Source organism: Paraburkholderia sp. CNPSo 3274, from assembly GCF_024206475.1.
In the GTDB taxonomy this organism is placed as follows: domain Bacteria; phylum Pseudomonadota; class Gammaproteobacteria; order Burkholderiales; family Burkholderiaceae; genus Paraburkholderia.
The window spans coordinates 56,706-168,380 of the sequence record NZ_JAMBPR010000007.1 but is presented as its reverse complement, the minus strand read 5'-3'; the positions used below and the strand labels follow the sequence as shown (position 1 = coordinate 168,380).

106 protein-coding genes and 6 tRNA genes (2 of these 112 running past the window's edge) are annotated in these 111,675 nt (G+C 65.8%); 62 read left to right on the top strand and 50 right to left on the bottom strand.

The features are described 5' to 3' along the window. Positions 1 to 1,022 carry the 5' portion of a PQQ-dependent sugar dehydrogenase gene (locus M3I54_RS07070; RefSeq protein WP_375542104.1) on the bottom strand. Its footprint begins 136 nt before the window's first position, so only the first 1,022 of its 1,158 coding nucleotides appear in the window; the start codon lies at positions 1,020 to 1,022; its stop codon lies off the left edge, out of view. A 226-nt stretch (positions 1,023 to 1,248) separates the two neighbouring features. Here M3I54_RS07070 and rpsP point away from each other — a divergent pair, with 226 nt between their 5' ends. From rpsP to M3I54_RS07040, 6 genes are all read left to right on the top strand, one after another. Beyond that, a complete protein-coding gene (gene rpsP, locus M3I54_RS07065; RefSeq protein ID WP_028206744.1) occupies positions 1,249 to 1,512 on the top strand; it encodes a 30S ribosomal protein S16 in 264 nt (87 codons plus the stop codon). A gap of 97 nt (positions 1,513 to 1,609) precedes the next feature. After that, positions 1,610 to 2,362, top strand: a complete 753-nt coding sequence (gene rimM / locus M3I54_RS07060; protein ID WP_254334139.1) for a ribosome maturation factor RimM — start codon at positions 1,610 to 1,612, stop codon at positions 2,360 to 2,362. A gap of 66 nt (positions 2,363 to 2,428) precedes the next feature. Continuing rightward, positions 2,429 to 3,196 carry a tRNA (guanosine(37)-N1)-methyltransferase TrmD gene (trmD, locus tag M3I54_RS07055; RefSeq protein ID WP_254334138.1) on the top strand — a complete coding sequence of 256 codons (768 nt, stop codon included), beginning with the start codon at positions 2,429 to 2,431 and terminating at the stop codon, positions 3,194 to 3,196. A 150-nt stretch (positions 3,197 to 3,346) separates the two neighbouring features. Then, positions 3,347 to 3,742: a 50S ribosomal protein L19 gene (gene rplS / locus M3I54_RS07050; protein ID WP_028206741.1), complete on the top strand. Its 396-nt coding sequence runs from the start codon at positions 3,347 to 3,349 to the stop codon at positions 3,740 to 3,742. A gap of 86 nt (positions 3,743 to 3,828) precedes the next feature. Continuing rightward, entirely contained in the window at positions 3,829 to 4,551 is a 723-nt protein-coding gene (locus tag M3I54_RS07045; RefSeq protein ID WP_254334137.1) for a CoA pyrophosphatase, read from the top strand. Between the two features lie 149 nt (positions 4,552 to 4,700). Further along, positions 4,701 to 5,639 (top strand): CobD/CbiB family protein, encoded by a 939-nt coding sequence (locus M3I54_RS07040; RefSeq protein ID WP_254334136.1) that lies wholly within the window; start codon positions 4,701 to 4,703, stop codon positions 5,637 to 5,639. A 76-nt stretch (positions 5,640 to 5,715) separates the two neighbouring features. Here M3I54_RS07040 and M3I54_RS07035 read toward each other — a convergent pair whose 3' ends face one another. The 3 genes from M3I54_RS07035 to M3I54_RS07025 are packed head-to-tail and all read right to left on the bottom strand — an operon-like array spanning position 5,716 to position 8,279. Then, entirely contained in the window at positions 5,716 to 6,039 is a 324-nt protein-coding gene (locus M3I54_RS07035; RefSeq protein WP_254334134.1) for a DUF2007 domain-containing protein, read from the bottom strand. A 24-nt stretch (positions 6,040 to 6,063) separates the two neighbouring features. Next, positions 6,064 to 7,005, bottom strand: a complete 942-nt coding sequence (gene rsgA, locus M3I54_RS07030) for a ribosome small subunit-dependent GTPase A (protein WP_254334133.1) — start codon at positions 7,003 to 7,005, stop codon at positions 6,064 to 6,066. Then, positions 7,002 to 8,279, bottom strand: a complete 1,278-nt coding sequence (locus tag M3I54_RS07025) for a M48 family metallopeptidase (protein ID WP_254334132.1) — start codon at positions 8,277 to 8,279, stop codon at positions 7,002 to 7,004. The genes rsgA and M3I54_RS07025 overlap by 4 nt, the downstream gene beginning before the upstream one ends. A 112-nt stretch (positions 8,280 to 8,391) precedes the next feature. Between M3I54_RS07025 and orn the strand changes: the two genes are divergently transcribed. Beyond that, a complete protein-coding gene (gene orn / locus M3I54_RS07020; protein ID WP_254334131.1) occupies positions 8,392 to 9,021 on the top strand; it encodes an oligoribonuclease in 630 nt (209 codons plus the stop codon). Positions 9,022 to 9,111: 90 nt separating this feature from the next. Here orn and mog read toward each other — a convergent pair whose 3' ends face one another. Both mog and yjgA read right to left on the bottom strand, forming a co-directional pair. Continuing rightward, positions 9,112 to 9,735: a molybdopterin adenylyltransferase gene (gene mog / locus M3I54_RS07015; RefSeq protein ID WP_254334130.1), complete on the bottom strand. Its 624-nt coding sequence runs from the start codon at positions 9,733 to 9,735 to the stop codon at positions 9,112 to 9,114. Then, positions 9,722 to 10,336 carry a ribosome biogenesis factor YjgA gene (gene yjgA / locus M3I54_RS07010; RefSeq protein ID WP_302058865.1) on the bottom strand — a complete coding sequence of 205 codons (615 nt, stop codon included), beginning with the start codon at positions 10,334 to 10,336 and terminating at the stop codon, positions 9,722 to 9,724. The genes mog and yjgA overlap by 14 nt, the downstream gene beginning before the upstream one ends. A gap of 254 nt (positions 10,337 to 10,590) precedes the next feature. Between yjgA and pmbA the strand changes: the two genes are divergently transcribed. Continuing rightward, positions 10,591 to 11,961 (top strand): metalloprotease PmbA, encoded by a 1,371-nt coding sequence (pmbA, locus tag M3I54_RS07005; RefSeq protein WP_254334129.1) that lies wholly within the window; start codon positions 10,591 to 10,593, stop codon positions 11,959 to 11,961. Between the two features lie 122 nt (positions 11,962 to 12,083). Here the strand turns inward: pmbA and M3I54_RS07000 are convergent, their stop codons facing one another. From M3I54_RS07000 to M3I54_RS06960, 9 genes are all read right to left on the bottom strand, one after another. Then, positions 12,084 to 12,581, bottom strand: a complete 498-nt coding sequence (locus M3I54_RS07000; protein WP_254334128.1) for a dihydrofolate reductase — start codon at positions 12,579 to 12,581, stop codon at positions 12,084 to 12,086. Positions 12,582 to 12,677: 96 nt separating this feature from the next. After that, positions 12,678 to 14,111 carry a sigma-54 dependent transcriptional regulator gene (locus M3I54_RS06995; protein WP_254334164.1) on the bottom strand — a complete coding sequence of 478 codons (1,434 nt, stop codon included), beginning with the start codon at positions 14,109 to 14,111 and terminating at the stop codon, positions 12,678 to 12,680. Between the two features lie 109 nt (positions 14,112 to 14,220). After that, positions 14,221 to 15,699 (bottom strand): hypothetical protein, encoded by a 1,479-nt coding sequence (locus M3I54_RS06990; protein WP_375542109.1) that lies wholly within the window; start codon positions 15,697 to 15,699, stop codon positions 14,221 to 14,223. Positions 15,700 to 15,863: 164 nt separating this feature from the next. Next, positions 15,864 to 16,709: a peptidase C39 gene (locus M3I54_RS06985; RefSeq protein WP_254334124.1), complete on the bottom strand. Its 846-nt coding sequence runs from the start codon at positions 16,707 to 16,709 to the stop codon at positions 15,864 to 15,866. 13 nt (positions 16,710 to 16,722) lie between these two features. Next, positions 16,723 to 17,445 carry a C39 family peptidase gene (locus M3I54_RS06980; RefSeq protein WP_375542103.1) on the bottom strand — a complete coding sequence of 241 codons (723 nt, stop codon included), beginning with the start codon at positions 17,443 to 17,445 and terminating at the stop codon, positions 16,723 to 16,725. Between the two features lie 115 nt (positions 17,446 to 17,560). Then, complete coding sequence (locus M3I54_RS06975) at positions 17,561 to 19,138, bottom strand: cell wall anchor protein (protein ID WP_254334122.1); 1,578 nt, start codon at positions 19,136 to 19,138, stop codon at positions 17,561 to 17,563. A 27-nt stretch (positions 19,139 to 19,165) separates the two neighbouring features. Then, positions 19,166 to 19,795 (bottom strand): hypothetical protein, encoded by a 630-nt coding sequence (locus tag M3I54_RS06970; protein WP_254334119.1) that lies wholly within the window; start codon positions 19,793 to 19,795, stop codon positions 19,166 to 19,168. Continuing rightward, positions 19,792 to 20,292, bottom strand: coding sequence for a complement resistance protein TraT (locus M3I54_RS06965; protein WP_254334117.1), 501 nt, complete (start codon positions 20,290 to 20,292; stop codon positions 19,792 to 19,794). Before M3I54_RS06965 ends, M3I54_RS06970 begins: the two co-directional genes overlap by 4 nt. Before the next feature lie 120 nt (positions 20,293 to 20,412). Further along, positions 20,413 to 20,955, bottom strand: a complete 543-nt coding sequence (locus M3I54_RS06960; protein ID WP_254334115.1) for a hypothetical protein — start codon at positions 20,953 to 20,955, stop codon at positions 20,413 to 20,415. A 547-nt stretch (positions 20,956 to 21,502) separates the two neighbouring features. Between M3I54_RS06960 and M3I54_RS06955 the strand changes: the two genes are divergently transcribed. Beyond that, positions 21,503 to 22,888, top strand: coding sequence for a sigma-54 dependent transcriptional regulator (locus tag M3I54_RS06955; RefSeq protein ID WP_254334113.1), 1,386 nt, complete (start codon positions 21,503 to 21,505; stop codon positions 22,886 to 22,888). 324 nt (positions 22,889 to 23,212) lie between these two features. Next, positions 23,213 to 24,184: a thymidylate synthase gene (locus M3I54_RS06950; protein ID WP_254334111.1), complete on the top strand. Its 972-nt coding sequence runs from the start codon at positions 23,213 to 23,215 to the stop codon at positions 24,182 to 24,184. Between the two features lie 97 nt (positions 24,185 to 24,281). Here the strand turns inward: M3I54_RS06950 and M3I54_RS06945 are convergent, their stop codons facing one another. Together M3I54_RS06945 and M3I54_RS06940 are read right to left on the bottom strand one after the other, a co-directional pair. After that, positions 24,282 to 26,768, bottom strand: a complete 2,487-nt coding sequence (locus tag M3I54_RS06945; protein WP_254334160.1) for a DUF6600 domain-containing protein — start codon at positions 26,766 to 26,768, stop codon at positions 24,282 to 24,284. Between the two features lie 247 nt (positions 26,769 to 27,015). Continuing rightward, positions 27,016 to 27,738, bottom strand: a complete 723-nt coding sequence (locus M3I54_RS06940) for a helix-turn-helix transcriptional regulator (RefSeq protein ID WP_254334110.1) — start codon at positions 27,736 to 27,738, stop codon at positions 27,016 to 27,018. A 217-nt stretch (positions 27,739 to 27,955) separates the two neighbouring features. Here M3I54_RS06940 and M3I54_RS06935 point away from each other — a divergent pair, with 217 nt between their 5' ends. The 3 genes from M3I54_RS06935 (at position 27,956) to M3I54_RS06925 (ending at position 29,902) form a co-directional block, all read left to right on the top strand. Then, complete coding sequence (locus M3I54_RS06935) at positions 27,956 to 28,102, top strand: hypothetical protein (protein ID WP_254334109.1); 147 nt, start codon at positions 27,956 to 27,958, stop codon at positions 28,100 to 28,102. A 123-nt stretch (positions 28,103 to 28,225) separates the two neighbouring features. Next, positions 28,226 to 29,272 (top strand): GlxA family transcriptional regulator, encoded by a 1,047-nt coding sequence (locus M3I54_RS06930; RefSeq protein WP_254334108.1) that lies wholly within the window; start codon positions 28,226 to 28,228, stop codon positions 29,270 to 29,272. 126 nt (positions 29,273 to 29,398) lie between these two features. Continuing rightward, positions 29,399 to 29,902, top strand: coding sequence for an acyl-CoA thioesterase (locus M3I54_RS06925; protein WP_254316217.1), 504 nt, complete (start codon positions 29,399 to 29,401; stop codon positions 29,900 to 29,902). A 92-nt stretch (positions 29,903 to 29,994) separates the two neighbouring features. Here the strand turns inward: M3I54_RS06925 and fumC are convergent, their stop codons facing one another. From fumC to M3I54_RS06900, 5 genes are all read right to left on the bottom strand, one after another. Further along, positions 29,995 to 31,404, bottom strand: coding sequence for a class II fumarate hydratase (gene fumC, locus M3I54_RS06920; RefSeq protein ID WP_254334107.1), 1,410 nt, complete (start codon positions 31,402 to 31,404; stop codon positions 29,995 to 29,997). Between the two features lie 252 nt (positions 31,405 to 31,656). After that, a complete protein-coding gene (locus M3I54_RS06915) occupies positions 31,657 to 33,333 on the bottom strand; it encodes a phospholipase D family protein (RefSeq protein ID WP_375542102.1) in 1,677 nt (558 codons plus the stop codon). Positions 33,334 to 33,525: 192 nt separating this feature from the next. Next, entirely contained in the window at positions 33,526 to 34,488 is a 963-nt protein-coding gene (locus M3I54_RS06910; protein WP_254334106.1) for a bile acid:sodium symporter family protein, read from the bottom strand. Positions 34,489 to 34,625: 137 nt separating this feature from the next. After that, complete coding sequence (locus tag M3I54_RS06905; protein ID WP_254334104.1) at positions 34,626 to 36,035, bottom strand: MATE family efflux transporter; 1,410 nt, start codon at positions 36,033 to 36,035, stop codon at positions 34,626 to 34,628. A 145-nt stretch (positions 36,036 to 36,180) separates the two neighbouring features. Continuing rightward, positions 36,181 to 36,402, bottom strand: a complete 222-nt coding sequence (locus M3I54_RS06900) for an RNA-binding S4 domain-containing protein (RefSeq protein WP_028206712.1) — start codon at positions 36,400 to 36,402, stop codon at positions 36,181 to 36,183. A 296-nt stretch (positions 36,403 to 36,698) separates the two neighbouring features. Here M3I54_RS06900 and M3I54_RS06895 point away from each other — a divergent pair, with 296 nt between their 5' ends. Both M3I54_RS06895 and M3I54_RS06890 read left to right on the top strand, forming a co-directional pair. After that, positions 36,699 to 37,199 (top strand): hypothetical protein, encoded by a 501-nt coding sequence (locus M3I54_RS06895; protein WP_254334102.1) that lies wholly within the window; start codon positions 36,699 to 36,701, stop codon positions 37,197 to 37,199. A 132-nt stretch (positions 37,200 to 37,331) separates the two neighbouring features. Beyond that, entirely contained in the window at positions 37,332 to 39,590 is a 2,259-nt protein-coding gene (locus tag M3I54_RS06890) for an ATP-dependent helicase (protein ID WP_254334100.1), read from the top strand. Between the two features lie 45 nt (positions 39,591 to 39,635). On the opposite strand, the gene M3I54_RS06885 is transcribed toward M3I54_RS06890, so the two are convergent. The 8 genes from M3I54_RS06885 to fdxA form a co-directional block, all read right to left on the bottom strand. Then, complete coding sequence (locus M3I54_RS06885) at positions 39,636 to 40,397, bottom strand: DUF4088 family protein (RefSeq protein ID WP_254334098.1); 762 nt, start codon at positions 40,395 to 40,397, stop codon at positions 39,636 to 39,638. 134 nt (positions 40,398 to 40,531) lie between these two features. Further along, positions 40,532 to 40,855: an AzlD domain-containing protein gene (locus tag M3I54_RS06880; RefSeq protein ID WP_254334096.1), complete on the bottom strand. Its 324-nt coding sequence runs from the start codon at positions 40,853 to 40,855 to the stop codon at positions 40,532 to 40,534. After that, complete coding sequence (locus tag M3I54_RS06875) at positions 40,852 to 41,571, bottom strand: AzlC family ABC transporter permease (protein ID WP_254334158.1); 720 nt, start codon at positions 41,569 to 41,571, stop codon at positions 40,852 to 40,854. The genes M3I54_RS06880 and M3I54_RS06875 overlap by 4 nt, the downstream gene beginning before the upstream one ends. Positions 41,572 to 41,718: 147 nt before the next feature. After that, a complete protein-coding gene (locus M3I54_RS06870) occupies positions 41,719 to 42,666 on the bottom strand; it encodes an AraC family transcriptional regulator (protein ID WP_254334094.1) in 948 nt (315 codons plus the stop codon). 29 nt (positions 42,667 to 42,695) lie between these two features. Beyond that, positions 42,696 to 43,187 (bottom strand): CreA family protein, encoded by a 492-nt coding sequence (locus M3I54_RS06865; RefSeq protein ID WP_254334093.1) that lies wholly within the window; start codon positions 43,185 to 43,187, stop codon positions 42,696 to 42,698. Positions 43,188 to 43,294: 107 nt separating this feature from the next. Next, a tRNA-Asn gene (locus tag M3I54_RS06860) sits at positions 43,295 to 43,370 on the bottom strand. Positions 43,371 to 43,452: 82 nt separating this feature from the next. Beyond that, positions 43,453 to 43,528 (bottom strand) — tRNA-Asn (locus M3I54_RS06855). Between the two features lie 145 nt (positions 43,529 to 43,673). Beyond that, entirely contained in the window at positions 43,674 to 43,997 is a 324-nt protein-coding gene (fdxA, locus tag M3I54_RS06850) for a ferredoxin FdxA (RefSeq protein ID WP_028206706.1), read from the bottom strand. A 326-nt stretch (positions 43,998 to 44,323) separates the two neighbouring features. Between fdxA and pncB the strand changes: the two genes are divergently transcribed. From pncB to M3I54_RS06825, 5 genes are all read left to right on the top strand, one after another. Further along, positions 44,324 to 45,526, top strand: coding sequence for a nicotinate phosphoribosyltransferase (gene pncB, locus M3I54_RS06845; RefSeq protein ID WP_254334092.1), 1,203 nt, complete (start codon positions 44,324 to 44,326; stop codon positions 45,524 to 45,526). Between the two features lie 105 nt (positions 45,527 to 45,631). Further along, on the top strand, positions 45,632 to 46,294 hold the full coding sequence (locus M3I54_RS06840; RefSeq protein WP_254334091.1) for a lactate utilization protein C: 663 nt from the start codon (positions 45,632 to 45,634) through the stop codon (positions 46,292 to 46,294). Next, entirely contained in the window at positions 46,284 to 47,720 is a 1,437-nt protein-coding gene (locus tag M3I54_RS06835) for a sodium:proton antiporter (protein ID WP_254334090.1), read from the top strand. The genes M3I54_RS06840 and M3I54_RS06835 overlap by 11 nt, the downstream gene beginning before the upstream one ends. 105 nt (positions 47,721 to 47,825) lie before the next feature. Beyond that, a complete protein-coding gene (locus M3I54_RS06830) occupies positions 47,826 to 48,815 on the top strand; it encodes a D-glycerate dehydrogenase (protein ID WP_254334089.1) in 990 nt (329 codons plus the stop codon). Positions 48,816 to 48,829: 14 nt separating this feature from the next. Then, on the top strand, positions 48,830 to 50,344 hold the full coding sequence (locus M3I54_RS06825; protein WP_375542107.1) for a DNA recombination protein RmuC: 1,515 nt from the start codon (positions 48,830 to 48,832) through the stop codon (positions 50,342 to 50,344). A gap of 79 nt (positions 50,345 to 50,423) precedes the next feature. Here the strand turns inward: M3I54_RS06825 and M3I54_RS06820 are convergent, their stop codons facing one another. The 6 genes from M3I54_RS06820 to M3I54_RS06795 form a co-directional block, all read right to left on the bottom strand. Then, positions 50,424 to 50,921, bottom strand: coding sequence for a GNAT family N-acetyltransferase (locus M3I54_RS06820; protein ID WP_254334086.1), 498 nt, complete (start codon positions 50,919 to 50,921; stop codon positions 50,424 to 50,426). Then, positions 50,921 to 51,196: a hypothetical protein gene (locus M3I54_RS06815; RefSeq protein ID WP_028212919.1), complete on the bottom strand. Its 276-nt coding sequence runs from the start codon at positions 51,194 to 51,196 to the stop codon at positions 50,921 to 50,923. The genes M3I54_RS06820 and M3I54_RS06815 overlap by 1 nt, the downstream gene beginning before the upstream one ends. Positions 51,197 to 51,263: 67 nt before the next feature. Continuing rightward, a complete protein-coding gene (gene glp, locus M3I54_RS06810) occupies positions 51,264 to 52,568 on the bottom strand; it encodes a gephyrin-like molybdotransferase Glp (RefSeq protein WP_254334084.1) in 1,305 nt (434 codons plus the stop codon). Between the two features lie 107 nt (positions 52,569 to 52,675). Further along, the gene (gene mobA / locus M3I54_RS06805; protein WP_375542101.1) at positions 52,676 to 53,308 is read right to left on the bottom strand and encodes a molybdenum cofactor guanylyltransferase MobA; all 633 of its coding nucleotides are present in this window, start codon (positions 53,306 to 53,308) and stop codon (positions 52,676 to 52,678) included. 7 nt (positions 53,309 to 53,315) lie between these two features. Continuing rightward, positions 53,316 to 54,437: a GTP 3',8-cyclase MoaA gene (gene moaA, locus M3I54_RS06800; protein ID WP_254334082.1), complete on the bottom strand. Its 1,122-nt coding sequence runs from the start codon at positions 54,435 to 54,437 to the stop codon at positions 53,316 to 53,318. Between the two features lie 160 nt (positions 54,438 to 54,597). After that, complete coding sequence (locus tag M3I54_RS06795; RefSeq protein WP_254334081.1) at positions 54,598 to 57,825, bottom strand: Rne/Rng family ribonuclease; 3,228 nt, start codon at positions 57,823 to 57,825, stop codon at positions 54,598 to 54,600. An 894-nt stretch (positions 57,826 to 58,719) separates the two neighbouring features. On the opposite strand from M3I54_RS06795, the gene M3I54_RS06790 reads away from it, so the two are divergent. From M3I54_RS06790 to M3I54_RS06775, 4 genes are read left to right on the top strand one after another with little or no spacing between them, the layout of a single operon-like run. Continuing rightward, the gene (locus tag M3I54_RS06790; RefSeq protein WP_254334079.1) at positions 58,720 to 59,787 is read left to right on the top strand and encodes an RluA family pseudouridine synthase; all 1,068 of its coding nucleotides are present in this window, start codon (positions 58,720 to 58,722) and stop codon (positions 59,785 to 59,787) included. Positions 59,788 to 59,820: 33 nt separating this feature from the next. After that, complete coding sequence (locus M3I54_RS06785; protein ID WP_201698209.1) at positions 59,821 to 60,480, top strand: HAD-IA family hydrolase; 660 nt, start codon at positions 59,821 to 59,823, stop codon at positions 60,478 to 60,480. Continuing rightward, positions 60,477 to 60,881 (top strand): Rieske 2Fe-2S domain-containing protein, encoded by a 405-nt coding sequence (locus M3I54_RS06780; RefSeq protein ID WP_254334077.1) that lies wholly within the window; start codon positions 60,477 to 60,479, stop codon positions 60,879 to 60,881. Before M3I54_RS06785 ends, M3I54_RS06780 begins: the two co-directional genes overlap by 4 nt. A 42-nt stretch (positions 60,882 to 60,923) precedes the next feature. Beyond that, entirely contained in the window at positions 60,924 to 61,928 is a 1,005-nt protein-coding gene (locus M3I54_RS06775) for a S49 family peptidase (protein WP_254334075.1), read from the top strand. A gap of 97 nt (positions 61,929 to 62,025) precedes the next feature. Here the strand turns inward: M3I54_RS06775 and M3I54_RS06770 are convergent, their stop codons facing one another. Together M3I54_RS06770 and M3I54_RS06765 are read right to left on the bottom strand one after the other, a co-directional pair. Beyond that, the gene (locus M3I54_RS06770; protein WP_254334073.1) at positions 62,026 to 62,748 is read right to left on the bottom strand and encodes an SAM-dependent methyltransferase; all 723 of its coding nucleotides are present in this window, start codon (positions 62,746 to 62,748) and stop codon (positions 62,026 to 62,028) included. Beyond that, positions 62,745 to 63,383, bottom strand: coding sequence for a Maf-like protein (locus M3I54_RS06765; protein WP_254334070.1), 639 nt, complete (start codon positions 63,381 to 63,383; stop codon positions 62,745 to 62,747). Before M3I54_RS06765 ends, M3I54_RS06770 begins: the two co-directional genes overlap by 4 nt. Before the next feature lie 424 nt (positions 63,384 to 63,807). Between M3I54_RS06765 and M3I54_RS06760 the strand changes: the two genes are divergently transcribed. The 22 genes from M3I54_RS06760 to nagZ all read left to right on the top strand — a co-directional run bounded on the left by M3I54_RS06760 (position 63,808) and on the right by nagZ (position 84,197). Further along, positions 63,808 to 64,449 (top strand): DUF177 domain-containing protein, encoded by a 642-nt coding sequence (locus M3I54_RS06760; protein ID WP_254334068.1) that lies wholly within the window; start codon positions 63,808 to 63,810, stop codon positions 64,447 to 64,449. A gap of 134 nt (positions 64,450 to 64,583) precedes the next feature. Further along, a complete protein-coding gene (gene rpmF, locus M3I54_RS06755) occupies positions 64,584 to 64,763 on the top strand; it encodes a 50S ribosomal protein L32 (protein WP_018441573.1) in 180 nt (59 codons plus the stop codon). A gap of 144 nt (positions 64,764 to 64,907) precedes the next feature. Continuing rightward, complete coding sequence (gene plsX / locus M3I54_RS06750) at positions 64,908 to 66,047, top strand: phosphate acyltransferase PlsX (protein WP_254334066.1); 1,140 nt, start codon at positions 64,908 to 64,910, stop codon at positions 66,045 to 66,047. Then, positions 66,047 to 67,036, top strand: coding sequence for a beta-ketoacyl-ACP synthase III (locus M3I54_RS06745; RefSeq protein ID WP_254334064.1), 990 nt, complete (start codon positions 66,047 to 66,049; stop codon positions 67,034 to 67,036). Before plsX ends, M3I54_RS06745 begins: the two co-directional genes overlap by 1 nt. Positions 67,037 to 67,160: 124 nt before the next feature. Beyond that, complete coding sequence (gene fabD / locus M3I54_RS06740) at positions 67,161 to 68,099, top strand: ACP S-malonyltransferase (protein WP_254334062.1); 939 nt, start codon at positions 67,161 to 67,163, stop codon at positions 68,097 to 68,099. A gap of 34 nt (positions 68,100 to 68,133) precedes the next feature. Continuing rightward, positions 68,134 to 68,883 (top strand): 3-oxoacyl-ACP reductase FabG, encoded by a 750-nt coding sequence (gene fabG / locus M3I54_RS06735; RefSeq protein ID WP_254316188.1) that lies wholly within the window; start codon positions 68,134 to 68,136, stop codon positions 68,881 to 68,883. 167 nt (positions 68,884 to 69,050) lie between these two features. Then, positions 69,051 to 69,290 (top strand): acyl carrier protein, encoded by a 240-nt coding sequence (gene acpP, locus M3I54_RS06730; protein WP_004197638.1) that lies wholly within the window; start codon positions 69,051 to 69,053, stop codon positions 69,288 to 69,290. Between the two features lie 192 nt (positions 69,291 to 69,482). Then, the gene (fabF, locus tag M3I54_RS06725) at positions 69,483 to 70,724 is read left to right on the top strand and encodes a beta-ketoacyl-ACP synthase II (RefSeq protein WP_254334060.1); all 1,242 of its coding nucleotides are present in this window, start codon (positions 69,483 to 69,485) and stop codon (positions 70,722 to 70,724) included. Beyond that, the gene (locus tag M3I54_RS06720) at positions 70,721 to 71,218 is read left to right on the top strand and encodes a protein YgfX (protein ID WP_254334058.1); all 498 of its coding nucleotides are present in this window, start codon (positions 70,721 to 70,723) and stop codon (positions 71,216 to 71,218) included. The genes fabF and M3I54_RS06720 overlap by 4 nt, the downstream gene beginning before the upstream one ends. Positions 71,219 to 71,330: 112 nt before the next feature. Further along, positions 71,331 to 71,930, top strand: coding sequence for an RNA polymerase sigma factor RpoE (rpoE, locus tag M3I54_RS06715; RefSeq protein ID WP_254334056.1), 600 nt, complete (start codon positions 71,331 to 71,333; stop codon positions 71,928 to 71,930). A 90-nt stretch (positions 71,931 to 72,020) separates the two neighbouring features. After that, positions 72,021 to 72,662, top strand: coding sequence for a sigma-E factor negative regulatory protein (locus tag M3I54_RS06710; protein ID WP_254334054.1), 642 nt, complete (start codon positions 72,021 to 72,023; stop codon positions 72,660 to 72,662). A gap of 5 nt (positions 72,663 to 72,667) precedes the next feature. Beyond that, positions 72,668 to 73,729, top strand: coding sequence for a MucB/RseB C-terminal domain-containing protein (locus M3I54_RS06705; protein WP_254334052.1), 1,062 nt, complete (start codon positions 72,668 to 72,670; stop codon positions 73,727 to 73,729). A 24-nt stretch (positions 73,730 to 73,753) separates the two neighbouring features. Next, complete coding sequence (locus tag M3I54_RS06700) at positions 73,754 to 75,271, top strand: DegQ family serine endoprotease (protein WP_254334051.1); 1,518 nt, start codon at positions 73,754 to 73,756, stop codon at positions 75,269 to 75,271. A 5-nt stretch (positions 75,272 to 75,276) separates the two neighbouring features. Next, the gene (locus M3I54_RS06695; protein ID WP_254334050.1) at positions 75,277 to 75,612 is read left to right on the top strand and encodes a glutaredoxin family protein; all 336 of its coding nucleotides are present in this window, start codon (positions 75,277 to 75,279) and stop codon (positions 75,610 to 75,612) included. 175 nt (positions 75,613 to 75,787) lie between these two features. Then, a complete protein-coding gene (gene lepA / locus M3I54_RS06690) occupies positions 75,788 to 77,581 on the top strand; it encodes a translation elongation factor 4 (protein ID WP_254334049.1) in 1,794 nt (597 codons plus the stop codon). A 33-nt stretch (positions 77,582 to 77,614) separates the two neighbouring features. Then, positions 77,615 to 78,511 carry a signal peptidase I gene (gene lepB, locus M3I54_RS06685; RefSeq protein WP_254334048.1) on the top strand — a complete coding sequence of 299 codons (897 nt, stop codon included), beginning with the start codon at positions 77,615 to 77,617 and terminating at the stop codon, positions 78,509 to 78,511. A 220-nt stretch (positions 78,512 to 78,731) separates the two neighbouring features. Next, positions 78,732 to 79,901, top strand: a complete 1,170-nt coding sequence (gene rnc, locus M3I54_RS06680; protein WP_254334046.1) for a ribonuclease III — start codon at positions 78,732 to 78,734, stop codon at positions 79,899 to 79,901. 54 nt (positions 79,902 to 79,955) lie between these two features. After that, entirely contained in the window at positions 79,956 to 80,861 is a 906-nt protein-coding gene (era, locus tag M3I54_RS06675) for a GTPase Era (protein WP_254334044.1), read from the top strand. Between the two features lie 201 nt (positions 80,862 to 81,062). Next, on the top strand, positions 81,063 to 81,896 hold the full coding sequence (gene recO, locus M3I54_RS06670) for a DNA repair protein RecO (protein ID WP_375542106.1): 834 nt from the start codon (positions 81,063 to 81,065) through the stop codon (positions 81,894 to 81,896). Then, entirely contained in the window at positions 81,893 to 82,657 is a 765-nt protein-coding gene (gene pdxJ / locus M3I54_RS06665) for a pyridoxine 5'-phosphate synthase (protein ID WP_254334042.1), read from the top strand. Before recO ends, pdxJ begins: the two co-directional genes overlap by 4 nt. A gap of 56 nt (positions 82,658 to 82,713) precedes the next feature. Next, positions 82,714 to 83,112, top strand: coding sequence for a holo-ACP synthase (gene acpS, locus M3I54_RS06660; protein ID WP_110854956.1), 399 nt, complete (start codon positions 82,714 to 82,716; stop codon positions 83,110 to 83,112). Positions 83,113 to 83,156: 44 nt separating this feature from the next. Further along, positions 83,157 to 84,197, top strand: coding sequence for a beta-N-acetylhexosaminidase (nagZ, locus tag M3I54_RS06655; RefSeq protein ID WP_254334041.1), 1,041 nt, complete (start codon positions 83,157 to 83,159; stop codon positions 84,195 to 84,197). Positions 84,198 to 84,287: 90 nt separating this feature from the next. Here nagZ and M3I54_RS06650 read toward each other — a convergent pair whose 3' ends face one another. From M3I54_RS06650 to earP, 4 genes are all read right to left on the bottom strand, one after another. Continuing rightward, positions 84,288 to 85,673 (bottom strand): sigma-54 dependent transcriptional regulator, encoded by a 1,386-nt coding sequence (locus tag M3I54_RS06650; RefSeq protein ID WP_254334040.1) that lies wholly within the window; start codon positions 85,671 to 85,673, stop codon positions 84,288 to 84,290. Between the two features lie 329 nt (positions 85,674 to 86,002). After that, entirely contained in the window at positions 86,003 to 86,212 is a 210-nt protein-coding gene (locus tag M3I54_RS06645) for a CsbD family protein (RefSeq protein ID WP_233882292.1), read from the bottom strand. A 285-nt stretch (positions 86,213 to 86,497) separates the two neighbouring features. After that, positions 86,498 to 87,055, bottom strand: a complete 558-nt coding sequence (gene efp, locus M3I54_RS06640) for an elongation factor P (protein ID WP_028206670.1) — start codon at positions 87,053 to 87,055, stop codon at positions 86,498 to 86,500. 169 nt (positions 87,056 to 87,224) lie between these two features. After that, positions 87,225 to 88,409, bottom strand: coding sequence for an elongation factor P maturation arginine rhamnosyltransferase EarP (gene earP / locus M3I54_RS06635; protein ID WP_254334039.1), 1,185 nt, complete (start codon positions 88,407 to 88,409; stop codon positions 87,225 to 87,227). Between the two features lie 203 nt (positions 88,410 to 88,612). Between earP and uvrC the strand changes: the two genes are divergently transcribed. The 7 genes from uvrC (at position 88,613) to M3I54_RS06600 (ending at position 93,159) form a co-directional block, all read left to right on the top strand. Further along, positions 88,613 to 90,850, top strand: coding sequence for an excinuclease ABC subunit UvrC (uvrC, locus tag M3I54_RS06630; protein WP_254334037.1), 2,238 nt, complete (start codon positions 88,613 to 88,615; stop codon positions 90,848 to 90,850). 123 nt (positions 90,851 to 90,973) lie between these two features. Beyond that, positions 90,974 to 91,564 (top strand): CDP-diacylglycerol--glycerol-3-phosphate 3-phosphatidyltransferase, encoded by a 591-nt coding sequence (pgsA, locus tag M3I54_RS06625; RefSeq protein ID WP_042261239.1) that lies wholly within the window; start codon positions 90,974 to 90,976, stop codon positions 91,562 to 91,564. Positions 91,565 to 91,741: 177 nt separating this feature from the next. Next, a tRNA-Gly gene (locus tag M3I54_RS06620) sits at positions 91,742 to 91,817 on the top strand. Positions 91,818 to 91,897: 80 nt separating this feature from the next. Continuing rightward, a tRNA-Gly gene (locus M3I54_RS06615) sits at positions 91,898 to 91,973 on the top strand. A gap of 140 nt (positions 91,974 to 92,113) precedes the next feature. Then, a tRNA-Cys gene (locus tag M3I54_RS06610) sits at positions 92,114 to 92,187 on the top strand. 125 nt (positions 92,188 to 92,312) lie between these two features. Continuing rightward, positions 92,313 to 92,585, top strand: a complete 273-nt coding sequence (locus M3I54_RS06605) for a DUF2164 domain-containing protein (protein ID WP_254334035.1) — start codon at positions 92,313 to 92,315, stop codon at positions 92,583 to 92,585. Positions 92,586 to 92,670: 85 nt separating this feature from the next. Then, a complete protein-coding gene (locus M3I54_RS06600; protein WP_254334033.1) occupies positions 92,671 to 93,159 on the top strand; it encodes a GNAT family N-acetyltransferase in 489 nt (162 codons plus the stop codon). A 39-nt stretch (positions 93,160 to 93,198) separates the two neighbouring features. On the opposite strand, the gene M3I54_RS06595 is transcribed toward M3I54_RS06600, so the two are convergent. From M3I54_RS06595 to M3I54_RS06585, 3 genes are all read right to left on the bottom strand, one after another. Next, the gene (locus M3I54_RS06595) at positions 93,199 to 94,083 is read right to left on the bottom strand and encodes a cytochrome c oxidase assembly protein (protein ID WP_254334156.1); all 885 of its coding nucleotides are present in this window, start codon (positions 94,081 to 94,083) and stop codon (positions 93,199 to 93,201) included. A gap of 87 nt (positions 94,084 to 94,170) precedes the next feature. Further along, positions 94,171 to 94,638, bottom strand: coding sequence for a copper chaperone PCu(A)C (locus tag M3I54_RS06590; protein WP_254334031.1), 468 nt, complete (start codon positions 94,636 to 94,638; stop codon positions 94,171 to 94,173). Between the two features lie 66 nt (positions 94,639 to 94,704). Beyond that, positions 94,705 to 95,271: an SCO family protein gene (locus M3I54_RS06585; protein WP_254334155.1), complete on the bottom strand. Its 567-nt coding sequence runs from the start codon at positions 95,269 to 95,271 to the stop codon at positions 94,705 to 94,707. Positions 95,272 to 95,651: 380 nt separating this feature from the next. Between M3I54_RS06585 and otsB the strand changes: the two genes are divergently transcribed. Then, positions 95,652 to 96,404: a trehalose-phosphatase gene (gene otsB, locus M3I54_RS06580; RefSeq protein WP_254334029.1), complete on the top strand. Its 753-nt coding sequence runs from the start codon at positions 95,652 to 95,654 to the stop codon at positions 96,402 to 96,404. A gap of 112 nt (positions 96,405 to 96,516) precedes the next feature. After that, on the top strand, positions 96,517 to 97,947 hold the full coding sequence (otsA, locus tag M3I54_RS06575; RefSeq protein WP_254334028.1) for an alpha,alpha-trehalose-phosphate synthase (UDP-forming): 1,431 nt from the start codon (positions 96,517 to 96,519) through the stop codon (positions 97,945 to 97,947). Between the two features lie 126 nt (positions 97,948 to 98,073). Here the strand turns inward: otsA and M3I54_RS06570 are convergent, their stop codons facing one another. Beyond that, positions 98,074 to 99,909 (bottom strand): ABC transporter ATP-binding protein, encoded by a 1,836-nt coding sequence (locus M3I54_RS06570; protein WP_254334027.1) that lies wholly within the window; start codon positions 99,907 to 99,909, stop codon positions 98,074 to 98,076. A 780-nt stretch (positions 99,910 to 100,689) separates the two neighbouring features. Between M3I54_RS06570 and M3I54_RS06565 the strand changes: the two genes are divergently transcribed. The 3 genes from M3I54_RS06565 (at position 100,690) to M3I54_RS06555 (ending at position 103,527) form a co-directional block, all read left to right on the top strand. Then, complete coding sequence (locus tag M3I54_RS06565) at positions 100,690 to 101,754, top strand: glycosyltransferase family 4 protein (RefSeq protein ID WP_254334026.1); 1,065 nt, start codon at positions 100,690 to 100,692, stop codon at positions 101,752 to 101,754. 234 nt (positions 101,755 to 101,988) lie between these two features. Beyond that, positions 101,989 to 102,960: a hypothetical protein gene (locus M3I54_RS06560; RefSeq protein ID WP_254334025.1), complete on the top strand. Its 972-nt coding sequence runs from the start codon at positions 101,989 to 101,991 to the stop codon at positions 102,958 to 102,960. A gap of 102 nt (positions 102,961 to 103,062) precedes the next feature. Continuing rightward, complete coding sequence (locus M3I54_RS06555) at positions 103,063 to 103,527, top strand: DUF2214 family protein (protein ID WP_254334024.1); 465 nt, start codon at positions 103,063 to 103,065, stop codon at positions 103,525 to 103,527. A 262-nt stretch (positions 103,528 to 103,789) separates the two neighbouring features. Here M3I54_RS06555 and M3I54_RS06550 read toward each other — a convergent pair. From M3I54_RS06550 to M3I54_RS06535, 4 genes are all read right to left on the bottom strand, one after another. Beyond that, positions 103,790 to 103,864 (bottom strand) — tRNA-Val (locus M3I54_RS06550). A 49-nt stretch (positions 103,865 to 103,913) separates the two neighbouring features. After that, positions 103,914 to 104,660, bottom strand: a complete 747-nt coding sequence (gene dnaQ / locus M3I54_RS06545) for a DNA polymerase III subunit epsilon (RefSeq protein ID WP_254334023.1) — start codon at positions 104,658 to 104,660, stop codon at positions 103,914 to 103,916. Positions 104,661 to 104,704: 44 nt separating this feature from the next. Continuing rightward, complete coding sequence (gene rnhA / locus M3I54_RS06540; protein WP_254334021.1) at positions 104,705 to 105,154, bottom strand: ribonuclease HI; 450 nt, start codon at positions 105,152 to 105,154, stop codon at positions 104,705 to 104,707. Beyond that, complete coding sequence (locus M3I54_RS06535; RefSeq protein WP_254334019.1) at positions 105,151 to 106,044, bottom strand: class I SAM-dependent methyltransferase; 894 nt, start codon at positions 106,042 to 106,044, stop codon at positions 105,151 to 105,153. Before M3I54_RS06535 ends, rnhA begins: the two co-directional genes overlap by 4 nt. A gap of 20 nt (positions 106,045 to 106,064) precedes the next feature. Between M3I54_RS06535 and gloB the strand changes: the two genes are divergently transcribed. The 4 genes from gloB to carB all read left to right on the top strand — a co-directional run. Then, positions 106,065 to 106,901 (top strand): hydroxyacylglutathione hydrolase, encoded by an 837-nt coding sequence (gene gloB, locus M3I54_RS06530; RefSeq protein WP_254334017.1) that lies wholly within the window; start codon positions 106,065 to 106,067, stop codon positions 106,899 to 106,901. 154 nt (positions 106,902 to 107,055) lie between these two features. Beyond that, positions 107,056 to 108,699, top strand: coding sequence for a transglycosylase SLT domain-containing protein (locus tag M3I54_RS06525; RefSeq protein ID WP_254334014.1), 1,644 nt, complete (start codon positions 107,056 to 107,058; stop codon positions 108,697 to 108,699). A 587-nt stretch (positions 108,700 to 109,286) separates the two neighbouring features. Then, positions 109,287 to 110,426: a glutamine-hydrolyzing carbamoyl-phosphate synthase small subunit gene (carA, locus tag M3I54_RS06520; protein WP_254334012.1), complete on the top strand. Its 1,140-nt coding sequence runs from the start codon at positions 109,287 to 109,289 to the stop codon at positions 110,424 to 110,426. A 132-nt stretch (positions 110,427 to 110,558) separates the two neighbouring features. Then, positions 110,559 to 111,675 carry the beginning of a carbamoyl-phosphate synthase large subunit gene (carB, locus tag M3I54_RS06515; protein WP_254334009.1) on the top strand. It continues 2,138 nt past the right edge of the window, so 1,117 of the gene's 3,255 nt are visible here — the first part of the coding sequence; its start codon is at positions 110,559 to 110,561; its stop codon lies off the right edge, out of view.

The window sequence follows — 111,675 nt, the reverse complement described above, 5'->3', positions numbered from 1 at the left end:
AACACTTCCTGGCGTGCGTTCGTGCCGTCGGCGTTGGCGCTCACGCGCACCACGCGATAGCCGATCTTCTTGCTGCGGTTCCACGAGCCGTGCTCGGCGATGAAAATGCTGTTCTTGTACTCGGCCGGGAACATCGAGCCGGTATAGAAGCGCATGCCGAGCGACGCCACATGCGCGCCGAGTTTGACGACCGGGGGCGTGAAGCCGCTGCACGGATGGCCTGCGCCGAACTCGGGGTCGGCGACATTGCCACCGTGACAATACGGAAAGCCGAAGTCCTCGCCCCCATGCGCGAGGCGATTGAGCTTGTCGTCGGGGATATCGTCGCCGAGCATGTCGCGGCCGTTGTCGGTGAACCAGAGTTCGTGGGTCTGCGGATGCCACGCGAAGCCGACCGTGTTGCGCACGCCGCGGGCGATGGTCTCGTAGTGCGAGCCGTCGGGGTCCATGCGCCCGATCATCGCGAAATGCACGCGCTGCGGGTCGCTGGCCGGCAGGCAGACGTTGCACGGCGCGCCTTGCGGCACGTAGAGCTTGCCGTCGGGGCCGAAGGCGATGAACTTCCAGCCGTGGTGGCGCTCGGTGGGCAGCGAATCCGTGACGACGACGGCTTTGGGCGGATCGTCGAGATGACGGTCGATGTCGTCGAGTCGCACGATCGACGAAACCGCCGAGACGTACAGTGCGCCGTTGCGCCAGGCCACGCCTACCGGCATCGTCAGTCCCGAGGCCACGATATGGCGCTTTATGACCTTGCCGTCCTTGAGTTCGAGCGCGTAGACGTCACCGCCCATACTCCCCACATATAAGGTGCCGTTTTCCGACAGCGTCATTTCGCGCGCGCCTGGCACATCGGCGGAGAGCACCTCGATGCGGAAGCCCGGTGGCAGCTTGATGCGGTCGATGGGAAGCGCCGCGTGAGCGAGCGGCGCTGCGAGCAGGGCGGTGGCACAGGCGAGCCACGCCGCTGCGAAGCGTCTGGCCGGCTCGCGAGACCCCGAAAAAAGGGCGCTGTCACCCACGCCGCCGCCACAACCGCGACGCAGCCATTGCACGAGTCGTCTGAAAATCGCCACAATTCGCTCCAGGGCCCGCCCATCGTGGGCATGAGCCGCAGTTTGACCGCCGTGTCTTGCCGCTTTCTGCGCGCCGACGCGCAATTTCCCGTTAAGTGTTTGTTATGCCTCCGGTTTCGGGCTATAATCGCATGTTTCAGTAGTTCCGAACCCCGGTTTTCAAGGATTTAGTATGGTCATCATCCGTCTGGCACGCGGCGGCTCGAAGAAGCGCCCGTTTTACAACATCGTCGCAACCGACTCGCGCAACCGTCGCGACGGCCGTTTCATCGAGCGAGTGGGCTTCTACAACCCGGTCGCTACCAAGGGTGAAACGCTGCGTATCGCTCAAGATCGCGTGACGTACTGGAAGGAAAACGGCGCGCAAATGTCGCCGGCCGTCGAGCGTCTCGTGAAGGAAGCGCAAAAGACCGCCGCCGCTGCGCCGGCTGCGTAAGTCTTTAAGCGTCTTTTCAGTCTGTCGTCCGTGTTTTACCCGCGTGCGCGCTGCATGAGCCGCGTGTGCGATATCAAGCTGGTCGCAAGGGGTGCCGATGTCCGCGCATGACGCTAAATCTGCCGTAGAGGCGAACGACGCGTCGGAAAGCGGGGCGCCCGAAGCCGCGACCGGCGGCGCCGGCAAGGCCGCGGCCCGCGGCGCGCCGTCGTTTGGTGCGTTCGTGCGCAAGCCTGCGCGCGAGAGCGCCACGCAAGTTGCGCCCGCAACCGGGAGCCTGCGCGCCGAAACCGAAGCGAGCTGGCCTGCCGACGCCGTTGAAGTCGGCGCCGTGATCGACGCCTATGGCCTCAAGGGCTGGCTGAAGATCGCGCCTCACGCGCAGGACGGCCGAGCGCTGCTTTCCGCTAAACGCTGGTGGCTCCTCAAGGGCCGCGAGGGTCAGGAACGTCGCGAGCGTCATTCCGCGGTGCGCGTGAGCGCCAAGGTTCATGGTGACAGCGTCGTTGGCGAGCTTTCGGGCCTGGCCGACCGCGATGCCGCGATGCTGTTGCGCGGCGCGCGCGTGTACGTGAGCCGGGCCGAATTCCCGGCGCCCGCAGCCGATGAATATTACTGGGTCGACCTGATCGGCCTCGACGTCGCCAATGAAGCGGGCGTCGAGCTCGGCAAGGTCGCCGACCTGATCGACAATGGCGCGCAATCGGTGTTGCGTGTCACGTACGCGTCCACGGACAAGGATGGCAAGCCGGTCACCGGCGAGCGCCTGATCCCGTTTGTGGGCGTGTTCGTGAAGACGGTGGACCTGGCGGCGAAGCGTATCGTCGTCGACTGGGAAGCCGACTACTAAGCATCGCGGCAACGCTGTGCAACCCCGCCGCGCGCCTCGATTCAATTTCGCTGAACGGAGAGAGCGATGCAGTTCGATGTCGTCACGCTCTTTCCCGAGATGTTCCGCGCGCTGACCGACTGGGGCATTACCAGCCGGGCGGCGAAGCAGCAGCGTTACACGTTGCGCACGTGGAATCCGCGTGATTTCACGACCGACAACTACCGTACGATCGACGATCGCCCCTACGGCGGCGGCCCCGGCATGGTCATGCTGGCCAAGCCGCTCGAAGCGGCGATCGGTGCAGCGAAGGCCGCGCAGGCGCAAGCAGGTGTGAGCGCCCCGCGTGTGTTGCTGATGTCGCCGCAAGGCAAGCCGCTCACGCACGAACGCGTCATGCAGTTCGCGCAGGAGCCGGGCCTCGTGATGTTGTGCGGCCGCTATGAAGCGATCGACCAGCGTCTCGTCGACCGCTGTGTGGACGAAGAAGTGAGCCTCGGCGACTTCGTGCTCTCGGGGGGCGAATTGCCCGCGATGGCCTTGATGGACGCCGTGGTGCGCAACCTGCCTGGCGTGCTGGGCGACGCGCTTTCGGCTGTGCAGGACAGCTTCGTCGACGGGTTGCTCGACTGTCCGCATTACACGCGCCCCGAGGAATACGACGGCGAGCGCGTGCCCGATGTGCTGCTTGGCGGCCATCATGCGGAAATCGAGCTATGGCGCCGCCGCGAGGCGTTGCGCAACACGTGGAACAAGCGGCCCGATCTGATCGCGCGGGCCAGAAAGAACAAGATGTTGAGCCGTGCCGACGAGGCGTGGCTCGCTAGTCTCGCGAAGGGCTCGAACGAAGCGTAAGGCTTCGGGCGTGCTCGACGAGGGGCGCAAAAGGCGGTGCCGCTTCATGCGTGAACGGCGCCAGATGTGAATCCATCCTCTATCGGGGCCGTAGTGCAGGCAACCCTGCACAGGTACGAACGCCGACAAGATGGCATACGGAGTCAATCCATGAATCTGATTGAAAAACTCGAGCAGGAAGAAATCCAGCGCGTGCTGGGCGAGAAGACCATCCCCGAATTCGCCCCCGGCGATACGGTGATCGTCAACGTGAACGTGGTTGAAGGTAACCGCAAGCGCGTTCAGGCATACGAAGGCGTCGTGATCGCGAAGCGTAACCGCGGCCTGAACTCGTCGTTCATCGTGCGCAAGATCTCGTCGGGCGAAGGCGTCGAGCGTACGTTCCAGACGTACTCGCCGCTGCTGGCCAGCATCGTGGTGAAGCGTCGCGGCGACGTGCGTCGCGCGAAGCTGTACTACCTGCGCAACCTGTCGGGCAAGAAGGCACGTATCAAGGAAAAGCTGGTGTCGAAAGACCGCGCAGCTGCTCCGGCCGACCAGGCGTAAAAGCTGTAAGAAAGAAGCACCCTCCGGGGTGCTTTTTTCTTTTTGGCCTCAGAATAATCTCGTGTACGTGTAATCCGAGACGCCCGTTGATCCGCCCAGTATTTGAACCCGAAAGCCTGCCGATCGAATCGACGGGTGCGAGCCTTCCGCAAGTTGCCGCGGAACGCCTGACCGCCGCCGGCTTGCGCACGCGCTTCGAGCAGCGTCTGCCGTGGGACCCCGAACCGCAGGAAGCCCGTCTGGCTGAGATGCGCGATCCGCGCGAAGCCGCCGTGCTCGTGCCCATCGCCTTGCGTCCGGGCGGCCTGACCGTGCTGCTCACCCAGCGCGCCGACAACCTCAGCAATCACGCGGGCCAGGTGAGCTTTCCCGGCGGCAGCCGCGAACCTTCCGACCCCACGCCCATCGCCGCCGCGCTGCGCGAGGCGCACGAGGAAGTGAACCTCGACCCCGCGCGTGTCGAGGTGCTCGGCGCATTGCCCGATTACCTCACTGGCACGGGCTTCAAGGTCACGCCGGTGGTCGGTCTCGTGCACGAGCCGTTCAGTCTCGCGGCGGACTCGCTCGAAGTGGCGAGCATCTTCGAAGTGCCGCTCAGCTTTCTCATGAACCCGGTGCATCACCAGGTGCGCGTGTTCCGCTGGGAAGGCGGCGAGCGGCGCTTTTACGCGATGCCGTATCCGGACCGCAATTCACCGGACCGCAATATGCCCGAACCCGTCGTCGCTTCCGGCGTCGGATCCACGCACTTCATCTGGGGGGCGACGGCGGGCATGCTGCGCAACTTCTACCGTTTCCTGCTCGCGTAGCACGTCTGGCGGCGCGTGCAAGCGCCGCCGCGCACTGTTGCGCGTTTGCCGCCCGAAATGCCGGCGACGGTCAGGCACATCTGGCCCTGTGATATCGTTGCAACACTTTCTAAAACCCCTTTCGCAACTCGATCTGCACGGCGCGTCGCATGACCTTCTTTTCCGTATTGCTGGCTCTCGTCATCGAACAGGTGCGGGCGCTGTCGCCCAATAATCCGGTCATGGCGCTCGTGCGCCTCAATGCGGAATGGGCCGCTCACGGCTTCGACGCCGGCAAGCAGAAACATGGGCTCATCGCCTGGCTCGTGGTCGTGCTGCCGTGGACACTCGCCACGGCGCTCGTCTACTACGTGCTGTACCACATCAGCTTCGTGCTGGCGTTTCTGTGGAACGTGGTGGTCGTGTACTTCACGCTCGGCTTTCGCCAGTTCAGCCATTATTTCACCGACATCCATCTCGCGCTCAACAACGACGACGTGCCGCGCGCGCGTGAAATCCTCCAGGAATGGACCGGCATCGACGCCGTGGACATGCCCGTGAGCGAGATCGTGCGCCACACGCTGATTCACGCGGTGATCGCATCGCATCGGCACGTGTTCGGCGTGTTCTTCTGGTTTCTCGTGCCGATCGGGCCCGCGGGCGCTGTGCTGTACCGCATCGCCGAATACCTCGCGCGCGAGTGGGCGCGTCCGGCCGAGGACCGCACCGAGGCGTTCTCGAACTTCGCGCAGCATGTGTTTTTCGTGATCGACTGGGTGCCGGCGCGGCTTACGTCGCTGGGCTTTGCGATCGTCGGCAACTTCGAGGACGCGATCTACGCCTGGCGCAACCACACGAACCAGTGGCCCGACACCAACGAAGGCGTGCTGCTCGCGACCGGCAGCGGCGCGCTGGGCGCTCGCCTTTCGGGCCCGCTCGCCGAGCAGTCCAGCGTCGATGTGCTCGCGCAGCCGGGCGAGGGCGGTCCGTACACGGTTGGCGACGACTGCACGCCGCGCACGCTGCAGTCGGCCGTGGGCCTCGTCTGGCGAGCCGTGATCCTGTGGATGATCCTGCTGCTCATGCTGACGATTGCCGTCTGGCTCTGAGCGCTGGAGCGCTGAGTCGTAAAAACGTACACGGGCCGCTTCTAGCGGCCCGTGTACGTTTGGGTCGACAACTCCGTCACTCGTCGCGCACGTCGCGATCGCGTCCGCAATTCCAGCACACGGTGAACTGCGCCTCGAGCACCTCGCCGCACCGCGCGCAGCGCCACGTGGGCGCGCCCGGCGGCGGGCCGTTCACCGCGTCGTCGATCAAACGCCGGGCGAGTTTCTCGTCGCGTTCGTCCATGAGCCACAGCTCGGGCGCGCATTGCTCGGCCGGAATCTCGCCCATCGCGCCGCTCAGGTAGCGGTTGTGCAGCTCGCAGGGGACGCCCGCCGTCGCCAGGATGTTCATCCAGTGCTGGGCGATCAGCAGATTCGGCGCGCGCACGAGTTTGAGCATAGGGCGTTGGAGGCAGGCGACGCGTCAGCGCACGACCTGGCTGATCTCGTGCATGAGCTGGGCGTACAGCGCCTGGCGCTCGGGCGCGATGCGGCCATCGTCGACAGCTTCCAGAATCGCGCAGCCCGGCTCGTGCAGGTGATGGCAGTTGTAGAAGCGGCAGTGCGCGAGCAGCGGCCGGAACTCGGGGAACGCGCGCTCCAGCTTGCCTTCGGTGAGGTGATAGAGGCCGAACTCCTGGAAGCCCGGCGAGTCGATCAGCGCGCCGCCCTCGGGGAGCGTATAGAGCCGCGTGAACGTCGTGGTGTGGCGGCCGCTGTTGAGCGCAGTCGAGATCTCGCGCGTGGCCGCTTCGGCGTCGGGAATCAGCAGGTTCACGAGCGTCGACTTGCCCATGCCCGACTGGCCGAGCAGGATCGTCTGATGGCCGTGGAGATGCTCGGCCAGCGCCGCGCGTGCCTCCTCGGGGCGGCCCTTCACCGAAACCTCCAGCACCGTATAGCCCAGCGCGCGATAGCGTTCGAGGCGCTGGCGCGCGAGCGGCAGCGCGGCCTCCACGTCGATCTTGTTGAGCACGATGAGCGGCTTGAGGTCGTTGGCCTCGGCGGCCACGAGCGCGCGCCCGAGCAGGTCCTCGCTGAAGTGGGGCTCCGTGGCGAGCACGATCAGCAACTGGTCGAGGTTCGCCGCGAAGAGCTTCGACTTGAACTGGTCGGAGCGATAGAGCAGGTTGCGCCGCTCGCCGATCGTGACGATCACGCCCTGGTCGGCGGAGGTCGACTGATACTCGACGCGGTCGCCCACCGCGACCTCGCTCTTTTTGCCGCGCGGGAAGCATTGCAGGTGCGCGCCGCCGCCGTCGGGCGCGACGAGATAGTGGCGCCCGTGGGCGGCGATCACCACGCCGTACAGCGTGGCGCCTGCAGCTTTTGCGTTGCCGGCGGCTTTCGTTGCGCGCCGGTTCATGCGTGAGCGAGCAGTCGGTCGATCCGCTGCGAAGCCGGCGGATGCGAGTAGTAGAACGCGGTATAGAGCGGGTCGGGCGTGAGCGTCGACGCGTTGTCCTCGTAGAGCTTCACGAGAGCGTTGACGAGGTGCTGCGCGTCCGTTTGCGTGGCGGCGAAGGCGTCGGCTTCGAACTCGTGCTTGCGCGACGAGAGGCTGCCAAGCGGCGTGACGAAGAACAGGAACACGGGCACGGCGAGGAAGAACAGCACGAGCGCGAGCCCTTCGTTGCCGCCGAGCAGCGACGGCCGCACGCCGAGACCCTCGTAGAACCATACGCGCTGCGAGAGCCAGCCGAGCAGGGCGAGCAGCGCGAGGCTGATCGCGAACGTGACGATCATGCGCTTGATCACGTGACGGCGCTTGAAGTGGCCCAGCTCGTGCGCGAGCACGGCCTCGATCTCGCTGCCGGAGAGGCGCGCGAGCAGCGTATCGAAGAACACGATGCGCTTGGCTGCGCCAAAGCCCGTGAAATAGGCGTTGCCGTGCGCGGAGCGGCGGCTGCCGTCCATCACGAACAGGCCCTTGGCCGCAAAGCCGCAGCGCTGCATAAGCGCCTCGATGCGCGAGCGCAGCGCTTCATCGCGCAGCGGTTCGAACTTGTTGAAGAGCGGCGCGATGAAGGTGGGGTAGAGCACCAGCACGAGCATCTGGAAGGCGACCCACACGGCCCACGTCCAGAGCCACCAGAGGCTGCCTGCCTGCTTCATGAGCCAGAGCACGACGAACAGAAGCGGAATGCCGAACGCAGCGCCGATCAGCAGCCCCTTGATGCGGTCCATGATGAAGATGCGCTTCGTCATGCGATTGAAGCCGAAGCGCTCCTCGACCACGAATTGGCGATAGTAGTCGAGCGGCAGTTCGAGCACGCCGGAAATGGCGAGCACGGCCCCGATCAACGCGATCTGGCCCACATAATCGCGTCCGATCGCATCCGAGATGCCGAGGTCCAGCGCCTGCACGCCGCCGAGCAGCGTGAGCGCGATCAGCACCACGGCGCCGAGCACGATCTCGATCATGCCGAGGCGCGTGCGCGCGACCGTATAGTCGGCGGCGCGCTGGTGCGCGGCGAGCGGAATGGTCGCGGTGAACTGCGCGGGCACCGCGCCGCGATGGGCGGCCACGAAGCGGATCTGGCGCGACGCGAGCCAGAGCTTGGTCGCGACCATGGCGAGCACGGCCACGACGAAGAGCACGCTGAAGTACAGCGCAGGGGAGGGGGACAGATTAGGCATCCAGGAAGTCCGTGGTATCTATGCGACAATTATATGTTCTCGCCGGCCGGGCATCGCATCCTGTCGATGCCGCGCACGCGCCGCGCCTCCAACGCTCTCCGGGTTGCCTTTCATGACTGACATTACCGCTGCCGGCGCGCCGTTCATCGAGCGCACCGACATGAACCTGATCTGGCTCGATATGGAAATGACGGGCCTCGATCCGGACAACGACCGCATCATCGAGATTGCCGTCGTGGTCACGAACTCGACGCTCGACAAGCTCGTGGAAGGCCCCGTGCTGGCCATCCATCAGCCGGAGTCGGTGCTCGACCGCATGGACGAATGGAACCGCAACACGCACGGCCGCTCGGGCCTCACCGAGCGCGTGCGCGCCTCGACCGTCACGGAGGAAACCGCGACCGAGCAGATCATGGCGTTCCTTTCGCAATACGTGCCGCCGGGCAAGTCGCCGATGTGCGGCAACTCGATCTGCCAGGACCGTCGCTTCATGGCGCGCTGGATGCCCACGCTCGAGCGCTTCTTTCACTACCGCAACCTCGACGTGAGCACGCTCAAGGAGCTGTGCCGCCGCTGGCAGCCGACCATCTACAAGGGCTTCCAGAAGCGTGCGATGCACACGGCGCTCGCCGATATCCACGAGTCGATCGACGAGCTCAAGTACTACCGCGAGCACTTCCTCGTGCCGGCGCCGGGCATCGTGCCCGACGTGGCGTCGGGCGAGGCCGGTCCGGCGCTCTGATCGCCGACGGCGCGCCGTGGTCGCGGTGGGCGCCGTTGAGACACGCAGCAGCGGCGCTGCCGCTGCTGCGCGATCATTGAAGTTCGACTCTCAAGCGCGCGGCGCTCGCTGCGCGTTTTTGGGCCGGAACGCCGCCACGACGTTCGGATCGGTTTCGATATACGGGCCGCCGATCAGGTCGATGCAATATGGCACCGCAGCAAAAATGCCCGGCACCTTCACGGCGCCCTGATCGTCGCGCAAGCCTTCCAGCGTTTCCTTGATCGACTTCGGCTGCCCTGGCAGGTTGATGATGAGCGCCGCGTGGTCGTCGTTTTCGCGGATCACGGCAACCTGGCGCGACAGAATGGCCGTCGGCACAAAATTCAGGCTGATCTGGCGCATCTGCTCGCCAAAGCCCGGCATTTCCTTTGTCGCCACCGCGAGCGTCGCCTCGGGCGTCACATCGCGGCGCGCGGGGCCGGTGCCGCCCGTGGTCAGCACGAGGTCGCAGCCGAGGCCGTCCACGAGCGCCGTGAGCGTGGCGGAGATCGTCGCCGTGTCGTCGTGGATCAGGCGCGTTTCGGCGCGCCAGGGCGTTTTCAGCACGCTGCCGAGCCACTCCATCAGCGAGGGGATGCCCTTGTCCTCGTAGACGCCACTCGTCGCGCGGTCGCTGACCGACACGAGGCCGATCACGAGTTCGTCAGGATGGCTGCGCTCAGGCTTCGTCATCTTCGCGGTCCTCGTCCGCGCGCTCGTCGTCGTGGTCGTCAGCCTCGAGCGCGCCTTGCGTGCTCACGTCCTTGATCCACTGGAACAGCTCTCGGAAAGACTTGGGCGGGCGGCTTTGCTCCTGCTCGCGGCGCGCGTTGCGGATCAACGTGCGCGCTGCCTGCGGGTCGGCGGCGGGATACTGGCGGATGAATTCGGTGAGCGCGGCGTCGTCCGCGAGCAGCTTGTCGCGCGTGCGCTCGATCCAGTGCAGGCGCGCCGTGGCGGCCCTGTTCACGCCGCGGTGCTCTTCGAACTTCGTGCGCAGCGCGGCGACTTCGGCGTCGGTCAGGCCGCGCATCATGCGGCCCACGTACTGGAGCTGGCGGCGCTTGCCTTCGTGGTCGGTGATGCGGCGGCACTCGTGGACGGCGTCCGCGAGGTCTTCGGTCATCGGCATGCGCTTGAGCGCGTCTTTGGGCAGTTCCACGAGGGCCTGGCCGAGTTCCTGGAGCGCTTCCATGTCGCGCTTGAGCTGCGATTTGCTCGGGCGATCGTAGCCGTTGTCGTCCTGTTCGGCGACAGCGTCGTTCATCGGTTGAATGCGGGTTTTGCGTTTCATGGAGCGTATTGTAGCGCGCGCGGGCGTGCGGCTCGGGCTGGAAGGCGGCGGACGGCGGCGCCGGCGGCCCGATGCTGATGCGGTAGTCGGTGCGATAGCCAGGCGACGAAAGCGCCTGTGATGCGTGTTCACATACCTTGCTATGATCGCGGGATGCGCTTTGCGAACGCAGCGCGTTCCGAAGCACCTGAATCGACACCAGCGAAACACGACACCAGCGGGCCGCACCGGCCCAGAACCGGACCGTAACGACAATGGCAGCAGACATCGAAGCCCGGCAACGCTTTTTCCCGCACACCCAGGACGAGCTGAAGGAGATCGCCTCAGACATCCTGCGGCACGCCAACGCGCTCGGCGCGAGCGACGCCGCGACCGAGATCTCCGAAGGGGACGGCTTGTCCGTCTCGGTGCGGCGCGGCGAGGTCGAGACGATCGAGCACAACCGCGACAAGATGGTCGGCGTGACCGTCTATATCGGCAACAAGCGCGGCAACGCGAGCACCTCGGACTTTTCGCCGCAGGCGCTCAAGGACACGGTGGCGGCCGCGTACAACATCGCGCGCTTCACCGCCGACGACGACTGCGCGGGCCTCGCCGAGCCCGATCTGCTCGAAACCACGCCGCGCGACCTCGACCTCTATCACCCGTGGAATCTCTCCGCCGACGAGGCCGTGGAAATCGCACGCCGCGCCGAAGACGCCGCGTTCGCCGTCGATCCGCGCGTGAAGAACTCCGAAGGTGCGAGCGTTTCGGCGCAGCATTCGCAGTTCGTGCTCGCCACCTCGGGCGGCTTCATGCACGGCTATCCGTACTCGCGCCACTACGTGTCGTGTGCGCCTATCGCAGGCGTCGGCCGCAACATGCAGCGCGACGACTGGTACACCTCGCGGCGCAGCGCGGCCGAGCTGGCCTCCCCCGAAGCCGTTGGGCGCTACGCGGCCGAGCGTGCGCTCTCGCGCCTGAACGCGCGCAGCCTCGACACGCGCAAGGTGCCGGTGCTGTTCGAAGCGCCGCTCGCCGCGGGCCTGCTCGGCGCGTTCGTGCAGGCCGTGAGCGGCGGAGCGTTGTATCGCAAGACGTCGTTTCTCGTCGACAGCCTTGGCAAGCCGGTGTTCGCGCCGCACATCCAGATCGTCGAGGACCCGCATGTGCCGCGCGCGGCCGGCAGCGCGCCGTTCGACGAAGAGGGCGTGCGCACGCAGCGCCGCGAAGTCGTGAAGGACGGCATCGTGCAGGGCTATTTCCTTTCGTCGTATTCGGCGCGCAAGCTCGGCATGCAGACCACGGGCAATGCCGGCGGTTCGCACAACCTGCAGTTCCAAAGTTCGCTCACGAAGCCTGAGGACGACTTCGAGGAGATGCTGAAAAAGCTCGGCACGGGCCTCCTGCTGACCGAACTGATGGGGCAGGGCGTGAATTTTGTGACGGGCGACTATTCGCGCGGCGCGTCGGGCTTCTGGGTGGAGAACGGCGAGATCCAGTACCCGGTGGAGGAAATTACGGTGGCCTCCACGCTGCAGGAGATGTTCCACCACATCGTCGCCGTCGGCTCGGATACACTCGCGCGCGGCACGCGTCAGACCGGCTCGGTGCTGATCGAGAGGATGACGGTCGCGGGGCAATAAGCGCGTAATAAGCGCCTTTTCCGCTGGCTCAATGAAAAACGGCACGCCCTGGCGTGCCGTTTTGCTTTAGGGTGCCGCTTGGGGCGCTGCGCTGGGTTGGGCAGCGATGCGCGCCCCGTCGATCAATCCCGGCGCACGTACCGCACGAACGCGAAATCGAAGTCGTTCGGCGCATTCGCATGCAGCGTCTCGCGCGACGTTTCTTGCCACACGTCGGGGTCGGGCGCGGGAAAGGTGGCGTCGCCCTCGAAGTCCGCGGAGATTTCCGTCATCACGAGTTCGTGCGCGAGCCCGAGTCCTTCGCTGTAGAGCTGCGCGCCGCCGATCAGGAACGCCTCGGGCGCCTGGTCCTGCGCCGCGAGCGCGAGCGCCTCGTCGAGGCTCGTGGCGGTGTCGCAGCCGGGAAAGCGCTTGCCCGCGTCGCGCGTCACGACGATGTTGCGGCGGCCCGGCAAGGCGCGGCCGATCGATTCGTGCGTTTTGCGGCCCATGATGATGGGGGCGCCCATGGTGGTGCGCTTGAAGAACGCGAGGTCTTCGGGGAGCCGCCAGGGCAGCGCGTTGTCGCGGCCGATCACGCCGTTGCGGGCGCGGGCGACGATGAGGGTGAGCGTGGTCATCGAAAGGGTAGAGGTGCGAGGTTGTAAGCTGTTCGCAGCGATTCTACCTGAGCGCGCCGGGTGCCCCGGCGCGCTTCCTCTGCGGTATCGGGTGTTTCAATCCTGCACGTCGGGCGGTAATTCCGCCTGGTTCTCCGCTTCGCCGACGAAGAGCGTTTTTTCGTCGCGCAGGCCGTGCGTGCCCATCAGCCGGTAAAGCGTCACGCGCGAGATGCCGAGATCGACAGCGGCTTCCGTGAGCCGGTGCCGGTGCCGCAGCAGCGCCGCCTCGATCGCGCGCCGCTCCGCGGCCTCGCGCGCCTGCGCGAGCGTGACCGTCTGCTGCGCGGTGAAGTGCGCGAGATCGAGATCCTCCGCCGAAATCAGCTTGCTTTCGGCCATGACGATCGCGCGGCGCACGCGGTTGATGAGCTCGCGTACGTTGCCTGGCCAGTTGTAGTTGTACAGGGCCTCAATGGCGTCGGGCGTGAAGCCGCGTATCCGGCGCGCGCTGTCCTGCTTGAACTTGTGCAGCACGTGGTGCGCGAGAATTTCGATGTCCTTGCCGCGCGCGCGCAGCGGCGGCTCGTCCACGCGCAGCACGCACAGGCGGTGAAAGAGGTCGGCGCGAAAGCGTCCCTCGCGCATTGCCGCCTCGAGATCGACGTGCGTGGCCGAGATGATGCGCAAGTCCACGGGAATCTGCTCGCGCCCGCCCAGGCGTTCGATCTTGCCTTCTTGCAAAAAGCGCAGCAGGCTTGCCTGGCTTTCCAGCGGCAGGTCGCCGATTTCGTCGAGAAAGAGCGTCCCGCCGTTGGCCGATTCGACGCGCCCGATCTTGCGCTGGTTCGCGCCCGTGAACGCGCCGCGCTCATAGCCGAACAGTTCGGATTGCAGAAGATGATGCGGGATCGCACCGCAGTTGATCGGCACGAACGTCGCCTTGCGCCGCGCAGAGCGCTCGTGGATCGCGAGCGCCGTGAGTTCCTTGCCGGTGCCCGATTCGCCCGAGATGAACACGGTGGCGTCGGTGTTGGCCACCTTGCGGATCGTGCGAAAGAGCTGCTGCATCGCTTCGCAGGTGCCGACCATCTCGTCTTCGTCCTGGCTCGCGGCGGCGCCTGGCGTGTCGAGATCGCACAGCGACACCATGCCGTATGCGTGGCCCACGAGGTAGTCGAGCGTTGCATGTGCGACCGGCACATGCACGTAGTCGAAGCAGTAGTGGCGGATCAGGCGCCGCACGTCGGCGTCGGTGAGGCGCGAATCGTCGGTGAGCGCGATCCATCCCACCTGCTGCAGCCGCAGGATCGTCTCGAGGCCCGTGAACTCGCGCGGCGCGAAACCCGTGAGATCGACGATGCCGGCATAGGCCGCCTCCGGCTTTACGAGGCGCGAGGCCTCGTGCACCGTGCGCGCGGTCGCGATTTCCCAGCCGCGGCTCTTGAGGTAAGCGCTGAGCAGCGGGTCGGGCGTGCGCGCGACATACAGCAAGGTGCGATCGATACCCGCCTCGGGCTTCGCATCGCGGGCGCGGCCGGCGTCGGGCACATCGCCGGCAAGCGGCGGTCCGCCCACGGCGAGACGCTGCCCCGCTCCGGCGAGCGGTGTCACAGTGGCGCCCAGATGTGAGGATTCGCGCACGATCGGCCTCATGTGATCAGAAGGTGTAAGGGAAACGCACGCCGACGACGAAGTTCGGTGCATCGGGCGTGAGCCCGACGGAAACCGCGCCGTTGATCGTCAGGTGCTTGTTGACCACGTGGTTCAGTCCGAAGTTGAGCACCGAGGCCGTTGTCTCGCTGCCCGGCACGCCGGTCCATGTGCCGCCCGGCGCCTTGGTCTTCGATTGCGGCTCGATGGCCATGGTGTACGAGATGCTCGCCGAGTCCTTGTCCGAGAAGGCGAGCGCCACGCCGCCGCCGAACTGGATGATGTCGCCGAGCTTCACTTCGGCAGGCTCGGTTTGCCCGATCACCGAGGAGATGTCGGCGAACGAGCGCGAGATGTTGTACGTGTACGAGAAGCTGCCGAACAGCACCACGGGGTCGTAGGTCTTCAGCACCGAGAGGCCGGCCGTCACGTTCCAGAAGCCCGTGCCCGTGGGCAGCTTGCTGGGGGCGACGAGATTGGTATTGTCGGGCGTGATCTGCTGCACCTTGATGCCGAACGGCGAGGTGCCGGTGGCCGTCTTCACGCGCAGGCTGCCGACCACGTCGGGGATGCTGTTGGTTTCCTTCAGGAACTGGTAGTAGACCCCGAAGTTCACGTCACCGATCGCGTTCGAATTGACCGATGCATCCGTCAGCGTGCTGGCCGAGCCGCCCGCGCCACCCACGATGAAGGTGCTGTGCCGGTAGACGTAAGGCACGTCCACATCCACGCTCATGCGGTCGGTGAGGCCGTAGCGCGTGTCCAGGTCGGCGGTGATCGTGTGCGACTTGGTCTGCCCCAGATTGATGTTGCCGAGGAAGATCGCGTCGAGCGCAAGAAAGCCTGAAAGCTGCAGCTGGCGGCGATCGTAGTAACTGTCGCTGATACCCCAGTCCAACGTCAGCTTGTGGTCGAAGAGCGGCGCGTGCTCGCGCTGCACGACCGCTTCTTCGGCTTGCGTGCGGGACGGCTCAGCGTTCTTCTGCGTCTCGCCCACGGTCGGGCTGCCGTTGGGGTTCACACCAACCGGCGCACCCTGCTGCGGCCCGCTCGCGGCCGAGGTGCCGGTCGCGCCATTGGTCGTGCCCGCGTCGGGCGAGGGCGGGTTCACCGGCACGCCCGTGGCCGTGCCGGTGAGCGAACCGGGCGCCGTCGCACCCGGCAGCGCCTGGGCGAGCGGCGGCAAGGGCACAGGCAGACCGTCTGCCCCCGGCTGTTCCGCGACCGTCGCGTCCGACGCGGCGTCGGGCGCACCCGCGCCCGGCATGCCCCGACCGCGTTGCGCCATTTCGAGGTTCGTCACCTGGCGCTCGAGTGACTGGATTTGCCGCTGCTGCTCGTCGACTACGCGCATGAGTGTATTCAGGCGGTCTTCGATCGACTGGCTTTGTAGCGCCTGTGCATGGGCGCACTGCGAGAGCGCGAATAGCAAAACGGCTGCTGGAATGGCGGCCAGCGTCACGTGTGGCGCGGCCGCCCTTGACATCATCTTCATTGTTCTTCCCCCGGGATCGAATGCGGGCGCCCGGCGGAACCCCCTGGTCCCACGCCCGCGCACGTCGATGCTCCTCATTCAAAGTGCTGCTTTTCGCGCGGGTCCTTGCCCGCGTGGTGGTCTCCTTGCTGGTACGTCTCGTTATGAGCCCTCGGTTAATGGAGATTTCGCAGAGCCTGTAATACGCCGGTCTGCCGGATCATTTGCGACGTCATCTGCTGCGTCTGCAGACTCAGTTGCAGCTGGTTGGCGACCTGCTGGTTATTGCCTGCGACCTGGAGTAGCTGGGCGATCGCGCCGGCCTGTTGCGCGTTGCCCGGCACGATGTTTTGCGTGGCGATGCCCGCCGGTGTTTGCAGCGTCACGTTGACGCCGTTACCGCCGAACGAGATGCCCGCTCTTATGCTGCCGGTCGCGTTCGATGCCGACGCGCTCGACTGGTTGGTGGCGCCTGGCAGATTGGCGAGCTGCGGCGCGTTGTTGTCGTAGGAGATGGTTGCGGCATTGGCGCCCGTATTACCGTTGCCGGCCACCTGAGTGATCTGCGAGACGCCATTGATCGAGACGTTCTGGCCGCCGGTGGCCGTCGCGTTCGGGTTGGCGCCGCTGTTTGTGCCCGTGGTGCCGCCCTGTGCCGGGTCGATCACGGTTGCATACGTCTTCACCTGCGCGCTCACCTGGTTGGCCGCGTTCTGGGCGACCGCGAGCGCGCCTTGCGCGACTGCGGTCGCGCCGTTTGGCAATTGCCATTGAGAAAGCAGGTTCAGAACGAACCCGGAAATCATGTCGCTGCCGGCATATTTGCCGGTCTGATGCGCGAGCACGTCGTCGCCGACGGCTTCGCAGCGGATGCCTTGCGCCTGAGCGTCGGCGTTCGAGAGAAACGCCGGCACCGGCTGCGGCAAGCCGATGCCTTCGGCCGCTAGCGCACCGCTCGAAAAAGCGCAGGCGAGCGCGGAGACGGCTGCCGCGATGCCACACTGTGAGAGGTTGCGTTTCATGATTCTTTGCACTTCAGAACATCACGGCCTTATCGAGGCCGTATTCGAAGAAGGGAGTCGCAGCAGTGCCATTGAGCAAGGCGTTTTCACGCAGCTTGAGCGCGAGCGACTCGTTGTTCTGCAACAGCGGAGAGTCCTCCAGGAACGGCTTGCCGAGCACCGCGAAGACGAGGCCGTTCCATGTCTTCGCGAAGTCGTCTTCGGCGACGATACGGTTGCCGAGCGCGGGGTCCGCAATGAAAATGCGGCCGTTCTCGGCGTGCTTGACGATCACGAAGTGCTCATAGCCATCGATGTTCATGAGCACCAGCACGGGAATCTGCAGGTGGTAGAGCGCGTCGGCGTTGACGCGAAAACCGCGGCCGCGCAAGCCGATCGTCTCGACGAACTTCTTCATGTCGAGCATGGAGAAGCCGTTCTTGACGACCACCTCGGGTGTGGAGAACACCATCATCTGGCGGATCAGCTCAGGTTCGGGGATGTCGATGCCGTAGCCGTACTTGAGCAGTGTGGACAGTGCGGCGGCGCCGCAGCTGTAGTCATACTGCTGGCTGACGATGCTGCGATAGCGAAGGTCCCGCATCGAGTGGACCGGAAGCTTCACCGGCACGCCGATGAGGTGGGTCGCGTCGAGCGTCGACTGCTGCGCATGCACAGGCACAAGGGCCGCGCTGGCCGAGAGCGTCAGCGCGACGACAAACATCCTTGACGCCGGGGTCGATACGGGCCCGGACATGGTGGTCTCCTACCTTCTGGTTTGCGCGCCGGCTGTGGTGGGACAGCCGGCGCGCATTGCTTACTGCGCTTTCTGCCTGGGGCGAGCCCAGTTCCTGCAGTGCTGCAAGCCGTGCTTAGTGGCCGTTGTTCATCGCGGCGATTGCCATGCCGTTGTGCTGCAGGTTGCCGATGCCGCCGGCAATGTTCACGCCGATGTTGCCTTGCGCGCCGACGAGCGTACCGCCGCCGAGGCTGGCCGTACCCTGGAACTGGCCGGTGGCCGTCATGGCAGCGTTTTGCGAGTTGTTATCCGTCGCGACCATCGCAACCGTCGAGAAGTCCCCCTTGGTTGCCGTCGTCACGGAGCCGGCGAGGCTGTTGTTCTGCGCGTTGCCGATACCGGATGCGACGTTCACGCCGACGTTGCCCGATACGTTGGCGAGCGAGCCGTCGCCGACCGACGCGTTCAGATTGAAGTTCTTCACGTTGGCCTTACCGCTGGAGGCCTGGTTGTTGAAGATCTGCGCGTTGCCGAAGACGTTGCCCATGTCGACGGAAGCGAGCGCGACATCGTTGCTTTGCGCGTTGTTGATGCCTTCGGCGATGTTCACGCCGAGGTTGCCCGTCACGCCGGTTGCTGCGCCGTTGCCGGTGTTCGCGTCGAGCGTGCCCGCTGCCTGCGTGTTGTAGTGCTGCGTGATGGAGCCCGTGGTGTGCTCGTCGACCGTGTTGAGCGTGTCGCTGACGTTATAGCCCCAGCCGCTGTTCGAGCTCGAGCTTCTCGACGACGAATGCTGATGCGAATCCGAGCTGGTGCTCGACGTGCTGTACGTGTGCGCGTACGTATCCGACGAGTTCTTCGTCTTCGAGCTCGTGCCGTTCACGCTCGCCGAAAGCGCGGCGCTGGCCGTGCCGTCGGCATAAGCCGTATTGGCGGTGGTCGAGCTGTTGCTCGTGTTCTTGTTGTTGTTCACTGCCCAGGCTGCGCCGGCGTTCGTCGTGTCGCTGTTGTTGTGCGAGTTGGTCGTCGTGTGCGACGTGTTTTCCGAGCCGCTGAGGCTGATGCCGGCCGAGCCGTTCCTGTGGTTGCCGCTGTGCGACCACGATGCGTTGGCCTGGAGGGCGCCATTGCCACTTTGCGACTTCGTGGACGTGTTGTTGCCTACGCTGCTGTAGCTCGTGCCAAGGGCCGCGCTGCCCGTGTCGCTATAGGTGCTCGCGGTCGTGTGGTCGTGCGTGCCGCCGTTGTCGGTCGAGACATGATAGTCGGCGTTCACGCTTGCGTTGAGCGTCTTGCCGAAGGTCGAGCTGCTCGACGAGGCCTTCGTCGTCGACGCATTGACGTCATGCGTATGCGACGAACTGCTCGACGAGGACGACATGCTCGAATTGCTCGAGTTCGAATACTTGTAGAACGAGTTGTTGCCGGTGCCCGTAACGCTCCAGTCCGTATTGTTGAATGTCGTCGTGACCTTGCCGCTCGTATAGCTCTGTGCTTGCGGAAGAAGCGTGCCACCGCTCGTGGTTTGCGTGTTGTTGATGACGGCGCCGGCGGTGCTCGAAACCGAGACGCAGCCGAACAGCCTGACGAAGCCGTCGATGCCGACGTATTCGGTGACACCAGTGGCGTTAAAGAGATAGGCCGAATTAGCTGCGTGAGCGGAACCTACCGCCGACGCAAGAACTGCCGCTGCTATGAGGGTGCGCTTCATGATTTCGCTCCGATACTGAGTGGTCAGTTAAAAAAGAGTGCCCGCCGGGGGACGGAGCACAAAACTGTTTGCCGTAGCGTTACCGGCGCCGGCCGTCTGGTTCACCTGCACGAGGCCCGTCGCATTCCTGAATGCCGCATTGTCGATGCGTACCTCACGAATGCCCCCTGCCTGGGCCATTTGCCCCTGACCGCCGTTTTTGGCAGCCGCCGCGGACAGTTCCCCGTCCGAGACCGCCACCACACCAATCGCACCACTGCTGATGAGAGCAGTGTTGCGCTGGATATTGCCCACGCCCGCCGACTGGTTCACCATCAATGCGCCGTTCGTGTTTGCAAAAGCTCCCGCACCTATCGTCGCGCTCGCGCCTTTGAGCCGCGCCGTGACGCTGGCGAGCTGGTCGTCGCCGTTCACGTTGATCGACACGTTGCCGGTCGTGATCGTCAGCTGGTTGGCCTGCGCGTTGTCGACACCCGCGGTTTCGTTCACCGTGAGCGCGCCGGTCGTCGACGTGGCGGCGCCCGGGGCGATGCTTGCCGTCGCGCCGACGCTCACCTGGGCCTGCGCGACGCCGGCGAAGGCGAACGCGGCGGCGCAGGCGAGCGCGCTGGTAAGCGCCGTGCGCAACGTGCGTGACGTTTGGGTCGAACGGCTCATTTCATGCCTCCCATGGCGCCCGAAAGTGGGGCGAGCGCGCCTGTGATCGTCGAGGAAATCGTGCCGCCGAGGCCGGCGCCGACGCCGGCGCTCGCGCCGGGGCCGGCCGCCACGTTCGCGCCGGTCGCGCTGCCCGTGAGAATGCGCGTGAGCGCCTGGACACCAGCGGTTTGCGCGCTCAGTGCGCCATTCGCGTTCACGCCGCTCGAGCCGTGCGCGTTGGTGAGATCCGTGTCGGTGACGAGCGTCGCCATCGCCGGGTCGAAGCTGTTCTTGGGGAAGGTCGTGGCGCGCACGAGCACCGGGTCCTGAGTCTTCGGCACGTTGTCGAAGGCGCTGCGCGGCGTGATGTCACGTTCGACGATGACGTCGCCGGGGTTCGTGAGCTGTTGGGCGGCCACGCCCGCCGTGACGCTCGCTGCCAGGACGCCGCACAGGGCGGCGGCGACCTGGACCGAGCGGCGGCTTGCGCCGCGCGTCGAGTTGCGTGCTCTCATGCTGGTCTCCTCCTGGCCGGAATCGGCGCATGGCGCCTTGTCCGGTCCTTTTGTCCTGGCTTCGCGCATTCGCACCGAACCGGACACCGCGCCGCGAGCGGCACGGGTGCTATCTCAGCATTACTTTCTCGTGTAGCTCGCTACGTTGCCCTGCGCGTTCTGGGTGGCGTCGACGGGGATCGGCAGCGGTGCAGGCGGCGCGATTTCGTCCCAGAGCGTCACGTTGTTGCTGCCGCGCATCAGCGGCGTGGCGGCCACCATCACCATTCCGACGGCGCCGCCGCGCTGGCGCGAAAGCGTCTGGTCGTCGAGAGAGCCGATGCCCGCGAAGGCGCCGTCGTTGCCAAAGGCGACGGGGTCGGCCGGGGCGTGGGCGCTAGCGGCCGTGGCGGTGGCCGGGTCTGTGCCGGTCGAGCTGGCGTCGCCGGCCGGCGCGCTCACTTCGAGCGTGGCGGGAACGAGTGCCACAGGTGTTGCAGGAACGACATCCGTGGCGGCGTTCGCGACGCTGGCGACTGCGATTGGCGTGGCAGGCGCATCGTTCACCACCTGTGCGCGAGCACCCGGCGAGAGGACGAGGAGGGCGGCGGGAACGAGCATGGCGGCGCACGCGCTGCCGTAGCCGATGACACTGCGCCGGACCTGCTGGATGTTGAGTCGCATGGCGTATCTCCTGGTGCGAGACATTTAGCGAAACGTGTGCCATCGCCCGCAATCCATTGATACGCTTCGAACCGCACTATTTTCTGCAAATTTTGAATGGCGGATATTCGCCAAAATGTTTCAGCACTGAAACGTGAGGCCGTTTAAACCCGTTTGGAATGCGATACCGGTTTCAAAGGAGAACGTTTGCGCGCCAAACGCTTAACTATTCAGAGAATGGAAACATCTGTAATTATTTCTGCACTGACAAAATATCCGGAAGTGGTGGAAACATTTCCATCAGTCCCTTATGCATTCCTATTGCATAAATTCTATCCAAGTGCCACGAGGCTATAGTAAGCTTCAGAAAAAGCCGTAACGCCTAAAAGAAAAAGCCCGCAACTGGGCAAGTTGACACACACGCCACAACTCGGGGATTCACTGTCAGCAAAAGCATGCGCGTTCACTGTTTTTTCAGGTACGCGAAAGTCGCTTTTTGCTGCGTGTCTGTACATTCAGGTGCGTGCCGTCATTTCCAAACGATGGTGTTGGCAAGAGGATCTGAATAATGGAACCTGCAACGCGGCAATTGGTGTACGTGACGCGAAAACCGGTCGAAGCGTTGAACGAACGGTTCCACGAGCGTGGCTGGCAGGTGGAGATCGTCGGCAACGCGCGGGACGCGCGGCGCGCGCTCCGTGCGGGTATGCCTGCGGGGGGTCTGCTCGATCTTTCAAGCGAATTTCATCTGCATGAAATCGGCTCGTTCGAGCCGTGCCTTACGCTGCCCAACGTCGGCTGGGTCGCTGCGACCACGACCGGGCAATTGCAGGACGCAACGCTGCGCCGCCTGGTGCGCGATTACTGTTTCGATTACGTAACGGTCCCCTGGAACGGCGATCGCATCGTCGATTCCGTCGGCCACGCGTATGGCATGGTTTCGCTCGGCGAGGTCGCCTCGAACGATACGACGGGCGGCACCGAAGGCGAAATGGTCGGCTCGTGCGAGGCGATGCTGGCGCTGTTCCGCTCGATCCGCAAAGTCGCGCTGACCGATGCGCCGGTGTTCATCTCGGGCGAGTCGGGCACGGGCAAGGAACTCACGGCAGTCGCAATCCACGAGCGCTCGTCGCGGCGTAGTGCGCCGTTCGTGCCGATCAACTGCGGCGCCATTCCCCCGCATCTGCTGCAGTCCGAGCTGTTCGGCTACGAACGCGGCGCGTTCACGGGCGCGAGCCAGCGCAAGGTCGGCCGGGTCGAATCGGCCAACGGCGGCACGCTCTTTCTCGACGAAATCGGCGATCTGCCCATGGAAAGCCAGGCGAGCCTGCTGCGCTTCCTGCAGGAAGGCAAGATCGAGCGCCTCGGCGGTCATCAGTCGCTTCCCGTGGACGTGCGGATCATCTCGGCCACGCACGTCGACATGCGCGCGGCGATGGTGGAAGGGCGCTTTCGCCAGGACTTGTATCACCGTCTGTGCGTGCTGCAGATCGACGAGCCGCCGCTGCGCGCGCGCGGCAAGGACATCGAGCTGCTCGCGCGGCACATGCTCGAGCGCTTCAAGAAGGACGGCAGCCGGCGCCTGCGCGGCTTTTCGCCCGACGCCATCGCGGCACTGCACAACTACAGCTGGCCCGGCAACGTGCGCGAACTGATCAACCGCGTGCGGCGCGCCATCGTGATGTCGGAAGGCCGTGCGATCACGGCGCGCGATCTCGAACTCGGCGACTACGTCGAGGTGGTGCCGGTCTCGCTTGCCCAGGCGCGTGAAGCCGCCGAGCGCCAGGCCATCGAACTCGCGCTGCTGCGCCATCGCGGCCGCCTTGGCGACGCCGCCCAGGAGCTCGGCATCTCGCGCGTGACCTTGTACCGGCTCTTGTGCGCGCATGGCATGCGCCATATGGAGAGCGAGCCGCTCGCGCCGCATCCGGGCGGCCTGGCTTCGGGCGGTTGAGGTGGGGTGGGGCTGCTTGAGGTTGATCGAGATTGACTGACGTTGATTGAGGCGAGCGGTGCTCTCGTGCTCTGCGCATTGACCGCGTGCCGTCGCTTTTGCCTGGCCATTGCCATGGCGGTTCATCTCGCCGCGCCTCGTTGCGCCGTGAGCATTTCGTTGGGCTCGTTGTAGCCCGTCCTGTGGGCGTCCTGCCCTTGTCCCCGTTGCGTGACGGGCTCGCGCTTTCGGCGCGGCCGACCCGCGACACGCGCGCCGGGTAGAATCCTCCTTTTCCATCCTGAATCCGAACCGGGCGTCACGTGCCCGACGAGGGAACCGCGCATGAAACAGTATCTCGAGCTCGTCCGCTCGATTCTCGACACCGGCACCTGGCAGGAAAACCGTACCGGCATTCGCACGATCAGCCAGCCGGGCGCCATGCTGCGCTTCGACCTGCAGGAGGGCTTTCCCGCGGTGACGACGAAGAAGCTGGCGTTCAAGTCGGCGGTGGGCGAGCTGATCGGATTTTTGCGCGCCTCGCGCAGCGCAGCCGACTTCCGGGCGCTTGGCTGCAAGGTCTGGGACGCCAACGCGAACGAGAACGCCCAGTGGCTCGCCAACCCGTACCGCGAGGGCACGGACGACCTGGGCGACGTGTACGGCGTGCAATGGCGGCGCTGGCCAGCTTACAAGGTGCTCGACGCCGATGCCGCCGCGCAGCTCGCCGACGCGCAATCGCGCGGCTACGCGCGCGTGGCGGAATTTTCCGGGGATGGCCGCCCCAAGGTGCTGCTCTACAAAGCGGTTGACCAGTTGCGCCAGTGCCTCGATACGATCATGAGCAACCCGACCGACCGGCGAATTTTGTTTCATGGCTGGAATCCGGCCGTGCTCGAAGAGATCGCGTTGCCGGCTTGCCACCTGCTGTACCAGTTCCTGCCGAACCCGACGAAGCGTGAGATCTCGCTGTGCCTCTATATCCGCAGCAATGATGTGGGCCTCGGCACGCCGTTCAACCTGACCGAAGGCGCGGTGTTGCTGCACCTCGTGGGCCGGTTGACGGGTTATACGCCGCGCTGGTTCACGTACTTCATCGGCGACGCGCATATTTACGAGAACCAGCTCGATATGCTGAACGAGCAGCTGCGCCGGGAGCCGTACGCGAGCCCGCGTCTGGCCATCTCCGAGCGCGTGCCCGAGTACGCGAAGACCGGCGTCTACGAGCCGGAGTGGCTCGAAAAGGCGGAGCCGTCCGACTTCTCGCTCGTCGACTACCGGCATCACGAGCCGCTCACCGCGCCGATGGCGGTATGATGCGATTGCAATCCCGTTAGTGGCCGGTATGACCGCGCCATGAAAAAAAGCCCGCGAACGGCGACGTTCGCGGGCTTTTTCGTTGATGGCGCGGCGATCAGCCGTGGTGGTGATCGTCGTGATTGTTGCCGCTTGCGCGCTCTTGCGGATGCGGCGCGGGCTGCGGCTGAGGACGCGGTTGGGGCTGCGGCTGCGGGCGAGCCTCCGCGTGCTGCTGCGGCTGGGGCTGCGGATGAAATTCCTGGCGCGGCTGCGGTTGCGGCTGCGGACGGGCTTCGGCGCGCTGCTGCGGTTGCGGTTGCGGCTGCGGGTGGAATTCCTGACGTGGCTGGGGCTGCGGCTGCGGACGGCCCTCAGCACGTTGTTGCGGCTGCGGCTGAGCTTGCGCCTGCGGATGGAACTCGGGGCGCGCCGCGGGCTGCTGCGCCGGCCGCGCCTCGGCTTGCGGTGGCATCTGCGGGCCGTGTTGCGCCGCGGCCGGCTCGGGCATCCGTTGCTGCGCTTGCGCCTGCGGCTGGGCCCGCGCCGCGTCACGCTGCTCCTGCATCGCGACGGCGGGCGGTCTGCCTGCCTCGTTGCCGCCCGGCTGGCCACGCGTGGCCATCGCCGCGTGCGGCTGCGTCCAGGCTGGCTGATGCGCTTCGCCGCGCGCCGCGTTCATGGCGCCCGGGCCGGGCTGACCGGCTGCGGGCGCGCTGCCTCCGGGCCGGCCCGCAATCTGCGGTGGACGCGGCACGCCATGTTCCTGCGCGGCAGCGGGCGGCATGCCCGGCTGGCCATGCTCGGGGCCACGCGGTATGGCGTTGGCCGCCGCGGCGCCCGGTTGGGGCGCGCCGCCGGGCATACCCGGACGGCCGGCTTGCATCTGCGGGCCAGCCGGCCTGCCGGTCGCGCCAAGCACCGGTGAATGCGGCGGCACGACGCGCACGTTCTGTGCGGGCCACGCGCCATGAGCGGCCGGAGAGAACGGCGAGGAGGGCGCATGCGCCGCCGCCGGGACGCGCACCACGGGCGCGCCTGCACCCGGCACCGTGCCGCCGGCATGGGCGAAGCGTTGCGCGAGGTTGTCGTGGAACGCGGGCGGCGCGACAGGCGCGCGCGTCGCGACGACCTGGCGCTGATTGAGCGCCGCGGGCGGGCGGTAGTCGGCGCGTCGCATGTTGGGCCCGAAGCTGCCCTTCACGGGCGCGATGCCGGGCGTGCCCGGATCGATGTGCGCATTGCGCCATTGCTGCGGATCGACACGTTGCGCGAACCGCGAGACCGGTTGCCCGTGGACGAACGCCGTGGCCGGCACAGCCGTCACCGCACCCGGCGCGCGATAGTTCACGTAGGTGTTGTGAACGTTGATATTCGTGATGTTGACGTCGCGCCGGTAATTGTTGACGACAGTCTGGTTCACGCGCTCGTAGTAGTGCGGGCTCCAGCCACCCGAGTGCGGATGCCACGGTTCACCCGGTCCGAGTGCGAACCAGGCGACGCCGGCGGCTGCGACGCCGCCCACCGCGAGATTGACGCCCCAGTCCGTGCCACCGTCTCCGCCGCCCACGAACGCGACCAGCGCCGGGGCATAGACGGGCGGCGCGCTCTCGACGATCGGCCCGGGCACCCACGCCCACGAATCGTCGACGTGAGCCCAGCGGCCGTAGTGGTACGGCGCGAAGCCCCAGGGCGCGTCATCGACCCACGTCCAGCCCCACGGCGCCTGCCAAACCCAGTGGCCGTCGTGATACGGCGCCCAGCCCGCGGGCACCGAGTTCGGCGTCCAGACTTCGCCGTACTGCGGGTCGCTGCGCCAGGTGCCGTTGTTGTCGAGGTCCTGGTAGCCCGGGACGTCGCGCGAGACATAGCGCGCCGAGACCGAGCGGTCCTCGGCGGCGTCGCGCGCGAGCGCCCACTGATCGAAGGCGTCAGGCGGCGGCGCCTGGTCGCTTGCCACCTGCTGCAGGTCGGTGCCGGCGAAGCGGACTTGCTGGCCAGCCGTCATCGGCGTCTGACCGTTTTCGCCGTACACCGTCACGCTCCCGCTGCGGACGGTGACGGTTGTGCTGCTGCCGTCGGGCGCCACATCCACGCGATAGTCGCCGGGGCTCGTCACGCCGAGTGCGAGGTTCGGCGTGTCGATTTCATACGAGGTGCCGGGCGGCACTTCACGCACACGGGTCGAGAGCGTGCCCTGCGCGACTTTGAGCTGCGAGGTTTGATCGTCGAGATTCAGGACGTCGAGGCTCGTTTGCGCGCCGAGGCGCACCGCCGTCGAGCCGATGTGCAGTTCCGAGCGCCCATTGGCGTCGTTCCAGAGCTGGTCGCCGGTCGTGAGGGGGCGGTTGAGCTGCGCGTACGACCAGTCGCTCGCGCCGGCCGGCTCGGTGGTCACGGCGCCGGCCATGTAGTCCAGACGCGCGACGCGGCTCGGCGGATCGCCGCCCGTGGCGGCGGGGGCGGTCGCGGCATCGGGGGGCGCCTCCTGCGCGAAGGCCGCGGGCGCGGCGGCGAGGTTCAGCGCCGCGAGCGCGGCGAGCGCAAACAGCGTGCGGCGCGAGGTGCGGCGAAACTGGGTGAGCGTAGGTGTGCGCGTCGTCATCATTGTTCTCCTGTCGATGGGATCTGGCGCTTGTGTACCTTGACGCATTAGCGCTTGGTGCCATCCCATGCAGGGCACTGTATCTGGCGGGCTTGTTTCCATGCACACGGATTTGTTAAGGCTTATGCACCAGATGTAACAGAACGTGTGACCGCGGGCGGAACGCGCATTTTTGCGCGCGAAAACGGTGATTTTGTCGGGTATTTGTCAGTTAATCCGGCGCGCGCACCCGGTGCTACCAGGTGCTTCAAGCGCCGACGATCGCATCGAACTCCCGCTGTCCCTTGGGCGTGATGCGCAACACGCGCGGGCGGCTCGTACGCTCGATCCAGCCGCCATGCATCCACGAATCGAGCAGCGCCGCGCCGAGTGCGCCGCCCACGTGCGGCCTGCGCTCGCTCCAGTCGAGGCAGGTGCAGGCGAAGCGCCGCCGCCGCGCACGCAGCGCCGTCACGTCCACGCCCCATGCCGCGAGACGCGCCGCGCCCTCGGGCGTGGCTTCGAGCGTGTCGCCGTCGCGTACCAGCAGGCCGCCGTCCACGAGGCGCTCGAACACCTGCACGGCCACTTCGCCGGCCATGTGGTCGTAGCAGGTGCGCGCATGGCGCATTTCCAGCGGCACCGTACGCGCGGGGCGCGGCGCCGGGCGCTGCGAGGTGCCGGCGTTGGACACATGCGCGACGTTCATGAGCGCCTCGATCGCCGCGGCGATCTCGGGGGTAGCGATCCGGTAATAGCGGTGGCGGCCGCGCACGTCGAGCGCGAGGAGCCCGCCGTCGGTCAGGCGCGCGAGGTGGCCGCTCGCCGCCGAAGGCGAAAGGCCCGCGATCATCGTGAGTTCGCCCGCGGGCCGCGCGCTGCCGTCCATCAGCGCCCATAGCATGGCGGCGCGGCCCGGATCGGCGAGCAGCGCGGCAACGCGCGCGAGGCCCGGGAAGTGGCTCGATTCGTCGGTGGCGGGGAGGTTCATGGCGGCTCCTTGCTGGCTTGCGATGGCGGCTGATGTCGCCCACACCGTTACTTTAGCGAAATGGCGCATTCGACGTTTCAGTCTACGATGAAGTGTCGATTGCAGCCGCTCGATGGCCCAGCGATGTGGCCCAAAGCATTGCCTGCAGCGGTACGTACTGCGACGCAGGGGAGCGCCGCGCTAAAATCGTTTATTCACGCGAATGGCTTGCCCTTTTATGAAACGCTTCCTGGCTCTTTTTGCCGTTGCCGCGCTCGCCGCCTTGTGCGCCGCCTGTGCAGGCGGTTCCGCGCCGTCGTCGAGCAGCGCGAGCGGCATCACGATGTACGGCACGATCGACGAGGGCGTCACGTTCCACAAGTGAGCGGCCAGGGGTCATCCCGTGGTCCCTGCCGACTGACTGGCAGTATTTGATGTCACTTTGACCAGACTGCCAACCGCGTGCGTGCGATGATACGGCCGTATCGTCAGCACCGAGTTCGCCGCCATGCCGTCTCAACCGTCGTCCCATGCCGCTGAACGCCATGTCGTGTTCGCCGTTGCGCCCGAGCTCGTGCTGCTCGACGCCTGCGGTCCCGTCGAGGCGTTCTGGCGCGCCGAGCTGGCGATGCGTGCAGCGAGCGGCACAAGCTGCACAAGCGGTGGCGAGCCGTGCGCTTACCGCACGACGCTCGCCTCGGTCGCTGGCGGCGTGCTGCCCACCTTCGCGGGCATGCCCATCGTCACCGAGCGGCTCGACTCGCTCGAGCCCGCCACGATCGACACGCTGATCGTGCCCGGCGTGCCTATCTACGACACTGCGGACCACACCACCGCGCTGCAACCCGAACTCGTCGCCTGGATCGCGGCGGCCGCGCCGCACGCTCGCCGCGTTGCGTCGGTCTGCACGGGTGCGTTCTATCTCGCCGCGGCCGGCCTGCTCGACGGCCGCCGCGCCGCCACGCACTGGCGCAACGCAGCCCAGCTCGCGCGGCGCTTTCCCCGCGTCGAAGTCGATCCCGAGCCGATTTTCATCCGTGACGAGCGCGACGGCCGCGTGGTGTGGACGTCGGCAGGTGTGACGGCGGGCATCGATCTCGCGCTCGCGCTGATCGAGGAGGACTGCGGCCATGCGGTCGCGATGCAGGCGGCGCGCCGCCTCGTCGTGTTCATGAAGCGGCCCGGCGGCCAGTCGCAGTTCAGCGAGGCGCTCGCGGCGCAGGCCACCGCGGGCGCGGAGTTCGACGCGCTGCACGGCTGGATGGCTGCCAATCTGCACGGCGAGTTGAGCGTCGAGCGCCTGGCCGAAGAAGCGCGCATGAGCCCGCGTACCTTCGCGCGCCGATACGTCGACGCGGTGGGGCGCACCCCGGCGCGCACGGTCGCGGCGATGCGGGTGGAGGCCGCCGCACACGCGCTCGTGCAGTCGCGCCGGCCGCTCAAGCGCATTGCGGCCGACTGCGGTTTCGGCACCGAACAGAATCTGCGGCGCGCGTTCGAAAGGTCTTATGGCGTGCTGCCGCTCGACTATCGGGCGCGATTCGCGGCGAGCTAAAAACACCGCAGATGGCGTTTCGCAAGCGGCTGCGACTGTCTGTCTTATTGCCCTCGTATAATCAACGCCTCATTACCCCACAATATGAGCCGCCGTACGCGGCTTTTCGCCATGAGCCAAGCCGAGATGAAGACGCCTGCCCAGCCGCTGGACCGTTCGGAAACGACGTTCCGCTTCCTCGCCGAGCCGACTTCGGTGAACTTCGGCGGCAAAGTGCACGGCGGTGCGCTGATGAAGTGGATCGACGAGACGGCCTATGCGTGCGCCGCGGTCTGGTCCGGCCGTTATTGCGTGACAGTGAGCGTGGGCAATATCCGCTTTCGCCGGCCGATTCTCGTCGGCAACATGGTCGAGCTGCGCGCGCGCGTGGTCGCCACGGGCCGCACGTCGATGCATATTCACATCACCGTGCACGCCGGCGACCCGAAGAGCGGCCAGCTGCGCCTCACCACGGACTGCCTGATCGTGTTCGTGGCCGTCGACGAAAACGGCAATCCGATTCCCGTGCCGACGTACGTGCCGGAAACGGACGAGCAGAAGCGCCTCGCGAAGTACGCGCTCGACGTGAAGGAAGCGCTCGACGCGATCGTCGAACTCAAGCCCGAGGAAGTGGCGAAAGGGCAGGTTTGATGCGTAGGCACGCTGTTGCGGCAGCATGAAAAACGGGCGGCGAAGGTATGAACCACGCCGCCCGTTTTGCATTTCAGCCCTTCGAATAAAGCTTAATTCTTCGCGTTGCCCACCATCTCGCCGGGCTTCACCCACTCGTCGAACTGCTGCTCGGTCACGTGTCCTAGCGCGAGCGCGGCGGCCTTGAGCGTGGTGCCTTCCTTGTGCGCCTTCTTGGCGATCTGCGCGGCCTTGTCGTAGCCGATGTGCGGATTGAGCGCCGTCACGAGCATCAGCGATTCATTGAGCAGCGTGTCGATGCGCGAGCGGTTCGGTTCGATCCCCACCGCGCAGTGATCGTTGAAGCTGAGCGCGCCGTCGGCGAGCATGCGGATGGACTGCAGCACGTTGTGCGCGATCATCGGGCGGAACACGTTCAGCTCGAAGTTGCCACTCGCGCCGCCCATGTTCACGGCGACGTCGTTGCCGAACACCTGGCAGCAAAGCATCGTTACCGCTTCGGATTGCGTAGGGTTCACCTTGCCCGGCATGATCGAACTGCCCGGCTCGTTCTCGGGAATCGACAATTCCCCCAGGCCGCAGCGCGGACCGCTCGCGAGCCAGCGAATGTCGTTGGCGATCTTCATGAGGCTCGCCGCCACGGTCTTGAGCGCGCCGTGCGCGAACACGAGCGCGTCGGCGGCGGCCATCACTTCGAACTTGTTGGGCGCCGTGACGAAGGGTATGCCCGTGAGCTTCGCAATGCTTTCCGCCACCTTGTGCGCGAACTGCGGATGCGCGTTCAGGCCCGTGCCCACGGCCGTGCCGCCCTGCGCGAGTTCGTAGAGATGCGGCAATGACGATTCCACGTGCTCGATGCCGTGATCGAGCTGCGCGACGTAGCCCGAGAACTCCTGGCCCAGCGTGAGCGGCGTGGCGTCCTGCAGGTGCGTGCGGCCGATCTTCACGATGTCGGCGAAAGCCCTGGCCTTCGTGTCGAGCGTATCGCGCAGCGTCTTGAGCGCCGGCAGCAGATGCTTGACGATGCCGTAGGCGGCGGCCACGTGCATCGCGGTCGGGAACACGTCGTTGGACGACTGGCCGCGGTTGACGTCGTCGTTCGGATGCACCTTGCGCGCCTCGCCGCGCTCGCCGCCCAGAATTTCGCTCGCGCGGTTCGCAATCACCTCGTTGAGGTTCATGTTGGTTTGTGTGCCGGAGCCCGTTTGCCAGACCGCGAGCGGGAATTCGCCCGGATGCTTGCCCGCGATGATCTCGTCGGCGGCCTGCATGATCGCGTGCGCCTTGGTCTCGTCGAGCACGCCTAGCGAGAGATTGACTTCGGCTGCGGCACGCTTGATCGTCGCGAGCGCGGTGATGAGTTCCGGCGACTGCTTTTCGGTGGAGATGCGGAAGTTCTGCAGGGATCGCTGCGTTTGCGCGCCCCAAAGCTGCTGGGCGGGCACGGCGATCTCGCCGAACGTGTCGCGCTCCATGCGGACGTTTTCGTTGCTTGCGCTCATTTGATACTCCGGTGATTGAGGCGGCGTCTCCCGCTTGCATTGCATGCGAAGGCGCCGCTGTCGTGACGGGTTCGGATCCGCGTGGTGGCTGGGCTGCGGCGGCGCGGCGCCTGGGCGTGACAGACGCGATGAAAGCGCATGCGCAGCCGCTGCGAAGGCGCGCCGCGCGTGGCGATGAGGCGGCTTCGCGGCTGGCTCGACGGCGGATGGTACGACATCGCTATCGCACGGCCGACGGCGTTCACAGCAGCTTCACAGTTGGCTATCGACCGGCAACAGCAAGAATAGCCCGGTTAGCACATTTCTGTAGAAACCCGCACCAGGATCGAGGTTGTAGGTGCGGATCACGCCGTTCTCTTCGTCGGTCCAGACGAGCGACGAGTTGACCGTCGTGCCCTGAAGCTGCGCGAGTTGCGCGGGCGTCGCGAGCGTGACGTGGTAGCTCAGCTGCGGCGAAGTCGCGCGCTTGAACAGGTCGGCGACTTGATGCGCGATCTGCGGACTCTCCACGGTGAGCGCAAGCTCGGTGTTCAGGCGCGCCGAGCGCGGATCGAGATTGAGCGAGCCGATCACGAGCGTGCTTTCGTCGATCACGTAGGCCTTGGCATGCAGGCTCGCGCGCGAGCGCGAACCGACCACGCCGAAGCGCCGCTGGTCGGGGTGCTCGCCCTGCTGCGGCTTGAACTCGTAGAGCTCGGCGCCGGCCTCGAGCAGCGGCACGCGGTAGGGGCTGTAGCCGGCCTGCACCGCAACGGCGTCGGTGGCGGCGAGCGAATTGGTGAGGATCGCCACGCGTACGCCGTGCGAGGTGAGCGTGCGGATGGTCTGCACGCCCGTGTCGTGCGGCACGAAGTACGGCGAGAACACCAGTACGCTGCTGTGCGCCTGATGGATGTGGTCGAGCAGCGCGCGCATGGCGTCGCCCAGCTCGCCTTTTTCGGCGCCCGCGATCTTGCCGGGCGAGTCGGCCACGAACTCCCATTTCGCCCAGACGAGCCCGAGCGCGTTGCCCGTGATCTGCTGCGCGAGCGGCGTGGCGTTGAGCGGCTTGGCGTTGTAGGGTTCGGCGCTCTCGCGCCAGTGCTTGCGCAGGTCGTCGCGCGCGGTGTCCAGATCGTGTGCGTCGAACTTCTGATGATTGAGCACGCTCAAGGGGTAGGAGATCGAGCTATTCCAGTACTCGTCGAAGCTTGCCGAGACGCTTTGCGCGACTGGGCCCGCCGTGAGCACGTCGAGGTCGCGGAAGTCGATCGTCGGGCTCGCGTTGAAGTACTCGTCGCCGAGATTGCGGCCGCCGACGATCGCCAATTCGTTGTCGACGATCGTCGCCTTGTTGTGCATGCGGCGCGTGAACTGGTCGACGCTCGTGAAGAAGTTGCGCGTGCGCAGGTACATCGATTCGCTCGTGCTGCCGTACGGATTGAACACCCGAACCTGGATGTTCGGGTGGCTGTTGAGCGCGGCCATCAGGCGGTCGATGTCGTGAAAATTCAGGTCGTCGACCAGCATGCGCACGCGCACGCCGCGATCGGCGGCATAGAGCGCCGAGCCGAGCAGCAGCTTGCCGGTGGTGTCCTCGTTGGCGATGTAGTACTGCATGTCGAGTGTTTTCGCCGCCGCGCGTGCGAGCGCGACGCGCATCTGCAGCGAGTCCGTGCCGGTGGCAAGCAGGCGGAAGCCCGATTCGTCCGGATGAGCGGCAATGGGTGCGGCGAGCGCCGCGCCGAGCGGCGTGGCGCTGGCTTGCTGCGCCGGTAGCGCCGCGCTCGTCTCGCGCGGGTAGTCGGTGGCGGGCGGGCGCGTTGCGCAACCGGCAACCAGCGCGAGGCAAACGAGCGCGAAGAGGGCTTGCAGTGGGGCGCGCAGCGAGGCGTAAGGCGAGGTTACGCGTTGCGTAACGGCTTCGGATGGGGCGGGATGCGCGGGCAAACGGATTCTCCATGGCGGCGCGCCGCGTGATGGTTCGTTTTCATTGCACGGCTTCACGAAGATTTTACGGGAAGCGGCCCGCCTGGCTTGCGGCGGCGGGCACGCTGTGGTCGCAATTTCCGGGCCGCATGCAACTGACGTTTCAGCGCGGCGGGAAACGTCCTCGGCGCTTGCGCCCGGCCACCGCGTCGATCAACCGCGCTCGGGCGACGCGTTCGGGGCGCCTTGCGCAGCGCGCGTGCTGCCGCGCGCCGGCTTGCCTGCCCAGTAGCCGGCGAGCAGCGAGCCCGAGAGGTTGTGCCACACCGAGAAGAGCGCGCCCGGCAGGGCGGCGAGCGGCGAGAAGTAGAGCTTGCCGAGCGTCGCGGCCAGGCCCGAGTTCTGCATGCCCACTTCGATGGCCAGCGTGCGGCACACCGACTCGTCGAAGCCGAGCAGGCGGCCGCCCCAGTAGCCGCCGAGCAGGCCGATGCCGTTATGCAGCACCACACCGAGCGCGACGAGCGGACCGACCGTGGCGATGCTGGCATGCGTGCCGCCCACCACGGCGGCGATGATCGCGAGGATCGACACCATGGAGACGAGCGGCAGCACCGGCTCGACGCGTCGCACGAGGGAGCCCGCGAGGCGGTTCACGACGAGGCCGATGGCGATCGGCAGGCCGACGATCTGCAGGATGCTCATGAGCATGCCGTGCACGTCGACGACGATCGAGGCATCGACGTAAAGGCGCGTCAGGAGCGGCGTCGCGAATACGCCGACCAGGGTGGAGAGCGCGCTGATCGTCACCGACAGCGCGACGTCGCCGCGCGCGAGATAGATCATCACATTGGATGCCGTGCCGCTCGCCACGCTGCCCACGAGCACCATGCCCGCGGTGAGATCGGGCGGCATGTGCAGCACTTTGGCGATCGCCCAGGCGGCGAGCGGCATGACGAGGTAGTGCAGGAAGATGCCCGCCGCGACCGGCGCGGGCCGCGTGAAGACGCGCTGGAAGTCGGCGAAAGAGAGCGTGACGCCCATCGCCAGCATGATGATCATCAGGAGCGTCGTGACGTGTGGCGCGATCGGCGCGACGAGGCCCGGATCGAAGTAGGCCAGCAACGAAACGAGGACAGCCCAGAGCGGGAAGAGTCGGGTAATCGGGGCAAGCATGAAGGGGTGGTCCGTGAGTGGGTTCGTTATGTGTTCTCGTGCGGTAAGCGGTGCCGGGGTGGCCGGCGGCGCTCGCGGAGCCAGGCGCGTATTTTAACCGGTCGCGCCGGTGCGGCCCGGCCGGTTAAGTGAACGCTTCAGCCCGCGCGGCTCGCCGTGGCGGCGTGAGCCTGCGAGCGCAGGCTCATCCGGTGAAAGCGCCACGTCATGAGCACGGCGACCGTGGTGAGCCCGGCCGCCAGCCCCCACCAGAGCCCGAGCGCACCCATGCCGAAGTGAAACGCGAGCGCGTAGCCGAGCGGAAAGCCGATGCCCCAATAGCCGAGCGTGGCCGCGAGCATCGGCACGCGCGTGTCTTTCAGGCCGCGCAGGCAGCCCGAACCCACGGTCTGCGCGCCGTCGACGATCTGGAAGATGGCCGCTACGCCGAGCAGCGTGGCGGCGAGCGAGACCGTGTGCGCATTGGCCGGGTCGTCGAGATGCAGGTAGAGCCCGACGATCCAGTGCGGCGCAAGCACCATCACGAGCGCCGAGAGCGACATGAAGCCGACGCCGAGCCCGAGCGCGACGAAGCCCGCATGGCGCGCCGCGCGCGGCGCACCCGCGCCGGACCAGTAACCCACGCGCACGTTGGCCGCCTGACCGATCGCGAGCGGCACCATGAACGTGACGGAGGCGACGTTCAGGGCGATCTGGTGCGCCGCGAGCGGCGTTTCGCCGAGCAGGCCCGCGAGCAGGCCGGTGGCGAGAAAGAGCGTCGCCTCGACCGCATAGGTGATCGCAACCGGCCAGCCGATCGTGAAGAGTTCGCCCATCAGCGGTGCCGTAGGCCGACGCGCGACGACGAAATGCTGGTGGGAAGGCCGCAGGTGCAGCAGCGCCATCAGCACGAACGCGGTGAGCCACACGGTGATGGTCGTCGCCACCGCCGAGCCGAGAAAGCCGAGGCGCGGCAGGCCCCACGCACCGTGGATCAGCCCGAAGTTCAGAAAGCCGTTGATGAACACGCACGCAATCGACACCCACAGGAGGCGCCGCGCCGCGCCGATGGCGGGCAGGAACGAGCGCATGAGCCCCACGCCGATGAGGCTGGCGGGCGCGCCCCAGCGCAGCACGGCGGTGTATTCGCCAATGTGGTGCGCGAGCAGCGTCGGCTCCCCGAGGGCACGCAGGATCGGCTCGGCGAACGAGAGCAACGCGAACGCCGGCACCGAGAGCAGCAGGGACAGCGCGAAACCGGTCCAGTAGATGTGCGGCACGTGGCTTTCGTCGTCGGCGCCGCGCGCCTGCGCGACGCTCACGCTCACCGAAGTCAGCACGCCTTGCAACACGGTGACCACCACAAAGAACATGTTCGCACCAAGGCCGCCCGCGGCGAGCGCGTCGGCGCCGAGCGAACCGAGCAGTACCGTGTCGGTCACGCTCATCGCCATCTGCGAGAGTTGGGCGATTGCGAGCGGCCCGGCCAGGCGGGCGGTGTCGGCGGCATGGCGGCGCAGCGTGGGGGGCGCGGAAAGGGCGCGGCGGGAGAGCGTGGCTCGAGTCATGAAAAACAAGCGGCGCGAGAAAAGCGCGCCGCGCGGTAGGGTTCGTCTGTCAAAACTGAAAGCTTATTGCGAGACAGCGACCTTGTCGATCCAGCTGCTCAAATCTGGTGCATAGCTGGCGCCTGCGGACAAGTTCCAGGGTGGTTCACTCGCTCGCCTTGATGGCAATGCGCGTGTCGCCGAGCAGCACGGCCTGGCCCGCGCGAATCTTGCACGTCTTGCGCAGCTCGACTTCTCCGTCGACCTTCACCGCGCCCGAGGCGACGATCTGCTTGGCCGAGCCGCCGCTGTCGGCGAGTCCGGTGATTTTGAGGAGGTTGTGCAGTTCGACGTAGTCGCCGGTCAGCGTGAAATCGAGGTTGGGCATGGCGGATTGAAATTCGAAAGGCGTGCGGCAAGCGCGCGAAGGGTGAGCATCATAAGCGATGGCGGGCTCCCCCAGCGCGTGTCACATCTTGGGGCCACATGTTATGAATTCGTCAGAAAATGAAACGTTGAGTAACGTCGCGGGACCCCACGGCGATCTTCATACCAAAATGGTTTCACCCGGATCGACAGCGCCGCTCAATTTTTGCTTACGCGGCTCAATCGAGCGGGGGCGCGGCTGTGGCGGGCTTGCCCACCGCAAAAGCGCCTTCGGAACCACTGCAAAGAGGATACGCCATGACCCAGATTCGCAAGCTGCTCACTGCTACCGCCGCTTTTGCCACCGTGACCACTGCCGCCGTATTCGCGCAGGGCGCGTATGCCCAAAACGCGACCCAGGGCGCGACACAGGCCGGCGAAGCCCCAACGATGGCGCCTTCCGGCGCGCCGGGTGCTGGCCCGGCCCAGATGACTGGCCACGCGCCGAGCCAGGCGCCGGCGGCTGCTGGGATCGCGCAACCCGCGCCCGCGCCGCAGGCCCTGACTGCACCGCAGTCCGCCGACCCGCTGGTGCAAAAGCGCGACGCGAACGCCGCGGCGAATGCCGAATACCGCAGCGCGAAGAAGTCGGCGAACGCGGAGTACAGCGACGCGAAGAAGCAGGCGAAGTCGCAGTACAAGGCGCAGGTGAAGGACGCGAAGATCAACCATAAGGCCGACCGTCAGGCCAACGACTCGGAAATGAAGGACCAGATGAACGGCATGTCGGCCCAGCAGCAGGGCAGTCAGTCGCAGTAACGAGCGGCTGATGCCGGTGGCGCCCGCGTGTTGCTGGGCGCTGGCCTTTGGCAGGGCTTCCAGCGGCGGCATTCGGCAACGGGCGCCGCCGCTTCGCTTGATGGCGTTGTCGTTAAATCCCGCCAGATCGCCATGGAATCAGGCGCTTGCGGATGCAGGGTGTATGGATATACAGTATGCGTCGCTCCGTCCCGATTCGCCACGTTCATCGTCCCAGCGCCCGCCGTGTCCACCGTTTCCGTTGCCGATTCCTCCGCCTCCGACGCCAGCCAGGCGCGCGCCGATGCGGCCAATGCCGTTTCCGTATGGCTCGCGAAACTCAACGACGCGCAGTGCGAGGCCGTCGAGCACGGCGGCGAAGCGGGCTACGCGCCGGGTTCGGCGCTGCCGGGCCCGCTGCTCGTGATCGCGGGCGCCGGGTCGGGCAAGACGAATACGCTCGCGCATCGCGTCGCGCATCTGATCGCGGGCGGCGCCGACCCGCACCGCGTTCTGCTGCTCACGTTCTCGCGGCGCGCCGCGCAGGAAATGACGAGGCGCGTGGCGCGTATCGCCGCCGGCGCGCCAGGCGCGGCCGCCGTGCTAGCGCAAGGGCTCACCTGGGCGGGCACCTTTCATGGCGTGGGCGCGCGGTTGTTGCGTGAGTATGCGGATCACATCGGCCTTTCGCCGGCGTTCACGATCAACGATCGCGAGGATTCCGCGGATCTCATGAATCTGGTGCGCCACGAACTGGGTTTGTCTGCGAAGGAAAAGCGCTTCCCCTCGAAATCGACTTGCCTCGCGATCTATTCGCGCGCGGTCAACACGGGCGATTCGCTCGCGAACGTCCTCAACCGTTCGTTCTCGTGGTGCCTCGAGTGGGAGCCGCAGCTACGCGCGCTGTTCGCGTCGTACGTGGACGCCAAGCAGAAGCAGAACGTCCTCGACTACGACGACCTGCTGCTCTACTGGGCGCACATGGCGGCGGAGCCGACCATTGCCGCCGATCTCGCGGGACGCTTCGACCACATCCTCGTCGACGAATACCAGGACACCAACCGCCTGCAGGCTTCGATCCTGCTCGCGCTCAAGCCCGATGGCCGCGGCCTCACCGTAGTCGGCGACGATGCCCAGGCGATCTATTCGTTTCGCGGCGCGACCGTGCGCAACATTCTTGACTTCCCGGCGCAGTTCGACCCGCCTGCGCGTCAGGTGACGCTCGAGCGCAACTACCGTTCGACGGCGCCGATCCTCGCAGCCTCGAACGCCGTGATCGACGCCGCTGCCGAGCGCTTCACCAAGAACCTGTGGACCGACCGCCCCTCGCAGCAGCGCCCGCGCCTTGTCACCGTGGCCGACGAGGCAACCCAGGCGCGCTATGTCGTCGAGCAGATCCTGGAGGCGCGTGAAGCGGGCATGAAACTCAAACAGCAGGCCGTGCTGTTTCGCGCGGCGCATCACAGCGCAACGCTCGAAATCGAACTGGCGCGGCGCAATATCCCTTTCGTGAAGTTCGGTGGACTGCGTTTTCTCGACGCCGCGCACGTGAAAGACGTGCTGGCGGTACTGCGCTGGGCCGAGAATCCGCTCGACCGTGTGGCGGGGTTTCGCGTGACGCAATTGCTGCCGGGCGTCGGGCCCGCGAACGCCGCGCGCCTGCTCGACCAGGTGGCCGCGTGCACGGGCGCGTATCGCGCCGCCGAGGCGCTCGCGGCTTTCGCGCCGCCGCCGCGCGCGGCCGAGGACTGGCCCGCGTTTGCATCGCTCATCGACAGCCTCTCCATGCGCTCAACGCCGTGGCCCGCCGAATTCGAGCGCGTGCGCCGCTGGTACGAGCCGCATCTCGAGCGCAATCACGAAGACGCCCAGGTGCGTCTCGCCGACTTGCTGCAGATGGAGAGCATTGCGAGCACCTACGCCTCGCGCGAGCGTTTTCTCACCGAACTTACGCTCGATCCGCCCGACGCGACGAGCGCCGAATCCGCCGATCCGCTGCTCGACGAGGACTATCTGATCCTCTCGACGATCCATTCGGCGAAAGGTCAGGAGTGGCGCAACGTGTTCGTGCTCAACGGCGTGGACGGCTGCATTCCGTCCGATCTCGGCGCGGGCAGCGACGAGGAGCTGGAGGAGGAGCGGCGGCTGCTCTATGTCGCGATGACGCGCGCGAAGGAGGATCTGCACATCGTCGTGCCGCAGCGCTTCTATGTGCACAACCAGGTGGCGTCGGGCGACCGGCACGTGTGGGCCTCGCGCACGCGCTTCATCGCCACGCCCATGCTGCCGCTGTTCGAATCGTGCGCGTGGCCGCCCGCGCCCGTGGCGAGCGTGCCGAGCGCGGCTGGACTCGCCGCCGCCGCGCAGGCGAAGGTCGTGATCGCCGCGAAGCTCAGGAAGATGTGGGATTAGGGGGGCGAGCCGGGCGCGCGCCGTTTTCAGGCGGCGCGCCAGCGCTCAGCGCCTCTGCTCGCGCGCGGTGCCGCGCTGCGGCGGCATGAAGAAGTTGCGCATCCACGCGGCAAGGCGCGTGAAGACGTCGTCGGGCTCCTCGACGAAAATCTCGGGCTTGAGCAGGCGCAGATACTCCATGATCTGTTGCGCTTCCTGCTTCTGGAACACGCCATGCGTCACGCCGAGCCTCAGCAGCCCGCGCAGTTCGCCCAGACGCTCGCGCGCGGCGCTACCCGTTGCCTGCTCGCAGCCGATCTTCGCTTCGTACACACGCTGACGCAGCGACTCGGTGAGCCGCCACGCGGGCGTCTGCATCGACTCTTCGAGCGCCTGGATGTCCTGCACGCCCGACTTGATCTGCGCCGCCAGCGGATCGACCAGCGAGTCGTCGCCCTGCGCTTCGCTCACGATGGCCGCCGCCCAGTCGCGGCACTGCTTCGAGAGTTCGTCGGGCGTCCATTCGGGCCGCGACGCGAAGCCGAAACCGAATTCGCCCGCCTGACGCATCAGGATCGAGACGACCTCGGGGAATTCCTTGTCGAGCGTGCGCTTGGCCCACGCGTACTGGCCGCCTTGCAGGAGCCGCTGGACGGCGTGCTCCGTGAGCGGCGTCATGTTGTCGAGCAGCTTCGCGCGCAGGTAATCCTCGAATTCCGGCGTGGCGAACTGCGGGTCAAGTTTGAGCGAGACGCGCAGGAACGCGTCGAAGTCCTTGCGCAGCGACGCAAGCGTTTCGTCCTTCAGGTTGAGGGTGATATGCCCCATTGTGGTTGCCCCGGTGTAATCCTTATCGCTTCTCGCGTGCTCTCGCCGTTCGAGCAGTGACCTGCCAAGGCAGGCCTTGTCGGGTTTAACGGCGGGCCGGGGTGAAACTTGAGCGCGGGCGGCGAGGGGCGGCTCTAGTGCAGGACGACGCCTTGCCAGAGGAAGAACACGCCGAGCCCGACCGCGATGGTGACGAGCGGGCGCTTCGTGAGCGCGCTGACGACGATCGCCGCGAGCGCGCCGACGAGCTGCGGGTTGCGCCAGGTCAGCTCGGCGCCCTGTCCGTGGGGCGACACCGCCATCGGCACGATGATGGCCGTGAGCACGGTGACGGGCACGAAGCCGAGCGCGGTGCGCACGAGCGGCGGGAACATCAGCCGGTCGCCGAGCACGAACACCGCAGTGCGAATGACCAGAGTGATGAGGGCCATGCCGAGAATCAGGACGATGTAGTTCATTGCCCGGCTCCTGCGGTGCGTTGGACGTTGGGGGACTTGCGGGCGGACTCGCTGCCGGCGCGGGCGCCGCGCGAGGAACCTGGGCGCGAGAGCACGACACCCACGACCACGCCCGCGAGCACGGCGCCGAGCAGCCCGAGCTTGTACGGCCAGCCCTGCCAGAAAAAGGCGAGCGCGCCCGCAGTCGCGGCGGCGGCGAGGTAGCGCAAGGCAACTAGCTGCGGCACGACGATGGCGATGAAAGTCGCAACCATCGCGAAGTCGAGGCCGAGCGACTGCAGACCCGGGAACGCCGCGCCGAACAACAGGCCAGCTGCGGTCCAGAGTTGCCAGTTCAGGTACATCGAGAGCCCCGAACCGAGGAAATGCCACGGCGAGACGTCGTCGCCGGGCGGATGGCGGCGGAAATGCGCCCACGCGACGGCGAAGACCTCGTCGGTGAGGAGGCCGCCGAGCACCAGGCGCCAGCGCAGCGGCAGGTGCGAGACATAAGGCGCGAGTGTCGCGCTGTAGAGCACGTGCCGCAGGTTCACGATGAACGTGGTGGCGAGAATCACCGCGAAGCTCGCGTGCGAAGCGATCAGCCCGAGCGCGATGAACTGCGCGGAGCCGGCGAACACGGCGAGCGACATGAACTGGCCGTGCCAGAGCGAAAGCGGGCCCGAGGTGACGAGCGTGCCGAAGATCACGCCGAACGGCGCGGCGCCGATCATCATGGGGATCGTGTCGCGCGCGCCGGCAATGAATTCGGCAAAGCGATTGGGATGCGTGGTCAAACTGTCCTCCTGATACAAGGGGACAGCATAGCGGGCGGCGGTGCGCGTGGCTTGTACGTTCTTGCGGCGGGACGCGGGCTGGCGCCTTCAGGACGACTGCCAGCGCCCCGGCGGCACGCCGAACATACGCCGAAAGTGCCGCGTGAAATGGCTCTGGTCGGTGAAGCCGCTCGCCGCGGCGACATCGGCGACCGTGGCGCCTTCGCGCAGCGGCGCGAGGGCGCGTTGCAGGCGCAGCTGCGTGCGCCAGGCGTGCGGCGGCAGTCCGGTTGCCTGCGTGAAAAGCCGCGTCGCGTGAAACGGCGAAAGGCCGACCGCCTGGGCGAGATCGGCCACGCGCAGCGGCGTGGCGAGATCGGCGGCGAGGAGCGCTTTCATCGTTTCCACGCGCGGGTCGTTCGGGCCATGCTTGAGCGCCGCCTCGCGTGTGCGGCCGTAGCGCGTGAGCAACGTCGAGAGCGCGTCGAGCAGCGAGCCTTCCACGGCGAGCAGATCGGAACACGGCGCTGAAGGCGGTGCCGAATGCGGCGCACCGGAAGGCGCGGGAAGCGCCGCCACGCCAGCCAAACTGGCGCTTGCGCTGGATTGCGGCAGGGCCGCGGCTCGCCGCCAGTCGGCGTCGGCTTCCAGCAGACGGTGGGCGCGCGAGAGCCTGCGCGCGAGATCGAGATCGTGGATCACCTCGGCGTCGAACCACGGCAGCGGCTGCGTGCGCCCGGCGATTTCGCCGGCGAGTTCGTGCAGGAAGTCGATCGGCACGTACATGACCCGATAGCTCCAGCCTTCTTCGACGGCGCGCGAGCCCGTGTGCAACTCGCCGGGGTTGATGACCGGAACGCTGCCCGTTCCGGCGACATGCTGCGTTCCGCGATAGCGAAAGCATTCCGCGCCGCCCTCGATCACGGGGATCGTGTAGGCCTCGTGCCAGTGGGGCGCGAACGTATGCGCGTTGTATTCGGCCGTGACGAGATCCGCGCCGGGCAGAAGCGGCGTGCGCCAGTAGCGGGCGGAGTCTCGAAAACGGGAATCGGTCATGGTGAAGGGATCCTGCACAGATCCCCAGTTTAGCGCAGCGGAATCGTCGTGCCCGCCGGCACCGGCACGGCCGAGACGCTGTTCTTGGCGCTGCCGCTCACCACGCGGTCGCTGTAGGTCAGATACACGAGCGCGTTGCGCTTCGCGTCGACCACGCGCACGACGTGCAACGTCTTGAAGAGGAGCGACATGCGCTCGTTGAAGACGTCGGCCTGCTGTTTGAGTGGACCTGCGAACGAGATCGGCCCGACCTGCCGGCACGCGATCGATGCCTCGGTCGGATCTTCCGCAATGCCGAGCGTGCCCTTCACGCCGCCCGTGCGTGCGCGAGAGACGTAGCAGGTGATGCCTTGTACCTGCGGATCGTCGTAGGCCTCGACAACGACCTTGTCCGAGCCGGTCACACGGAAGTTGGTGTTCACGCTGCCGATCTGCTCGGCGTGGGCGGCGGCGAAGGCGACGAGGCTTGCGCAGGCGAGGAGTGGGCGCGCGAGGCGAGCGGCAAGGCGGGTGGTTTTCATGCGGATTCCCGAAGATGACGAAGCGACATTATCGGGGAGGGCGGCGTGCCAACGCGCGCACCAAAAGAAAAAGGGGTTGCGTGCAAACACGCAACCCCTCGATATTTTGGCTCCCCGACCTGGGCTCGAACCAGGGACCTACGGATTAACAGTCCGGCGCTCTACCGACTGAGCTATCGGGGAACAGCAGTACAGCTACAACGCTTTACGTCATAAAAAAACCCGTTGTGCGCTGTGATCAACACGAACGGGCTTTTGCGAATCTTGGCTCCCCGACCTGGGCTCGAACCAGGGACCTACGGATTAACAGTCCGGCGCTCTACCGACTGAGCTATCGGGGATCAACAAAAGCAGAGAACGAGATTCTATGGGGTCTGGCTGGGCCTGTCAATACCCTGTCGCGATCTGTTTAGGAGCAATCCGCTGCGCGAGGGACTGTCCACAAATGCGACGGGGCGACACCCCGAACAAGCGATCAGCGCGCGGTTAGCGTGCGAGCAGCGCGAGCTTGTCCTTCACGTCCTTGAATTCGTCGGCTTCCGGCAGCGGGGCCTTGGTCTTGGTGATGCTCGGCCAGCCCTTCGCGAGGTCGGCGTTCAGTTCGATGAACGATTGCTGGTCGCCAGGCACGTCTTCCTCGGCGTAAATGGCATTCACCGGGCACTCGGCAACGCACACGGCGCAGTCGATGCACTCGTCCGGGTCGATCGCGAGGAAGTTGGGACCTTCGCGAAAGCAGTCCACCGGGCACACATCGACGCAGTCGGTATAGCGGCACTTGATGCAGCTTTCGGTCACAACGTGAGTCATTCAGGCAGCTCCTGCAAGCTTTTTGTATCGGGGGATGGCGATTCGCCAAAAGCGGTATTGTAACTGATGAGGAATTACCCCAACCACAGGCCCACAACCGTCCTTAGATCGTTTCGTGATTAGTTTATAAGATAGGGTGATCCGCAACGTTTTACCCCTTGCGCGCGAGGGGCCGTGCCGGCGGGCACGCGGCGCGCGCAGGCATTCGGGTAACATGGGCGCACCGCTGGCGCCTGCCGCCCGGAGCCGCTGCGGGGCATCTGCCCGGCAGCGTGTCCGGTTCCCGCTTCGCGGGCGCTATCCGATTGCAGTCCGGCTGGCCCATCATGATCATTACTTCGCTGCTCGATACCGATCTCTACAAATTCACCATGATGCAGGTGGTGCTGCATCATTTCCCCGCGGCCAATGTGGAATACCGTTTCCGCTGCCGCACGCCGAACGTCGATCTCGTGCCCTACGTCGACGAGATCCGCAGCGAGATCCAGAAGCTGTGCAGGTTGCGCTTCGCCGAGACCGAGCTCGACTACCTGCGCAAGATGCGCTTCATCAAGAGCGACTTCATCGACTTTCTCGCGCTCTTTCACCTCAACGAAAAGTACATCTCGGTCACGGCGTCGCCCAAAGGCAATGGCGAGATCGACATCGAGATCAAGGGGCCGTGGCTGCACACGATCCTCTTTGAGATCCCGGTGCTCGCCATCGTCAACGAGGTGTATTTCCGCAATACGCAGCATCATCCGCAGTACGAGGAGGGGCGCGAGCGCCTGCGCCACAAGATCGAGCTGCTCGGCGCGAAGCCCGAATTCGCCGACTGCAAGATCGCCGACTACGGCACGCGCCGCCGCTTCTCGAAGCGCTGGCACGAGGAGGTGATCCTCACGCTCAAGGACGATCTCGGCGAGCAGTTCACCGGCACGAGCAACGTCTACTACGCGATGAAGCACAATCTCACGCCGCTCGGCACGATGGCGCATGAGTACCTGCAGGCGTGCCAGGCGCTCGGGCCGCGTCTGCGCGACTCGCAAATCTTCGGCTTCGAGATGTGGGCGAAGGAATACCGCGGCGACCTGGGCATTGCGCTCTCGGACGTCTACGGCATGCAGGCCTTTCTGCGCGACTTCGACATGTACTTCTGCAAGCTCTTCGACGGCGCGCGGCACGACTCGGGCGATCCGTTCGAGTGGGGCGAGCGGCTGCTCAAGCACTACGAGGACAACCGCTGCGATTCGCGCACGAAGACGATGATCTTCTCGGACGCGCTCGACATTCCCAAGGTGCTGCGCCTGTACGAGCGTTTCGGCGACCGCTGCCGCCTCGCGTTCGGCGTGGGCACGAATCTCACCAACGACCTGGGCTATCAGCCGCTGCAGATCGTCATCAAGATGGTCCGCTGCAACGGTCAGCCCGTCGCCAAGCTCTCCGATTCGCCGGGCAAGAACATGTGCGACGACAAGGCCTATCTCGCCTATCTGCGCCAGGTGTTCGGCATCGAGCAGCCCGTGGAGGAAGAGTGCGCGGGCAAATAAGCGGCTGAAAAAACGGCTGAAAAACGCGCACACGAGACCCGCAGATCGCAGGCGACGCCCCGGTATAATCGGCGCGTCGCCTTTCTTCATCTGACGAGGACGTTCATGGACACGACGGCCGCCCGCCGCAGCATACTCGCGCGCATTCGCGCGGCGCAGGGACGCGAGGCCACGCCCGCGGCGCACGAGCGGCAAGCCGTGGCCGACTACCTCGCGCGTCATCCCGAGGGTCCGCGCCCGCCGCTGGAAGGCGATCTCGTCGCGCGCTTCGTTGGCGAGGCGCGCAAGATGTCGAGCACCGTCGACGAAGTCCAGCAGATTGCCGACGTACCCGCCGCCGCGCAGCGTTATCTCGCCGAGCGCAGCTTGCCGATGCAGGCCGTCGCGTGGCAAACGCTCGAAACGTTCGACTGGGCCGGCGCGGGTCTCGCCGTTCAATTCCGCAAGCCCGAAGATCGCGATCTCGTCGGCCTCACGGGCTGCTTTTGCGCCACGGCCGAAACCGGCACACTGGTCCTGCTCTCCAGCCCCCAGACGTGGGCCTCAGGCGCGCTGCTGCCCGAAACGCACATCGCCGTCGTGCCCGCTTCGCGCATCGTCGCGGGCCACGAGGATGCCTTCGCGCTCATGCGCGCCGAACGTGGAGAGCTGCCGCGCGCGGTCAACTTCGTTTCGGGGCCTTCGCGCACCGGCGACATCGAGCAGACCATCATTCTTGGCGCACACGGGCCGTATCGCGTGCATGTGATCGTCGTGCATGGCGCGTAGGCGCAACACGGCGAGCGCTTGCGCGGGGACGCTCTTCGCCGCACTGACGCTCTTCAGCACGAACGCACACGCGGCGGCCTTCGACGCAGCATCGCTCAGCGCCGCCTGGGCGCTGCCGTTCGCCGGCATGCTGCTTTCGATCGCGTTCTTCCCAATGTTCGCGGCCACGTTCTGGCATCACCACTTCGGCAAGATTTCGGCGGCCTGGGCGCTCGCGTTCCTGGTGCCGTTTGCGGCCACGCATGGTTTTGGCGTGACGTATCCGCTCTTCGTGCACGCAGTCGTCGACGAATATCTCCCCTTCATCGCGTTGCTCGGCGCGCTCTATACGATCGCGGGCGGCATTTGTGTGTACGGGAATCTGCGCGGATCGCCGCGCATGAACACGGCGATCCTCGCGCTAGGCACCGTGCTCGCGAGCGTGATGGGCACGACGGGCGCGGCGATGCTGCTGATCCGGCCGCTCCTGCGCGCGAACGACAACCGCCGGCACAACGTACACGTGGTCGTGTTCTTCATCTTTCTCGTCGCGAACGCGGGCGGTCTGCTCACGCCGCTCGGAGATCCGCCGCTTTTCCTCGGTTTTCTCAACGGCGTGAGATTCTTCTGGACTGCGCAGCATCTCGCGCTGCCGATGCTCTTCGTTTGTGGCGTGCTGCTCGCGGTGTTCTACGCGTTCGATAGTTGGTACTTCAGCCGTGCCGGGGAAGTGTGCGCCGCTTCGCTCGACCCGACGCCGGACACAGTCGCGCTCTCCATTGGCGGCAAGGCGAATTTCGTGCTGCTCGCTCTGCTCATCGCGCTCGTGCTGATGAGCGGCGTGTGGCGTCCGGGTATCGTTTTCGAGGTCGCGGGCGCGCACCTGCAGTTGCAGAACCTCGTGCGCGATGGAGGACTCGTTGCGCTCGCACTCATTTCGCTCGCATTCACGTCGAAAGCGGCGCGCGCCGATAACGATTTCGAGTGGGCGCCGATCGTCGAGGTGGCCAAGCTCTTCGCGGGCATTTTCGTGACGATCACCCCGGTCATCGCGATGCTGCGCGCGGGCGAGGCGGGCGCGTTCGCCGCGCTGATCCGTTTCGTGAACGACGCACCGGGCCGCCCCAACGAGGCGATGTACTTCTGGGCGACGGGCCTCCTGTCGTCGTTTCTCGACAACGCGCCCACGTACCTCGTGTTCTTCAATCTGGCGGGCGGCGACGCCAACGCGCTCATGTCCGGCGGCGCGAAAACGCTCGCCGCGATCTCGGCGGGCGCGGTGTGGATGGGCGCGCTCACCTATATCGGCAACGCGCCGAACTTCATGGTGAAGGCGATCGCGCAGTCGCGCGGCGTGCGCATGCCGGGCTTCTTCGGCTATCTTGGCTGGTCGGGCGTGCTGCTCGCGCCGGTCTTTCTCGCGGCCACCTGGCTCTTTTTCGTCTAGCCGCAAGCCGCTTGCGAGCCGGTTTGCGAAAGGCGCGCGAGACTTCCCTGAGCGCCCCGTCACGCGCAACAATGACGGATAACGACTGACGTGTGGAGAGCAACGATGCAAAAGATTCTCGTGGCGCGCCCGATCTTTCCCGACGTGATCGATCGGTTGAAGCAGTATTTCGACGTGGACTGGAACAACGACGAGGCGCTTTCGCCCGAGGCGCTGCACCAGCGTCTCGCCGACAAGGACGGCGCGCTCACCGCGGGCGACCCGATCGGCGCCGCAACGCTCGCCGCCGCGCCGCGCTTGCGCGTGGTGTCGAACATGGCCGTGGGCTACAACAACTTCGACATGGCCGCCTTCAACGCGGCCAATGTGCTCGGCACCAACACGCCCGACGTGCTCAACGAAACCACGGCCGACTTCGGCTGGGCACTGATGATGGCAGCCGCGCGCCGCGTGACGGAATCGGAGCACTTCCTGCGCGCGGGCAAGTGGGACAAGTGGTCGTTCGACGCGTTTCTCGGCTCGGACATTTATGGCGCTACGCTCGGCGTGATCGGCATGGGCCGTATCGGCCAGGCGCTCGCGCGCCGTGCACTCGGCTTCAATATGCGCGTGGTGTATCACAACCGTTCGCGCGTCGCGCCTGAGATCGAGCGCGAGCTGAACGCCAAATATCTGTCGAAGGAAGCCCTGCTCGAGCAGGCCGACCACGTCGTGCTCGTGCTGCCGTATACGGCGGAGAACCATCACGCGATCGGCGCAGCCGAACTCGCGCTGATGAAGCCCACGGCCACGCTCACCAACATCGCGCGCGGCGGCATCGTCGACGACGCGGCGCTTGCGCACGCGCTGCGCACGCGCCAGATCGCGGCGGCGGGCCTCGACGTGTTCGAGGGCGAGCCGCGCGTGCATCCGGCGCTGCTCGAAGTGGAGAACGTCGTGCTCACGCCGCACATCGCGAGTGCGAGCGAAGCCACGCGCCGCGCCATGGCGAACCTCGCCGCCGACAATCTCATCGCTGCGCTCGGCGAGGGTCCGCGCGCCGGGCAGCCGCCCAATCCGATCAACCCCGCTGTGCTGGGGCAAGCGCGTACATGAGTCCGCTCGCAGTCATGTCGCTGGCGATCGTTGCGCTGGCGATCGCGTTGGTCGCGACGCTCGTGGCGTTGCTGCGCGCGCGCCAAGGCCATGGCGACGGCGAAGCCGAGGCCACGCTCGACGCGCTCGATCAACTGAGCGACCGCCTCGCCGCCTCGACCGACACGCAGGCGCGCGCGGCCGAACGCGTCGAGCGCGAGCTGCGTAACGAGATCGCGCGCACGGCGCAGAGCTCGCGCAGCGAGTTCGGAGGCGGCTTCGCGCAGGTACAGCAGGCGCTTGCGGCGCAGCTCGGCAGCATCGCGACCGTGCAGAACAGCCAGATCGACGGTTTCGCCCAGCAGCTCGCCAAACTCACGGCGGCCAATACGCAGCAGCTCGACGCCGTGCGCCAGAGCCTGCACCAGCAGGCCCAGCAGGCGCGCGACGAGCAGGGCGCCGCGCTGCGTCACTTCGGCTCGGTGCTCACGCAGCAGTTCGGGCAACTCACCGAAGCCAACGACCGGCGCTTCGCCGAAGTGCGCGCGACGCTCGAACAGCGCCTGAAAGACATCGAAGCGAACAACGCGGCGAAGCTCGAGGAAATGCGCCGCACTGTCGACGAGAAGCTGCACGCCACGCTCGAACAGCGCCTCGGCGAATCGTTCAAGCTCGTTTCCGATCGGCTGGAGCAAGTGCATCGCGGGCTTGGCGAGATGCAGACGCTGGCCGCGGGCGTGGGCGACCTGAAGAAGGTGCTCACCAATGTGAAAACGCGCGGCACCTGGGGCGAAGTACAGCTCGAAGCGCTGCTCGAACAGATGCTCACGGCCGACCAGTACGCGAAGAACGTCGCGACGGTGCCCAGGAGCACGGAGCGCGTGGAATTCGCGATTCGCCTGCCTGGACGTGGCGTGGGCGGTGCGGAACAAGGCGAGCCGGTCTGGCTGCCGATTGACGCCAAATTCCCGCGCGAAGACTACGAGCGTCTCATCGATGCGCAGGAGCGCGCGGACGTGCTCGCGATAGAGGAGGCCGGGCGCGCGCTCGAAGTGCGCATCCGCGCGGAGGCGCGCACCATCGCCGAGAAGTACGTCGCGCCGCCGCACACGACCGATTTCGCGCTGCTGTTCCTGCCGACCGAAGGACTTTACGCCGAAATCTTGCGCCGCCCGGGCTTGACCGATGTCCTGCAGCGCGACTACCGCGTGAGCGTGGCGGGTCCGACCACGCTCACGGCGCTCCTCAACAGCCTGCAGATGGGCTTCCGCACGCTCGCGATCGAGCGCCGCTCGAGTGAGGTGTGGCAGGTGCTGGGTGCGGTGAAGACGGAGTTCGGCAAGTTCGGCGACGTGCTCGCGCGCACGAAGTCGCAGCTCGAAACGGTCACGCGTTCCATCGAGGCGGCGGAGGTGCGCACGCGAGCGATGAACCGCAAGCTGCGCGACGTCGAGGCGCTGCCGGGTGAGGCCGCCGCGAATCTCCTCGGCGACGCGCTGCGCAACGGGGAGGGCGAAGCAGGAAGCGAAGCAGGATTCGGCGACGAGTGACCCAACCTGCGCGCCAAAAGCAAACGGGCCGCCTGATCCAGGCGGCCCGTTTGCATTCGAGCGTGTGCGGTGCGTTTGCTTACCCGATCATCGTTTCGCGAGGCGCGGCGAGCTTGTCGAGCGCATCGCCGGTCATGCGCACGACACGCCAGTCGGGCAGGACGGTCGCGCCGAGCTTTTCATAGAAGCCGATGGCCGGCGCGTTCCAGTCGAGCACGGTCCACTCGAAGCGGGCGCAGCCGCGCTCGACGGCAATCGCCGCGAGCGCGCGCAGCATCGCCGTGCCGAGGCCGGTGCCGCGCTGCGACGGCTGCACGTAGAGGTCTTCGAGATAAAGACCGCGGCGGCTCAGGAACGTCGAGTAGTTGTGGAAGAAGAGCGCGTAGCCGACGATGCGGCCGGCGTCTTCCGCCACCAGCGCTTCGGCGGCGGGGCGCGCGCCGAACAGGGCGTCGGCGAGGCCATCGGCCGTGCCCGTGAACAGATGCGTGAGCTTCTCGAACTCGGCGAGTTCATACATCAGCGCGTGCATCGCGCCGACGTCGGCGGCCGTGGCGGGGCGGATCGTCGCGGACATCACGCTTCCTCGGGCACGTCGGACAGATGGATCTCGATGCCGCCGAAGCGCGAGGCCACCCAGTTGTATGCATGGCAGGCGATCCACAGCAGGATGAAGCCGACGATCGCATTGAGCAGCAGCGCGCTGAAGATGGTCGAGAGTTCGACCGAGCCATAGCGCACAAACGCCACGAGCACGCCGAGCAGCACGATAGGCACGCTGAAGGTCAGGTACACGAGGATGAGCGCCTTGGCGGTCTGACCCGCAGCGATGAACGAGATCTGTTTTTTCATAGTAGTCGGTCCGTTATGCAGGTGTGGACGTGTGGTTACGTTTGATGGCCTCTGAGGCGCCGCCGCGCTAGACGAGTCCATCGAACAGCATGATGTCGACGGCGTCGCCGGCATCGAGATCGCCGGCTTCATGGGCGAGCACGATGAAGCAGTTCGCCTCGCTCATCGTGCTGAGTGCGCCCGAGCTTTGCGAGCCGGTCGGCGCGACGCGCCACTGCCCGCTGGCGTCGCGGCGCGCGAGGCCGCGCTGGAATTCGGTGCGGCCCGCACGCTTTTTGATCGGCTGATCGCTCAGTGCAGGCACCAGCGGTAGGGGCTGCGCTTGCGCGCCCGCCATCGCCATGAGCGCGGGGCGTACGATCTGGTAGAACGAGACCATCGTCGCGACCGGGTTGCCGGGCAGCCCGAACAGGAGGGCCGCGCGGCCGGCGCCTGGGTGTCCGCCCGACCAGATGCGGCCGAACGCAAGCGGGCGGCCGGGGCGCATGGCGAGGCCCCAGAACGAGACGTCGCCGAGCGTTTGCAACTGGGTGCGCGTGAAATCGGCTTCGCCGACCGAGACGCCGCCGGAGGTTAGCACGACATTGGCGGTTTCGGCAGCGAGTTTCAGCGTGGCGGCCAGCGCCGCGGGGTCGTCGCGCACAACGCCCAAGTCGATCGCCTCGACGTTCAGGCGCTGGAGCATTGCGCCGAGCGCGTAGCGGTTGCTGTCGTAGATGCAGCCCGCCTCGAGCGGCTCGCCCGGCGAGCGCAATTCGTCGCCGGTCGAGAAGTAGGCCACGCGCAGGCGCTGCTTTACGGTCGCCTCGACGAGGCCGAGCGAGGCCAGCAAGCCAATGTCGGATGCGCGCAGCACGCGGCCGGACGCGAGCGCCACGCCGCCGCGCGCGAGATCCTCACCCTTGCGGCGGGCGTTCGCGCCGCGCTTGACGGCGCTCGCTTCGAAAGCGATGACTTCGCCCTGCGCAGACACATGCTCTTGCGGCACGACGGTGTCGCAGCCCGCGGGCATCGGCGCGCCGGTCATGATGCGCACGCACGCACCCGCGGCAACGTCGCCCGGGTAGGCGTGACCGGCGAAGGCCTTGCCGCACACGGCGAGCGAGAGGCTGCCGGAGGCGTCGGCCAGCGCCGCGCCGTCGAACGCGTAGCCGTCCATCGCCGCGTTGTCGTGCGCGGGGACGTCGATGGGCGAAATCACGTCTTCGGCCAGCACACGCGCAAGCGCGTCACGCAGCGGCACGCGTTCACTCGCCGCAAGAGGCGTCGCCCACTGCAGCACGATGGCCTGCGCGGCGCTGACGGGCAAAGCTTGCGGATCGTACTGGCTGATGCACCCGGCGTTGCCGGAGGGATGGTTAAGCGTGGTCATCGAGTGAGGAAGCGTCGCATCCGCACGGCGTGTGCGGCGATCGTCCAGGCGGGCGTGCCGGCCGTGTGCCGGGGACGGCGGCTGGCCGGGCGCCGCCCAATTGCAATTCAGGCGCGTTCGAGTTCGGCCAGTTCCTGTAAGGAATTGATATTGTAAAACGCACGTTCATCGGCAAAGGCGACTTCGGCGACCGTGTGGCGCGCGTACCACGCACGCACCTTGCGCTCGCCGGCGGCGAGGTAGGCGGCGAGGTCGTCGGCGAGCGAAGTGCGTACGAGTGCGAATACAGGATGCAGCGAGACCTCGCCGTCGGCATTCGCCGTGGTCGCAGTCACGATGTCGGCGGGCCGCGCCAACGCGGCATGGCCCAGGCGCACGGCGAGATCGGCTGGCAGCCAGGGCGAGTCGCAGGGCGCCGTGAGGAGCCATTCGGTTTGCGCCGCGCGCAGTCCGGCGAGGAGCCCCGCGAGCGGGCCGGGGAAATCGGGCAGGGTATCGGCGAGCACGCTCGCTCGCCATGGCGCGCCGAGTGCCGCATAAGCGTCGCCGTTGCGGTTCGCGCTGATCGAGAGGGCGCCCACCTGCGGCGCGAGGCGCGCGAGCACGTGCGCTGCAAGCGGTTTGCCGTGCAGCATCTGCAAGCCCTTGTCCGCGCCGCCCATGCGCTGGCCGCGGCCCCCCGCGAGTACGAGGCCCGTAATCGATTCGGTGGAAATGGCGTTGGCGCTCATCGGCGTCATGGGTTGCTCAGCCGCCGATATAGGACATTTCGATGCGGCGCTCGTCGGAGGCCGCCGGCGCCTGCGCGCTGCCTCGCAGCTGCGAGTAGCGGTCGGCGCGGCCTTCCCACACCTGCGCGATGGCACCTGAGATCGCCGCGTCTGTGGCGCCATTGCGCAACAGCGCGCGTAGGTCGTAACCCATCGAGGCGAACAGGCACAGGTACAGCTTGCCTTCGGTCGAAAGGCGCGCGCGCGTGCAGTCGCCGCAGAACGCGCGTGTCACGCTGGAGATCGCGCCGATCTCGCCTGCGCCGTCCGCGTAGCCCCAACGTTGCGCCGTTTCGGCGGCATTGTGGGGCTCGAGCGATACGAGCGGCCAGTGCTCGGAAATGCGCGCGACGACCTCCGCCGACGGCAGCACTTCGGCCATGTTCCAGCCGTTCGAGGTGCCGACGTCCATGTACTCGATGAAGCGCAGCGTCACGTCCGTGCCGCGGAAATGCTGTGCAAGCGGCACGATCTCGCCGTCGTTCGTGCCGCGCTTGACGACCATGTTGACCTTGATCGGCCCGAGACCGGCGGCTTGTGCCGCGGCAATGCCGTCGAGCACGTCGGCCACCGCGAAGTCGGCGTCGTTCATGCGGCGAAAGAGGGCGTCGTCGAGGGCGTCGAGGCTCACCGTCACCCGTGTGAGGCCCGCGTCGCGCAGGGCGCGCGCCTTGCGGGCAAGCAGCGAGCCGTTGGTGGTGAGCGTGATGTCGAGCGGCTCGCCTTCGGGCGTGCGCAGCGCAGCGAGGCGCTCGATCAGGAATTCGATGTTTTTGCGCAGCAGCGGCTCACCACCCGTGAGGCGGATCTTGGTGACGCCATGCGCGACGAAAAGCCGCGCGAGCCGCTCGATTTCTTCGAGCGAAAGCAGCGCGGAATGGGGCAAAAACGGGTAGTCCTTGTCGAACACTGCACGCGGCATGCAGTACACGCAGCGGAAATTGCAGCGGTCCGTGACCGAGATGCGAAGGTCGCGCAGGGGTCTGGCGAGCGCGTCGAAGACCGCGCCAGACGGGGCGCGCACGGTTCCCGCGGCCGGCCTGGGCAGTTCGGGCGGCAGCGATCGAACGTCGGCAACAGGGATGATGCGTCGTGTCATGATCTCTTCGTTCTCGCGGTGGTTCAATTTTAGCCGAACCAGCCACTGCCTACAGACAAGGGAGAACGCTGATATATCAAAAAAGCCCGCCGGGAGGGGCGGGCTTTGCGGGGCGCGCCGGACTCGAGGCCCGGCGCGCGGCCAGTTGCGCTTGCAGCGCTTACGGCTGGTGCGTGGTTTCGACCTGCTGCATCGGCGTGCTGTCGACCGGCGGCAGCGGTTTGCGCTCACGCGGCGCGCGCGCGGGCTTCACCAGCTGCGCGGCGGCCTGCTGCGCGGTGCGCAGCTTGTCGGCGTCGGTATTGACCCAGACGAGACCCGCCGATTCCAGCATCGGACGCAGCGTGTCTGCGGCGGCCGGAGCCGAGGGTGCCGCGGTTGCCACCGGGACCGGACGCTGTGCGGCCGGCTCGGTGATCGCGACGACCGCCGGAGCGGCTGCTACAGCTTCTTGCGCCGGCTCCGGGTGAGCGACGGGCGCTGCCACCGGCTCTTCGGTCTGCGGCGCTTCGACACGGTCTTCCCGCACGACAGGCTGCGTTTCGGCCTGGACCGGCTCGACCGGGGCTGCCGGCGCGACCGGTTCGTCGGTTGCGGCAGGGGCCACTGGAGCGACAGGTGCGGCGGGGGCCACGGGTTCCTCGGCCTTCGGCTCGACCACGTGCGCGGTTTCAACGCTCACCGGTGCGGTTTCGGCGGGTGCCGGAACCGGCTCGGCCGGAGCCGGAGCTTGCTCTGCAGCGGGCGCGACGGTTTCGACCGGCGTCGTTGTCACCGCGGCGGGCATGTGCCCGGCTTCGGCGACGACGGCCGCGGCCGGCGGTGCGGTCACGACAGCCTCGACAACAGCCTCGGTGCGCGCTTCCACGACCGGTGCTTCATGCACTTGCGCGGGGACGGCAGGCTGCTCGATCGCCGGTTGAGCGGGTGCGCCTTCCTCTTCGCCTTCCGGTGCGTCCGCACCCAGCGAAAGGTCTGCTGCATCCGTCTCACGCTCGCGGCGACCACCACGGCGGCCGCGGCGGCGGCGGCGGCGTTCTTCGCCTTCACGCGGTGCGCCTTCTTCGTCGGCACCCGCGCTCACGCCTTCGGGCAGTTCTTCCGACTGCGGCGCTTCGACGCCTTCGGCGTCTGCCGATGCGGCGTCAAGACGCGCTTCCTGGGCTTCGGCGGCCTCGGCTTGCTGACGGCGACGCGACTCATTGCGTTCGCCGCGCTCGCCGCGTTCACCACGCTCGCGGCGCTCGCCGCGTGCGGCGCCGGCTTCCGCCGTTACATCGCTACGTTCCTGGCCGCGCTCGACGCGTTCGATGCGCTGCTCGCGCTCGGCGCGTGCTTCACGGGTTTCACGCGGTTCACGTTGCTCGCGCGGTTCGCGTTGTTCACGCGGCTCGCGCGGCTCGCGGGCGCCACGGCCTTCGCGTGCTTCACGCGGTTCGCGCGGCTCGCGCTCCTCACGGCGACCAGCCGGCTCGCCGGTACGTGCGCTGCCTGCGCTTTCGCCGCGACCTGCCGCGTCGCGGCCGCCGGAACGGCGATTGCGGCTGCGATCACCGCCGCTCTTCTCACCGCGCTCGGTACGCGCTTCGCGGGTCGGACGGCCGGTCTTTTCGGGCTGAGCGACCGGTGCCGGCGTGGGCGCCGCAGCCGGCGCGCCGCCAAAGAGGCGCTTGACCCAGCCAAAGAAGCCGCCGCCCGCGGGCGTGATGGCTACCTGCGCCGCGGCGGGCGCGGTTTCGGCCGTCTTGACCGGCGCGCTCGGCGCCGGACGTTCCGGCGTGATGCCCTTCACCGCGGCTTCCTGCTTGGGCTTGGCTTCGGCGGTGCGCTTGCTGTAGCCGGTTTCCGACTCGAGTTCGCGAGCCGCTTCCTCGGCCATCTTCCACGAGGCGCGCGGGTCGTCGAGGCGCGCATCGTCGTGACGCAGGCGCTCGAGCTTGTAGTGCGGCGTTTCGAGATGTTTGTTCGGGATCAGCACGACGCCGACCTTGAACCGCGACTCGATCTTGTTGATTTCCGAACGCTTTTCGTTGAGCAGGAAGGCCGTCACTTCGACCGGCACCTGGCAATGAATTGCCGCGGTGTGCTCCTTCATCGCCTCTTCCTGGATGATGCGCAGGACCTGAAGCGCCGACGATTCCGTATCGCGGATATGACCCGTGCCGTTACAGCGCGGGCAGGTCACGTGGCTGCCTTCCGAGAGGGCGGGGCGCAGACGCTGACGCGACAGTTCCATCAAGCCGAAGCGCGAGATCTTGCCCATCTGCACGCGCGCGCGGTCGTGGCGCAGCGCGTCTTTCAGGCGTTGCTCGACTTCGCGCTGGCTCTTGGCCGACTCCATGTCGATGAAGTCGATCACGATCAGACCGCCCAGGTCGCGCAAGCGCAGCTGGCGCGCCACTTCGTCGGCGGCTTCGAGGTTGGTGCGCGCGGCGGTTTCCTCGATGTCGGCGCCTTTGGTGGCGCGCGCCGAGTTCACGTCGATGGCAACCAGTGCTTCGGTGTGGTCGATCACGATCGCGCCGCCCGAGGGCAGCGGTACTGTGCGCGAATACGCCGTCTCGATCTGGTGCTCGATCTGGAAACGTGAGAAAAGCGGCACGTCGTCGTGATACCGCTTCACCTTATTGACATTGTCCGGCATCACGATATCCATGAAGGCGCGCGCCTGGTCATAGATCTCGGTGGTGTCGATGAGGATTTCGCCGATGTCGGGCTGGAAGTAGTCGCGGATCGCGCGAATGACGAGGCTCGATTCCAGGTAGATCAGCATGGGCTGACCGGACTGGCCCGCCTGCGACGCGGCTTCGATGGCGCGCCACAGTTGCAGCAGGTAGTTCAGATCCCACTGGAGCTCTTCGGCGGAGCGGCCGATGCCGGCCGTGCGCGCGATGATGCTCATGCCGTCCGGCAGTTGCAGCTGCGCCATGGTTTCGCGCAGTTCCTGACGGTCGTCGCCCTCGATACGGCGCGATACGCCGCCGCCGCGCGGGTTGTTCGGCATGAGGACGAGGTAGCGGCCGGCGAGCGAGATGAACGTGGTGAGGGCAGCGCCCTTGTTGCCACGCTCTTCTTTCTCGACCTGGACGATCAGTTCCTGGCCTTCCTTGAGGGCGTCCTGAATGCGCGCGCCGCGCATGTCGATGCCTTCACGGAAGTACTGGCGGGCGACTTCCTTGAACGGCAGGAAGCCGTGGCGGTCTTCGCCGTAGTTGACGAAGCACGCTTCGAGCGAAGGCTCGATACGGGTGACGATCCCCTTGTAGATGTTGCCTTTGCGCTGTTCGCGCCCGGCGGTTTCGATGTCGATGTCGATGAGCTTCTGTCCATCGACGATGGCGACACGCAGTTCTTCCTGCTGTGTCGCGTTGAACAGCATTCGTTTCATTGAACGACTCCAGTGCGTTCGCGCGCGAGCCGCACGGTGCGCGGCGACGACGCCAGGCAGCACGGTGCGGGCAGCGGCGAGCCGCGCCTTATTGTGTTGTCACAAGCACGCTGGAGCGGGAACGATGGCGGGGAGAATTGCCTTTTCTGGGCGCCGGTCCGGCGTTGCGTTGCCGTGGACGGGGCCTCGTGGGCACATGCGAAATACGTTTTCAAGAAGCAAAGAGACATGTCGCGGGTTCGCGACGGCAACGTTTTCATGCGCTTCCAATCCACCTGCCTGCCGTGGCCATGATCGTGCCGATGGTTGTGCCCATCGGTTGTGCCCATCGCACTGGCCGTGACAGACGCTTGCCGCAGCGGCGAACCGCGCGCGCTTGCGACTGGATCAGGTTCGCGGCCTCGAAATTCAATCAGGGCCGCGCACGGGAAGCTTTCAGGAACGCCCGTCTTCCCCCTCGGGGTGTCTCGCCACTTTTGACGTCGCCGTGTCCCGCACATTGCCAGGACGCTTCGGGCGCTCGCCGTATTTTCGCCACCAGCGCCTCCTGCGGCGGTCACTTCGACCACGCGGCGGGACGCGCCGGATAAATTCTTTATACCAATGTTCCGTTACCGTCGGAGCCGCCCCTGACCGAACGTGCCTGTGGGCGCCGTCCCTGCCGGAGTGGTGATCCGTGCGTGCAACTCGTTGCTTCTCATCAAACGGGGTGAGCAACCAGCCCCGGGCGCAAGTAAAATAACCGTTTATCGCTTGCAGCCTGCGCTCGCCGCGTGGTCCAAGTCCAGGATAACCCCCTTGGGGTGTCCATTGGGTGGTTCGCAGAACATTTGGCCGTTTGGCCTGGGCCATTCGGCCTACCGTTGCGTCGGCGCTAGGCAAATTATATTCAGAATGAAAGGGTTAGGCAAAACATCCCAGAATCAGGTCGCAAGCGACCAGGTTTCGTTCGTCGAAATCGACGAGGGCGCGGCCGGTCAGCGCATCGACAATTTTCTCCTGCGCGTCTGTAAGGGCGTGCCGAAAAGCCACATCTATCGCATTTTGCGTAGCGGGGAAGTGCGTGTAAATAAGGGTCGTATCGATGCGCAGTATAGGCTCGCAGAAGGCGACATCGTGCGCGTGCCGCCCATCCGCACGTCGCAATCGAGCGCGCCGGCCGGCGCTGCGCCCGTGCCGGCGGCCCAGTTTCCCATCATCTACGAGGATGACGCGCTGCTCGTCATCGACAAGCCCGCCGGCGTGGCCGTGCACGGCGGCAGCGGCGTGGCGTTCGGCGTGATCGAGCAGTTGCGCGAGGCACGCCCGGAGGGCAAGTTTCTCGAGCTGGTCCATCGGCTCGACCGCGAAACTTCGGGCGTGCTGATGCTCGCCAAGAAGCGCGCCGCGCTCGTGGGCCTGCATGCGCAGATGCGCGATAACCAGACCGACAAGCGCTATTTCGCCTGCGTCCACGGCGAATGGGCGAGCGATTGGGGTCGTCGGCGCGCCGTGAAGGAGCCGCTTCATAAGTATCTGACCCCGGAAGGCGAGCGTCGCGTGCGCGTGCAGGCGGACGGCATGCCGTCGCACACGGTGTTCAATCTCGTCGATCGCTGGCCGGGCTACGCGCTTCTCGAAGCCGAGCTGAAGACGGGCCGCACGCACCAGATCCGCGTGCACCTCGCTCACCTCGGCCTGCCGATCGTCGGCGACGCCAAGTACGGCGACTTCGCGCTCAACAAGGAACTCGCGCGCACTGGCGCGCGGCCGGGCATCAAGCGCATGTTTCTGCATGCGCACCGGTTGAAGCTCGCTCACCCGATTACGGGCGCCACGTTGCAGTTCGAGGCGCCGTTGCCTGCGGATTGCCGCAGCTTCGTCGACGCGCTGCGCGCGCAGCGCGACGGTGGCGCTGGCGCAGATGCCACGGCGGCAACTCGACCTGACGCGGCCCGGCCTGGCGCGGCGCGTCCCGAATGACACCGAATCTGACAGCGTTTGGAGAAGTCCTGCATGGCTCGAGAGTTATTTGACCTGATTGTGTTCGACTGGGACGGCACCCTGATGGATTCGACCGCCCATATCACGCGCAGCATCCAGGCGGCGTGCCGCGATCTCGGCCTGCCCGTTCCCGGCGACGAGGCGGCGAGCTATGTGATCGGCCTCGGCTTGCGCGAGGCGCTGCAGATTGCCGCGCCCACGCTCGATCCGGCCGACTACCCGCGGCTCGTCGAGCGCTATCGCATCCATTATTTACTGAAGGACCAGCAGACCGAACTGTTCGCAGGCGTGCGCGAGATGCTCACGGAACTGCGCGACACCGGCTACCTGCTCGCCGTGGCGACGGGCAAGAGCCGCGTGGGGCTGAACCGCGCGTTGGCGGATTCGCGGCTCACGAGCCTCTTCGACGGCACCCGGTGCGCCGACGAAACCTTCTCGAAGCCGCATCCGGCCATGCTTCAGGAACTCACGCGCGAACTGGGGCAGGATCTGGGCCGCACGGTGATGATCGGCGACACGACGCACGATCTGCAGATGGCGATCAACGCGGGCGCGGCGGCCATTGGCGTGGCGTATGGCGCGCATGCATCCGGCGCCCTCGAAAAGCTCGAGCCGCGCTTCGTCGCGCAGGACGTGGCCGCGCTCGCGGGCTGGCTGCGGGAGAACGCATGAGCGCGGCGCCCGGGACAGCGACGCCCGAGCCGGTGCGCGTATGCGCGGCCGAAGAACTCGCCGAGGGCGGCGAAGGGCGGCGCATGAACGCGACCTACGCGGGCGGCGACGCCGTGGTGTTCTTCGTGCGCTACGGCGGAGCGGTGTACGGCTACCTGAACCGCTGCGCGCACGTGCCGATGGAACTCGACTGGGTCGAGGGCCAGTTCTTCGAGTCGTCGGGGCTCTATCTGATGTGCGCCACGCACGGCGCGATCTACCAGCCCGACACGGGCAAGTGCGTGGGCGGCCCATGCCGCGGGGGGCGTTTGCGTCCCGTGCAAGTCGAGGAACGCGACACGCCCGAGGGGCGTGCGGTATTCTGGCTGCCGGACGACGCTTTGCGTCCGACCCCAACCTGAACTCTCACTTTCTCGACCCCTTTCGACCCGTTACCCGCTCGCATGTCCGACAATCCGACCCCTGATTCGAACGAAGCACCCCGCGCGGCTTCGTCAGAGCGCGGCGCGCCCGCGCCTGGCTGGGAGCGCGAGGCGCTCGAACGCATCGCGCTCGCGGCAATCACCGAGCAGCGCGCGGCGCGGCGCTGGCGCATCTTCTTTCGCTTCGCGTTTCTCGCCGTGTTCGTGGTGATCGCTTGGGCGATCCTCGATCTTTCGGGCGCGCGCGTGGAGAGTGAAGGGCGCCACACGGCGCTCGTTTCACTCGACGGCGAAATCGGCTCCGACACCCCGGCGAACGCCGACGACATCATCAGCGCGCTGGACAGCGCCTTCGACGACGACGGCACCGCGGGCGTGATCCTGCATATCGACAGCCCCGGCGGCAGTCCGGTGCAGGCGGGCATCATCAACGACGAGATCCACCGTCTGCGCACGAAGTACCCGGCCATCCCGCTGTACGTGGTGGTGGGCGACATGTGCGCGTCGGGCGGGTATTACGTCGCGGCCGCCGCCGACAAGATCTACGTCAACAAGGCGAGCATCGTGGGCTCGATCGGCGTTCTGATGGACGGATTCGGCTTCACCGGGCTCATGGACAAGCTCGGCGTCCAGCGGCGCCTGCGCACCTCCGGCGAAAACAAGGGCTTCTTCGATCCCTTCTCTCCCGACACGCCGAAAATGGACGCGCACGCCCAGGAGATGCTCGACCAGATCCACCAGCAGTTCATCGACGTCGTGAAGGCTGGCCGCGGCAAGCGCCTGAAGGACTCGCCGGATATCTTCTCGGGCCTGTTCTGGACCGGGCAGAAGAGCGTGGAGCTCGGTCTCGCGGACGGCTACGGCGACACCGATTACGTGGCGCGCGAGGTCATCAAGGCGCCGGACGTCGTTGATTACACGGTCAAGCAGAGCATCACCGATCGCGTGGCGAAGCGCGTGGGCGCGAACATCGGCTCGGCGGCCATGCATTCGCTGCTGATGGGCGGCAAGCTGTCGGTGCACTGAGCGCCGGCGGCGCTTTAGCTGCCGGTCGTCTTCAAGAAAAATCGGCCGCTGCGCGATGGTTGCGCAGCGGCCGACTCGTTTTTGCGCGCCGAAGCGTTCAGTGCGCGAGCAGCAGGAAAATCGCCGGGCGCTTGTGCAATTCGGGCGCGGGCTTCTTCTTCCAGTCGGACACGGCGCGGCTCACGATCGTCTCGGTAGGCAGCGTGAGATCGGCGGCGACGCACACGAGCGTGGAGGGCGCGCAAGTCGCGAGCAGCGCGTCGAGCAGCGTCCGGTTGCGATAAGGCGTCTCGATGAAGATCTGCGTCTGCTTGCTCTTGCGTGAGATTTGCTCCAGATCGCGCAGCTTTTTCACGCGCTCGTTCGCGTCGACGGGCAGGTAGCCATGAAACGCGAAGCTCTGGCCGTTCAGGCCCGACGCCATCAGCGCGAGCAGAATCGAACTCGGGCCCACGAGCGGCACGACCTTGATACCGCGTTCGTGCGCACGCCGCACGAGCAGCGCGCCCGGATCGGCGACGGCGGGCACGCCCGCCTCGGAAACGAGCCCCGTGTCGGTGCCGGCGAGCAGCGGCGCGAGCAGCTTGTCGACCTCGCCCGCGGGCGTGTTGACATTGAGTTCGCGGATCTCGATTTCCTGGATCGGACGCGTCGTGCCCACGCGCTTGAGGAAGGCGCGCGTGGTCTTCGCGTTTTCGCCTATGTAGCTTGCGAGCGCGCCAGCGCGTTCGCGCACGGGCGTGGGCAGCACGGCGTTGAGCGCGGCGTCGTCGCCTTCGCCTAGCGTGTTGGGGATCAGATAGAGGGTGCCCAGGCTCATGCTTGCGTCTCCAGCAAGGGATAGCCCGCGGCAAGCAGCATGCGCGTGAGCGCGATGAGCGGCAGGCCGATCAGGGCGGTGGGGTCGTCCGATTCGATCGCTTCGAGCAGCGCGATGCCAAGCCCCTCCGATTTCGCGCTGCCCGCGCAGTCGTAAGGCGTTTCGGCGCGCAGATAGGCGTCGAGCGCGGCATCGGGCAGGTCGCGAAAGCGCACCTTCGTGACGACATCGACGGAATCCGCTTGGCCAGTAGCGGTGTCGAGCACGCTCAGGGCACTATGGAACAACACTTCGCGGCCGCGCATGGCCTGCAGCTGCTCGAGCGCGCGTTCGTGCGTGCCGGGCTTGCCGATCTGGCGGCCGTCGAAAGTGGCGACCTGGTCGGAGCCGATCACGAGCGTGCGCGCGGCGCCGGCGGGCAGGGTGGCGGCCACGGCGCGGGCCTTCGCAGCAGCCAGGCGCAGCGCCGTCGCTTCGGGCGCTTCGCCGAGGTGCGGCGTTTCGTCGACGGCGGGCGTGGCCGTGTCGAAGGGAATGCGCAGACGTTCGAGCAGTTCGCGCCGGTAGCGCGAGCTGGAGGCGAGGACGAGAGCGGGGCGGCCCGTGCGCGGGGCCTGCGAGGGAGAATCCTGCATGTTCGATCGGAGTATGAAAACGGCTGCGAATGTGACTGCGAATGTGACTGGGGAAAAGGCGGCTGTGGTTTGGCGATCTTCGGGTTGATTTCGCCTCGAAAACGGGGGCGGATTTCCCGCAAAACGTCGTCAGAGGCTTCCGAAAACCGCGCCCGCACAGACACTTGCGTATGCGAGCTTAAGTGTTTGACTCGCAAAGATAAAGGCGATATGATTTTGGGCTTTTCATCGGTACGCTCTCGTCGCACGTCTTGTGCGGGCGCCTGAATTTTGCGGCGCCACGGCTTGAAAGACCTTGCCGGCAGCAGCTTTCCGATGACCAATGCAGGCTAGTGCGGGCCGGCACAAGCTGGATTGCTGCGAGCCGCTGTCGGCTTCGCGCATCGCTCGCCGGTCGCACAAGCCTTGAAGCAGGGGAGCGCACATGACCGAACATTCTGGTAAGCCTGCTGGCGCTGAATTGAATCCGCGCGACTTCGATATCTTCGAATTCGCACGCAGCGAGCGCGAGGCAGCAGGCGTCGTGCGCGTCTCGCAACTGCCGCGCATGTTAAACGAAGTCCCGGCTGAGGCGCCAGATCGCGACACCGCGTTCACCTGGCAGGCTGCGGGCTTCACCCAGCAGGAATTGCAGGACAACGCCACCGAAGGGCCGCAGCCATACCTGCGGCTTGCTGTTCACGGTGGCGCGTGGCTCGCGTGCCAGCGGTGCCTTGCTCCCTACGAGCAGGCATTCAATGCGGATGCGACCTTCCGTATCGTCCAGACGGAAGAAGAGGCGGACGAGTTTCCGCTCGACGACGATGAAGTCGAAGTGATCGTGGGCTCGCGCCATTTCGATCTCGTCGACTTGATCGAAGAGGAGTTGTTGCTCGCGCTTCCGCTGGTGCCGAAGCACGAAGTCTGTCCGGAAATTCACGAAAGCCTCGCCTCGGGTCCCGATGGCGCGGAGGGCGTGGATTCCGTGGACGACGTGCCGGAGCAGGAAATCGAGCCAGAAGAGCGCGTCAACCCGTTTGCGGCGCTCGAATCGCTCAAGAAGGACGGTCCTGGCAGCAAGCATTAAGGTAAGCCTTAGGCGGCTGCGTGGGGCAGGCAGTACCAGACGCGTGGGCCTGAGCCCGGAGTCCGGCCATCCCCCAAGGGTGGCGGCGGCCGGATCGGGCTGTGTTAGAATTCGGAAAATTTTCAGGAGTTATCATGGCAGTTCAACAAAACAAGAAGTCGCCGTCGAAGCGCGGTATGCACCGCTCGCACGATTTCCTCACGGGCGCGCCGCTGGCCGTCGAGCCGAGCACGGGTGAAGTGCATCTGCGTCACCACATCAGCCCGAACGGCTACTACCGCGGCAAGAAAGTCGTCAAGACCAAGAACGACTAATCGTTCCAGCGTGCGGCGCAGTGTCTCGCAGTGTCGATGACCCAGCGCCGCATCTGACGATTCCGTTCGCTTGACCATATTTCGGCTCGGCAAAAAGGCGGCATTCAACTGCCGCTTTTTTATGCCTGAAATCCGTCGCATTCCATGACTGTTACGCTCACGATAGATTGCATGGGAGGCGACCACGGCCCGTCTGTGACGGTGCCTGCCGCAGTCCATTTCGTCCGCTCGCACCCCGACGCGCATCTCATGCTGGTGGGCGTCGAGTCGACGGTTCGCGCCCAGCTGAAGAAACTGAGGGCGGCGGACCATCCCGCGCTTACCGTCGTGCCCGCCACCGAGGTCGTCGAAATGGACGATCCGGTCGAAGTCGCCCTGCGCAAGAAAAAAGACTCGTCGATGCGCGTCGCGCTCAATCGCGTGAAAGAGGGTGAGGCGCAAGCCTGCATCTCGGCCGGCAACACCGGCGCGCTGATGGCCGTTTCGCGCTATGTGCTCAAGACGTTGCCTGGCATCGAACGCCCGGCTATCGCCTTCGCGCTGCCGAACCCGCGCGGCTATACGACGATGCTCGACCTCGGCGCGAACGTCGACTGCGAACCTCAGCACCTGCTGCAGTTCGCGGAGATGGGTCACGCGCTCGTCGCGGCGCTAGAGGGCAAGGATCGCCCAACCATCGGGCTCCTGAATATCGGCGAAGAAGTCATCAAGGGCAACGAGACCATCAAGCGCGCGGGCGAGCTCCTGCGTGCGAGCACGCTGAACTTCCGCGGCAACGTCGAAGGCAACGACATTTACAAGGGCACCGTCGACGTCATCGTCTGTGACGGTTTCGTTGGGAATGTCGCGCTCAAGACGTCGGAGGGCCTCGCGCAGATGCTCAACGACATGATCAAGGAAGAGTTCGGCCGCTCGTGGCTCACCAAGCTCATGGCGATTGCCGCACTGCCCGTGCTCATGCGCTTCAAGAAGCGTGTGGACCATCGCCAGTACAACGGCGCGGCGCTGCTCGGCTTGAAGAGCCTCGTCATCAAAAGCCACGGCTCGGCCGATGCCTACGCGTTTGAGTGTGCGATCAATCGCGGGTATGATGCCGTCAAAAATGGCGTGCTGGAGCGCCTCGCGCACGCCATGGAAGAAAACGCCGGTTCGCTCGAACAGGCGGCGGACGAGCCCGGTGGCGCCCAGAACGTGCAAGCCGCGCAGGCAGGGCAGGCTACTAGCGCGCCCAGCCAGGCAGCGGGCGAGGTACCGCCCGGCGCCGCATCATCCTCGAAGGCATAATGGCTCAATCGACTCTCTATTCCCGCGTGATCGGCACGGGCAGCTACCTTCCGCCTGATCGCGTCACCAACCAGGAACTGGCCGAACGGCTCGCCGCGAAAGGCGTCGAGACGAGCGACGAGTGGATCGTGGCCCGCACGGGCATTCACGCGCGCCACTTCGCCGCGCCCGACGTCACGACGAGCGATCTCGCGCTTGCGGCGTCGCAGCGCGCGATCGCGGCCGCCGACGTCGATCCGCAGTCGATCGACCTCATCATCGTCGCCACTTCCACGCCCGATTTCGTCTTTCCGAGCACGGCCTGCCTCTTGCAGAACAAGCTCGGCATTCGCAATCACGGCGCGGCATTCGACGTGCAGGCCGTGTGCTCGGGCTTCGCGTACGCCGTTTCGGTGGCCGACAGCCTGATCCGCAGCGGCCAGCATCGCACGGCGCTCGTGGTCGGCGCGGAAACCTTCTCGCGTATTCTCGATTTCAGCGATCGCACCACCTGCGTGCTGTTCGGCGACGGCGCAGGCGCGATCTTGCTGCAGGCGTCGAGCGAACCGGGCGTGCTTTCGAGCGCGCTGCACGCCGACGGCAGCTACGCGCACATCCTGTGCACGCCGGGCAACGTCAATGGCGGCGTGATCGCGGGCAACGCGTTCCTGCACATGGACGGCCAGGCCGTCTTCAAGCTGGCCGTGAACGTGCTCGAAAAGGTCGCGATCGAGGCGCTCGACAAGGCGCAGCTCACAGCCGACCAGGTCGACTGGCTGATTCCGCACCAGGCCAACATCCGCATCATGCAGGGCACCTGCCGCAAGCTCGGCCTGCCCGCCGAGCGCATGGTGGTGACGGTGGGCGAGCATGGCAACACCTCGGCGGCCTCGATTCCGCTCGCCTTCGACGTCGCGGTGCGTGACGGCCGCATCAAGCGCGGCCAGAACGTGCTGATCGAAGGCGTGGGCGGCGGCTTCACGTGGGGCGCCTCCGTCATCCGCTTCTAAGCATCCTGAGCGGGCTCTCGCGCTCCCACAGCCGGTTTCTGCGCACGACGTTCACGTTGCGCGCAGCCGGCGGCGGTTCATCCGAGCGCATTGCCCAGCCGTATTGATCGAATTTGGGGACGTTATGAAATTCGCGTTCGTTTTTCCCGGACAAGGCTCGCAGGCCGTCGGCATGCTCGACGCCTTTGCCGATAACGCCGTCGTGCGCGAGATGCTGCAAGAAGCGTCCGACGCGCTGGGCCAGGACCTCGGCAAGCTGATCGCCGAAGGCCCCGCCGAAGAGCTCAATCTCACCACCAACACCCAGCCGGTCATGCTCACCGCCGCCTACGCCGTTTATCGCGCGTGGCAGCAGGCGGGCGGCTCGGTGCCGGCCATCGTCGCGGGCCACAGCCTCGGCGAATACACGGCGCTCGTCGCCGCCGGCGTGCTCGCATTCCGCGACGCCGTGCCGCTCGTGCGCTTTCGCGCGCAGGCGATGCAAAGCGCGGTGCCGGTCGGCGAGGGCGGTATGGCCGCCGTGCTCGGTCTCGACGACGACACCGTGCGCGCAGTCTGCGCGGAAGCCGCTGTCGCGAACGGCGGCGTGGTCGAGGCCGTGAACTTCAACGCGCCCGCGCAAGTCGTGATCGCGGGCCACAAGGGCGCGGTCGAGAAGGCCTGCGAAATCGCCAAGGCGAAGGGCGCCAAGCGCGCGCTGCCCCTGCCGGTTTCGGCGCCGTTCCACTCGTCGCTGCTCAAGCCCGCCTCGGATCAGCTGCGCGACTACCTCGCGAACGTCACGCTGAACGCGCCGCAAATTCCCGTGGTGAACAACGTCGACGTGGCCTTCGAAACCGACCCCGCGAAGATCCGCGACGCGCTCGTGCGCCAGGCCGCGGGCGCCGTGCGCTGGGTCGAGTGCGTGCAGGCCATCGCGGCGCAAGGCGCGACGCACGTGGTCGAATGCGGTCCGGGCAAGGTGCTTGCGGGCCTCACCAAGCGTATCGACGGCAACCTGGTCGGCGCCTCGGTGCTCGATCCGAAGTCGCTCGACGAAGCGCTAGCGCTTCTGAAGGCCTAAGCGCATACGCCACCACCGCTAACGGATTCAAACGATGGAAAAGACTCTCGACAATCAAGCCGCGATCGTGACCGGCGCCACCCGCGGCATTGGCCGCGCGATCGCGCTGGAACTGGCGCGCCAGGGCGCGACGGTGATCGGCACGGCAACGAGCGAAGCCGGCGCGCAGGCCATCTCGGCCGCCTTCGAAGAAGCGGGCCTGAAGGGCCGCGGCGCGGTGCTCAACGTGAACGACGCCGCGGCGGCAGAAGCGCTCATCGACGCAACGGTCAAGGAATTCGGCGGTCTTGCGATCCTCGTCAATAATGCGGGCATCACGCAGGACAACCTGGCGATGCGCATGAAGGACGACGAGTGGGACTCGGTCATCGACACCAACCTGAAGTCGGTGTTCCGCCTCTCGCGCGCCGTGCTGCGCCCCATGATGAAGGCGCGTACGGGCCGCATCATCAACATCACCTCGGTGGTGGGCTCGTCGGGCAACCCGGGCCAGGCCAACTACGCCGCCGCCAAGGCCGGCGTGGCGGGTATGACGCGCGCACTCGCACGCGAGATCGGCAGCCGCGGCATCACCGTGAACTGCGTCGCGCCCGGTTTCATCGACACCGACATGACGAAGGACCTGCCGGCGGAGCAGCAAGCCGCGCTCAAGCAGCAGATTCCGCTGGGCCGCCTCGGCAGCCCGGACGACATCGCGCATGCGGTCGCGTTCCTCGCGTCGCCGCAGGCAGCCTACATCACGGGCACGACGTTGCACGTGAACGGCGGCATGTATATGTCTTAACCGGATTCAGGTACTATCCGCGCCTTGATGCGCTTGATGCAAAACATTGCGCAAGCGCCGTCGCGGATAGACTTCCGGAACCTTGAGCGCCGCTTTTCAGCCAGGTCAAACCTGATAAAATGCGCGCACTCGCATTCATGAGCTAACTTTTTTCCCTTGGAGGGGTAATGGACAACATCGAACAGCGCGTCAAGAAGATCGTCGCCGAGCAACTGGGCGTCGCCGAAGCTGAAATCAAGAACGAAGCTTCGTTCGTGAACGATCTGGGCGCCGACTCGCTCGACACCGTCGAACTGGTCATGGCTCTCGAAGACGAGTTCGGCATGGAAATCCCGGACGAGGAAGCCGAGAAGATCACGACGGTTCAGCAAGCGATCGACTACGCTCGCGCGAACGTCAAGGCCTAAGCGCCAGATTCCCGCCAGGGCCGCGCAACGCATACGCGCTAGCGGCCTGCGAGGACGCTCGCCCGTGAAACCGCATACGCCTGCCGCACTCGCTGCGGGGCATCTGCCGGTCAACTAGCCACAGGGCTCACAGGAGCATTTCCTGTGGCCTCTGTGGCTTTTGTTTTTGTCATCTATGGATAAGGGGTTACCGTGAGCCGTCGTCGAGTTGTTGTTACAGGCCTGGGGCTGATTTCGCCTGTTGGCAATAATGTTGCCGACGGCTGGGCCAATCTGGTCGCCGGGAAGTCCGGCATCGCCAACATCACGAAGTTCGACGCTACGAACTTCTCGACCCGTTTTGCCGGCGAAGTGAAGGGCTTCAACGTCGAAGACTACATGCCGGCGAAAGAAGCGCGCCACATGGATACATTCATCCATTACGGCATCGCGGCGGGCATGCAGGCGATCCAGGACAGCGGTCTCGAAGTCACCGAAGCGAACGCGGAACGGATCGGCGTGAACGTCGGCTCGGGCATCGGCGGTCTGCCGATGATCGAAGTCACGCAAACCGAACTCCTCAACCGCGGTCCGCGCCGCATCTCGCCGTTCTTCGTGCCTGCCTCGATCATCAACATGATCTCGGGCCATCTGTCGATCAAGTACGGCCTCAAGGGCCCGAATCTGGCGATGGTCACGGCTTGCACGACCGGCCTGCACTGTATCGGCGAAGCGTCGCGTCTGATCGAATACGGCGACTGCGACGTGATGATCGCGGGCGGTGCGGAATCGACCGTGTCGCCGCTCGGCATCGGCGGCTTCGCGGCGGCCCGCGCGCTGTCGCAGCGCAACGACGATCCGGCGACGGCCAGCCGTCCGTGGGACAAGGACCGTGACGGCTTCGTGCTCGGCGAAGGCGCAGGCGTAATGGTGCTCGAAGAGTACGAACACGCGAAGGCGCGCGGCGCGAAGATCTACGCGGAAATCGGCGGCTACGGCATGAGCGGCGATGCGTATCACATGACCGCTCCGCTGGAAGACGGCGACGGTGCGCGCCGCTGCATGATCGCCGCGATGAAGAACGCGGGCGTCAACGCCACCGAAGTCAACTGGCTGAGCGCGCATGGCACGTCCACGCCGCTCGGCGACCTCGCGGAAACCACGGCGATCAAGCGCGCCTTCGGCGATCATGCGAAGGACATCGTCGTGAACTCGACCAAGTCGATGACGGGCCACCTGCTGGGTGGCGCGGGCGGCCTCGAGTCGGTGTTCACGGTGCTGGCCGTGCACAACCAGGTGTCGCCGCCGACGATCAACATCTTCAACCAGGATCCGGCATGCGACCTGGACTACTGCGCGAACACCGCGCGGGACATGAAGATCGACGTCGCGCTGAAGAACTCGTTCGGGTTCGGCGGCACCAACGGCACCCTCGTCTTCAAGCGTCACGCTTGATCCCGCACGACGAGACAGCGGCCGCGCCGAATTCTCCGGCCGGCCGCGTTCCCCCTGTTTTCCCCTCGCGGCGCGCGGGCGCGCTGCTTCTTTCCCTGCGTCCTTCCCTCGCGCTGCAACTGCTCGTTGCCGCGGGTTTGGGCGTGGCCACGGCCGCTGTCTACACGGCGCTTGCACCCTGGTTCGGCGCCTGGCAAGCCTTGCCGATCGCGCTGGCGTTCCTCGCGACCGGTGGTCTTGCCGCTGCGGCGTGGCGTCGCAAGCAACCGGCCTTCCTCGAAATCGGGTCAGATTTTCTCGCGGCGTATTCGCTCGATGGCGCCTGCCTCGCGGCCGGGCGGCTTGCCGGTGCGTCGCAATGGGGCGCATGGCTGCTCGCGCTCGTCGTGGAGCAGGGTGCACGTCGCGCGACGATTCTCGTCGCCGCCGACGCCGCTCCGCCGGAAACCTTCCGCACACTCGCCGTGCGCGCGCGCAGCGCGGCCGGTCGCTGAGCCCCCTTCGCTGTAAAGCTTGTAACCGCTGTTACTCGCGTAACGTGAGACCGTGGCGAGGACGCTACAATGGTGCCCCCACGTCTACTTCATGTGCTAACGGATTTTTCAGGTGAGCGAAAAAGAAATTGATCAGATTCTGGTCGAGCGCGTGCAAAAAGGCGACAAGGCCGCGTTCGAGCTCCTGGTCTCGAAATACCACCGCAAGATCATCCGGCTGATCTCGCGCCTCGTGCGGGACCCCGCCGAGGTCGAGGACGTGGCCCAGGACGCCTTTATCAAGGCTTACCGCGCACTACCGCAGTTTCGTGGCGAATCGGCTTTCTATACGTGGCTGTACCGAATTGCTGTCAATACGGCAAAGAACTACCTTGCGACCCAGGGAAGACGCGCTCCAACTTCTACCGAGGCGGATGCTGAAGAAGCGGAAACTTTCTCGGACGCCGATCAACTAAGGGATATCAATACGCCCGAGTCGATGTTGATGAGCAAGCAGATCGCACAGACGGTCAATGCTGCGATGGCGGTTTTACCGGAAGAGTTGCGCACCGCCATTACGCTTCGGGAAATAGAAGGCCTAAGCTACGAGGAAATTGCCGAGATGATGGGGTGCCCGATCGGCACCGTCAGATCGAGAATTTTCCGCGCTCGGGAAGCCATTGCGGCAAAATTGCGTCCGCTGCTGGACACTCCGGAAGGCAAGCGCTGGTAAGAAGAAGAACCAGCTTCGCCCCGGGCGGCGACGCGATTCACCAGAATGAGTTGGTGTCACAGGGACGTCTGTTAGGGAATGGGGAGCATCATGGGTTCGGTCTCGATGCAATCGGTATCAAGCTCGCGCGGCGAGCGTCTGTCCGCCTTCGTCGACGGTGAAGCGTCGGCACAGGAGCATCTGAACGGAAGTTATCTGGAACTCGACGGCGAAGGGCGCGCAGCCTGGTCGGAGTACCACCTGATCGGCGACGTGCTGCGCTCTGACGATCTGGCCCTCAGCCAGGCCGCGAGCCGTGCCTTCGTGACGGGTTTCGCGGCGCGCTTCGAAGCGGAACCGCACCTGCTGGCACCCGCCGCGCTGCCGCAGCCGCAGGTTGGCCGCAATGAGCGCGTGGGCCGCATTCTGGCGCTGCGCCGCCGCGTGATGCCGTCGCTGGCCGTGGCCGCTGCCGCCGCCACGCTCACGTGGATCGTCATGCCGCAAATGCGCGGCGTGGGCATGGCCGGCGCGCCGCAAATCGCCGCGGTGCAGTCGCAGGGCGACGGCGTGCAGCGTGTGGCGATGAACACCACGCCGGCGCCTGTCGCAGGCGGTCAGGACGGCAATATCATCCGCGACGCGCGGCTCGACGAATATCTCCAGGCGCACCAGCAGTTCGCGCAGCAGCCGGTCATATCGGATTCCATGCCGTATATCCGGTCAGCCGCTCTTACCACGCAAGGCCAATAAGTTTGATGCAGACATTGCGGTTGAATAAAAAGACGATCTGGGGGCGGTTGCCGGCATTCCTTTGCTGCGCAGCCGTGATGTTCACCGCTCTGTCTGTCGCCCCGCGTGCCCACGCGCAAGGCGCGTCCGCGGCCGATGCCGCCACGCGCCAGAGCGCGGCGCAGTTGCTCGACCGCATCCAGCAGGCCGCCCAGCAGCAAAGTTACGAAGGCACCTTCGTCTACCAGCGCGGCGAATTCGTGCAGTCCTCGCGCATCACGCACTACGCCTCGAAGCAGGACGGCGAGTTCGAAAAGCTCGAAAGCCTCGACGGCAAGCCGCGCACGATGCTGCGCCACAACGACGATCTCTATACCTTCGTGCCCGAGCGCAAGCTGCTCGTCGTCGAAAAGCGCCAGAACAAGGACGCATTCCCGGCGTTGCTTTCCACGAGCGGCGAGCAGGTGCTGAGCGTCTACGAGCCGAAGATGCTCGGCAACGACCGGGTGGCGGGTCTCGACAGCCAGGTGATCCAGCTCGACCCGAAGGACAATTTCCGCTTCGCCTACAAGCTGTGGGCGGACGCGAAAACCGGTCTGCTGCTGCGTTCGCAGATGCTCGACCCGTCAAACGGCCAGGTGCTCCAGCAACTCGCGTTCACGCAGGTTCGCATTGGTGGTCCCGTCGACAAGACGCCTATCGTGAACGGTATGCGCAATATCGAGGGCTGGAACGTGGTGCGGCCGCCGCTTCAGCCGGTCGACATCGAAGCGCAGGGCTGGTCGTTCGGCCAGGTGGCGCCGGGTTTCCAGAAGGTTCGCGAAGTGCGCCGGCCGATGGCGGCGCGCGACGCGAGCGATCCGCCCATCCCGGTCGATCAGGCCGTATTCTCCGACGGACTGTCCACACTTTCCGTCTTTATCGAACCGGTCAAGAACAACAGTCGCAAGGAAGGCTCGGGCAGTAGTGGCGCGACCCACGTGCTCGTGAAGCGCAACGGCGATTACTTCATCACGTTGCTTGGCGAAGTGCCCCAGACCACGTTGCAGCAGTTCGCGTCTGCCATAGAATACAAGGCTCCCAGGTAACTCCTTCCTTCGGCTGACTTCGATATGACGATTCTCCCGCTGCGCAAATTCTTCGCGGCCGCGGTCGTGGCGGCGTGCCTGCCGTTCGCACCGCACGTGGCATCGGCGGCGCCGGCTGCCAACCTGCCCGACTTCGCCGACCTCGTGGACAAAGTGGGGCCGTCGGTCGTCAATATCCGCACCACTACGCGTGTCTCTACAGCACAGCGCGGCCTCCCGCCGGGCATGGATCAAGGCGACATGTCGGAATTCTTCCGCCGCTTCTTTGGCATCCCGCTTCCGCAAGGGCCGCAGGGTGGGCAGGGCGGCGGTCAGGGTGGCAGCCAGGGCGGAAGCCAGGGCGGCGGTTCGGATTCCGGCCCGGACAGCGGCAACGACACCGAGCAGAACAGCGGCGTCGGCTCGGGTTTCATCCTCTCGAGCGACGGCTACGTGATGACCAACGCGCACGTGATCGACGACGCGGACAGCATCTATGTGACGCTCACCGACAAGCGCGAGTTCAAGGCGAAGCTGATCGGCGTGGACGAGCGCACGGACGTTGCCGTGGTGAAGATTCAGGCCGCCAATCTGCCGGCCGTGACGATGGGCGATTCGAACAAGGTGCGCGTGGGCGAGTGGGTCGTGGCGATCGGTTCGCCGTTCGGCCTCGAGAACACCGTGACGGCGGGCATCGTGAGCGCTAAGGGGCGCGACACGGGCGACTATTTGCCGTTCATCCAGACCGACGTGGCCGTGAATCCCGGCAACTCGGGTGGTCCGCTCATCAATATGCAAGGCGAGGTGATCGGCATCAACTCGCAGATCTATAGCCGCACCGGCGGCTTCATGGGCATCTCGTTCGCGATTCCGATCGACGAGGCGATGCGCGTGGCGGATCAGCTCAAGTCCACGGGCAAGGTCACGCGTGGTCGCATTGCCGTGGCCATCGGCGAGGTGACGAAAGACGTGGCCGACTCGCTCGGATTGCCCAAGGCGCAAGGCGCGCTCGTCTCCAGCGTCGAGCCGGGCGGCCCAGCAGACAAGGCGGGCATCCAGCCGGGCGATATCATCCTGAAGTTCAACGGCACGAGCGTCGACGCCGCGACTGACCTGCCGCGCATGGTCGGCGACACGAAGCCGGGCACCAAGGCGACCGTTACGGTCTGGCGCAAGGGCGCAACGCGCGATCTGCCGATCACGATCGCCGAGATGCAGACCGACAAGAGCGCGAAGGCCGACCCGAAAAAGGCGCCCGAGCCCAAGCCGCGCGCGTTGAACGCGCTCGGTATCGCGGTGGTCGACATCCCCGCCGACCAGCTCGCCCAGCTCAAGATCAAGGGCGGCGCGATGGTGGACGCGGTGGATGGCCCGGCAGCGCGCGCCGGCCTGCAGAAGGGCGACATCATCCTGCGCGTGGGCGACACGGATATCACCAGTGCGAAGCAGTTCCAGGACGTGACGGCGCATCTCGACCCGCAGAAGATGGTGGCGGTGCTCGTGCGTCGCGGCGACAACACGCAGTTCGTGCCGCTGCGCCCGCGCGCGCCGGGGCAGAAGTAACGCCGATGCGCACGCCCATGCGGTCTTCGTCGGCAGCGCCGGGCGCGCTCGAACGTGCGAGCGCGCACCTCGTGCTCTACGGGCGCGCATGGTGTCATCTGTGCGAGGACATGCGCGTGGCGCTCGAGCCGCTCGCCGCAGCGGCGGGCGCGCGGCTCGACGTCATCGATGTCGATTCCGACCCCGCGCTGCAGGCACGTTATGACGAACTCGTGCCGATGCTCCTTTGCAACGGCATCGAGCTGTGCCACTACCATCTCGACGAAGCGCGCGTGCGCGCTATGCTGGGCCTGGGCCCGGACGCACCGAGCGTAGCGCCGACTCCGCCGGGCGGAGCGTGAAACTTGGGGCCGCCACACGGCGGTACCTGCCCCCTGCGGCATGACACATCCGTTACATCACCGGACGGTTCGCCCGTGGGGCCCCTTTTCGGCTAAAATAGTCCGGTTTTTCATCTGTTTACGAGGCGTGCCACGCAATCGTTGGGGCGCGCCTTTTTCGCTTGATCGGCACTGAATGGATCATATTCGTAACTTCTCGATCATTGCGCACATCGACCATGGCAAGTCGACGCTCGCCGATCGCATCATCCAGCTGTGCGGCGGCTTGTCCGACCGCGAAATGGAATCGCAGGTGCTCGACTCGATGGATCTCGAGCGCGAGCGCGGCATCACCATCAAGGCGCAGACCGCTGCGCTCTCGTACAAGGCGCGTGACGGCAAGGTTTACAACCTGAACCTGATCGACACGCCTGGGCACGTCGACTTCTCCTACGAGGTGAGCCGCTCGCTCTCCGCGTGCGAGGGCGCGCTGCTCGTGGTGGACGCGAGCCAGGGCGTCGAGGCGCAAACGGTGGCGAACTGCTACACCGCGATCGAACTCGGCGTGGAAGTCGTGCCGGTGCTCAACAAGATCGACCTGCCCGCCGCCAACCCCGAAAACGCCATCGAAGAAATCGAGGACGTGATCGGCATCGACGCCACCGACGCCACGCGCTGCAGCGCGAAGACCGGCCTCGGCGTGGAAGACGTCCTCGAAGCGCTCATCGTCAAGGTGCCGCCGCCCGAGGGCGATCCACAAGCGCCGCTGCAGGCGCTCATCATCGACTCGTGGTTCGACAACTACGTGGGCGTGGTGATGCTCGTGCGTATCGTCAACGGCACGCTGCGTCCGAAGGACAAGATCAAGCTGATGGCCACCGGCGCGCAGTATCCGGTCGAGCACGTCGGCGTGTTCTCGCCGAAGTCGCGCAACCTCGATCAGCTTTCGGCGGGGCAGGTGGGCTTCATCATCGCCGGCATCAAGGAACTCGCCGCGACCAAGGTGGGCGACACCGTCACGCTCGCGACCAGGCCGGCCGCCGAGCCGCTGCCGGGCTTCAAGGAAGTGAAGCCGCAGGTGTTCGCGGGCCTCTATCCGGTCGAGGCGAACCAGTACGACGCGCTGCGCGAATCGCTCGAAAAGCTCAAGCTCAACGACGCTTCGCTGCAATACGAGCCGGAAGTTTCGCAGGCGCTGGGCTTCGGCTTCCGTTGCGGCTTCCTTGGTCTCTTGCACATGGAAATCGTGCAGGAGCGTCTCGAGCGCGAGTTCGACATGGACCTCATCACCACGGCGCCGACCGTGGTGTACGAGGTCGTACAGGCGGACGGCAGCACGATCAAGGTCGAGAACCCGGCGAAGATGCCGGAGCCCCCCAAGATTGCCGAGGTCCGCGAGCCGATCGTGACCGTGAACCTGTACATGCCGCAAGAGTACGTGGGTTCGGTCATCACGCTCTGTACGAACAAGCGCGGCAACCAGATCAACATGCAGTACCACGGCCGCCAGGTGCAGCTCACGTACGAAATTCCGATGGCGGAAATCGTGCTCGATTTCTTCGACCGTCTGAAGTCGGTGTCGCGAGGTTATGCGTCGATGGACTACGAGTTCAAGGAATACCGCAGCTCGGACGTCGTGAAGGTCGACATGCTGATCAACGGCGACAAGGTCGATGCGCTGTCCATCATCGTCCACCGTTCGCAGTCGCAGTACCGCGGCCGCGAAGTGGCGGCGAAGATGCGCGAGATCATCCCGCGCCAGATGTACGACGTGGCCATTCAGGCCGCGATCGGCGCGCACATCGTCGCGCGCGAGAACATCAAGGCGCTGCGCAAGAACGTGCTGGCCAAGTGCTACGGCGGCGACATCACGCGTAAGAAGAAGCTGCTCGAAAAGCAGAAGGAAGGCAAGAAGCGGATGAAGCAGGTCGGCTCGGTCGAGATTCCGCAAGAGGCCTTCCTCGCCATTCTTCGTGTCGAAGATAAATAAGTAACGCAAATAAGCCGGACAACGGATCTCTACATGAATTTTGCGCTGATACTTTTTGTGCTCGTCATCTTGACGGGTGTTGCGTGGGTTGCAGACAAACTGGTGTTCATGCCGCGTCGGCGCCTCGCCGCCGATGCGGCGGTCGCGGAGTTCGACCGTCAGCAGGAGCGTGTGGGCGAGCGCTTCGCCGATGAAAACGCGCCTGTCACGCGTCAGAACCTGCGCAACGACAAGCTGCGCCAGCCGTGGTGGCTCGAGTACACGGCGAGTTTCTTCCCCGTCATCCTGATCGTGTTCTTCGTACGCTCGTTCGTCGTCGAGCCGTTCAAGATTCCGTCGGGCTCGATGGTCCCCACGCTGCTCGTGGGTGACTTCATCCTCGTGAACAAGTTCGACTACGGCATCCGCCTGCCGATCACGAACACGAAGCTCACGCAGGGCCGGCCGCTCGAGCGCGGCGACGTGGTCGTGTTCCGCTATCCGAAGGATGAGTCGGTCGACTACATCAAGCGCGTGATCGGCCTGCCGGGCGACGTGGTCGCCTATCAGGACAAGCAGCTCACGATCAACGGCAAGCCGGTGCCGGAAATGCCGCAGGGCGACTTCTTCGACGAAGAGCGCATTGGCTACGCGAAGCAGTTCACGGAAGACCTCGGCAACGGGCGCAAGAACAACATCCTCAATAACCCCGCGGTGCCGCCGTTCATCGTGGGCGCAGAGGACTATCCGTATCGCGACAATTGCCAGTACAACGCGCGCGGCGTGATCTGCAAGGTGCCGGCGGGCCATTACTTCATGATGGGCGACAACCGCGACAACAGCGCGGACAGCCGCTATTGGGGCTTTGTGCCAGACGCGAACATCGTGGGCCGCGCGTTCTTCATCTGGATGAACTTCAGCAACCTGCGTCGCATCGGTTCGTTCGAGTAATTCGTATTTGATTGACGTGCGATGCACGTCGGGCACGCGCGCGAAGAAGCCATAGGAGCAACAACAAAAATCGTATGCGCGAACACAAGTCTCACTTGCATAACGCGCATCGCATCTTCGCGCGCTACTTGAAGAATCCTCGGTAACGTCGCTTCGTCACGGTTTTTCGCCCGCCGCCCCCTGTTTTCGCTGGGGGCGGCGGGCGCGTTATACTCTCCCCATGCTCCAATCTCCGTTGGAAAGCCGTTTGCGCTACGAATTTCGCAATGCGGAATTGCTGCGCCAGGCTTTAACCCACCGCAGTCACAGTGCCACGCATAACGAACGCCTCGAATTCCTCGGTGATTCGGTTCTGAATTGCGCGGTGGCTGCCCTATTGTTCCAACGTTTTGGCAAACTGGACGAAGGCGACCTCTCGCGGGTGCGCGCGAACCTGGTCAAGCAGCAGTCGCTCTACGAAATTGCTCAGGCCCTCAATATTGCCGATGGCCTGCGCCTTGGCGAAGGCGAGTTGCGCAGCGGCGGCTTCCGCCGCCCGTCGATCCTCGCCGACGCGCTGGAAGCAATCTTCGGGGCGATCTTCCTCGACGGCGGCTTCGACGCCGCCCAGACGGTCATCAAGCGCCTCTACGTGCCGATCCTCGATCACATCGATCCGCGCACGCTCGGCAAGGATTCCAAGACGCTGCTGCAGGAGTACCTGCAGGGTCACAAGATCGCGCTGCCAACCTACACGGTCGTCGCGACGCATGGTGCGGCGCACAATCAGCAGTTCGAAGTCGAATGCACGGTGCCGAAGCTCGATGTAAAGGTGTCGGGCTCGGGTGCAAGCCGTCGCGCGGCGGAGCAGGCCGCGGCGAAGAAGGCACTCGACGAGGTCATGGCCGCGGCGCCCGCGCTGGTTGCGAAGCCGCGACGCTCGAAGGGCGCGCGTGCGCCCAAACCGGAGCCTGAGGTCGTCCCCGGCGTGACCGGCGTGCAGGGCGCGCTCGATCTGCGCTCGCCGGAGCGCCGCGAGCGTGCCTCGACGCGTACCGAGCGTCCGGCGCAAACCGTGGCAGCCGAAGGTGCGCCGCTCGCCGTGATTCGTGCGGCGCACGTCCAGGAGCGTCCGGCCGAGAAGGACAAACTGGCTGAAAAGCCCGCGGAGAAGGCCGAACGCGGTGCGGAGAAAGCAAGCGACAAGCCCGCCGACAAGGCCACGGGTTTCGACGCCGTACCGAGCGCCGGCTTCATCGGCCACCGTTCGGCCGCGGTGAAAGCCGAATCGGCGATGCGCACCGTCGAGCGCGCGCAAACCGCAACGACCGGCGGCACCAGCACCGATGCCGAGACGCATGCCGAAGCCACTACGGCCATTCCCGTGCGCGCGGCCGATGCCGGCCACTGATTCCACCCAGGCGCGCCGCGAGCGCGCCTCCCGTTTTTCTATTCCGGTCCGATCATGAACGCTCCCACTTCCACTCCTGCCGGTTTCCGTTGCGGCATGGTCGCGATCGTCGGCCGTCCGAACGTTGGCAAATCGACGCTGATGAACGCGCTGGTCGGCCAGAAGATCAGCATCACGTCGCGCAAGGCGCAGACCACGCGCCATCGCATCACCGGCATCAACACGATCGACGACGCGCAGTACATTTTCGTCGACACGCCCGGTTTCCAGACGCGCCACAGCACGGCGCTCAACCGCTCGTTGAACCGCGCGGTGACCTCCACGCTCAGCTCGGTCGATGCCGTGCTGTTTGTGATCGAGGCCGGCAAGTTCGGCCCCGACGACCAGAGAGTGCTCGACCTGATTCCCCCGAATGCGCCCACGATCCTGATCGCCAACAAGATCGACCGCGTAAACGACAAGGCCACGCTGTATCCGTTCATCCAGCAGGTCCAGGGTCTGCGCGAGTTCCGCGAGATCGTGCCGCTTTCGGCAAATAACCCGGACGACATCAAGCGCCTGCTTGCGACGCTCAAGCCGTATCTGCCCGAAGGCGAGCCGATCTACGGCGAGGACGACCTCACCGATCGCAGCGAGCGATTCCTCGCTGCCGAAATCCTGCGCGAGAAAGTGTTCCGCTGGACCGGTGACGAACTCCCGTACACGAGCACGGTGCTGATCGACAAGTTCGAGCAGGAAGGGCGGCTGCGCCGCGTCTTCGCGACGATTCTCGTCGAGCGCGACACGCAGAAGGCGATGGTGATCGGCCAGAAGGGCGCGAAGCTCAAGCAGATCAGCACCGAGGCGCGACTCGACATGGAGAAGCTGTTCGACGGTCCCGTGTACCTCGAAACCTTCGTGAAGGTGAAGAGCGGCTGGGCCGACAACGAAGCCGGGCTGCGCGCCTACGGTTACGAGTAAGCGCGACGGGCACCGCGTATGAGTGACGGCGCAGCCGGAACCCTGCACGACGACTGGCCCGCGCACGATGAAGCGCAGGCCGACGAGGCAATCGCTGCGGACGAAGCCTCCGATTCCCGCGGTGCGCGGCGCTCGCCCGCGAAAAGCACCCAAAGTACGAGAAGCACGAAGGTGACAAAAGGCGCCGCCACGCGCAACGCGATGACCGAAGGCGCCGACGCCACGCTCGAAGGCCGCGCCGAACCGCGCACCGAATCACGCAACGGCCGCAAGACCACCGCGCGCTCGCAATTGCCGCGCGCTTCACGCAGCACGACCCCCGATTACCGCATCGCCGAGCAGCCGGCTTTTGTGCTGCATAGCTATCCGTACCGCGAGACGAGCCTCATCATCGATGTGCTCTCGCGCGATCACGGCCGCATGGCACTCGTCGCGAAGGGCGCGAAGCGTCCGCATTCGGCGTTGCGCGGCGTGCTGCAAACCTTCCAGCCGCTCGCGCTTTCCTGGACCGGCAAGGGCGAGGTGCGCACGCTTACAGGCGCCGAGTGGGTCGGCGGCATGTTGCCGCTGGCCGGCGACGCGCTGCTGTGCGGCTTCTACGTGAACGAGCTGCTCGTGAAGTTCATCGCGCGCGAAGACCCGCACCCCGAACTCTTTCGCCACTACGTCGTGACGCTCACGCGCCTCGCGCACGACGAGCCGCCCGTGCAGGTGCTGCGCTCATTCGAGCGCGTGCTGCTGCGGGAGGCGGGCTACGCGCTCGCGCTCAACCGCACCGTGAACCGCAAGGCCGTAGTGGCCGAAGGGCGCTACGTGTTCGATCCGGAACGCGGTGTGCGCGAAGCATCGGACGAATGGCCTGCGCAATGGCCTCGGCTTTCGGGTCAGACGTTGCTCGACATGGAAGAGGACGATTACCATCGACCCCAGACGGTTGCGCAGAGCAAGGCGCTCATGCGCTTCCTGCTGAACACTTACCTTGGCGGCACGCCGCTCGCGACGCGCCAGATTCTGATCGACTTGCAGAACCTATGAGCTTTTTTCTCACTTCGCCCAACGTGATCGACCTCGGTGTGAACATCGACCACGTCGCCACGCTGCGCAACGCGCGCGGTACCGCTTATCCCGATCCGATCCGCGCGGCGCTCCTCGCCGAAGAGGCAGGCGCCGACGCGATCACGCTGCATCTGCGTGAGGATCGCCGCCATATCGTCGACGCCGACGTGCGCGCGCTGCGTCCGCAACTGAAAACGCGCATGAACCTCGAATGCGCGGTGACAGCCGAGATGCTCGACATCGCGTGCGAGATCAAACCGCACGACGTTTGCCTCGTGCCCGAAAAGCGCGCCGAGCTGACGACCGAAGGCGGCCTCGATGTCGCGGGCCACTTCGACGCCGTTGCCGCCGCCTGCCGTCAGCTTGCCGATGCGGGCTGTCGCGTCTCGCTGTTCATCGACCCGGACGAAACGCAGATCCGCGCGGCGCACGAAACGGGCGCACCCGTGATCGAGCTGCATACGGGCCGCTACGCGGAGGCACACGACGCCGGCGAGCAGGAGCGCGAATACGAGCGCGTGGTCACCGGCGTGATCTGCGGCAACAGCCTCGGACTGAAGGTGAACGCCGGCCACGGTCTGCATTACACGAACGTGCAGCAGATCGCGGCCATCGACGGCATCGTCGAGCTGAATATCGGCCACGCGATCGTTGCGCACGCAATTTTCGCGGGTTGGGAGAACGCGGTGCGCGAAATGAAGGCGATCATGGTTGCGGCGTGCCTCGGAACACGCGGCTGATTGCAACCCAGCGCCTGCGCGCCCGCGCACAATCGACATACTTCGACGGGAGTCTCATGGCGATCTACGGTATCGGCACCGACATCATCCAGGTGAGCCGCGTGGCGGCAGTCATGGAGCGCACCAACGGGCGCTTCGCGCCGCGCGTGCTCGGCCCGGACGAACTCGCCGTCTACGAGGCGCGCAAGGCGCGCTCGGCGGCGCGGGGCCTGGCGTATCTGTGCACGAGGTTTTCCGCGAAAGAGGCGTTTTCGAAGGCGATCGGCCTCGGCATGCGCATGCCGATGACCTGGCGCGCCATGCAGACCCTCAACGAGCCGGGCGGCCGTCCTGTGATCGTCGCTTCGGGCGAACTCGCGCAGTGGCTCGACGAACGCGGTATCACGGCGCGCGTGAGCATCACCGACGAGCATGACTACGCGGTGTCGTTCGTGGTTGCGGAAATCAACGGGTGATATCTTTCGCCGTGCGTTGCGCGGCATCTACGCAAAACTCATCGATGAAAAATAATCCCGGGCCAGTAATGCTCGACGTGGTCGGCACCACGCTGAGCGACGACGACGTGCGGCGCCTCGCGCACCCGATCACCGGCGGCGTGATTCTGTTCGCGCGCCACTACGAGAACCGCGCGCAGCTCGTCGCGCTGACCGACGCTATCCGCTCGGTGCGCGAGGACCTGCTGATCGCCGTCGACCATGAAGGCGGCCGCGTGCAGCGCTTTCGCACCGACGGCTTCACGGTGCTGCCCGCCATGGGGCGCCTCGGCGCGTTGTGGGACAAGGACGTGCTGCTCGCCACCAAGCTCGCGACGGCAGTGGGCTATATCCTCGCGAGCGAGCTGCGCGCGTGCGGCATCGATCTCTCTTTCACGCCGGTGCTCGATCTCGGCTATGGCCAGTCGAAGGTGGTGGGCGATCGCGCGTTCCATCGCGATCCGCGCGTCGTCACGCTGCTCGCCAAGAGCCTCAATCACGGGCTTTCGCTCGCGGGCATGGCCAATTGCGGCAAGCATTTCCCGGGTCATGGCTTCGCGACGGCGGACTCGCACGTCGCGGTGCCCGTCGACGAACGTCCGCTCGAAGCGATCCTCGGCGAAGACGCGCTGCCTTACGACTGGCTCGGTCTCTCGCTCACGGCGGTGATGCCGGGGCACGTGATTTATCCGAAGATCGATTCGAAGCCTGCGGGCTTCTCGCGCATCTGGGTCGAGGAAATTCTGCGCAAGCGGCTGCGCTTCACGGGCGCGATCTTCAGCGACGATCTCTCGATGGAGGCCGCGCGCCAGGGCGGTACGCTCACCGAGGGCGCGCGCGCCGCGCTCGAAGCGGGCTGCGACATGGTGCTGATCTGCAACCAGCCGCACGAGGCCGAAAAGGTGCTCGACGCGTTGCGCACCATCGAGCCGCGCCGCGCCGCCAAGGTTTCGGGCCTGCGCATCAAGCGCATGCGCGCGCGCGGCAAGGCGCTGCGTTGGGACAAGATGGTGGCGGACCCGGGGTACATCGAGGCGCAGGCATTGCTGCGCAGCGTACTGCCTTGATGCCCTGATTGCGGCGCCGGTGGAATGAAAAAAGGCTGTCCTTCGGAAACGAAGGGCAGCCTTTTTACAAGGTGCGTGCGCTTTGCCGACTCAGTTCAGCCGCATGCGCTGCAGCTTGTTGTAGAGCGTCTTGGGGCTGATGCCGAGCAGCGATGCGGCACGGTGCCGCGTGCCGCCCACGGCGTCGAGCGTCGCGCGGATCAGCATTTCCTCCACGTCGGCGAGCGGCGTGCCCACGGTGACCTGCACGCGGCCACCGTTCATCTCGCGCGGGCCCGCGCCGCTGCTTTCCTCGGCCTGCAACGTTTCCAGCACCTCCCCCGAGGCGTGCCACGCGCGCCTCACGCGTTCGTGCAGTTCGCGGACATTGCCCGGCCAGTCATACGCGAGGCACTCGCGGACGAACGAGGGCGCGACCAGCCGCGTCGCGCCCGCCAGACCGTGCGCCTGGGCTTCCTGATTGAGTTCGTCGATGCACGCGAGCGCGAGCAGGGCGGCGTCGTCATCGCGTTCTCGCAGCGGCGGCAGCTGGATCGCCGCGGCATCGAGGCGCAGCCACAGATCGTCGTGCAGCGCGCCCTGCTGGACGGCTTCACGCGGTATCGCACGGGTTGCCGCGATCAGGCGGAAATCGGTGCCCACCTCGCTGTTGCCGCCCACGCGCATGAAGGTCTGCGAATCGAGTGCGCGCAGCAGCGTTTCCTGCTGCTCGCGCGGCAGGTCGGTCAGTTCGTCGATGAAGAGCGTGCCGCCGCCCGCCTGATCGACGAGACCCGGCTCGCGCTGTTCCGCGCCGGTGAACGCGCCGCGCTCGTGCCCGAACAGCACGCTCGCAAGCGGCCGGCCCGCGGCCGCCTCTGCCACGAGCGAGCGCGCGTCGCACACGATGAACGGCCCCTTGCGGCGGCGGCTCAGCTGGTGCAGCGTGCGGGCGGCGACTTCCTTGCCCGTGCCCGCTTCGCCGTGCACGAGCAGCGCCGCTTCGGTGGGCGCGAGCTGTTCGAGCGTGTCGTAGACATGCTGGATCGCGCTGCTGCGCCCGAGCATCGGTCCGAAGTGGCCCATCTGGCGCAGCGTGGCGCGCAGCGCGCGGACTTCCTCGGTCAGCTCGTAGGGACGTGGAATGCGCGCGAGCAGGCTGCGCAGGCGCGGAATGTTGACCGGCTTGAGCAGATAGTCCCAGATGCCGTGGCGCAGGCCTTCGATCGCGCTTTCGACCGTGGCGTTGCCGGTCATCACGATCACGGGCAGCGCGCCGCCTGGCGGCTGCGCGGGCAAATGCGGCAGCAACTCGAGGCCGCCGCCATCGGGCAGGTTCAGGTCGACGATTACGACGTCGGGGATGAAGCGCGCAAGTGCGGCGCGCGCTTCGGCGAGTGTGGCAGCGGTGTCGACGGAGAACCCGTCGGCCGACAGGATCGCAGAGAGACCTGACAGGCTATTGGGATCGTCTTCGACAATCAGGGCGTGTGGCATGGCGGTAGCGGCTTACGGATGAGCGCAGTCGCGCCGGCGCGGCGCGCGCGGGGTAGCGCGTGCGCCCCGGCAGGCAGCCGCGCGGCGCGCGGCAGCGCGGCACGATGCGAAAGATTTCACCGAGATCACGGAGATGTCTCGTAGCAGGGTGTTCAGTTCCGGTTCTCCCAGTTGTGCTGCGCCAGAGCGGGGCGCGACGGCGTTGCCCGGCAGCGAGGCGGCCGGGCAGCGGCGCAAACCCGAAGCGCCAGGCGCTTCGGGCTTGCGTGCAACCCCCTGTTTGCCTGCAAGTGGGCGACGAGCGCACCGGCCATGCCGTGGACGGTGCGTCAGTCGCGCGGCCGGTGCGCGTCGAACCAGCGGCGCACTTCCAGTTCTGCCTCGTCACGCGTCTTGCCGTAACGTTCCTGGATAAGCCCGGCGAGCCGATCCGCATGGCCTTCGGCCTTGGCGAGTTCGTCGTCCGTCAACTCGCCCCATGCCGCTTTGGCCTTGCCGATCAACTGCTTCCACTTGCCTTCGGCAATGTCGTTGTTCATCGTGTTTCTCCTGATAAGGGTAAAGAGCGTGCAACACATGCTTCTCTAACCTCACAGCAGAAACCGTGCCGCGGGAGTCACTCTGACCGGTTCGCGCCGCGCTCGCGCGCGCAATATGGCAAGCACGCAATCCGTCGCGCATAACCGGTAAGGTTTTCCGTAGCACTCTCAAACATACACGTTCGGCAAAAAAAGAAAAAGCGCCCCGAGGGGGCGCTTTCATCGCGGTGTCCGCCTTTTGCCGCCGGGGCAGCGGGCGAGCGCCTTTTTGGCCTGACGCTGCCTTTAGGCGCGGCTGCGGTACTCGTTCGTACGCGTGTCGATTTCGATCTTGTCGCCGATGTTGCAGAAGAGCGGCACTTGCAGCTCGAACCCGGTGTTCAGCTTGGCGGTCTTCAGGACCTTGCCCGACGACGTGTCGCCCTTGACGGCCGGTTCCGTGTAGATGATCTCGCGCACCAGCACGGTCGGCAGTTCGACCGAGATCGCCTTCTCGTTGTAGAACACCACTTCGCAGCCCATGCCGTCTTCGAGGTAGTTCAGGGCGTCGCCCATCATCTCGCCTTCGACTTCGAACTGGTTGTAGTCGGCGTCCATGAACACATACATCGGGTCGGCGAAGTACGAATACGTCACTTCCTTGCGATCCAGCACGACGACGTCGAACTTGTCGTCCGCCTTGTACACGGTTTCCATGCCCGCGCCGGTCAGCAGGTTCTTGAACTTCATCTTCACGACGGCGGAGTTGCGGCCCGACTTGTTGTATTCGGCCTTCTGCACGACCATTGCGTCGTTACCGATCATCACGACGTTGCCGACGCGGAGTTCCTGTGCGGTCTTCATAGTAAAAAACTGTCCTGTCCAGAATGAGTAGCTTCGAGTGTGCTCGACGGCAAACGTCGCAAGCGGATTCGGTTGATGCTGCTGGGTAGTTGCTGCGACCCTCTTTCATGCATGCACGATGAGGGCGCGAAACTCGAAGCGCTTGAGACGGCTGCCGTCGGATAACCGCTTATTTTAACTGACTTTTTGCGAATTCGGCGAGATTTCCGGCGAGATCGCCAACCTGCCCGAGCTCGGCGGCCCAGGCGTTTGCACGCGCCGCGTAGACGGGCAAATGCTGCGCAAAATCGGCCCAGTCCGGCGTGCCGCGGCCATTCCACGCATGCCAGAAGCGTTCGAGCGCGGCGCGCGGCACCTCTGGCAGCGTGCGGCCGTAGTGCGCGAGCGCGGCGTCGAGCTTCGGCAGATGGGCGTCGTCGGCTTGCGGGTAGATGTGCCACACGAACGGTCGCGCGGCCCATTGCGCGCGCACGAACGAGTCCTCGCCGCGCACGAAGTTGAGATCGCTCGCCCAGAGCAGAGGGTCGTAACCGCGCTGCTCGGTGAACGCAAGCGCGTGCGCGCGCAGCGCGCCGCGCGTGGCCTGCGAGCCCGCGCCGAATGCCGGCTCCCCGAGAAAGCGCGCGAGCGCGCCAGAGATGCGGCCCTGGGGCACGAGCAGGACCACCGGCTTCGCGCCGTCGCGCCATTGCTCCAGCAGAGGGTCGACGGCGGGGTTCTCGTAGGCGAAAAGCGAGATTACGGTGGCTTCCGGCCCGGGGGGCGGGCCGCCCGTGGCGCGCTGCCACCATGCGGAGCGGGCGTCGTGTGAGCGCTCGAAGGCCGCGCGAGCGGCATCGAGCGTGCGCTCCTTGAGCACGCCGCCCGTGCCCGGACCGAGGCCGGGAAAGAAGAAGTGTTTGGCGAGCGCGTAGCGCGGGTGCGGCGAGGGCCGCAGATGAAAATCGGCCACCCAGTCTTCGGCGCTCAGATATTCGAGATTGAGCCAGACGGGCTTGCGCGCGCGCTCGGCCATCGCCGCGACATAGACGCCCGGCAGCTCGCACGCGAACGCCTCGATGACGACATCGGCGATCTGCAGCGTGTCGCCCGCATGCTCGGGCTCGTGCCAGTGCTCGACGAGTACGCCTTCGACCGCTTGCCTGGCGCGGCCCGGGGCGAGCGCGGGGCAGAGCTTCTGGAACGCGTGCAAGTCGTCGACGAACAGGCGCACCTGCCAGCCGTACTCGTGTGCGAGCTGGCGCGCGAGCCGCCAGCACACGCCGATGTCGCCGAAATTGTCGACGACGGCGCAAAAGAGATCGCAGGCAACGGCGCTATCGCTGGCGGCGGCGGGAGTGTGGGCTTCTGTCATGGGTAGCGTGCGACGCGGAGAATCATGACCGCCATGCCGAAAGCGGGCGCAGAACGCCCGGCTGGCAAGTTTGGCGCAGGTTCCGTGCGGCATGGAATGATCTAAACTTGCGATTCTAGGACACAGCCATGAACGCGTCGCGAAGGCGGCGCGCTCTGCAACGTCTCACCTTTCTCGACGCACCGCCCGTCCCCCGAAACTGGATGACCGACACCGACGTTTTCGACCCAAAAAAGGCGCTCGCGCAGCTGCCGCATCTGCCGGGCGTGTATCGCTACTACGATGCGCAAGGTGCGGTCCTCTACGTGGGCAAGGCGCGCGACCTGAAAAAGCGCGTGTCGAGCTACTTCACCAAGACGCAGCTTTCGCCGCGCATCGCGATGATGGTCACGCGTATCGCGCGCATCGAAACCACGGTCACGCGTTCCGAGGCCGAGGCGCTGCTGCTTGAGAACAATCTCATCAAGGCGCTCACGCCGCGCTACAACATCCTTTTTCGCGACGACAAGTCGTATCCGTTTCTCAAGATCACCGGGCACAAGTTCCCGCGCATGGCGTACTACCGCGGCGCGGTGGATCGCAACAACCAGTACTTCGGGCCGTTTCCGAGCGCCTCGGCGGTGCGCGAGAGCATCCAGATCCTGCAGCGCGTATTCCAGTTGCGCACCTGCGAGGACTCGGTGTTCAACAACCGCACGCGGCCTTGCCTCCTGCATCAGATCGGGCGCTGCACGGCGCCTTGCGTGAGTGCGATCAGCGAAGAGGATTACGCGCGCGACGTGAACAACGCATCGCGTTTTTTGCTGGGCCGTCAGAACGAGGTGATGAAGGAGCTGGAGACGAAGATGCATGCGTTCGCCTCCGAACTGAAGTTCGAGCAGGCGGCGTCCGTGCGCAACCAGATGAGTTCGCTTTCGACGGTGTTGCACCAGCAGGCCATCGAAACGGGCAGCGAGAGCGACGTCGATATTCTTGCCGTGGTGGCGCTGGGCGGGCGCGTTTGCGTGAATCTCGCGATGGTGCGCGGCGGCCGGCATCTGGGCGACAAGGCTTATTTCCCCGCACACGTGGAGCGCGCGCTGACCGACGAGGAGGGCGGCGTCGCGGAGGAAATCGACAGCGAGACCGTGGTCGCGGCGAGCGCGCTGAAGTCGCTGCCAACGCTCGCGCGCAAGACGGTGGAGGATTACGTCGAGGAAGCGCAAGCGGCCGACGCACAAGACGATGCGGCGCTTGAAGCGGATCCGCTCGCCATCGCGGCCGAGCTTGCCGGCGACGACGACGACGACGTGGCAAGCGATGCCGAACCTGCTACGCCCGCGCTCGAGTCGCAAGCGGATTCGCGCAAGAAGCGCGAGATCGGCATCGAATCCGAAGTGCTCGACGCCTTTATCGCGCAGCACTACTTCGGCAACCGCGTGCCGCCCGTGCTGGTGTTGAGCCATCCGCCCGCGAACCGCGAACTCGTGGACGTACTCAGCGAGCAGGCAGGGCACAAGGTCACGGTGCTGCGCCAGCCGCAAGGTCAGAAGCGCGCATGGCTCGCGATGGCCGAACAGAACGCGCGGCTCGCGCTCGCGCGCCTGCTCTCCGAGCAGGGATCGCAGCAGGCCCGCACGCGCACGCTCGCGCAACTGCTCGGGCTCGAACTGGACGATCTCGCGCATCTGCGCATCGAGTGCTTCGACATCAGCCACACGATGGGCGAGGCGACGCAGGCCTCATGCGTGGTCTATCACCATCACAAGATGCAGTCGGCTGAATACCGGCGCTACAACATCACCGGCATCACGCCCGGCGACGACTACGCCGCCATGCGCCAGGTGCTCACGCGGCGCTACGAGAAGATGGTCGCGCAAGCGGCGCGCGCCGAAGCCGACGGATCTCAACCGCCCATGCCGCCGCCCGTACCGGCAGCCGATCCCGCCGACCCGGATGCCGCGTCGGAAGCCGTGGAGGCCAGCGAGGCAGTCGAAGCCCCGCCGCCCGGCGGCACGCTGCCCAACATCGTGCTGATCGACGGCGGCAAGGGGCAGGTCGAGATCGCGCGCCAGGTGTTCACCGAACTGGGTCTCGATCCGGCGATGCTGGTGGGCGTGGCGAAGGGCGAGGGCCGCAAGGTCGGCCTCGAAACGCTCGTGTTCGCCGATGGCCGCGCGCCGCTCGAACTCGGCAAGGAGAGCGCTGCGCTCATGCTCGTGGCGCAGATCCGCGACGAGGCGCACCGCTTCGCCATTACGGGCATGCGCGCGAAGCGCGGCAAAACGCGCCAGACTTCGCGTCTCGAAGAACTGGAGGGCGTGGGGGCGAAGCGTCGCCAGCGCCTGCTCGCGCGCTTTGGCGGCCTGCGCGGCGTGATGGCGGCGAGTGTGGAGGACCTGGCGAGCGTGGAGGGCATCTCGCGCTCGCTCGCCGAGCAGATCTACCAGCAGCTTCACTGACGCGGTGGCTTCGTTGGCCAGGTCCGGCCTGGCCTTTCCTTACGGTTGCTTGTGGCACGTGCGGCGACGCGGCACAATTGCATCTCCCATAATTGCATCTCCCCCGACAGATAGCGCCAGCCGATGCCGTTCAATATTCCGATTCTCCTGACCTGGCTGCGGATCCTGGCGATTCCGCTCGTGGTTGGCGTGTTCTATCTGCCGCAGACGATGCTTTCCCCGATGCAGCAGAACGTGTTGGCGATGCTGCTCTTCGTGCTGGCGGCGCTCACCGACTGGTTCGACGGTTTTCTCGCGCGCAAGTGGAATCAGACCTCCTCGTTCGGCGCATTTCTCGATCCGGTCGCGGACAAGCTCATGGTGACCGCGGCGCTGCTCGTGCTTGTGCATCTGCAGCGGCTCGACGCCGTGATCGCGCTCGTGATCGTCGGACGCGAGATCGCGATCTCGGCGCTGCGCGAGTGGATGGCGCAGATCGGCGCGTCGAAGAGCGTGGCCGTGAATTCGCTCGGCAAGTTCAAGACCGCGTGCCAGATGGTCGCGATTCCCATGCTGTTGTTCTACGCGCCGCTCACGCTCGGCGGCGTGACACTGTTCGATTCGCGCGTGTGGGGCGCGTGGCTCATCTACGTGGCGGCGTTCCTCACGATCTGGTCGATGCTCTACTACATGAAGCTAGCGTGGCCCCAGATCCGCGAAAGGGGGAGTTTGTGAGCGCTTTGCTGTGAATCCCTTGTGTCTTTTTCCAAAAAGATCACGCGAAGGGGTTGACACGATTCTGCGGGTTATACATAATCTCTCTTCTCCGCTGCACGACGAAGTAGCAAGCAAGCAGATGCGGTGGAGATCGCGGAAGATAAGCGGTAGTTAAGCAAAGTCTGAAGCAAATATGCGGGAGTAGCTCAGTTGGTAGAGCGCAACCTTGCCAAGGTTGAGGTCGCGAGTTCGAGCCTCGTCTCCCGCTCCAGAATTTACGGTGACGCGTTTTTTGCGGTAGGGAAAAACGCGGCGCCGAAGCAGTAAAAGTCGCAGTAAAGCAGGACATTTGCGGGAGTAGCTCAGTTGGTAGAGCGCAACCTTGCCAAGGTTGAGGTCGCGAGTTCGAGACTCGTCTCCCGCTCCAAATGCCAATGGGAAGCAGCGCTTCCCTTTTTGTTTGGCAGGCTTTGATCACAGCGTATCAAGCCTCAAACAAATCTGTCCGGTCGTTGTGGGCGCACGCAGTCTGCCTTCTGTTTGCCTCATTCCGGTCAGTCCGCTTCTGGCGCGATAGCAAAGCGGTTATGCAGCGGCCTGCAAAGCCGTGTAGGCCGGTTCGACTCCGGCTCGCGCCTCCAGATGCAAAACAAAAGCCACCTTCGGGTGGCTTTTGTTTTTTGCGCCCGCTTAGCTGCGCTTTTTAGCGAAGCGCTAAAGCATGTGGCGCAAAATAGCCGGGACCCTTCCTCTCCGGTTTCCCGACATGTCCATCGAACTCCCCGAAGACGCGCGCACCCAAGCGATCGCCTCCATCCAGCGCTATTTCGACGCCAACATGGAAGAGCCGATCGGCAACGTCGCGGCGGGCGCGCTGCTGGGCTTCTTTCTCGAAGAGATCGCGCCGGCGGTCTACAACAAGGCCGTTGCCGACGCGCAGGAGAGCATGCAGGCGCGCATCGTCGATCTCGACATCGATCTGCACGAGGAGCCCTTCCAGTACTGGCGCAAATACGAGCAACCGCGCCGGCGTAAGTGAGCGCTGCGCAGTGGCGGGTTTGTGACGCGCGCGGCGCGCGGCATAATCGTGGTCATTCACGATGTTTTGATGGAAATCACCGACCATGACCGTGCAGTCCACCGCCTTGCCGCTGCCCCAATTCGACTGGCAATGGAAAGCCTTTGATGCGCTCGACGCGCGCGAAGTCTACGCCATGCTCAAGCTGCGCTCCGACGCGTTCGTCGTCGAGCAGAACTGCGTATATGGCGATATCGACGGTCTCGACTTCGGCGCGTGGCATCTATTCGCATGGAGCGAGCAGGGCGGCGTGCGAGAGCTTGCGGGCTATTTGCGCGTGCTGCTGCCCGACGCGCAGGATGTCGACGTGCGCATCGGCCGCGTGGTGACGTCGCAAAACCACCGCGGCATCAAGCTCGGCAACGCGCTGCTCGAACGCGCCATCGTGCAGATCGACCGCCAATGGCCGGACGTCGCGATGCGTCTGCATGCCCAGGCGCATCTGCAGAAGTTCTACGGCGCGTACGGCTTCTCACCCGTCGGCGAGATTCACGACGAGGATGGCATTCCGCACGTGTGGATGCGTTCGGCTTGATTTGACGTTTGTCGCATGTTGCGCCGGAACGCGAGTGCTTTACGTACGTAGGGTGCGCCCTTCCTCTTCGCGCTCACTGTCCACCGGACGCATGCCGGAGCGCCGCTCCCGCTGCAAACGTCCGCGCGCGGACAGCCGCATCCAGTGGCGCAGCGCGACCAGCGCGCCGATCACGCTCATCATCGACCCCGGAATCCACAGCAGCAGCCCGCCGATCTGCTGGTCGCGCATGGGCGAGAGCCAGGTGAACGCGCGGCCGCAGATCGAATAAACCGGGTAGAGCTCGCGCGGCGTGAAGAAGATGAACGCGCCGAGCACGATCTGCGGTGGAATCGCCGCGATCACGACGAGCACACGCTTGCCCGGCGAGAGGCGCGCGGGCGGCGCGGGGCGCGAGTCGAGCACGAGCCACCAGAACAACAGCCCGTCGATCACCATGCTCCAGTTCATGACGCGGTAGAGACGCCAGTCGAGCATCGCGATGAAGTGGATCGGCGAAAAGAGCCAGAAGTAGATGAGCCCGACGAAGAGCCCAACCGCGACGACGGGATGCATGACGATGTCGAGCGCCACGCGCACGGGCCGCGCGGCGAGCGCGGGGCGCACGAAGCGCTGCCGCCACTTGAACGGAATGCCCGCGCGCAGCGCCGCGCCCGGGTAGGCGAGCGCGATGAAGAACGGCCCCAGATGGTGCAGCACAAGGTGCTGCGCGCGATGCATGAAGAACTCGTGCTCGAAGTAGTAGTCGAGACGCGTATGCAGCACGACGTAGAGCGCGCCAAGCCCGAACCAGAACGAGATCTGGCGTGCGAGCGACACCCGCGCGTGCCGCCTGCCGCGCACGAACAGCACCGCCGCGAGCAGGGTGCAGATCACTACGGTCGGCGAGGGCTCCCAGGGCTGGAGCCAGTAGAGCAGGGTCATCGCGAGCATGGCGGCGGCCTCATCGCGGATTCAATATGCTTGCGCGCGCAACCAATCTTGGGTGCGCGCGGTGGTATTGCTGCGGCCTTACTGTCCCGAGGGCGGCTTGACTGCGAACGGCGTGTCGAGCGTTTCGCCGTCCGAGAACTGCAGCTTCACGTTCACCGTGTCGCCGGGCGCGACCTTGTGCTTCGCCTTCTCCAGCATCAGGTGGTAGCCGCCCGGCGCGATCGCGAGCGTGCCGTGTGCGGGCACCGTCGCCTTATGCACCATGACCATCTTCTGCGTCGAGCCATTCGAGACCGTCTGATGCAGCATGACCATGCCGTAAGCGTCGCTCGATACACCCACGAGGTCGACCGGCTGGTCGCCATCGTTCTTGAGCGTCACGTAGCCCGCGGCCGGGAGGTCGTTGGGCAGCCAGCGCACCCATGCGTCCTGCGCGCTCAGTGCGCCAGCGGCGGCGTGTGCGGCGGGCGCGAAGGCGACGAGCGCACCGAAGGTGCTCAGCGCGCAGCCGAGCGAGACGGTGAGTGACTTGAGGTTCTTCGTCATAACGTTTCCTGTTGCGGTTGCTGTTGCATCAAAACCCGATGATTGGACCGGCGAGGCGGCGTGCGTTCACGCCGTGTCGTTTATGACGCGGCGCAGGTCATGCGCGATCGCGTCCGGCGTGTCGTGGTCGGTAGCGAGCAGGCGCGCATGGCCTTGCGCGTCGAACACATAGACGGCCGAGCTGTGCGTGACTTCGTAGCTGCCGTCGGGGTCGCGCTTTTCCATCTGGTAGGCCACGCGGTAACGCCGCGCGAGCGACTCGACTTGGGCGTCGGTGCCGGTCAGGCCGCGCGCATGCTGGGCGTCGAACGCGCCGACGTAGGCGTGTAGTGCCTGCGGCGTGTCGCGCCCCGGATCGACGCTGATGAAGAGTATCCGCACTTTGCCGGCATCGGGGCCGAGCTTCGCTATAACCTGCATCAGGCGCGCCATGGTTTCCGGACAGACGTCCGGGCAATGCGTGTAGCCGAAGTAGACGAGCGTCGTGCGTCCGCGAAAACTGGCGCCCGTCACGCTCTGGCCGTTGTCGGCCGTGAGCACGAAGTCGAGGTCGGGCAGATGGCCGCTGACGTTCGTGAGCTGCCACGGCTCGCCCGGGTGCGAGCACGCCACGAGCAGCGCCGCGCCAGCCATCACCGCCGAGTGCCGCAGGCTGCGCATGCCGCTGTGGAGGCGGCTGCGGAACGTGCGCTGCGTGGGCTCGAAGGTGGGGAACAAAGGCAATCTCGGCGACTCGATTGGATTAGGTTGGCCGCGCTCGCTCAGACTACCGGGCTCGGCTTGTCGCTGCGACTGTAGCAAAATTGGGTCCGCACGGTCGCGAGCGCCCCGGTCGTGCGGATCGCTCGCGTCGATATGCCGCATCATGGATTCGGGTCCGCGGATGCCTGCGCAGCCGGTCAGCCCCTTACTTTCTCGATAATCGATCCAAGGCGCGGTAAGATTCGCACACTTTCCCTGGGCGCAGCCCGGGGCCATACCCGGCCAGCAGGCCGATGGGTGAAAAGAACGCAATGCAAGCACTTCCGGCAGTCCTGCCGCCTGAACAGACGGCATTTTTCTTCGATTTCGACGGCACGCTCGTCGATCTCGCGCCCACGCCCGATGGCGTGCTCGTCCGTCCGGACATGCTCGCGCTGCTGCGCGAGTTGCGCCGCGCGACGCACGGCGCGGTGGCGATCGTCTCCGGGCGCGGCATCGAGAGCATCGACGGTTTTCTCGGCATGCCCGATCTGCCCGTGGCGGGCCTGCACGGCGCCGAGCGGCGCGACGCCAACGGTGACACGCAGCGTGTCGGCTTCAACGATCAGCGCTTGCTGCACATGGAGCAGGTGCTCGCGGAGGTGGTGCGTACGCATGCGGGCATGCTGCTCGAGATCAAGGGCGCGTCGCTCGCGCTGCACTACCGCAACGCCCCGGAGCATGAGGGCACCGCGCGCGCCGCGACCGAGCGCCTCGCCGCCGATTACGCCGACGCCTACGTGCTGCAACCCGGCAAGATGGTCTACGAAATCAAGCCGAAGGACGTCGACAAGGGCCGCGCGCTGCGCGCGTTTCTCGACGAGCCGCCGTTCGCGGGCCGCGGCCCGGTGTTCGCCGGCGACGACCTGACCGACGAGAAGGGCTTCGCCGTCGTCAACGCGCTGGGCGGGCTGTCGATCAAGGTCGGCGGCGGCGACACCATCGCGCAGACGCGTGTCGACTCGGTCGACGCGCTCATTGGCTGGCTCGCATCGCTCGTCGCGGGCATGCCGGGCGCCCGGTGACCGCGCGCATGCCTCGCTTCATTCCCCACGTAGATTGCCTGAGTTGCCCGAGGCGGGGCGCGGCCTCGCGGGCGCCACGTCTTCCCGATTTCCTGCACGGACCCCACCTCTCATGAGCCGATTGATCATCGTGTCGAACCGCGTCGCGCCGATTTCCGAAGGCGGTCCGGCCGCGGGCGGCCTCGCGGTGGGCGTGTATGACGCGCTCAAGGAAACCGGTGGCATGTGGTTCGGCTGGAGCGGGGACGTGCTCGCCTCCGGCCAGCCGCAGATCGCGCTCGAAGAGCGCGGGCCGGTGACCTTCGCCACCATCGGCCTGTTGCGGCGCGACTACGACCAGTACTACCGCGGTTTCTCGAATGCGACGCTCTGGCCCGCGTTCCATTACCGCGCCGATCTCGTCCAGTACGACCGCCACGAGTACGAGGGCTATAGCCGCGTGAACGCGTGGCTCGCGCAACAGCTCGTGCCGTTGCTGCGCGAAGACGACGTGATCTGGGTCCACGACTATCACCTCATTCCGTTCGCCCAGGCGTTGCGCGCGGCGGGTGTGAAGAACCGTATCGGCTTCTTCCTGCACATTCCGTTTCCGGCCTCGCAGGTGCTGCTGGCGGTGCCGCCGCATCGCGAGCTGGTTCAGGCGCTGTGCGCGTTCGACCTGCTCGGCTTCCAGACCAAGCCCGATCTGCGCGCTTTCTGCGACTACATCGTGAACGAGGCGGGGGGCACGACTGCGATGCAGCCGGACGGCCTCACGCGCATCGAAGCGTTCGGGCAGACGCTCTGCGCGGGCGATTACCCGATCGGCGTCTATCCCGATGAGATCGCGGAGCTCGCGAGGGCCGGCGAGCGCGGCAAGCCGGTGCGCACGCTCAAGTCCACGCTGCACGGGCGCAAGGTCATCATGAGCGTGGACCGCCTCGACTACTCGAAGGGGCTCGTGGAGCGCTTTCGCGCCTTCGAGCGCCTGCTCGACCACGCGCCGGCGCAGCGCAACAAGGTCTCGTTCGTGCAGATCGCGCCGCCCACGCGCGCCGACCTGCATGCCTATCAGGACATCCGGCTGCGCCTCGAGGCGGAGTCGGGGCGCATCAACGGCCGTTACGCGGAACTCGACTGGACGCCGATCTGGTACATCCACCGCCAGTACGAACGGGCGGTGCTGGCCGCGCTGTTCCGGGCGTCGAACGTCGGCTACGTCACGCCGCTGCGCGACGGCATGAACCTCGTCGCCAAGGAATACGTGTCGGCGCAGGATCCCGATGATCCGGGCGTGCTCGTGCTCTCGTGCTTCGCCGGCGCGGCGCAGGAGCTTTCGGGCGCGCTGATCGTCAATCCGCTCGATATCGACGGCATGGCCGACGCGCTGGGCACCGCGCTTTCCATGCCGCTTGCCGAGCGCCTCGCGCGCTATCAGGACATGATGGCCCAGTTGCGCGAGAACAATGTCTCGGTCTGGCGCGATCGCTTCATGCGCGATCTCGGCCAGGTCAGCGTGCGGCAAGGCGTGAGCTTGCCGCCGCTCGAGCGAGCGCAGGGCTGAGCACTCGCGCCTCGCGCACGAGGGCGAGAGCGCAAAAAAGCCGCTTCAGTCGATGCACTGAAGCGGCTTTTTTGCGTCTGGGAGTCTGGGGCAAAGCGCAACGGGCGAGGCGCCCGCTGCGCGCTGTCAGGCCACGTGCTTTTCGTCGGCCTTCTTGCTGCCCAGATGCAGCGTGGACTGCTTGCCGTACTGCTTGGCGAGAAGGTCGCGGTAGAGGCCCGGACGGTTGCGCAGCTCTTCCGGAGTGCCGTCGTCGATCACCTTGCCCGCACTCATCACGATGATGCGGTCGAAGTTGTTGAGCGTGGAGAGGCGGTGCGCGATCGCGATCACCGTGCGGCCCACCATCAGCCGGTCGAGCGCCTGCTGGATGGCCTCTTCGGACGCGCTGTCGAGCGCCGATGTGGCTTCGTCGAGCAGCAGGATCGGCGAATTCTTGAGAATGGCGCGCGCGATCGCAATGCGCTGGCGCTGGCCGCCCGACAGCTTCACGCCGCGGTCGCCCACGATCGTGTCGTAGCCCTCGGGCATCGCCTCGATGAATTCGGCGCAGCGCGCCTCGCGGGCCGCGGCGAACACTTCCTCGCGGCTGGCCTCGGGGCGGCCGTAGGCGATGTTTTCGTAGATCGAGCGGTGCAGGAGCGAGATGTCCTGCGGTACGAGCGCGATGGCATGGCGCAGGCTGTCCTGGGTGACCTGCGCGATGTTCTGGCCGTCGATCTTGATGGCGCCGCCCTGGGCGTCGTAGAAGTGCTGCAGCAGCGCGAGCACCGTGGTCTTGCCCGCGCCCGATTTGCCGATCAGGCCCACGCGCTGGCCGGCCTCGATGCGCAGGTCGAAATGGTCGAGGATCGCCTTGCGGTGCGGATACGCGAAGGTCACGCCCTCGAAATCGACGCGGCCGCCCTGGGCCACGAGCTCTTTGGCGTCGTCGCGGTCGGGCATGCCGTGCGGCTCCAGCAGCGTCTGCACAGCCTCGGCGAGGCGTGCCACGTGCTGGGTGACGTCCACGAGCGCCACGGCCAGGTCGCGCGTGCCGTGCAGGATCGTGAAGCCGAGCGAGCTGACCAGCACGATGTCGCCCGACGTCGCCTTGCCCTGATCCCAGAGCCACAGCGCCCAGCCGAGCAGGCCGGCGGACAGCATGGCCGTGATCACGGCGTGCAGCAGACGCAGCTTTTCGAGGTAGAGCAGGCTCGAGCGGCGCGCGTCGAGTTCGGCCTTGACCGTCGAGCCGAAGCGCTTTTGCTCGCGGAACGTCATGCCGAAGGCACGCACGAGCGCCATGTTCCCGATCACGTCGACGAGCTCGCCATCCACCGCGGCCGCTTTCGAGGCGAAGGTATGGTGGCGCGACGAGCCGAGCCCGGCCAGCTTGAAGAGGATCACCGAAAGGATCGCCGAGCAGATCAGGAGGCCCGCCGCCATGAGCGGATTGACCGCGATGATCATGACGATCGCGCCGGCCACGGCGATACAGGGCGGCAGCACGTTCCAGGCGGTGGTGTTCTCGGCCGTGTAGACGGCGTTCGACGTCGCGGTGATGCGGCTGGCGAGCGTGCCGGGCTGCTTTTCGGCGTAGTAGGTGGGCGAGTGTCCGCTCAGATACTGGAAGAGGTCGCGCCGCAAGTCGCCAGTCACGGTGACGAAGGTGTGCGCCGCGAACCAGCCGCCGACCCGCCAGAGCAGGTTGTCGGCGGCGATCAGGCCGACGAGGATCGCGAACGCGGTCCACAGCGGGCCCGGATGATGGCGTCCCGCTCCGAGCACGTCGATCAGATGCTTGATGGCGTACTGCGACGCAAGCGCGCAGCCGACGGCCGCGAACACGCTGGCGAGCACGACGGCGTGGGAGAACGGATGGCGCTTGATGTAGAGGAAAAGGAACGCGAGCGGCCGCCGCGCATAGCTCGCGAGCTTTGCGTTGTGGGCGTTACGCTGTGCGATGGTCAGATGTTCCAATTGATCGGGCGGTCGGTCTGACGGAACTTCGTCCGTGCAAGTTCAAAGAAAGATAGCTGGCGCTGAGGCGACGAACGGCTTCGGGCGCGCGGCAACGAAGGCGGACTTACCGCATTGTAAACACCCCATGCGCCTCGCGCACCGCCTGTGCCCGGCGGACGCGCATCATATCGCGACACGATAGCGCGGGATACAGATTGGCGGCACGTTGTTGCAGCGGAGGTTCAACAGGAATCCCGGACCGTTTTAGAGATAGGTGTTTTAGAGATAGAATTACGGATTGCATTCGGAAAAGCGCTGTGCTCGCTCGCAACACGCTGTCCGCCGGTTGCGAACCAGGAAACGAGCGGATCGACTGATGCACACAAGTGCCGCGACAGTCGCGCGCAGTTGCTTCCCGCAGCGCAGTACCCAATCTAGAACTCTCTTGGAAAACAAAGGGTTGCGGAGTGTTTCCGGTTTGTAACAACGTAAAGACTTTGAAATGATTTAGCCGGTATTTACCCTGGACCGGGATAATGCCGACTCGGACGGCGTAGGGAATTTGACAGCTTCTATGTCAACGGCCGCGAACCCTGCGCGTTTACCGCCTGAACCGCCGCGTGTGCGCTCTCTTGCCGCTTCACAAACTGCGACGGGTCTGTGTCCGGATGTCCGGCGCGGTTAGCGGTACGGAACGCCTGTAAGGCGCGTGGCGACAAGGAAGCCGCAGCCTGCATAGGTCGATTGTCAAATTTGCAGTCTATTGCCCGATTTATTACGAGGAAGGAGTTCACCACTATGCGAATCGCTCAAATCGCTCCGTTGCACGAGGCGGTTCCTCCCAAGCTGTACGGCGGCACGGAACGGGTGGTCTCCTACCTGACCGAAGCGCTGGTCGAACAGGGCCACGATGTCACGCTGTTCGCCAGCGGCGATTCGATCACCTCGGCAAAGCTCGAAGCGTTTTGGCCGCAGGCACTGCGCCTCGACCCCACGATTCGCGACGTGATGGCTCCGCACATGCTGCTGCTCGAAGAAGTTCGCCGCCGCGCGGACGAGTTCGACGTGCTGCACTTCCACATCGACTACTACCCGTTCTCGCTGTTCCAGCGCCAGCCGGTGCCGTTCGTCACGACCATGCACGGCCGTCTGGACCTGCCGGAACTGCAGCCGGTGTTTAGCGCGTTCAACGACGTGCCGGTGGTTTCGATCTCGGACAACCAGCGCATTCCGCTGCAGCAAGCCAATTGGCAGCAGACCGTATACCACGGCCTGCCGGAAGACGTGCTCACGCCGATTCCGAACGTCGAGCCCGGTTACCTCGCATTCCTCGGCCGCGTCTCGCCGGAGAAGGGCCTTGACCGCGCGATTCGCATCGCCGGCCAGGCAGGCATGAAGCTCAAGGTCGCCGCCAAGATCGACAAGGCCGACCGCGCCTACTACGAAGAAGTCATCAAGCCGCTGATGGCGTTGCCGCATGTCGAGTACATCGGCGAAATCGGCGAGCACGAAAAGCGTGAGTTCCTTGGCAATGCGCATGCACTGGTGTTCCCGATCGACTGGCCGGAGCCCTTCGGCCTCGTCATGATCGAAGCCATGGCCTGCGGTACGCCGGTCATCGCGTTCAAGCGCGGCTCGGTGCCGGAAGTCATCGAGAATGGTGTGTCGGGCTTCGTCGTGGAAGACGAAATCAGCGCAGCCGCGGCGGTCAAGCGTCTGTCGACGCTGTCGCGCGAGAAGGTGCGCGCCGCGTTCGAGGCACGCTTCTCGTCGAAGGTGATGGCACGCAACTACGTGGCTGTGTACGAAGAACTGCTGCGCCAGAAGCATCGCACCGTGCTGCGCGAAGTCAACGCCGGCTAAGGTACGTACTGAAAACGGACGCGCTTCGGCGCGCCCGGCTTGCCCGCTTTTCCCCAACGCCCCGGTGCCCGTGCACCGGGGCGTTGTCACATTCGCGGCGGCGACGAGTGAGGCGCACGCTTAATGTCCCTATAATGGCCGTGCCGTAAAATCCGGCGCCCACGAAAGCGTGCTTTGCATGGGACCAGAGTAACGCCTTAAAGCGCGAACTCTGGTCGACAGAGGAGAAGACCCTTGGCCAGAACCCGACCGACGCCCACGGCCGCCGTACCCGGTGCCGGGACGCTTTTCGCGCTGCGCGCGATCGGGCTCGTGATCCTCGCGCGCTGGCTGCACTCCATGGCGCAAATGAATTTCATCGCCGCGCTAGAGGGGATGGCGTCGTCGCCGGCGGCGAGCCTGAATCTCGTCTTCCTGTTTCTGCTGATTGTGCTGCCGGGCGCCAGGGCGCGTGTCGAGCGGCCGTTTCACCCGCTGCCGCAGTGGCTGCGCCAGGCGCTGCGCTTTTTCGGCGTGCTCGGCTTTTTGTTCGCGCTCGGCTCGATCGGCGTGTTCGTCTGGACCGCCGGCTGGCGGCGCACCTTCCACGCCGTGGCCGACACCAACGGCTGGCTCGTTGCCGCGCCCGCGCTCTATGCCGCCGTGGTCTGGATCTGCCGGCCGCGCGCGCTCTGGCGCAGCAACTTCGCGGCGCGGCGCTTCGCGATCGGGCGCTTCGCCGTTTCGATCGATGCCGCGACGCGTACGACGGTCGTCTGGCAGGAGAGCCGCAAGGTCGGCCAGTACGATGCCCGCGAGTTGTCGGTGCGCTGGCTCTCCGGTGCGCCGCAGGGCGACGCAGTTGCGTCCGGACCCGCGCTCTTGCCCGCGCCGGTGCAGACCGACGATCCTGCGTCCGCGGCTGGCGTTACCGAACCGGTTGCTGCTGCGGATTTCGCGGATTCTGCGGATTCCACCGCGGCGCCGGGGGGCGGCCAGTCTGCGGCCACGCCTGAGCCGGGCGCGCCCGCTGCGCAACGGCCGGTATCGGCACGGTCGGCTGTGGCGCCTGAGGGCAAGCCCGCGCGCCGGGCAAAGATCGAATTGCTCTGGGATTCGCCTGCTGCGGCGGGCCACAACCGTCAGACTGTGTTTCGCGTGGGGCTCGCCGCCGAAGGCGACCGCACGGCTGCACGCGCCCTCGACGCCGCGCTGAAGCAGGTCTGACGCCCGGTCGGTGACCTGCGGCCCGGCCGCATTGCGCCATGTCCGCGCTTGAGCCGCTTTACCATTGCTTGCCGTTCCTGTCGTCCACTCGAAGGAGTTGCAATGCTGATACGCTGGTTGCTCGCCGCCGTTCATCTGCTTGCCTTCGGCTTCGCGCTCGCTTCGATCCTGCGGCGCACGCGCGGCCTGCGCCGCTGCACTTCCACCGAAGACCTGCCGATGATCTTCAGCGCCGACAACGGCTGGGGCGGCTCCGCGGTGGTCCTGATTGTGACTGGCGCAATGCGTGCGTTCGGCGGTTTCGAGAAGGGCGCACCGTACTACCTCCACGAACCGCTCTTTCTCGTGAAGATGAGCGCGCTCGTGCTGATCCTTCTGCTCGAAATCGCACCCATGATGGCGCTGCTGCGCTGGCGCCTCGCCGTGCGGCGCGGCGACGTGCCGGATCTCACCGGCGCGCCGAAATACGCACGCATCGGCAGATGGCAGACGCTGCTGCTCGTCGTGATGGTGGTCGCGGCCACGGGCATGGCGCGCGGCGTCGGTCTCGACACCGGCGGCGAGTAGGGCGCGCTCAGGTCGCTTCCTCAGGCGTGCCGCCGCGGCACACCTTGCCATAGCTTGCCCATGCTGCCATCTCCTTCGATTATTTGATTCGGATTGCTTACAGTGTAACTGCGGCGTCGCCCACGCCCTCGGCTGCCAGGCACAACGCAAGGACGCGACCGGATGTTTCGCGCAAAGTCGAAGCCCAAAGCAAAAGGCCTCGTTGCTTTCGCAACGAGGCCTTTTATTCTTCGGTGTTTGTCATTACCAACACCAGGAATTCTGGTGGGTAGTACTGGGATCGAACCAGTGACCCCTGCCGTGTGAAGGCAGTGCTCTACCGCTGAGCTAACCACCCGAAGAAATTGAGATTATGCAGGGCGTTTCCGATCTTGTAAAGCCATTTTTTAAGCATTTTGCGCATCAGCCGCATTAGCTTCGGCGGGGGCCGGCTCGGTGCGCCAAACCGACGTCCCTTTGATCGCCTTGTCGAGACCATCGAGCACGGCGTTGTGTTCTGCGACTTCTTCGTCGCTTGCCATGATCACCGGCAGATCGATCGACTCGAGTTGCATGCGCGGCGCGGCGGCTGCCCCGGGCGCGGCGTGTTCGCCCAGCATGTCGATGACGAGGCTTTCCTGGCCGCGCGTCATCGCCAGGTAGACCTCGGCGAGCAGCTCCGAGTCGAGCAGCGCGCCGTGCAGCGTGCGGTGCGCATTGCTGATGCCGAAACGATCGCACAGGGCGTCGAGCGAGTTGCGCTTGCCGGGGAAGATCTGCTTGGCCTGCACGAGCGTGTCGATCACGTCGCCGCAGTGTTCCTTGAACCCGGGCTTGTCGAGCAGCGCGAGTTCGGCGTCGAGAAAGCCGATGTCGAACGGCGCGTTGTGGATGATGATATCCGCGTCGCGAATGAAGTCGAGGATCTCGTCCGCGACTTCGGCGAACTTCGGCTTGTCGGAGAGGAACTCGGTCGTGAGGCCGTGCACGGCGAGTGCGCCCGGGTCGCTGTCACGCCCCGGGTTCACATAGAAGTGCAGGTTGTTGCCCGTGAGCCGGCGATTCACCAGCTCGACGCAGCCGATTTCGATGATGCGGTCGCCCGTGCGGGCGTTCAGGCCGGTGGTTTCAGTATCGAGAATGATCTGGCGCATGTCTTGTAAAGCGTGAAAGCGTGGAGCAGCCGCGCGAAGCGGTCTCAGAGTTCGGCGAGCGTGGCGACGCCGCGGTTCGCGAGCGCGTCGGCGCGCTCGTTCTCCGGGTGGCCGGCGTGACCCTTCACCCAGCGCCACTCGATCTCGTGCTGGGCGACGAGCGAGTCCAGACGCTTCCAGAGGTCGTCGTTCTTGACCGGCGTTTTGGCGGCCGTCATCCAGTTCTTTTTCTTCCAGCCGTGAATCCACTCGCTGATGCCTTTTTGCACGTACTGCGAGTCGGTGTGCACGATCACCTTGCACGGGCGCTTGAGCGCGTCGAGTGCGGCGATCACCGCCGTCAACTCCATGCGGTTGTTGGTCGTGCCGGCCTCGCCGCCGAACAGTTCCTTTTCCTGCGCGCCAAAGCGCAGCAGCGCGCCCCAGCCGCCCGGGCCTGGGTTGCCCTTGCAGGCGCCGTCCGTGAAGATTTCGACGAAGTCGGGTGTGCTCATGAGTCCTTGTTGCGTGTTGGGGAAGGGGTGGTGGCGGCAGGCTTCAGGCTCGCGGCCAGCACCGGCTTCTTGACCTTCAGTGGCCCGACGAGGCGCATGCCGCGCACGCGCTTGATCGCCGTCACCATATAGATAGCGCCGAAAATCGGCCACCAGCGGTCGCCGGCGGCTTCCATGAAGCCGTAGCGGCCAAGCCACTGGTCCGTCGCGAGCGGCGGACGATAACAGCCGAAGCGCCCGCGTTCAAGCTCGAAGCCAAGCAGCTTGATCCAGTCTTTCAGGCGCGTGAAGGCGATCAGGTCCTGGCGCGCGGGCAGGAACGGATGGCCGGTCAGCTTGCCGACCGACTGGCGCGCGCCCCACAGCGAAAGCGAGTTGAAACCGACGATCAGCAATTGCCCTTCAGGCATCAGCACACGTTCGGCTTCGCGCAGCAGGCGGTGTGGGTCGCTCGTGAATTCGAGCGTGTGCGGCATCACGATCAGGTCGACGCTCTGTGCCTCGAACGGCAGATCGAGATAGTCGCACCATACGGTGCTGCGGCCCGTGGGCGCGTGAAGCAACGAACTGCCGTCCGCAGCGGGGGTGCGGTCTTGCGTTGCGCCGCCCGCGCCGGGCAACGTTTGCCCGCCGTTCGGGTGCGCATGGGCCGACGCGCCGGGTACGGAGTAGGGGGCGCTTGCAGCACTGGCGGCGTCGAGCACGAGGCCGCGGCACGACATGCGGTTCTCGCGCAGGGCGTCGAGCTGCGGCAGGCCGAGCTGCAGCGCATGGTAGCCGAACACGTTCGATACCACGCGGTCGAGCTGCTCCTGCTCCCAGCCGAGCACATACCTGCCAGCGGGCGAGGCGGTCCAGGCAGGCCAGTCTATAATCAATCGGTCAGACATGTCGAAGAATACGTCGCCCCATGAAGAGTCCGCTTGAGTACGCGCGTTCGAGCGATACGTGCGCCTACGAGTACGTACCGGTTCCGGCTTTTGAAGACAATTACATCTGGGTCGTTTCGGACGGCCAGAATGCCGTTGCCGTCGATCCGGGCGACGCCGCTCCGGTTCGCGCGTACCTCGCGAAGCGCGGCTGGCGGCTTGTCGCTATTTTACTCACCCATCACCACAACGACCATGTCGGCGGTGTGGCGGACCTGCTCGCCGACACCCGCGTGCCCGTCTACGGCCCGGCCGGCGAGGCGCTCGGCCCGCTCGATGCGTTCGTCACGCGCGTGAAGGGTGGCGACGCCGTCCATCTGGGTGCGCCCGCGCTCGACTTGACGGTGATTGACGTGCCGGGCCATACGCGTGGCCACATTGCCTATTTCCAGGCAGCGGATGCCGCCGGCACGCCGCACGTCTTCTGCGGCGACACGCTCTTTGCCTGCGGCTGCGGCCGCCTCTTCGAGGGTACGCCCGCGCAGATGCTCGACTCGCTCGACGCGCTCGCGGCGCTGCCCGGCAATACCCATGTGCATTGCGCACACGAATACACGTTGTCGAACATTCGCTTCGCGCTCGCCTGCGATCCCGGGAACGCCGATCTGCGCGACTGGAGCCGCGAGGCGGCGGCGCTGCGCGAGCGCGGCGTGCCGACGCTGCCCACGACGATCGCGCACGAGCGCGCCGTCAATCCTTTTCTGCGCGCGGGTGATGCGGCGGTGCAAGCCGCGCTTACCGAGGCGCTGCACGAATCGGTGCCGGACCGGCTTGCGGCTTTCGCAATGATGCGTGAATGGAAGAATCGGTTCCGCTGACCCGACCAGGTCAGGGGGCATGCTCAACCCAATCGTATGGAATCACGCCCAAGCTGCGGATTTCATGGCTTTTTTTCCATTAATTCCGATTGACGGAAACGGACACGTTCCGTACTATCGGCTGCAAATTCCAGCCATGCGGATGTAGATTTTCATGCGATTCATTATCAGTGCGCTGCTGGTCCTCATGCTTGCCGCCTGTGCGAGCGGGGGACCGTCTGCGAGTTCTCAAGCACCAGCCAACGCCCAGGCCAACGCCGACCTCATTCGTAAGACCTCCGCCGCGAAGGAAACCATTAACGTCGATCAAGGCTCCGTCGATCAGCTCACGAGCCCCGACGCCGACCTCTGGGCGCGCATTCGCCGCGGCTTCCAGATGCCCGACCTGCAGAGCGACCTCGTCGACATGAACGCCAACTGGTACGCCCAGCGGCCGGACTACGTCGCGCGCATGACCGAGCGTTCGCAGAAGTACCTGTATCACATCGTCGAAGAGCTCGAGGCGCGTCATATGCCTACCGAGCTCGCGCTGCTCCCGTTCATCGAGTCCGCGTATAACCCACAGGCACTGTCGGTCGCGAAGGCCGCCGGCATGTGGCAGTTCGTGCCGGGCACGGGCCGCACCTATAACCTCAAGCAGAACATGTGGCAGGACGAGCGCCGTGACGTGCTGGCGTCGACCAGTGCCGCGCTCGACTATCTCTCGCGCCTGCACGACATGTTCGGCGACTGGTATCTCGCGCTGGCCGCCTACAACTGGGGCGAGGGCAACGTGCAGCGCGCCATCGCGCGCAACGAGGCGGCGGGCCTGCCGACCGACTACCAAAGCCTGCGCATGCCCAGCGAAACGCGTAACTACGTGCCGAAGCTGCAGGCGGTCAAGAACATCGTGATGAACCCGCAGCAGTACGGCCTCACGCTGCCGTCCATTCCGAACCACCCGTATTTCGTGACGGTCACGACCTCGCACGATATCGACGTGGACGTCGCCGCCAAGCTCGCGAACATGACGACCGACGAGTTCCGCTCGCTCAACCCGTCGTTCAAGAAACCCGTGATTCTCGGCGCGACCGACCCGCAGATCCTGCTGCCGTTCGACAACGCGAGCGCGTTCGAGCGCAACCTGAAGGCCTATTCCGGCCAGCTTTCGTCGTGGACCGTCTACACGACCGACTCGCGCGCCACGCCGGCGGCGATCGCGCAGAAGATCGGCGTGGACGCCGACACGCTGATGTCGGTCAACAAGATTCCGGCGGGCATGCGCCTGAAGGCGGGGTCGACGCTCGTGGTGCCGCGCACCGACGACGGCGACGACGAAGACATCAGCGCAGACGTGGCGGAAAGCGCCGTGCTGGCCATGGAGCCAGACGTGCCCGACACACGCAAGATGCTGATCCGCGTGCGCCGCAAGCAGTCGATGGACGCGGTGGCGGGCCGCTATGGCGTGTCGCTCGGCCAGTTGAAGGCATGGAACAAGACCCGCCGCGACTACGTCGCGCCGGGCCAGGTGCTGGTTTTGCACGTGCCGGTCAACAAGGCAATGCCGAGCGAACCGGGGCCGGAGCGTCTGGCAACGAACGTTTCTGGCGGTGGCGTGCAGCGAATTGGCACCCGCGTTGCAGACACCGGGTCGAAGTCGCGATACGATAAGAAGCACGGTCGCGCGCGCACCGAGGTCGTCAAGGTTTCCGAACCGGTCAAGGCCAGGACGGTCAGCGCTGCGCCCAGCAAGGCGTCGAAGGGTGCGGCGAGCCGCCCGAAGGCCGAAACCCACGCGCAGAAGCACCAGACAAAATAGCGGCAGGCGAAGGGTGCTCAAACATGCGTTGCGGGGGCAGCGCATGGTATTTCGCTCCGATCACTTTTCCGTTTTTGTTGTCTTTGACGCCGTCACCCCGCCAGGTGGCGGCGTTTTCGTTGGTGGGTGCAAAAAAAGCGGGCGCAATTCCGGGCGGCGCCGAGCCGCCGACGCTTGCCGCCGTGCCCCCGCCCGCTATAGTGGAAAGGGCTGCGCACCGGGCTGCGAGCACGCTTCCCGTCGCCAGCGTCATCCTGAAATTTGAAGGAAAGATGACTTTCGCGCTATAATTCAAAGGTTTGAGCTTATCAACCCGCACCCTAGCGCCTACCTCCTCCCATCCGTTCATCCGCCGCCCGCGTTTCATCGTCAACTGGCCGGCTGCCGCCCGATCCTGCGTCACAAACGCGCGCTCGTGGCCCGGCGCCACAACGGTCGACCACACGAAGAAGTCGCGCAAGCGAGCGCGCCGCGCGCGCATCCTGATCCTCACAGAAAAGGATGCCGACGCCGCAGCCGCTCCCAGGTCGCAAGATCGCAACGTCGGATAACAGGTCGGCACAGGGTGCTCCCCCAAGGAGTCTCCCGTGTTGCCGTCATTCTCTCCCGCTCTGCTCGCGCTCGCCGACGGCACGGTCTTTCGTGGTTACTCGATCGGCGCGCCGGGTCATACGATCGGTGAAGTCGTGTTCAACACGGCCATCACCGGTTATCAGGAAATCCTGACCGACCCGAGCTACGCTCGCCAGATCGTCACCCTGACGTATCCGCATATCGGCAACGTCGGCGTCAACGCCGAAGACGTCGAAGCCACGAAAGTCCATGCCGCCGGTCTGATCATCCGCGACCTGCCCGTGCTCGCCTCGAACTTCCGCATGGAGCGCACGCTCGGCCAGTATCTGAAGGACGAAGGCGTGGTCGCCATCGCCGGCATCGATACGCGCAAGCTCACGCGTATCCTGCGCGACAAGGGCGCGCAGAACGGCGCGATCCTCGCAGGCTCCGACGACGCAGCGTTGGCCATCGAACTCGCGCGCTCGTTCCCGGGCCTCGCGGGCATGGACCTCGCCAAGGTCGTGTCGACCGGAAAGCCGTACCAGTGGAACACCACGGAATGGCGTCTGGGCGAAGGCTACGGCACGCAATCGGCACCGAAGTACAAAGTCGTGGCGTTCGACTACGGCGTGAAGCAGAACATCCTGCGCATGCTGGCCGAGCGCGGCTGCGACGTCACGGTGCTGCCGGCTCAGGCTACGGCTGAAGACGCATTCGCATTGAACCCGGACGGCGTGTTCCTCTCGAACGGCCCCGGCGACCCGGAACCCTGCGACTACGCAATCAAGGCAACGCAAGCCTTCATCGAGCGCGGCATCCCGACCTTCGGCATTTGCCTCGGCCACCAGATCATGGGTCTGGCCGTGGGCGCCAAGACCATGAAGATGAAGACGGGCCACCACGGCGCGAACCATCCGGTAAAGGATCTCGGCGACGGCCGCGTCGTCATCACGTCGCAGAACCACGGCTTCGCGGTGGACGCCGCCACGTTGCCCGCGAACACGCGCGTCACGCACGTTTCGCTGTTCGACGGCACGCTGCAAGGGTTCGAGCTGACCGACAAGCCCGCGTTCTGCTTCCAGGGGCACCCGGAAGCATCGCCGGGTCCGCAGGACATCGGCTATCTGTTCGACCGCTTCACGGCGCTGATGGACAAGGCGAAGGCGGCGTAAGCGCCGCATCAAGCGAAAGAGCGGAGCAGGGTGCGCAGCGAGCCGGTTTGAAGAACGGCCCACGCGCGCACCCGGGCGGCAAGCAGTCAGCCGCCAGGCGTAAAAGACACAGGAATATTTAGCGAGAGCGTTATGCCCAAGCGGACAGACATCAAGAGCATTCTCATCATCGGCGCGGGTCCGATCATCATCGGCCAGGCGTGCGAGTTCGACTATTCGGGCGCGCAGGCATGCAAGGCGCTGCGTGAAGAAGGCTACAAGGTCATCCTCGTCAACAGCAATCCGGCGACGATCATGACCGACCCGAACACGGCCGACGTCACCTACATCGAGCCGATCACGTGGGAAGTGGTGGAGCGCATCATCGAAAAGGAGCGCCCCGACGCGATCCTGCCGACGATGGGCGGCCAGACCGCGCTGAACTGCGCGCTCGACCTGCACCACCACGGCGTGCTGACGAAGTACAACGTCGAGCTGATCGGCGCTTCGCCGGAAGCCATCGACAAGGCCGAAGACCGCCAGAAGTTCAAGGACGCGATGACCAGGATCGGTCTCGGTTCGGCAAAGTCGGGCGTCGCGCACTCGATGGAAGAGGCGCTCAAGGTGCAAGGCGAAATCGCCGAGGCCACCGGCTCGGGCGGCTACCCGGTCGTGATCCGTCCGTCGTTCACGCTCGGCGGTTCGGGCGGCGGCATTGCCTACAACCGTGAAGAGTTCGAAGAGATCTGCAAGCGCGGTCTCGACCTGTCGCCCACGCGCGAACTGCTAATCGAAGAATCGCTGCTCGGCTGGAAGGAATACGAGATGGAAGTGGTCCGCGACAAGGCGGATAACTGCATCATCGTCTGCTCGATCGAAAACCTCGACCCGATGGGCATCCACACCGGCGACTCGATCACGGTCGCGCCGGCGCAAACGCTCACCGACAAGGAATACCAGATCCTGCGCGACGCCTCGCTCGCTGTGCTGCGCGAAATCGGCGTGGATACGGGCGGTTCGAACGTCCAGTTCTCGATCGACCCGCGCACGGGCCGCATGATCGTGATCGAAATGAACCCGCGCGTCTCGCGTTCGTCGGCGCTCGCGTCGAAGGCCACGGGCTTCCCGATTGCCAAGGTCGCGGCGAAGCTGGCCGTCGGCTACACGCTCGACGAACTGAAGAACGAAATCACCGGCGGCCAGACGCCGGCGTCGTTCGAGCCGACCATCGATTACGTCGTCACGAAGATTCCGCGTTTCGCGTTCGAGA

What these genes read in the sequence shown, in the direction of transcription:
- M3I54_RS06895 (WP_254334102.1), top strand. Translation starts at nt 36,699, where the DNA reads ATGACCCAGATTCGCAAGCTGCTCACTGCTACCGCCGCTTTTGCCACC.
- M3I54_RS06880 (WP_254334096.1), bottom strand. Translation starts at nt 40,855, where the DNA reads ATGAACTACATCGTCCTGATTCTCGGCATGGCCCTCATCACTCTGGTC.
- M3I54_RS06795 (WP_254334081.1), bottom strand. Translation starts at nt 57,825, where the DNA reads ATGAAACGAATGCTGTTCAACGCGACACAGCAGGAAGAACTGCGTGTC.
- plsX (WP_254334066.1), top strand. Translation starts at nt 64,908, where the DNA reads ATGACTGTTACGCTCACGATAGATTGCATGGGAGGCGACCACGGCCCG.
- M3I54_RS06695 (WP_254334050.1), top strand. Translation starts at nt 75,277, where the DNA reads ATGCGCACGCCCATGCGGTCTTCGTCGGCAGCGCCGGGCGCGCTCGAA.
- M3I54_RS06900 (WP_028206712.1), bottom strand. Translation starts at nt 36,402, where the DNA reads ATGCCCAACCTCGATTTCACGCTGACCGGCGACTACGTCGAACTGCAC.
- M3I54_RS07025 (WP_254334132.1), bottom strand. Translation starts at nt 8,279, where the DNA reads ATGCCTAATCTGTCCCCCTCCCCTGCGCTGTACTTCAGCGTGCTCTTC.
- M3I54_RS06830 (WP_254334089.1), top strand. Translation starts at nt 47,826, where the DNA reads ATGCAAAAGATTCTCGTGGCGCGCCCGATCTTTCCCGACGTGATCGAT.
- M3I54_RS06775 (WP_254334075.1), top strand. Translation starts at nt 60,924, where the DNA reads ATGTCCGACAATCCGACCCCTGATTCGAACGAAGCACCCCGCGCGGCT.
- M3I54_RS06565 (WP_254334026.1), top strand. Translation starts at nt 100,690, where the DNA reads ATGCGAATCGCTCAAATCGCTCCGTTGCACGAGGCGGTTCCTCCCAAG.
- M3I54_RS06955 (WP_254334113.1), top strand. Translation starts at nt 21,503, where the DNA reads ATGGAACCTGCAACGCGGCAATTGGTGTACGTGACGCGAAAACCGGTC.
- M3I54_RS06525 (WP_254334014.1), top strand. Translation starts at nt 107,056, where the DNA reads ATGCGATTCATTATCAGTGCGCTGCTGGTCCTCATGCTTGCCGCCTGT.
- M3I54_RS06825 (WP_375542107.1), top strand. Translation starts at nt 48,830, where the DNA reads ATGTCGCTGGCGATCGTTGCGCTGGCGATCGCGTTGGTCGCGACGCTC.
- acpS (WP_110854956.1), top strand. Translation starts at nt 82,714, where the DNA reads ATGGCGATCTACGGTATCGGCACCGACATCATCCAGGTGAGCCGCGTG.
- rnhA (WP_254334021.1), bottom strand. Translation starts at nt 105,154, where the DNA reads ATGAGCACACCCGACTTCGTCGAAATCTTCACGGACGGCGCCTGCAAG.
- M3I54_RS06940 (WP_254334110.1), bottom strand. Translation starts at nt 27,738, where the DNA reads ATGAACCTCCCCGCCACCGACGAATCGAGCCACTTCCCGGGCCTCGCG.
- fabD (WP_254334062.1), top strand. Translation starts at nt 67,161, where the DNA reads ATGAAATTCGCGTTCGTTTTTCCCGGACAAGGCTCGCAGGCCGTCGGC.
- efp (WP_028206670.1), bottom strand. Translation starts at nt 87,055, where the DNA reads ATGAAGACCGCACAGGAACTCCGCGTCGGCAACGTCGTGATGATCGGT.
- M3I54_RS06790 (WP_254334079.1), top strand. Translation starts at nt 58,720, where the DNA reads ATGAAAGGGTTAGGCAAAACATCCCAGAATCAGGTCGCAAGCGACCAG.
- M3I54_RS07000 (WP_254334128.1), bottom strand. Translation starts at nt 12,581, where the DNA reads ATGACCACGCTCACCCTCATCGTCGCCCGCGCCCGCAACGGCGTGATC.
- M3I54_RS06645 (WP_233882292.1), bottom strand. Translation starts at nt 86,212, where the DNA reads ATGAACAACGACATTGCCGAAGGCAAGTGGAAGCAGTTGATCGGCAAG.
- glp (WP_254334084.1), bottom strand. Translation starts at nt 52,568, where the DNA reads ATGACCACGCTTAACCATCCCTCCGGCAACGCCGGGTGCATCAGCCAG.
- nagZ (WP_254334041.1), top strand. Translation starts at nt 83,157, where the DNA reads ATGAAAAATAATCCCGGGCCAGTAATGCTCGACGTGGTCGGCACCACG.
- dnaQ (WP_254334023.1), bottom strand. Translation starts at nt 104,660, where the DNA reads ATGCGCCAGATCATTCTCGATACTGAAACCACCGGCCTGAACGCCCGC.
- M3I54_RS06890 (WP_254334100.1), top strand. Translation starts at nt 37,332, where the DNA reads ATGGAATCAGGCGCTTGCGGATGCAGGGTGTATGGATATACAGTATGC.
- M3I54_RS06745 (WP_254334064.1), top strand. Translation starts at nt 66,047, where the DNA reads ATGGCTCAATCGACTCTCTATTCCCGCGTGATCGGCACGGGCAGCTAC.
- M3I54_RS06975 (WP_254334122.1), bottom strand. Translation starts at nt 19,138, where the DNA reads ATGAAGCGCACCCTCATAGCAGCGGCAGTTCTTGCGTCGGCGGTAGGT.
- trmD (WP_254334138.1), top strand. Translation starts at nt 2,429, where the DNA reads ATGCAGTTCGATGTCGTCACGCTCTTTCCCGAGATGTTCCGCGCGCTG.
- otsB (WP_254334029.1), top strand. Translation starts at nt 95,652, where the DNA reads ATGCAAGCACTTCCGGCAGTCCTGCCGCCTGAACAGACGGCATTTTTC.
- M3I54_RS06820 (WP_254334086.1), bottom strand. Translation starts at nt 50,921, where the DNA reads ATGTCCGCGACGATCCGCCCCGCCACGGCCGCCGACGTCGGCGCGATG.
- mobA (WP_375542101.1), bottom strand. Translation starts at nt 53,308, where the DNA reads ATGACGCCGATGAGCGCCAACGCCATTTCCACCGAATCGATTACGGGC.
- orn (WP_254334131.1), top strand. Translation starts at nt 8,392, where the DNA reads ATGACTGACATTACCGCTGCCGGCGCGCCGTTCATCGAGCGCACCGAC.
- moaA (WP_254334082.1), bottom strand. Translation starts at nt 54,437, where the DNA reads ATGACACGACGCATCATCCCTGTTGCCGACGTTCGATCGCTGCCGCCC.
- M3I54_RS06710 (WP_254334054.1), top strand. Translation starts at nt 72,021, where the DNA reads ATGGGTTCGGTCTCGATGCAATCGGTATCAAGCTCGCGCGGCGAGCGT.
- fdxA (WP_028206706.1), bottom strand. Translation starts at nt 43,997, where the DNA reads ATGACTCACGTTGTGACCGAAAGCTGCATCAAGTGCCGCTATACCGAC.
- pdxJ (WP_254334042.1), top strand. Translation starts at nt 81,893, where the DNA reads ATGAGCTTTTTTCTCACTTCGCCCAACGTGATCGACCTCGGTGTGAAC.
- M3I54_RS06970 (WP_254334119.1), bottom strand. Translation starts at nt 19,795, where the DNA reads ATGAGCCGTTCGACCCAAACGTCACGCACGTTGCGCACGGCGCTTACC.
- M3I54_RS06875 (WP_254334158.1), bottom strand. Translation starts at nt 41,571, where the DNA reads ATGATGATCGGCGCCGCGCCGTTCGGCGTGATCTTCGGCACGCTCGTC.
- M3I54_RS06980 (WP_375542103.1), bottom strand. Translation starts at nt 17,445, where the DNA reads ATGTCCGGGCCCGTATCGACCCCGGCGTCAAGGATGTTTGTCGTCGCG.
- M3I54_RS06555 (WP_254334024.1), top strand. Translation starts at nt 103,063, where the DNA reads ATGCTGATACGCTGGTTGCTCGCCGCCGTTCATCTGCTTGCCTTCGGC.
- rsgA (WP_254334133.1), bottom strand. Translation starts at nt 7,005, where the DNA reads ATGAACCGGCGCGCAACGAAAGCCGCCGGCAACGCAAAAGCTGCAGGC.
- pgsA (WP_042261239.1), top strand. Translation starts at nt 90,974, where the DNA reads ATGCCGTTCAATATTCCGATTCTCCTGACCTGGCTGCGGATCCTGGCG.
- M3I54_RS07035 (WP_254334134.1), bottom strand. Translation starts at nt 6,039, where the DNA reads ATGCTCAAACTCGTGCGCGCGCCGAATCTGCTGATCGCCCAGCACTGG.
- rpsP (WP_028206744.1), top strand. Translation starts at nt 1,249, where the DNA reads ATGGTCATCATCCGTCTGGCACGCGGCGGCTCGAAGAAGCGCCCGTTT.
- M3I54_RS06770 (WP_254334073.1), bottom strand. Translation starts at nt 62,748, where the DNA reads ATGAGCCTGGGCACCCTCTATCTGATCCCCAACACGCTAGGCGAAGGC.
- M3I54_RS06945 (WP_254334160.1), bottom strand. Translation starts at nt 26,768, where the DNA reads ATGACGACGCGCACACCTACGCTCACCCAGTTTCGCCGCACCTCGCGC.
- M3I54_RS06990 (WP_375542109.1), bottom strand. Translation starts at nt 15,699, where the DNA reads ATGTCAAGGGCGGCCGCGCCACACGTGACGCTGGCCGCCATTCCAGCA.
- lepB (WP_254334048.1), top strand. Translation starts at nt 77,615, where the DNA reads ATGAATTTTGCGCTGATACTTTTTGTGCTCGTCATCTTGACGGGTGTT.
- M3I54_RS06765 (WP_254334070.1), bottom strand. Translation starts at nt 63,383, where the DNA reads ATGCAGGATTCTCCCTCGCAGGCCCCGCGCACGGGCCGCCCCGCTCTC.
- M3I54_RS06780 (WP_254334077.1), top strand. Translation starts at nt 60,477, where the DNA reads ATGAGCGCGGCGCCCGGGACAGCGACGCCCGAGCCGGTGCGCGTATGC.
- M3I54_RS06930 (WP_254334108.1), top strand. Translation starts at nt 28,226, where the DNA reads ATGCCGTCTCAACCGTCGTCCCATGCCGCTGAACGCCATGTCGTGTTC.
- M3I54_RS06985 (WP_254334124.1), bottom strand. Translation starts at nt 16,709, where the DNA reads ATGAAACGCAACCTCTCACAGTGTGGCATCGCGGCAGCCGTCTCCGCG.
- M3I54_RS06870 (WP_254334094.1), bottom strand. Translation starts at nt 42,666, where the DNA reads ATGACCGATTCCCGTTTTCGAGACTCCGCCCGCTACTGGCGCACGCCG.
- M3I54_RS07040 (WP_254334136.1), top strand. Translation starts at nt 4,701, where the DNA reads ATGACCTTCTTTTCCGTATTGCTGGCTCTCGTCATCGAACAGGTGCGG.
- M3I54_RS06965 (WP_254334117.1), bottom strand. Translation starts at nt 20,292, where the DNA reads ATGAGAGCACGCAACTCGACGCGCGGCGCAAGCCGCCGCTCGGTCCAG.
- M3I54_RS06865 (WP_254334093.1), bottom strand. Translation starts at nt 43,187, where the DNA reads ATGAAAACCACCCGCCTTGCCGCTCGCCTCGCGCGCCCACTCCTCGCC.
- M3I54_RS06905 (WP_254334104.1), bottom strand. Translation starts at nt 36,035, where the DNA reads ATGACTCGAGCCACGCTCTCCCGCCGCGCCCTTTCCGCGCCCCCCACG.
- M3I54_RS06960 (WP_254334115.1), bottom strand. Translation starts at nt 20,955, where the DNA reads ATGCGACTCAACATCCAGCAGGTCCGGCGCAGTGTCATCGGCTACGGC.
- rimM (WP_254334139.1), top strand. Translation starts at nt 1,610, where the DNA reads ATGTCCGCGCATGACGCTAAATCTGCCGTAGAGGCGAACGACGCGTCG.
- earP (WP_254334039.1), bottom strand. Translation starts at nt 88,409, where the DNA reads ATGACAGAAGCCCACACTCCCGCCGCCGCCAGCGATAGCGCCGTTGCC.
- M3I54_RS06815 (WP_028212919.1), bottom strand. Translation starts at nt 51,196, where the DNA reads ATGAAAAAACAGATCTCGTTCATCGCTGCGGGTCAGACCGCCAAGGCG.
- M3I54_RS06950 (WP_254334111.1), top strand. Translation starts at nt 23,213, where the DNA reads ATGAAACAGTATCTCGAGCTCGTCCGCTCGATTCTCGACACCGGCACC.
- M3I54_RS06785 (WP_201698209.1), top strand. Translation starts at nt 59,821, where the DNA reads ATGGCTCGAGAGTTATTTGACCTGATTGTGTTCGACTGGGACGGCACC.
- M3I54_RS06760 (WP_254334068.1), top strand. Translation starts at nt 63,808, where the DNA reads ATGACCGAACATTCTGGTAAGCCTGCTGGCGCTGAATTGAATCCGCGC.
- rnc (WP_254334046.1), top strand. Translation starts at nt 78,732, where the DNA reads ATGCTCCAATCTCCGTTGGAAAGCCGTTTGCGCTACGAATTTCGCAAT.
- pncB (WP_254334092.1), top strand. Translation starts at nt 44,324, where the DNA reads ATGATCATTACTTCGCTGCTCGATACCGATCTCTACAAATTCACCATG.
- recO (WP_375542106.1), top strand. Translation starts at nt 81,063, where the DNA reads ATGACCGAAGGCGCCGACGCCACGCTCGAAGGCCGCGCCGAACCGCGC.
- yjgA (WP_302058865.1), bottom strand. Translation starts at nt 10,336, where the DNA reads ATGAAACGCAAAACCCGCATTCAACCGATGAACGACGCTGTCGCCGAA.
- gloB (WP_254334017.1), top strand. Translation starts at nt 106,065, where the DNA reads ATGAAGAGTCCGCTTGAGTACGCGCGTTCGAGCGATACGTGCGCCTAC.
- M3I54_RS06600 (WP_254334033.1), top strand. Translation starts at nt 92,671, where the DNA reads ATGACCGTGCAGTCCACCGCCTTGCCGCTGCCCCAATTCGACTGGCAA.
- M3I54_RS06935 (WP_254334109.1), top strand. Translation starts at nt 27,956, where the DNA reads ATGAAACGCTTCCTGGCTCTTTTTGCCGTTGCCGCGCTCGCCGCCTTG.
- pmbA (WP_254334129.1), top strand. Translation starts at nt 10,591, where the DNA reads ATGGCAGCAGACATCGAAGCCCGGCAACGCTTTTTCCCGCACACCCAG.
- M3I54_RS06535 (WP_254334019.1), bottom strand. Translation starts at nt 106,044, where the DNA reads ATGTCTGACCGATTGATTATAGACTGGCCTGCCTGGACCGCCTCGCCC.
- M3I54_RS06585 (WP_254334155.1), bottom strand. Translation starts at nt 95,271, where the DNA reads ATGGCTGGCGCGGCGCTGCTCGTGGCGTGCTCGCACCCGGGCGAGCCG.
- M3I54_RS06590 (WP_254334031.1), bottom strand. Translation starts at nt 94,638, where the DNA reads ATGACGAAGAACCTCAAGTCACTCACCGTCTCGCTCGGCTGCGCGCTG.
- fabG (WP_254316188.1), top strand. Translation starts at nt 68,134, where the DNA reads ATGGAAAAGACTCTCGACAATCAAGCCGCGATCGTGACCGGCGCCACC.
- M3I54_RS06605 (WP_254334035.1), top strand. Translation starts at nt 92,313, where the DNA reads ATGTCCATCGAACTCCCCGAAGACGCGCGCACCCAAGCGATCGCCTCC.
- acpP (WP_004197638.1), top strand. Translation starts at nt 69,051, where the DNA reads ATGGACAACATCGAACAGCGCGTCAAGAAGATCGTCGCCGAGCAACTG.
- M3I54_RS06595 (WP_254334156.1), bottom strand. Translation starts at nt 94,083, where the DNA reads ATGACCCTGCTCTACTGGCTCCAGCCCTGGGAGCCCTCGCCGACCGTA.
- era (WP_254334044.1), top strand. Translation starts at nt 79,956, where the DNA reads ATGAACGCTCCCACTTCCACTCCTGCCGGTTTCCGTTGCGGCATGGTC.
- M3I54_RS06910 (WP_254334106.1), bottom strand. Translation starts at nt 34,488, where the DNA reads ATGCTTGCCCCGATTACCCGACTCTTCCCGCTCTGGGCTGTCCTCGTT.
- lepA (WP_254334049.1), top strand. Translation starts at nt 75,788, where the DNA reads ATGGATCATATTCGTAACTTCTCGATCATTGCGCACATCGACCATGGC.
- mog (WP_254334130.1), bottom strand. Translation starts at nt 9,735, where the DNA reads ATGACGAAGCCTGAGCGCAGCCATCCTGACGAACTCGTGATCGGCCTC.
- rplS (WP_028206741.1), top strand. Translation starts at nt 3,347, where the DNA reads ATGAATCTGATTGAAAAACTCGAGCAGGAAGAAATCCAGCGCGTGCTG.
- M3I54_RS06705 (WP_254334052.1), top strand. Translation starts at nt 72,668, where the DNA reads ATGCAGACATTGCGGTTGAATAAAAAGACGATCTGGGGGCGGTTGCCG.
- M3I54_RS06840 (WP_254334091.1), top strand. Translation starts at nt 45,632, where the DNA reads ATGGACACGACGGCCGCCCGCCGCAGCATACTCGCGCGCATTCGCGCG.
- otsA (WP_254334028.1), top strand. Translation starts at nt 96,517, where the DNA reads ATGAGCCGATTGATCATCGTGTCGAACCGCGTCGCGCCGATTTCCGAA.
- rpmF (WP_018441573.1), top strand. Translation starts at nt 64,584, where the DNA reads ATGGCAGTTCAACAAAACAAGAAGTCGCCGTCGAAGCGCGGTATGCAC.
- uvrC (WP_254334037.1), top strand. Translation starts at nt 88,613, where the DNA reads ATGACCGACACCGACGTTTTCGACCCAAAAAAGGCGCTCGCGCAGCTG.
- fumC (WP_254334107.1), bottom strand. Translation starts at nt 31,404, where the DNA reads ATGAGCGCAAGCAACGAAAACGTCCGCATGGAGCGCGACACGTTCGGC.
- M3I54_RS06835 (WP_254334090.1), top strand. Translation starts at nt 46,284, where the DNA reads ATGGCGCGTAGGCGCAACACGGCGAGCGCTTGCGCGGGGACGCTCTTC.
- M3I54_RS06885 (WP_254334098.1), bottom strand. Translation starts at nt 40,397, where the DNA reads ATGGGGCATATCACCCTCAACCTGAAGGACGAAACGCTTGCGTCGCTG.
- M3I54_RS06650 (WP_254334040.1), bottom strand. Translation starts at nt 85,673, where the DNA reads ATGCCACACGCCCTGATTGTCGAAGACGATCCCAATAGCCTGTCAGGT.
- M3I54_RS06925 (WP_254316217.1), top strand. Translation starts at nt 29,399, where the DNA reads ATGAAGACGCCTGCCCAGCCGCTGGACCGTTCGGAAACGACGTTCCGC.
- M3I54_RS06700 (WP_254334051.1), top strand. Translation starts at nt 73,754, where the DNA reads ATGACGATTCTCCCGCTGCGCAAATTCTTCGCGGCCGCGGTCGTGGCG.